The sequence below is a fragment of the Pantoea anthophila genome (assembly GCF_006494375.1).
Taxonomy (GTDB): domain Bacteria; phylum Pseudomonadota; class Gammaproteobacteria; order Enterobacterales; family Enterobacteriaceae; genus Pantoea; species Pantoea anthophila.
Window position 1 is genome coordinate 1 of the sequence record NZ_VHIZ01000048.1, and the last position, 115,343, is coordinate 115,343.

The following is a 115,343-nucleotide window of genomic DNA, read 5'->3' on the forward strand; positions in this document are numbered from 1 at the left end:
TATATCACTTGGCTCGATATAGAAAGAGAAGTTAAAAGAAAGTTTAAGTTTAAAAATAAATTAGAGAATATCAAAGCTATCTATTGTTACTCATCAGGGATGGAGGTTGAGTATATTAATGATAAAGAATTGGCTATTTCTGATTTAAATGAAATATTTAATGACTCAATTGTTCGAAAAGAAGATGAGTTATTGTTGTTTGTGGAAATAGGTGGGCCGGAATATCTAATTGAATTAATCCCTACTATTGGGGTGAAGAAAGAAACGAACATAGTTTATCCACTGTGGCGTGAACATGTATATATTGAAAATGCAAGTTTCAAACAACCAGAACAATGGGGGAATGGGCCCAAATTCTGTGCATTTCATTCATTCAAAGGTGGTGTCGGGCGTACAACATCTTTAATGACTTATGCAAGTGCAGCATTAGAAAATGACAATATTAAAAAAATATTATTGATAGATGGTGATCTTGAGGCTCCGGGCCTTACCTTATGGCTTGATGCGGAAAACTTGGGAAAAGTAACGTATACAAACTTTTTAGAGGCAATTCAATTCTCGGAAGGAAAGTTTGAAGCAACAATAGATTACTTCGCTAAAGAGTTGAGGAAAAGTTCAATTAGTATTGATGGTAGTTCAAAGGAGATTTTTGTTCTCCCCTCAGCATTATCCTTAGAAAGTATTATGGATATGCCTGTAACACCAGATCATATTTCTAAAAACATTGATAATCCATATATACTAAGTGACTTACTAAGACTTTTAGGTGATAAGCTTGAGGTGGATGTTATTCTGATTGACTTGCGTGCTGGACTAAGTGAACTTTCTAGCCCTTTAATTTTTGATCCAAGAGTTGAGCATTTTTTTGTTTCAACGATCGCAAAGCAATCAGTTGTCGGTATTGGCGAAGTATTAAAGAAAATTCATAGTTCAATTAAAAATACTTATCCTAATTTAAGCGATAAGCCGACAGTCATAATAAGTATGCTGACAAAGCTGCTCCGAGATTCTTCTAGTTATACAGAAGCCATTCAAATTGTTAATGAGGCATATCCGGCCATTGAAGATGAAGATGTGATTTCTCAGTCAATTGAGTTATTGGAATTTGATTTTGATGAGAATTTAATGAGTGTGTCTAATATTAAAGATGCGCTATCTTTGTTGAGAAAATCAAGCATTTATGGAAGCGCAAAGGATTGGGTTGCCGACGTCGAATTAATTGATTCTTCTAAGGAGGGTGATGATTTCCAAGGCAACGATAGTGGATTGCAACGATTATATGATACTTGTCAGTCCTTCCAGTTTGCTGAGAATACCAGTGAAGATGATATGTTGGTCATCGACCCAATTCGCAATCTAGCTAAAAATTATGCCGACTCACTGCCAAATGTTGTGTCAATAGGGGCTAAAGGGGCTGGCAAAACATTCACATATTTACAAGTTTGCAAGTCGAAAAGTTGGAGTAATTTTATATTCAAGGTAAATAATAAGGTCAAGTCTAGTGTTCATGCGAGCATATTTCCATGGATTTCTTCAACTAACCTTAATGAGAAGATTAGGGGGCAAGTCGCAGAACAGCGCGCAGATTGTTTGACTGAGATTTCAGCGCAATCACCACGCAATTTATTTCTCAATGTTAAAAAAATAACTGACGCATTGGCGAGCGATACTACTAGTTGGGATGATTTTTGGCAGAATCTATTAGTTTCTGAAATAATTGGTGAAAATAAAAACTTAAAGGATTTGAATGATTATCTAATAAGTATTGATAAGACTATTGTTTTATTAGTTGATGGTGTAGAAGATATACTTTTTGCGCCAGAAAAGGATGTAAATCATAATTCTGCAATTAGGTCGCTCCTGAATTTACCAAATGCTATATCTGACTTGCAGAATAGAAGGATAGGGTTGGTATGTTTTGTGAGGGCTGACTATGTACAGTCTGCAATTAAGCAAAATGTTAACCAATACGTCGCTAAGTATCAACAGTTTAGATTAGAGTGGACGCCTGAATCCTTTTTAAGATTAGCTTATTGGATAAGTGCTAAAGCTGAAGTTATAGATGCTAATGAACTGGATGCTGAGTCTGGTAGTCTTAATTTCCTACTAAGCAATCTTGAACGTCTTTGGGGAAAGAAATTAGGACGTGATAATTCAAAAGAGGCTAGCTCTGCAAGATGGGTCTTTGCTGCGCTCTGCGATTTGAATGGCCGACTTCAAGCTCGAGATCTTGTTAGATTCTTAAAATTCTCAGCTGACAATATGCTCAAAGCACCTTCAAATGGAATCAAAATAGAATTTTGGTTAGATCGACTTTTAGCTCCTGAAGCCATCAGACGTTCGTTGAATTCTTGCAGCCAAGAAAAAGTCGATGAAGCTGAGAAGGAAATTAAACCATTAGAACAGTGGATCAATAACTTAAAAAATGTATCGCCAGATTTGAAAAAAGTTCCTTTTAACCCTCAAGAGGTTGGTTTAGACCTGCCTCTTTTAACCTCGCTAAAAGAACTCGGTGTCATTTATGAGGATACAGATCAACCTAATGAAGAACGCTTTTATTTGCCTGAGATTTACCGTACAGGCTTGCAGTTCTCTTCAGCGGTGGGGGGAAGGCCACGAGTTCAGGCTCTCTTAAAACGTAACCTAGGTGGTATACCGTTCTAAAAGAAAGCGCGTAGTTGGTTAAGCGCGCAATGCTATCCCCGCCACGCCTGCCCGCTTTATGCATCGCTTTTCATACAAGTGCATGATGCGGGCCGGGCCGCGCCCGGTATGGCCTGAACGGGGAAAAGCGGTGCATAGTTTTGCATGCAGAATCATGCACGCTATGCATGCACGGCTCTTTACAAAGCGGCTGGCCAGAAAAGGGCTTCAGAAAGGCAAAACAAAGACACAAAAAAGCCGCTGGTCGGCAGCTGCTGTGCGGGATTAATGCACTTGGCGGAATGCAGAACCGTAACGGCCCAGCTTCTGGCGTTCCTTTATCGGTTCCGGCGGTGCTTCCGGTACTTTTTCCGGCTGCGGCGGTGCGGTGATGACCTTTGTGATGCTTTCATTTGTCTTGAAGGTGCAGGAACAGTCCAGGTTAGTGCACTGGTGATAACGCTCTTTCACCTGTTCGGACATATAGCGGCTCGATTTGGTGTGTGCTGCGCTTTTGCAGTAGGGACAGTGCATCATTTCTGGCTGCCCTCCTGAAGTTTTACACGCTGTGCCCGGATCGATTCTCCCAGTTTCTGACGGCGCAGGGGGCGTGTATAAAGCTCCATATCAACTCCCGTCAGGGCCGGGCGTTGCAGGCCGATATTCTCCAGCAGCGGTGCCTCTTTCAGCACGCTTTCCGGCAGGGCCGCAGCCGCTTGAGTCAGCGCTTTACCGACCAGATAAGCCACGTCCTTAATACTATCCCGGTCGTCTCCGGAAAATGTCAGAGAGAGTTCTGCACAATGGTAACGCTCATCTATTATGAAATTATAGTCAGATCGATTAAAGTGAAAATTAACAATAGTTAATGGGTTTTATAAAAATAAAATATCCCCAGCCAAAGCTGATAAGTAAAAAGTAAATATGGAAAATGAATCTTATGAATTTAGATTGTGGGGATGTAATCGTGGGTTTTAGAACGGTGTGGCAACCTATATGTCCCTTTGCAACTGCTTAGGTTGTTATTTCATTATGAAGTTTAATGATGAATTAGAATTTGTATGTGATATATCTGACTAAAAAATTTGGTTATGAACACATTAACTGGGATTATGATATTTTCACAGCGCCTGCAAATCACTCTCCATGTATCTATTACAAACAAATACTTGCGATCCAACTCTCATCATGGAAAATACCTAACCATAAGCAAGATTTATCTGAATAATTTAACTTAAGTTACGGGATAGCGATGGACAGCAATACTCTGAGATTCACTTCGTACTGGCGTAATACACTGGCTGACGCCGAGTCGGGTAAAGGGACATTCGAGCGTAAAGATGAAGAGTCATTCACGCAGTGGATGAGCGTTGATCAGGGGAAACTTGATGACAAAATTGTTCAATCGTTCTTTGAGGGTGAAGACAACCAGGTTAAGACGGTTGAGGTGTTGTTACGACCACAGGTATGGATACGCCTGTTAAAGCATGGCAAAGAACGCACGACAGGCGCGCCCGGTTTTATTACGCCCCTTGTGACATCTGCGTTGCTTAACCGTGAAGGTTTTTTGTTCCCTGCGTCACCAGCCACTATACCCCGTGACCTGCTTGAGCCACTTCCGAAGGGGAGCTTTTCGATTGGTGAGATGGATCAGTATGACAGATACAAAACCACTCATAATTCAATCACTTTTTGTCCCAGTAACGAGGATGAGAACGTTGAGGAGACCGATGAGCAACGCGAAGAGCGTTATGCTCGTCATCAAGCGTTGTGGCAAAAGTATCTTGAAGACGCAGGCGAACTTTTAAAATTTGTTGCTGGCAAATGGCTCGAAGCACCTGAGCAATATGAACTGGCTGGATATGGCTACGTTATTAAAGCCAGCCAGCCAGGTGGTGCCAGCATTCATATCCTGCCTATGTACGATCATCTGCTGTCGTGCAAAAAAGAGGTGCCATTGCTGGCGCGTTTTGCCTCGAAAGATAAGTTTCCTGTTGAGCCGCTCCTTGCCAGTAATGCGATGCTCAGTGAGCGATTGGGGCACTCCGGTGACAAGTTCCCATTGGCTGTGGCTCAGCGCGATGCTCTGAGCCACTATCTCACTCAGCAGCCGGGCGATGTTCTTGCTGTAAACGGTCCTCCTGGAACGGGCAAAACCACTCTGGTTCTTTCAATTATTGCCACTGAATGGGCGAGAGCTGCTTTAAACAAAACTGAACCGCCGGTAGTGATCGCGACATCAACAAATAACCAGGCTGTGACCAACATTATCGAGGCTTTTGGCAAAGACTTTTCTGCCGGTTCCGGACCTATGGCCGGGCGTTGGCTCCCTGATGTGAAAAGTTTTGGCGCTTATTTCCCATCTTCAGGTCGAAAGGCAGAGGCAGCACAAAAATATCAGACGGAGGATTTTTTCCAGCGTGTTGAATCTCTTGAATATGCTGAAGACGCAAAGATCTTCTTCCTTGAAAAAGCGAGGATGGCTTTTCCTGCTGAGGAATGTCGTTCTCCAGAACACGTTGTAAATCTCTTGCATGACCGTTTAGCTGATGTTTTTTCAAAGCTTAAGCAAATTGAGCCTGCGTGGAACAGACTAAACGCAATCCGTCAGGAACAGCGTGCCATAAGTGACGATCTCGATCTGTATTTGCAGGACAAGAGAACGCTGCTGCTCAATAGAACAAATGAAATCTCACTTTTAACGCAAGGCAAAAAACAGTGGCAGCAATATCGAGCCGGTGAGTCGATTATGTTCGCGCTCTTCTCTTGGCTTCCCGCTATTCGTACTAAACGCCACTATCAAATGAACCTGTTTTTAGAGTCTACCTTTGGCGCCAGAATGGCAGCATTTCAGGGTGCGCTGCCTGATGGGATTGATGCCTTTATCGATGGCCTTATTGCACAAGCGAACAAAGAGCAGGATGGATATCAGCAGCAGATTGACCTTGCTGAAGAAATTTCGCAACGTGAAAAGAAAGCTGCCCAATGCTGGTGTGAAATTACCCATTCACTGGGTTATGTTGGCGTATCGGAGCTAAGCCTGAACGAAGCCGATGAACTTGCCGATACACAGCTGCGTTTTCCTGCGTTTCTGCTGGCAACGCATTACTGGGAAGGCCGATGGCTGATGGATATGGCTGCCATCGATAATCTTCAGAATGAAAGAAAACGCAACGGCGCTAAAACTGTTAAGGCTCGCTGGCAGCGCAGGATGAAGCTGACACCATGTGTTGTGATGACCTGCTTTATGCTGCCTCGGCATATGCTCATCAAAGAACATGTTGGCGGGAAGAAGTTCGATGATAGCTATTTATATAACTTTGCCGATTTATTAATCGTTGATGAGGCAGGCCAGGTGCTTCCAGAGGTTGCAGCAGCCTCTTTCGCACTGGCAAAGAAAGCGTTAGTGATTGGTGATACAGAACAGATCGCGCCTATCTGGAATAGCCTGCCAGCAATTGATATTGGCAATATGGTAGAGGAGAACATCCTTTCGGGGGGGACGCAGGAAGAACTCACTGAAGCTTATGCTCTGGTATGTGACTCAGGAAAAAGCGCTGCGTCTGGCAGTGTCATGAAAGTTGCGCAGTTCAGCTCGCGATATCAGTACGATCCGGATTTAGCCCGTGGAATGTATCTTTACGAGCATCGTCGTTGTTTTGACAACATCATTGGTTACTGTAATACCCTCAGCTATCACGGTAAGTTGCAGCCCAGGCGCGGGGAACAAAAAGAGACGATTTTCCCGGCAATGGGCTATTTGCATGTTGATGGCAGAGGTATGCAGTCTAACGGTGGAAGTCGCTACAACGCCTTTGAAGCTGAGACCATAGCAGCATGGCTTGCGGCTCACAAAGAAGATATTGAGCGTCATTACGATAAACCGTTGCACAAACTGGTTGGCGTTGTGACGCCATTTTCAGCGCAGGTCAGTGCTATAAAAATGGCATTACGCCGGCTTGATATTAACTGTAGCGGCGATGAGGATTCGCTTACCGTTGGAACCGTGCATTCGCTGCAGGGAGCAGAAAGGGCAATTGTGCTGTTCTCGCCGGTTTATTCAAAACATGAGGATGGAGGGTTTATCGACAGCGACAGCAGCATGCTGAACGTTGCGGTATCCCGCGCGAAAGACAGCTTCCTGGTCTTTGGTGATATGGACCTGTTTGAGATCCAGCCAGGCTCTTCACCGAGAGGTCTGCTGGCGAAATACCTGTTTGCCTCTTCCGATAATGCATTGCAGTTTGAGCAAAAAGAACGGCACGATCTTAGTACAGCAAAAACGCAAATCTCTGCTTTACATGGCGTCGAGCAACATGATGCGTTTCTGAACCAGACATTTGACACTATCAGTAGAAGCATCACCATCGTTTCTCCATGGCTAACCTGGCAAAAACTGGAAGATACGGGGTTTCTTGCGTCAATGCAGCAGGCACGCGCTCGTGGTATCGACATCACTGTGGTCACCGATAAAAGTTTCAATACTGAGGACGCCAGTTATGAAAAGTACAAAGCCAAGCTGCAGCGTCTCAATGATGCTATGGAAAAGCTTAATCAGATGGGTATTGCAGCAAAGCTGGTTAATCGTGTTCACAGTAAAATTGTAATTGGTGACGACGGGTTATTATGTATAGGTTCATTCAATTGGTTTAGCGCTACCCGGGATGAGAAGTATCAACGATACGATACGTCGATGGTATACCGTGGAGAAAGCTTAAAAGATGAAATTAAGACGATATTCTCCAGCCTGGAGCTGCGTCAGTTGTAATTCCGGCGTTTTTTGAATTTATTCAGAGAGTGGCCTGACAACATTGTTATAATACTGTTGTCAGGTTTTTCCTCTGATTCCACCGCTCTAATAACAAGCTACGTTACAAGGAAAGCTAATTTATATTGTCGTTAATGCATACTGCCGCAATTCCGTATAATGAGGTAGTTAAGGGTCATTTAAAATTTGCTAAAATTCATGCTGAAAAAATCTACTATCTGATATATTCGTTGTGATATGGCCTGACGGCTGCTTGCATTCCCTCACCACAAGCGAGTAATAAAGAGCCTCAGTCAAAAGTGCGTTAGTTGCGCTTTTTATCCGGCCTGAATAATCTGAGATACATCATACAAGGAGAGTATTTATGAGTGCACAGGCAGAAGAAGGAACATTACGGCGGATGACGTTAGGCGAGATAGCAATGGCTCGAAGAGTGTTTGGTGATTCAATAGTGTATAGTCGTGTCTGGATTCATTGCGACAGTTATTTACCATTCGGACTTCAGAAAAAAAACTACGCTATGACCCCTAACGGAGAGTTGTGGTACAGAAAAACCATGTACAAAAAAGACTTCTCCGCGCACTCTGTTTTCATCGAAGATAAATATGTTTTCATCCATGAGCTGGGGCACGTGTGGCAACATCAGCACGGGCAATGGGTGAGAATGCGGGGCGCATTTAGCTGGGCTGCTGAATATACCTACAGATTAGATAAAGACAAGCTAACCGATTACTCTCTTGAACAGCAAGCCTCTGTTTTAGCTGATTACTGGTTACTGCTGGTTTATGGGATAAGTCAGTGGTCTTTCTATCAGAGGCCTGGGCGCATGGGTATGTACAGGGGGGCAGATATGTTGCAGGATGTCCCCTTGCTTTATCAGAAAATCGTAACAGGGAAGGAGCGGTAAACATGAAAAAAAGAATGTGGCTGGGAGCTATATTTCTCTTAACGGGATGCCCCGGACCGGGCGATCGAATGGTGGAGCGTGAATCTGCGACGGCATTTCTAAAAGATAATCAGGTTTGTGTGGTGTCGCCACTGGCGCCACAGGAAAGGATCACCGCCATTCAAATCAACAGCGAAAAAAGCGACTCCCTCCATAAGATTTTTGACGAAAAGCCTGTTTATGTTCCCAAAGGTGAGTGCCTACCTCTATTCGGCTTTAAGTTCACAGCGGGAGAACATTACTACTTCGCTTATGATGTTCAGTCTGATAAATCAGGGTCGCATTTAGTCACCGCTGAATTTTCTTATCTAAAAGAATAAGGCGCTACAGATACGGCTGCGCTCCACGCTTATCTCGAAAAGCTGGGATACGTGAAGCAAAAGCGCAGTCTGGGGGAGAAGGAAATATGGGCGAAGCCCGATCAGTTGGATGGGGATCTATTCTATCTTTACTTCAACCTAACAACCCATGAGATTGAGCTGACCAGGGTTCTGAATAATTGAGACGCCTGAACGAAAAATCGTTGTGGCGATGCCGGCCTCTGTCGCTGGTCATCGCGCTGCTGCTCACAGGATGCGCCCGCTCTGACGCGCTGTGGACGGTCACGCATGACCTCTGCATGAATAACTATCACTACCGTCGCGATCCGGCACCCTGCCAGCAAATCTATCTGCCGCAAGACAACACTCAGGGCTACAGCATCATCCAGAACCCCCGCCACAGGCTGCACTTTATTCTGGTGCCCACGGTGGCGATGTCCGGTATTGAAAGCATTGCGCTATCACGCCCCGGACGTCCCGATTATTTCGGCTACGCCTGGTTAATGCGTTATCGTCTGATGGCGGCCTATGGGGCTACCGTGCCTGAAGATCGGCTCGGCATGGCGCTCAATTCCGCTTATGGCCGCAGCCAGAATCAACTGCATATTCATCTGACCTGCCTGCGGGAAGATGTCTATCGTCAGCTCCAGGCCGAGCGCCCCTTTATTCATGATGACTGGCGACCCTTACCCGATCGTTTGCTGAATCACACCTACTTTGCCCGTCGCGTTATGCAGCCGACGGCGATGGGGATCTATCCTGTCTCCTCCGTGGCACGCCATTTCCATCTCTCTTCGCCGCAGCTGGCGGAGTCTGGCGTGGCGCTCATCCCGACGACGTTCTCGGGAGAAAAAGGGTTTATCCTGCTAACTACCCGGCGCGGCTGGGATAAGGGCAATCGGGCTTCTGTTGAGTCGCTACTGGATAAACGCTGCGCTATTCTTTCCGCGCCGCCCGCTGACGTTTCAGCCGCAGAGTAACGAAACCTCATCCCAGCCATCCACCACACAACCCCTTACCGGTACAGCGCCGCTTTCCCCACCGAACTGAACAGCGCCATCTTCGCCGCGACTACTTCACCCGCCGCCTGCATCGGTTTTACAAACAGCGCATTGGGTTCGTGTCCGCCCTGTTTCAGCTCCTGCTCCAGCGCCACAAAAAACGCCTTCTTCATATCGCTGGAGATGTTGATCTTACCGACGCCATAACGAATCGACTCCGCTACCTCGCTGTCTTTATTACCCGAACCGCCATGCAGCACCAGCGGGATATCCACCACCTTCCGGATCTGCTGCAGACGCTCGATATCCAGCTTCGGCTGCTTGCCTTTAGGGTAGAGGCCGTGCGAAGTGCCGATAGCGACTGCCAGCGTGTCGGTGCCGGTCTCGCGCACAAAGGTCTCAGCCTGCTGCGGATCGGTATAGAGAATCTCATTACTGCCGCCTTCGCCGCTGCCTTCTGCCACCCCGATGGTGCCGAGTTCCGCTTCCACGGAGACATTCACTGCGTGGGCGATCTCCACAATCTTCTTCGTCAGCGCAATGTTCTGCTCAAAAGGTTGAGAGGAGGCATCCATCATCACCGAGGTAAAACCGGCGTAGATCGCTTTCATCACCTCTTCGAGCGTGCGGCCATGGTCCAGATGGATCACCACCGGCACCCGCGCCTGAATCGCCAGCGTCCGCAGATAGCCGATGAACTCCGGGCCGGTAAACGCCATCTCATCAGGGTGGATCTCCAGAATCAGCGGTGAATCCAGTCGCTCGGCCGTCTCAACCGCGACGCGTCCAAACTCAGCGCTGGCGATGTTAAACGCACCCACGCCAAACTGATGCTGACGGGCCACGCTGAGCAGGTCTTTCATGTTGTAAAGCATAGGTTTTATCCTTGTTTTGCAGGAAGGGAGATATCTTTTTTCAGGAACAACAGGATCAGCGCCGTCAGCAGACTGCCTGCGGCAATCGCAAACAGATAACCCATGACGTTGCTGATCACGTTAGGAATGAAGATGACGAAGATGCCGCCATGTGGAGCGCGGGACGCGCAGCCCAGCATCATCGACAGCGCGCCCGCTAAGCCGGAGCCCGCGACAATCGCCGGGATGACGCGCAGCGGATCGGCGACCGCGTACGGGATCGCGCCTTCGGTAATGAAGGAGAGGCCGAGGATGTAGGTCACCTTGCCGGTTTCCCGCTCCTGCTCGGTAAACTTGCGGCGGAAGAGGGTGGTCGCCAGTGCGATACCCAGCGGCGGCACCATGCCCGCCGCCATACAGGCGGCAATCGGGCCATAAATGCCGCTCGACATCAGGCCAATCGCAAACATACAGACGGTTTTGTTCAGCGGGCCGCCCATATCAAAGGCCACCATCATGCCGAACAGCAGGCCCAGAATGGCCGCATTGGTGTTACCCAGCGAACTGAGGAAGGCGGTCAGCCAGCCGAGCAGCATCTTGATCGGCTCACCAATCAGCAGCACCATCAGTGCGCCGGTCAGCAGCACGCTCAGCAGCGGCACGATTAAAATGGGCTTCAGCCCGGCGACCGCTTTGGGCAGGTGGATATGGTTGTTGATGAGCAGCGTGATATAGCCCGCCAGGAAGCCGGCAATCAGCGCACCGAGAAAGCCGGAGCCGGTGTGGATCGCCATCATCCCGCCCACGGCCCCCGCCACGATGCCCGCTTTACCGCTGATCGACTGGCTGATGCCCAGCGCAAGAATCGGCAGCATCAGGGCAAAGGCGGAGCCGCCGCCGATGTCAGAGAGCATCTTTGCTATCGGGCTGAAATGTGCGTCCCCTGGTGTGGCCGCCGTAATCCCGAAGGAAAAACTCAGCGCGATCAGAATGCCGCCCGCCACCACAAACGGGATCATCAGGTTCACACCGGTGATGAGGTGGACATAAATCTCCGACGCCCAGGAGCGGGAAGCCGACGCCTCTCTGACCGCGGAAGCCGGTTCAGCAGCGCCGGAAGGTGACGCAGATTCGACCAGCTTCGGTGCCAGCTCGCCGTTGACGATGGCGCTTAACAGACCTTCCGCATCTTTCGCCGCACGGGTGACGGGCACTTCAATCACGTTTTTATGCTGAAAGCGTGCCATCTCGACTTTTTTATCTGCGGCGATCAATACGACATCAGCCTGATGAATATCGTCGTCGCTGAGAATATATTCGCTTTCTATGGCACCCTGGGTTTCCACTAATACATTCAGCCCCAGTTTTTTCGCCGCTTTTTTTAAATTACTTTCGGCAAGGTAGGTGTGGGCAACACCTGTAGGACAGGCGGTAATGGCAATAATGTTCATAAACGTTCTCCGGTAAAAGGAAACGATTTTATTTTTATCTTTTTAACGACTGATGGATGGCGACTGTCTGAAAACCTCCTTACTGTTTTATTTTGTCAGTATCTCCCTGTTATTCAGGCTCCCGAGCGGGACAGGAATAAATGAAACATCTCTTCGCGATGCTCTGTATTCAATAATTGTTCAACCACCTCTTCGTCACCGAGGGCAATGGATATTCTGGCGAGCATTTTTATATGGCCGACATCTTTATCGGACTCTTTAACCGCAAAGAGGATCACCAGCCGCACCCGGGTGCCGTCGATGGTCTCCCAGGGAATATCCTGGCGTAAGCGTCCGACGGCAATCCGGGTTTTAACGACGGCAGCCGATTTACCGTGCGGAATGGCAATATGATTTTCAAATCCGGTTGAGCCTAATTCTTCGCGCAGATAAACATCTCTCAGAAAAGCGGCTTTATCCGTGACCGCCCCGGTCTGGCAGAGCAGATCGGTCAGCTGAGAAATAATCTGCTCTTTGGTCTGGCAATCGACATCGAGAATAATGCACTCTTCTTTAAGCACTTCATTAATCGCCACGGCTGTCGTCATTTTATTTCTCCATCATTAATTAATTGAGTTCGAGACCAGACATTCGGTAACCCTGGCGATATCTTTCGCCGAAAAGAGGGCGGAGACATACACCACCGGCTTTTCCAGCGGTTCCAGCCGGATAGTCGAGATCACCACGTCGCACGCCTGTCGCTTCAGGGAGTCCGCGATATTTTTACCGGGCACAATGTCGATAATCTGCCAGTCAGGAAAGGCGCGCAGGATCCGTCCGTAAAGCAGCTGCGAGGTACCCAGACCGCTGGAGCAGACCAGCAGCACCCGCTTTACCTTAATGCTGTTTTCGATGGCCGCCTGAATATGCACGGTCAGATAGGCCACCTCATCGTCACTGATTTCATCCAGCTGATACTCCTGCGTCAGCTCCCGGATCACCGCTTTGACGGCGGCGAACACGGTGCCCAGTTCGGTCTGGATATCGTGCAGCAGCGGATTTTTAATCCGGATGTGATATCTGAGGCGGTTCAGCATCGGCTTGATGTGTGAAGTCAGCGAAGCCTGCAGCTTCGGATCGGTGGTGATGGCGATGTTGATCCGCTGCGCCACCCGGTCGATCAGCGCCGCGGCAAAGCGGGTTTCCCGTTCTGAAATCAGCGCGTCATCGTGCAGATCGGCATCGCCGCCCGCTTTACCGGACGACACCAGATACTGATAGATGGAGTGCGCCTCCTCGGCGACCAGTAGCGTGTTGTAAGCCGTCTCGATACGCTCTATGACCGCCAGTGAAACCTGCCAGGCGTGCGGATCGCTGACCCGGTTCATGACCACGGCGCGGGCGTCCGGGCTGTGCATCGGTGAGTGGCTGCGGTGAATCAGCACCAGAACGTGGGTGAACAGATTGATGTAGTAAGGATCGCTTATCGTATAGTGCAGCTGCTGTTCAATAAAATTGATGAGCTGCAGGGTGAAATGGACAGCCTGCTGACCAAACTTCTCTGAAAGCTCCTGCAGCGTGCTTTCATCCAGGCGGCTCTCCATCATGTCCTGACGGTTGTAGATCGATTTTAAGACCAGCGCTTTCATCGCCAGGCGAATATTCTGGTCACTGCCTTTAATGCTGGTGCCGGTACGACTTTTTAATAAGGTTAAATTAAATTGATGTAACCAGGCATCTAATGTTTTTAAATCATTCACTATTGATGCGCGGCTGATAAAATATTTATCGGCCAGCTCACTGATTGACGAACTTCGGGGTGAGAGCATTAACAGATCGGAGGCTATTTTCAGCATTCTGACGTTACTGCTGAAATCGTCCACCTCCGCAGAAAAAATCCGTCGGGCCGCTATTTCGGATGTGGCGTCAGCAAATTTAATTGTGATGCCTCTCCCACTTTTACCACTCAGTGTGATCCCCTGGTCAGCGAGTTTTTCATTAATATCGGCAATGTCGCGGCGTAACGTTCTTGGCGTGATGGCCGTTTTTTCTGAAATAGCGCGCAGGCTCACATAACTGTTATGAGAAATAAGCTGTCGCATAATGGTCAGTTGCCGTTCTGTCAGCGCCTTCATCATCTTCAGGTTCCGCTTAATCAGTTATTCGCCTTTGGGAGTTATCATCTAAGCAAAGGCACCAGACCCTGTAAATATTAAAACATGGCCACAACCCGGGGGGCTGGCTGACCACCTGACAGCGGGTTCTGAAATAACAGAGACGAGATGAACGGTCAGGGAGAAGGCTGATTGCGGTGTGATGCTCATTGAGAAGGCGACGGGCGGATTTGCCGGATGGCGGACAGCTATGCGGCAGGTGGCACACCAGCGAAAGCATCAGCCTCTGAATACGGGAGCGTTTTTATCTGCTCTCATCAGTTGCCTGAAGCCGCACGTTGATGCTTCAGGCAACCTCAGAGATGGGGCCTGCCTCTCAGTGATGTCAGACATTGAAATCAGAAAACGACAGAAAAAATCACTCTTCCGCCTGGTTGATAAAGAATAGGGTAGAGACAAATCATGAGGAAATTATTTATGGCTCTGCATGGAAAGTTTGTGCATAGGGTCTCTTACGTAATGCACCATTGAGAATGCAATAGAGAGAGGGTTGTTGTATGAAGGAGCTAATGGTTTATGAAAATATTAAGGTCATTGCTCATGGCAAAGCGTGCCTTTAATCTTTTTATCAGGATAGCGTTGTTTACTGTAATTATGCTGCTTGTCGCTAAAGCGGTTCCCTATGAGGGGGGAGTGAACGCTTTAACAGCATCATTTAATTTTCATAACGCTCAGGTTTTGACTCGTTTTATTCTGGGTGAGCCTGACCCGGAGGTCCGGGAATCATTAAGGGACTACATCAGCATTTTAGTTAATACCCTGATCAGCGTGCCTGTTATGAGTGTGCTCATCACTTTTTTCAACGGCGTTACGCGAAGGATAAGGCCAGGTTATCTTGCTAAAGAGTGGGCTTTCTCAACGTTGCGTCGGTTGGGGAAAATCTTTTTGTTCACATTTATCTTTTGGCTGCTTTTTCGAACGCTGCCTTATTCATCCTTTTTCCCGGATGAACAGGCTTTTTCATCATTAAATCTCGCAGCGTTTCTGGCATCAAATCTGTTATTAACAATTGCCTGTTATTACGTTGTCAGGAAGAAAATAAAATTGAAGAGGAGAGGATAAAATGCCTGTTCCAGCCTGTTTGCAGGCATTAAGCGTAACGGCGAATTGAGTCAGCAAAAGCCAAACAGAGTCCTGTGACGGGTTGGGCACAAAAAAAGCCCGGCATCCGCCGGGCCCGATAACATCTTTACGCCATCTTCAGCCGCTGCAGTCGCTTCTCGCGGCGAATCTTGCGCTCCTCCATTACGGCGACCATCGCCATCAGACAGATACAGGCGATAGCGGCGGTATCGAGTGCGGCAAAGGTACCTGCCCAGCCGGTCAGGCCGAAGATCGGGGTGCCGTCTGCGATCATGCCCAGGCCCAGCTTGGCAAAGCTGTCGCCAATCAGGTAGGCGAAGGTGCCTTTAATGCCGTCGGCGGCGCTAATCGCTTTTTTCGGGACGAAGCCCACGGCGGCCACGCCGATCAGTAACTGCGGGCCAAACACCAGAAAGCCCAGCGCAAACAGCGAAGCCAGATAGACATACTGGTTGCTGGCATGCTGATAGATCCCCAGCGTGGCGATAATCAGCGCTAACGCGACGCAGGCCACCAGCGCACGACGGCCATTGGCCAGATCCGATAACCAGCCCCACAGCAGCGTTCCCACCAGCGCACCCGCTTCAAACAGGGTAAAGCCCTGAATCGCGATCTCTTTTGAGAGCTTCAGCTCCTGAAAAGCATAAACCGTTGACCACTGATCGATACCGATGCGCACCACATAGAGGAAGATGTTGGCGAAGCAGAGCAGCCAGATCACCTTATTCTTCAGTACGTATTCAACAAAGATCTGCCATTTGGTCATCGACTCATCTTCGGCCTCTTTATCCTCCTCGCTCAGCTCCTCGCCGAACAGCTCTTCGGCTTTGCCCAGACCATAGGACTCCGGCGAGTCGCTGCCGTAGCGCAGGCCGATAAAGCCGACAATCAGCGCGATGATCGACGGGAAGATAAACATTCCGACCACGTGACCGTCGAACAGCACATTGGCACCAAACAGCGCGACGCCCGCGGCACCGGCTCCGCCGAGGTTGTGAGAGATGTTCCACATGCCAAGGTAGGAGCCTCGCTTACGGCGCGGTGTCCATTTGGTGATGGTGGAGTAGCTACAGGAGCCGCCGGTGCTCTGGAAGAAGCCGCTCAGGGCGTAAAACGCGATCATCAGGAACAGGCTGATCGAACCGCTGCCCATGCTGGCGCTGAACCCCAGCATACAGATGGCCGAAAGGATCAGCATAAACGGCAGAAACTGCTTGGTGTTTTTACCGTCCGCATAATAGGAGACCAGGGTTTTCCCGACGCCATAGGTGATGGAAAAGCCCAGACCAATCATCCCCAGTTGGGTCATGCTCAGCCCGTAGGTGGTGATCATATCGTTCTGCGCGATATTGAAGTTTTTGCGGATCAGATACATGGTCAGGTAGCCGATAAAGACCACCAGATAGGACTGCATAAAGGGCTTGAACCACATCTTGCGCCGCAGTTCGATTGGCAGATCCAGCGTGGGTCTGCGCACCTGTTTGAGGAAGGCCAGCATGGAAGGGGATTCTCCTGGTTGGAAAACTGCCATCGGCAGCGAATGGCTGGCATTGTAAAAACCGCTGACCAGACCGGCCTGAGACAGCGTCCAGGCGAAACCAGGAAAATGTCTTAGTTTTGCCCGACTCAGGGCAAAAAAGAGAGGCGTATCACGCTTCAGGCTGGGAGCGCGGCGCCTGCGCATTCAGAAACGGCAGCAGCAGCAGGGCAGAGATCCCCGCAGCCGTGGCAATCACCGCAAAGAAGCCGCTCCAGTGCCAGATGTCGATCACCCACGCCAGCGGCCAGCCGGAGAGCGACGCGCCAAGGTAGGCAAACAGGCCGACAAAGCCGGTTGCCGCGCCCGCCGCGTCTTTGTGTGAACACTCCGCCGCCGCCATGCCGATCAGCATCTGCGGGCCGAAGACAAAGAATCCGGTCGTGAAGAAGCACGCTGCCTGCATCACATAGCTGGTAAAGGGCATCAGCCAGAGTGAACCCACGGAAAGCAGAATGCCGGCGGCGAAAATCAGGTTCATCGGGCCGCGATTGCCGTTAAACAGCCTGTCCGATCCCCAGCCGGCCACCAGTGCGCCCATTACGCCACCCAGTTCGAACAGCGTAATGGCGGAGTTCGCCGTCACTAGGTCAACGCCCAGCGTCTCCGAAATGTAGAGGTTGCCCCAGTCATTAAGCGCGGCACGGACGACATAGACCAGCACGTAGCAGAGTGACAGCAGCCAGATGTAGGGGTTGAGCAGCACGTAGCGCGTCAGGATCGCCTGGCGGCTCAGGCCCGCACCTTCCTGCTGCTGCGCCATCTCCATCTCATCCTGTCGCCAGTCGCCCACGGCAGGCAGGCCCACGGTCTGAGGCCGGTCGCGCAGACGCCAGCAGAGAAACAGCCCGGCAAGGATCGCCAGACTGCCCGCAATCATCATCCCGGTTCGCCAGCCATACTGCAGCGCCACCGCGCCGATAATGATCGGGATGAGCGCGCCGCCCACGTTGTGAGCGGTGTTCCAGAGTGCCCACCAGCCGCCCCGTTCGTTACGCGAATACCAGCTGGTGAGCAGGCGGGCGCAGACCGGCGCTCCCCAGCCCTGGAAAAAGGCGTTGAGGGTCCAGAGTAGCGCAAAGGCCCACAGCGAGGTGGAGAAGCCAAACAGGATATTGACCACGCCCGTGGCGATCAGGCCCAGCCCCATAAAGTAGCGCGCATCCGAGCGGTCGCTGACGATGCCGGAGAAAAACTTCGACAGGCCGTAGGTGATGTAAAACAGCGTCGCCAGCAGGCCGATATCGGTTCGCAGCATGACACCGCTGGCGATCACTTCCGGCGCTGCCGCGTTGAAGCTCTTGCGGGTAAAGTAGAACAGCGCATAGCCGATCCAGATGGTCGCCATGATGTGGCGGCGCCAGTAGCGATAGCGGCTGTCAATCTCACGTTTATCCTGCAGCCGCGGCGCGTCAGGAGGCGTTTTCAGAAAGGTAAACACGGCAGTTCCTCAGACAGCCCGCAGCGGCAGGTGGACGCTGACGCGGGTTCCATGGGTGCAGGAGAGGGTCAGCGACCCGCCCAGCGCGGTGACGCGTTCGCGCATCCCGACCAGCCCAAAGCGCTGCTGACCGGAGCCTGGCGGCAGACCGCAGCCATCATCTTCAATCACCAGCAGCAGGCGATCATCCTGCTGCCAGCCTTTGAGTATCACGGCGCTGGCGCTGGCATGTTTAACAACGTTGTTCAGCGCCTCCTGGCAGATGCGAAACAGCGTGACGCGCTGCGCTTCACTCAGCAGCGTCTCATCAATGCGCCAGTGAAGATGACTGACGATGCCGGCATCTTCCAGCTCCATCTCCCGCATCAGAGAACGGATCGCCTGCTCCAGCGAAAGGTCATCCAGCTGCCGCGGCCGCAGACGCCCCAGCAGTCGCCGTACCGCGTCATAAACACCCAGCGAGAGTTGTTCAATGTGGACGCCACTCTGGATCACCCGGCTGTTGTCCGGCGCCACGCGCTGCACAATGCCCGCCTGTGTGCGGATCGCCGTGATCGTCTGCCCGATATCATCGTGCAGTTCACGCGCCACTTCCTGACGCACACTCTCCTCCGTCTCCACCAGGCGTTCCGCCAGACGCCGGTTGCGCGCCAGCTCACTCTGCAGGGAGTGGTTCAGCTCGCGCAGCCGCTGGATACCGGCACCCAGCAGCAGCCCGGTCAGACTCTGGGCCAGCAGGGAGAGCAGCAGATCGACGGGATGATCATGCCAGGTCTGGCTGGCGATCAGCGCGATGGCATTCATCAGCGTGGCGATCAGTGCGCCCTGCCAGCCGTAGTGCCAGGCCAGCGCAATGATGGGCAGCGCCAGACAGAAAGGGGTAAAGCGTGACAGCTCCGCAGGCAGGCCAAGCTGCAACCAGAGGCTGATGACAAACAGCAGCAGATACCAGACAAGATGCCGGGCGCGCCAGTTGACCGGCTGCGAAATCAGCGACGGACCCAGCGGCTGCCAGCGGGTTCGGGTGAGGTAGTGCCAGAAGACCAGGCAGGTCGGGGCCAGCGTCAGGCCGCCGGTCAGCGTCAGCAGCAGGGTGTTGAGCATCTCCGCCTGACCGGCCCAGGGCAGAGACTGCAGCAGCGCTGCGGCGATCAGCGCCGCGCCCTGGCTCAGCAGCGTGCGCCAGTCACGCTGGTGGCGGAAACGGGAGATCAGCGCCACCGGCAGCAGCGTCAGCACGCCGCCCGCCATCAACAGCGGCAGATGCGCCAGGGAAACGGCCTTCGCCAGCCAGAGCAGCATGACCCACTCAGCCGCCAGCAGCACCGGCCAGTAACTGCGCGGGCATTGCAGCATCAGCCCCAGACGCAGGCCAAACGGGAAGAGCAGCACCGCCAGCTCCGGGCGTTCAACCAGGTGCAGGCTGATACTCCACAGGCAGAACCAGGCTGCCGAGAAGAGGAAGAAACTGGCGACCACTGAGATCAGCCGGGAGAAGAGAGGGCTCATTGCCAGCCATCAAACATGCGGCGCGCCAGCTCCACATCGTTGCTGACGCCGAGCTTCTCCATCAGGTTGGCGCGATGGACATGCACGGTTTTTGGTGACAGGCCGAGTTCAGCCGCGATCTCTTTGACCGCCATGCCCTGAGAGAGCCTCTCTGCGACCTCACGTTCGCGACGGGTCAGCGGATCCTGACGCCCGGCGGCCAGTTTAACCGCAATCTCTGGCGTCAGATAACAGCCGCCGGTGGAGACGGTGCGCACCGCCGCGATCAGCTCATCGGGGCGACAGCGTTTGGAGAGAAAGCCACGCGCACCGGCATTCAGCGCCTGTTCAACCAGTGCCGGGCTGTCGTGTACAGAGAGCATGATCGTGGCCAGCCCCGCCGGAAGCTGGCTCAGTAACGCCAGCCCGGAGAGGTCTGGCATGGAAATATCGCAGATGCAGACCTGGACGCCCCGGCCCGGTAACCCTGCCAGCGCCTCACGGCCGGAGCCGAACTCCGCCACCACCTGAAAATCAGGTTCCAGGGCGAGCAACTGGGCAAAACCGGAACGGACGATAAGGTGATCGTCAATCAGCGCGAGGGTAATCATGGCGTTTCCTGGCAGGTAAAATCGCGCTTACCTTAGCGATAAGCGTGAAGCTGTTCAAGTCGTGACCACTCTACAGGATTGCGGGGGCGGGCGGGGTGACAGCGGTCAGATCGCTGGCGATCTGCAGATTAAATCTGCCGGGCAGAACCCCACCCGGCAGATCAGAACGCACTCCGTTCGATCAGTGCAGACAGCACTGCTTATATTTTTTGCCGCTGCCGCACGGGCAGGGATCGTTGCGGCCGGGCTGCTTATCGACGGTCACCGGCTGTTGCGGCACCGGCACCGCCTCGGGCTGCGAGATCCAGTGATCGTGCAGCACCAGCGCAGCGGGGCGGATAGCTTCGATGCTGGCTTCCATCTCTTCCGGTGTCATGGCGTCGAGCTTTTCGAGGTTCTCTTCGGTGCCATGCAGGGCGATAGCGTCCAGCGCAGGCTGCAGATCCGCGGGCAGCGCCGACCAGTCGGTCAGTGCGACGCCACGCATATAGCCGAAGCACCACTCTTCCACCACGGTAAACTCCAGTCCTTCCATCTCACGGATGCCAAACAGCGGTTCAAACTGCTCCGGGAATTCCGCTAAGCGGTCTGCCACGTCATTCATATGCTGGAAGCAAAGCGACATAAAGCGCGTCATTTCGCGCTCGTTGCTCCATTTCGGAATCTGTTTCTCGCCACCCCACAGGGCCACCAGCCACTGGCTGGGTTCCACGGTTACGGGACCGGAGAGGATCGCCGTCAGCAGACCATCAAGTTCGGAGACATCGAGAATCGACGCTTCGCTGCCATACTTTTCCAGCATATCTTCCAGCCATTGCAGCTCTTTTTCGGTCAGTGGGCCTTCTTTCATGCGGTTGCCTCCCGGGCATATCTAAATTTCAGCGCGGCGTTGAGCCTTAAAACCGCAGCAGTGTACACCCTTGCGGGCAGCAACACAGCTAACGCTGTCCGGCATCAGCAGGGTGAACCTGCGTTTAACCCCCCTTTTACCCCATTATGCAGGCGATAGCCCGCCGCACTTTATGGTACCTTTTTGCGCTACGGCCAGCCTGCTGCGCGATAACTCTACTTAACTGAATGATTAATCTATGAAAAAGGAATTTTCTGGCAGCCGGATCGCTGCGCTCTGCCTCAAACGGCTGGCTCAGGTCGCTCAGCGGATCGGCAAGCCCTGCGGGATCCCGGCGGCGATCGTTCTGCTGACCGGCTGTGGCACCCTGTCGCAAACCTCCGCCCCGGTCAGCGATCGTGTCTACCTGACGCATGCCACCTTCAACGAAAATGTCGATGACATCGTACAGCACTACATGCAGCAGAAGCAGGTTCCCGGCATCAGTATTGCCGTCATCCATCATGACGAGCCAACGCACTACTATTCATTTGGCGTCACCGACCGGGTGCATCGCTATCCGGTGACCCCGGACACCCTGTTTGCGCTGGGATCGCTGAGTAAGGGCGTGACGGCCGAGGTGATTATCCAGCTGGTGGATCAGGGCAAACTGCACTGGAGCGACACGCTGGCCGATCTGCTGCCCGCGGGCGTGCCGCTGAGTCGTGACGCACGCCGCATCACGCTGCTGCAGCTGGTGACGCATACCTCCGGTCTGCCGCGGCAGGACATGGATCTGCCGATGTTGCACCAGTTCATCCGCTATCTCGGCACGGGCGAAAACTTCTACGGCAATCTGGATAGCGATAGCGTGCTGAGTTACCTGGCGGATTTCTCTGCTCCGGCGGTTCGCAGGCCGTGCTACTCCAATCTCGGCTATGCGCTGCTGGGCTTCATTCTGCGCGAGCGCTTTCATCAGGATATCCAGACGCTGGCGTCCCGGCTTATCTTCGCCCCGTTGAAGATGGATCAGAGCAGTTTTGAGCCGGAAACGCTGGCGGGCTTTCCGTGGCGCGCGCTGGGCCACGCCGGCGATCAGCCGAAATTTATCCGCCGTGGCGCGCTGACGCCTGACTGGCATTTTCACGGCAACATGGTGGCGGCGGCCAGCCTTTACAGCAGCGCGCGCGATCTGAGTCGCTATCTGCGCGCGCACCTAACGGCCACCGGTGATGCAGAAAGGGACAGGGCGTTTGCGGCGGTGAACCGTGCCTGGTACCGGCAGGGCGCACAAACGCAGAATATCGCCTGGATCACCGAGACAACAGAAGGGCAGCCGATCACCTATCAGGTGGGCTACATCGGCGGCTACGCAAGTTTTATCGGCTACGATAAAGGTCACGGTAACGCGATTGTGGTGCTGCAGAACGGTTTTAACTGGAGTAACTATTTAGGCATTGCGCTGTTGGTCGATCTCGCAACTCAGGATAAAGTGGTCGCACAGCGATCCGTTACCGCTGACCAGGGCGCCATAAAGTGAATTGCGCTGTGTTGCCTGGCACATAGCGTCATCGCGCCGGAACTGAAGTGCGATAAATTTAGCCTGACTGTCAAAATTCAACGTGGAAATCATTATGCGCAGGACTCAACGTGTACTTTTATCAATGGGATTACTGGTTGGCTCACTGAGCCTGATCCCTGCTGTTCAGGCGGCTGGCGAAGCCACCGACAGCGTTCCGCCTCCGCCGCAGATCCAGCCCGCTAACCCGGATGCCCAGCCGCAGTCTGGTGCAGGCAACGCCCAGCCGGACAACGGTGCCGCACAGAGCCAGGCACCGACCAGCTCACCGTCTAACGATGGCATTACGCCGACGACGCCCACCACGCCGTCAACGGCCAACAGTGCGCGCCCGAATTACGATCTCAGCACCATCATCATCGACTACAAACAGTACAACATCGGCGACACGGTGCCAGAGAAGTACACGGATAAAACCTACACCATCGTTGAGTGGCAGAAACGCAATCTGCCGGCCCCGCAGGAGAACACCCACTGGGCCTACATCAACGCCAACTACATCCTGATTACCAATGACACCGGCAAAATTGTCATGGGGAAATCGGGTGATATCTTCTTCCGTGGCTAAAATAATCAGCCGGTCGTGATGACCGGCTTTTTTTCAGCCGAAGCGCTCAGCCCCAAAGCTGGCCAGCATCGGATGCTTCTCACCGGTCACGATCTCCTCCGCCAGCAGCTCGCCGACAATCAGCGCCAGCGTGGCACCCGAATGGGTAAAGGCCACATAACAGCCCGGTACCTTCTGCAGTTCACCCAGCACCGGATCACCATCGCCCGGAATCGGCTTCAGGCCAATCTTCCAGCTCTGCACGCTGAGCGGCTCGTCGCCGCGTAACAGCCGGCTCGCCTCTGCGGCCAGCGTGGCCACAACATGTTCATCAATATGGTAATCGCCGTCGGCCAGCGGCTGGATATCCGCCTCATACCAGTCATGGTCCAGCGCGTAGCGGTTGCCGGGATTTGGTCTGATGGCGGCGCGCGGGGTGTTGAGCACCGCTTTCAGCTGATGCCCGGCCGGTTCCGTGATCACCAGCATCGAGACCGGCGAACCATTGGGGATCGTCACGCCCAGCGGGGCGACCACCTCCGGGGTCCAGGGGCCGCAGGCGACCACTACCGCATCCGCCCGCATCTCCCCCTTGTCACTGCGGATGCCGCAGGCCCGGCCCTGATCGGTGATCACGGCGGCTTTACCGGCGTGTTCGATCACTTCGCCGCCGCGTGACCGGAACTGGTTCAGCAGATAATCCACCAGGTGCGGCAGGCTGACCCAGCCTTCACCCGGATTAAAGATCGCCTGCGACGGCAGCGCATCGGGATCGACCGTCGCATCCGCCAGCGCCACGTTATCGGCACTCATGAGCTGAGAGTCGTAGCCGTGCGCCTTCTCATAGGCGTGTCGCGCCTGCGTCCCGGCCGCATCGTTGCTGAACCAGCAAAGTCCGCCATCAAAACGCAGCCAGTCGAGGTCAGGGTGCTGCGCAAACAGCGTGCGATAGCGATCGATGCCCGCCATGCGCAGCGCATGATAGGGCCGGGATCGCTCACCCGCCGAATTGAGCCAGGAGAGTGAACGTCCCGATGCGCCGGAACAGACCTCCGCCTCGGTCACCAGCGTCACCGCCGCCCCGCGTTTTGTCAGCTCCAGCGCCGTCGAAACGCCCAGCACGCCGCCGCCCAGTACCACCACCTTCATTTCAGTTTTTACCGCCATTGTCAGGTTCCTTGCTCAGTTACAGCACTTCAGAGAGAAAACGTTGCAGGCGCGGCGACTGCGGCGCGTCAAAAATGGCGTCTGGCGGCCCGGCTTCCACAATCTCGCCTTCGTCCATAAACACCACCTGATCCGCCACTTTGCGCGCAAAGCCCATTTCATGTGTCACCACCACCATCGTCATGCCGCGACGACAGAGATCCGCCATCAGCGTCAGGACTCCTTTCACCAGTTCGGGGTCAAGCGCGGAGGTGGCCTCGTCGAACAGCATCACCTCCGGGTCCATCGCCAGCGCCCGGGCTATCGCGACCCGCTGCTGCTGGCCGCCGGAAAGATCGCGCGGCCGGTGATCGGCGCGCTGACCCAGACCGACCTCTTCCAGCCGCTGACGCGCAATCGCCATCGCCTGCGCTTTGGGCAGGCCTTTGACACACCAGGGGGCGAGGGCGACGTTCTCCAGCGCAGTGTGATCGGGGAAGAGATTGAAGTGCTGAAACACCATGCCAATCCGCAGCCGCAGCGCATCAGGCTTGTCGCGCAGCACGGAGCGGTCGGCCAGCAAAACATCCCCCGACTGCGGTTCGTGCAGCCGGTTGATACCGCGCAGCAGGGTCGATTTACCCGATCCCGATGGTCCGATAATGCAGGTGGTGGTGCCCGGGGCCACCTGCAGGGAGACCTTACGCAGCACTTCAATCGGGCCATAGGCGAGGGTCAGATTGCGCAGCTCCAGGCTGGCGCCGCGCCAGCTCGCGCCATTCAGATTATTCATGGTTGCCTCCCATCCGGGGGTGAGTGACCAGAACGGCGCCGCCGGACGGTCTGACCTCATCCACCTCTTTCAGACCGCTTTGCGGGGCCGTCAGACGACGGCGTCCGGTGCGGTAGCGCACATCGACATAGTTGACCATGTGCGTCAGCGGCACCGTGATCATCAGATAGAAGAGTCCTGCCAGCATCAGGGGCGATAGGTTGCCGGTCAGCACCGCCGCATCCTGACCCACGCGAAACAGCTCACGCTGCTGCGTCATCAGGCCGAGCAGATAGACCAGCGACGAATCCTTGATGATGGCGATGAACTGGTTAACGATGGCGGGCAGCACGCGACGGATCCCCTGTGGGATGATGACCCGTCGCATGGCCCGGCCATAGCTCATCCCCAGCGCACGGCACGCTTCCAGCTGGCCGCGTTCCACGCTCTGGATACCGGCGCGAAAAATCTCGCCCATGTAGGCGCTGGCGATCAGGCTGAGGGCGAAGATCCCCAGCGGATAGGGTGTCGGGCCGAACAGCTGATAGCTGAAGCGCGCCAGACCCTGACCAATCAGCAGAATGGTCAGAATGGAAGGCAGACCGCGAAACAGATCGGTATAGAGCCGGGCAGGCACCCGCAGCCAGCGCGAGGGCGAGATGCCCATCAGCGCCAGCAGCAGGCCAAACAGCGTGCCGAGCAGCGTCGCCGCCAGTGAGATAATCACCGTGTTGACCAGCCCGGTGGTCAGCATCTGCGGCAGTACTTCCCTCATTGATGAAAAATCAAAGAAGGTGCGGGAAAGAATCGTGAGCAGCTCCATCGCCGTCTCCTTGCAGAGCGGGGCATCCCCCGGTTAACTCAGGACGTAAACGTCCACCTCTTTACTGACCGCCAGGCAGATACTGTTTTGGCATCGGCGATCCGGGGAACCACTTCTGATAGAGCCGTTGCCAGGTGCCATCCTGCATCGCAGCCTTGATGGCGTTATCCAGCGCGGCCTTGAAGGCGGGTTTACCTTTCGCAATGGCAATGCCCGCCGGTGCATCAAAAGAGGGGATATCGGCGGCAGAGACCAGCTTAAAGCGTTCGGCGTAGCTTTTGGCCGCCTCATAGTCGAGGAAGACGGCGTCGAGCGTGCCGTTGTTGAGGGCAGAGACCGCGCTGTTGTTATCCGGGAAGCGCACCAGATCGGTCTGCGGGAAGTGCTCCACGGCATAGTTCTCCTGGAGCGTGCCCTGAACCACGCCGAGCCTGTGCTTTGCCAGTGTGGCGACATCTTTCACGCCGCTGTCATGACGGGTCAGAACGGTGAGGAACCCAGCCAGATAGCCGGTGGAGAAATCGACCGTTTTTTCCCGCGCCGGGGTGATGCCAATCGCCGCCACCGCCGCATCGTACTGACCGTTGGCGACCGCGGGCATGATGGCCGAGAAGTCCTGACCAATAAAATCGACCTTATCGATGCCCATGCGGTGGGCGACATTTCTGAAAAATTCGACGTCGAAGCCGGTGAACTGACCGCTGGCGTCGGTGAAGGTGTAAGGCTTTGAGTCGCCGACGCTGGCGATGCGAAGCTGACCCGGTTCGATCAGCCCATAGGGATTGTTATCGCTGGCGGCCAGCACAGAGAACGACAGTGAACAGAGTGCGAGTGCGGTGCCGAGCAGTTTGCCCAGTGTGATTTGCGATTTCATAGCTCATCCGTTTTTGCAGGTTTAAACATCAGAGACTGTTGAGCCAGTAATTCTGATTGAGACCGGTCTCAACGCAGGTGGCACCTTAAGACAGAAACATTGTGAGACCGGTCTCAAGGAGTTACAATGAGTTTAAGCACAGCCTTTTTTCGGCGTCAATATTCCTGTCATCAACCTGTGATTCGAAATAATTATGACCAGCCAGAACAGACGATCCAAAGCGCCGACCGTGGCAGATGTGGCGCGCGCAGCAAATGTTTCCAAAGCCCAGGCGGCGCGCGCGCTGGGTGGCTATGGCGCGGTCAGCGATGAGGTGCAGGAGCGGGTCAACAGCGCCGCCTCCGCGCTGGGCTACCGGCTCAATGCGCTGGCGCGCAGTATGAACACCGGCCGCTCCAATACTATCGGGGTGATTGTCGGCGATATTGAGAATCCTCACTTTGGTCTGGCCCTGCGTGGCATGGCGGACGTGGCGCGCACGGCGGGTTACCATCTGCTGCTGAGCAACAGTGATGAAAAGCTGCAGGCGGAGCAGGATGCGGTGCGGGTGATGCTGGAAAAGCGGGTCGATGGCATTATCGTTGCGCCCTGCTGTTCAGCCCTGGAGCAGAACGCGCATCTGATACAGGTGCAGGAAGAGGGCAGAGCGCTGACGCTGTTCGATCGCGCGGTAACCGGTCTTGATGTGGACGCGGTCTGCTGTGAATTTACCGACGTGGCCGCAGACGTCACGGCCCGGTTGCTGGCCGCAGGTCATCGCCATATCGCCTATATCACCAGCATGGCGCTGACCACTGACTACAGCACGCCGGACGATTTTGGCCTGACGCCGGTCGCCCAGCGCGTGGGCGGCATGATGCAGGCCTTTGCTGACGCAGGCGTGCCGTTTGATCCGTCGCTGGTGCAGGTGAACGCGCTGGACGAGGCATCGATTAGCCGTATCGTCGCGGCGCTGTGGCAGCGTCCGCAGCCGCCCACCGCGCTGGTGGCGTCTGACAGCGTGGTCGCCATGTGGCTGCTGCGCGAAGTGACGCAGCGCGGACTGCGTATCCCGGCCGATCTCTCTTTTGTGATGTATGACAATTTCCCGTGGAGTGAGATTGTGACGCCACCGCTGACGGTCATTGCGCAACCGGTCTATGAAATGGGCCGTGAAGCCGCACGACGTCTGATCGCCGCCATCCGCGGCGAGGCCCCCGGCCCCGTGCCGCGCTTCGATGCCCATCTGATGATCCGCCACTCGATTGCTGCGCCGGCCTGCTGAAGAGCAGCCCGGCGCGTCAGACTGTTTGCGGGCAAGGGATCCGGGATGTTGCCTGAGGGGCAGGCTTTTTAAGCGGCCGGGAACGTGGCACTCTGCTGACATTATCTGCAGCCGGGAGGCGATATGTCACAACACAGTAATCAGTACGGTCAGCCGGTCGGCCAGCCTTTGCCAGACTGGCAGCCGCGTCCTCTGCCACAACATCAGGTTTTCACCGGTCAGTCGTGTCGGCTGGAGCCCTTCAGCGCCACGCGGCATGGAGAGGCCCTGTCTGACGCCTGGGCGCTGGCGGAAGATGGGCGCGACTGGACCTATATGTTTATGGGGCCGTTCGATGATCCCCAGGCGTGGCAGGATTATCTCCGGCAGCTGGAGGCCAGCCGCGACCCGCTGCATTTCGCCGTGATCGACCTCGCCACCGGAGAGGCGGTGGGCAGCCTGTCGTTAATGCGTATCCAGCCTGAACATGGGGTGATGGAAGTCGGTCATGTCGCTTTTTCGCCCCGTCTGAAGCAGACGCGCATGGCAACAGAGGCGCATTTCCTGCTGATGCAGTACGCCTTTGAAAGCCTGGGTTACCGCCGGTATGAGTGGAAATGCGACAGCTGCAATGCGCCTTCTCGCAGAGCCGCGGCACGCCTCGGTTTTCAGTATGAAGGTGATTTCCGCCAGGCCATTGTCTACAAAGGTCGCTCGCGCGACACCAGCTGGTTTTCGATCATCGATCGCGAGTGGCCGCAGGTGAAAAGCGGGCTGCAGCGCTGGCTGGCGGAGGAGAATTTTACCGCCGATGGTCAGCAGCGTGAGAAGCTGGAAGCGCTGCGCGGCAGGTCCTGAAGCGGTGGCGACAAAGTAAGAGGCCTCTGCAAAAACGCAGAGGCCTGAAGAGAAAAGAGGAGATTAAGGCTGGGGCACGATTTTAAGTTCGACCATGCCAATGCCCAGTTTGCGCGGGTCCTGCCCCGTGATATTGCCGGTGTTGCTCAGCTGAGGTTCAGGCGGGGCGATCACCAGCTGGTGGCTGGCGTCCGGGTTATCAAAATGCAGCGTATGGGTCGAGATCGCTTCGCCCAGCGACAGCAGCTGCTGTTGATTGCCCACGCGAACCGGAATCGGCCGGTGCACATTCGCGCCGTAAGCCCGCGCCGTGATCACCAGATCGAACTTCGCGGGCAGGGCTTCGACGTAGTCGATATGCACCTCAGGCGCGAGATTGGCATTTGACCAGCGTCCCCAGCTCTCCGGGCGTGAGATGCCGCTGAAGCTTTTCACACTCAGCGGCGCGCCGGGGATATCAAGCCGGAAGCTGTCAGCGCTGTAGCGGATATTGTTATCTTCGATACGGATCTGCGCCTGATTTTGCTGATAACGTGCATCGCTGATCGGCCCGTCCGGGAACTGCACCCGGCCTTTCCATTGCGGTTTGTCGATGTGGGTAACGGACGGTGTGCCGCCGGTTTGCCCCATCGCCACACAGAGATCGCCGGAGAGGGCCAGCGACGGCTGCCAGAGTCGCGCCATTTTAAAACAGCGATCGACCCAGACGAATTTATCGGCTGCCGCGAAATCGGCCAGCTGATAGCGCAGCGGTGCCGAATATTCCCCTTCCGGCATCGGCTCAACGTGTTTGTCGCTGATGCGGAACAGAATCGGCAGCTTAAAAGTGGTCCCGGAGAAGCTGAAGCTATTCTTCGTCTGATCGACGGTGAAGTTCTCCATCTTATTCGGGAAGTTCCAGAGCTGGATAATATCGGGCTTCCAGCTCATGACCTTGCTCTTCATATCGTCAAACTGCGTTGAGAGCGACAGCGAAGAGAGGCTGCTGCGGCCCAGACCTATCGCATTATCGCCGCCGAGAATATCCAGCAGCGTAGCGCCATTATCCAGCGTGCTGCGCTTTGCCTCCAGTAGCTCCGCCTGCGGTTTATCCCCGCGGATCACCATAAAGAGATTGCGACGCGGCTGTTTGATCAGCCAGGGATGCGCGGTGTTGTTCATCGCCAGATGATCGGAACTCACCACGATTACGGTATTTTTAAACCACGGTGACGCTTTGATGCGATCGATCAGCCGCGCGACGTGCTCCTGTGAACAGGCGACCGCGCTGAAGGACTGGTTTGGTTTCCCCTCAATGCTGTAGCTTCGGCGCTGACAGCTGCGCGAGATAAATCCGTCAGGATGGTGGGTGTCGACGGTCAGCGTAAACAGCGCAAAAGGTTTACCGGCCCGGGAGAGCGCCTGATACTTCTCAAAGACTTGGTCGAGCACCGTGTCGTCATAATAGCCCCAGTTATTACGGTAGCTGGGATCGGCGACGCGGCTTTTCAGCTCCTGCGAACCATAGAGGTTGGCAGGATCGAAGCCGTGCGATTTCAGGAAGACATCCTTACCGGCAAAACGCAGATCGGCACCCTGAATAAACCAGTTCTCATAGCCGGAGTTTTTCAGGATGTCGCCCAGACAGACATTTTGCGGATAGAAGCTGGAGAGTGATGCCGACGCATTGCCGTCAAACGGGGCAAACAGCGGAATGCCGCACTGTGAGGCGACCATGCCCGCGATCGTGTAATCGGTGCCCGGCAGCTGTTCGGTCTGGCTGAAATCGATACTCTGCTCTTTCTGACGGCTCAGCTCAGGTGCCAGGCCGGGGAAGGCAATCGGATCAAAATAGGTGCGCTCTAAACTCTCGCCATAGATATAAACCACGTTGAGGCGCGGCTGTTCAATGCGGTTACGCGGCACTTTATAGAAGGTGTCGAAGTCAGAATCGGCCAGCTGGGTATGCGACACGATCAGCGTCGCGACCTGACGAAAGGCGGGGGTAGTCTGCACCGAGCCGATCGCGCAGGCGGCCGCCAGCAGCGACCAGCCCAGATGGTGGGGACGCTTACGCCGCCGCAGCACCCAGGAGAGCAGGCAGAACAGCAGAAACAGCACGATGATCAGCCCGATGGCCGGCACCACATATTTACTGACGCCCGCGCCGGTCAGGCTGTTGGTCAGGGTATAGATCACCGCATCGTTAATGCCGTCGCCGGTGAAATAGTTGCTGGCGTAGAGGGTGGCGTTCAGCACCACAAATATCACCAGCAGAACAAGAACAAGCATAAACCAGAATCTGTTACGCCCGGCTTTACAGGAATAGATAGCAATAGCAGCCAGAAACAGCACGACTGACACAAATTCGGACAACGGGAAATCCTCTCTCTGCAGGGGGGCGCGGGGCGTCACGCAACCGGCCATCGTCGGGGGATGGTTTTTCGACAATCTATATTGGCTGTCATCGGGCTGCAACATATCCGGCGGATTTGTGCGAGGAAGCGCAGAGGGATTTTGTGTCGTGCCTGCCGGGCGTCCAGCAGACGTGACGGTGGCTGGCGCGCACCGTCAGCAGAGCAGGCGTCCGGGCCGCTTTTCAGAGTTTGCCGGTCAGATACTGCGCTTCGCCGTCGGCAAAACTCCAGTCGCCTTTGTCATTGGTGATAAAGCTAATCATCAGATCGTTGCCCTGCACGCCACAATGCTCACGCAGTTCGCGCGCCAGTTCCGCCATAAACCGCTGTTTCTGTTCGCTGCTGCGCGGGCTGGTAAAGACCCGCACCATCACCAGATTATCGCTGCGGCTGAATCCCAGCCCGGTGTCCTGAAACACCATCTGATAGCGTTTGTTTTCATGAACAATCTGGTAGCGATCCCGTTCCGGCACGTTAAAAGCGGTCAGCACGGCCCGGTGCGCGGCATCCAGTAATGTACGCAGCTCAGATTCTGAACGACCCTCAATAACATCAAATTGCAGCAGTGGCATAGCGGTTTCTCCTGAGAAATAAGACGCCTATGGTGACGGCTTTATCCGGCGGGAAAAAGCGCGTAGCCTGAAATGATTATTCATTATTGTGAACAATGCTGATGAAAGAGATGAAGACGGACACCCTGTGGGAGCATCTGCACTGGCTGACGGTACTGGCAGAGCAGGGCAGTTTCACCCGTGCGGCAGCGCGGCTGGATGTCAGCAAAGCGGCGATGAGCCAGAAGATCAAAGAGCTGGAGGAGAGAGCGGGTCTGATGCTGGTGCAGCGCACCACGCGCAGCGTGCGGCTTACCTCCGCCGGTGAGAAGCTGGTGGAGGAGCTGCGCGAGCCTTTTGCCCGCATCGAACAGAGTTTTTTCAGCGTGCGGGATACCGCCGGGCCGGTGCGGGGTCTGGTGCGCATCACCGCACCCGTGGCGTTTGCCCGCCAGCAACTGGTGCCGCTTATCGGCGAGTTTCTGCATGACTATCCGCAGGTGCGCCTGCAGCTGGATGTGACGGATCGCCTTGTCTCGCTGAGCAGCGAGGGGTTTGATCTGGCGATTCGCCACTGTGACACGCTGCCGGAAACGCACGTGGCGCTGCCACTGTGCGACACGCAGACCGTGCTGGTGGCCTCGCCAGCCTATCTCAGGGCGCAGGGGGTGCCGGAGAGGCCGCAGGCACTGGCGCAGCACAACTGCCTTTACTACCCGCGCGGCGTCGAGTCACCGCGCTGGCGGTTTGTCGCGCCGGGGGAGAGCGAAACGGTTCAGGTGCAGATTCAGGGCAGTTTTGCCACCAACAACAGTGAGTCGATCCGCGATGCGGCCCTGCAGGGTCTGGGCATTGCCATGCTGCCCGACTTCAGCGCCCGTGAGGCGCTGTCAGCGGGATCGTTACAGTGGGTGTTGCCGGAGTGGCAGCCGGTCGGCGCTTTTGCCGCCCGCCTGTGGATCGTGCGACCCTGGGCGGCACAGGTGCCGCGCGCGGTCACCACCTTTACACACTGGTTACGCGCCCGCTTTAACCACTGAGGGCAGTGCCAGTCCCGGCGAACGGGTATGCATCATCTCCCCAATCAGGCTGCTGCGGTTATAGAGGCCGATACGTAGATTGAAGTCGAGATGCAGCCGCTCATTGCCGGTTAACTTAATAATCGGTGGCGGCGTCTGGGGACGCTGCTGAAACAGCACTGACTGCGCAAAGGCGCTGCTGCTGTCGGCGTGCAGGCGCTGATAATACCAGGCACTGGCTTCACCTTTACGCAGATAGAGATTGGCCCGCCGGTATTCACGCATCGCCACCTGCTGCGCCAGTGAGAGCAGCTGACGGGACGGGTTATCCATATTCTGCACAAGCAGCGGAAAGTCATCGCGCTTCTGCAGCTCATGAAAATAGTTGCGGATGCCGACATTTTTAACCGGCGCCAGCTGTTTCAGCCATTCACGGATAAAAGGGTTCTGCGCCGGGGCGGCCAGAAACCAGCTTTCAATGACCGGCGCAAGCAGGTTCAGCGTTGACTGCTCGCGGTAGTAGCCGATCAGATCCAGTGACCGCGCCTCGTGAACGCGATGCACCCAGGCGAGATCCTCGAACAGCAGGGTGCTGCAATCAATGCCGATGCCGCCGTAACGGTGAAGCAGTTCCAGCCGGATGATCTCACTTTTATGCGCCAGCGTCAGATCGGCTGAGATAAACCGGAGGTCGGGCAGCCATTGCGACAGGGTGCGCTGTGTCACCAGATAAACCTGGTGATCGGGATTATCCCGCCGTATTTTGCTGATATTGAGCGCCATTGAGGCAGGCAGCTGTTCATTATGCCAGACCATCCAGACAATCTTTGGAATCTCCGGCAGATCTTTCTGCTGAGCGATTAAAACGACATTATCTTCCTGACCCGGATCATATTCCGGCGCCCGACAGAGTCTTTGCTGTTTTTTATTCCATAACATCTGGCTGCTGAACGATATTCTTTTCCAGTTGCGCCAGATTTTATGCGCTGGACGTTGGCGATGTGCAGTCATGATATACCTGTTATTTTTATTTTCCCGTCATAGTGCAGACTCTGCCTGTTCGCATGGGGCGGAAACAGGCGGCATTACAGACTGGCTGCAACCCCGATGCGTGCGGGAATTATTGAAAGGGTTTCCCTGGTGGCGACGCAGTGCCTGAGCGCGCGGTAGTTTCCTCACGGCTATCTGGAATTGCACTGCACCTTTTTAATAAAACATTATTTACTGATTAGCTATGCCTTTTTTTGACTTTAGGATAAAACGGAATCAGGCCGGGCATGAAATAAAAATAAACCCATGGCCGTAATTAATCATTTATTTCATCCCGGTACGCGCCGTTATTAAGGAATATCTGAATCGCAAGACCGTGGCGCTTACGGGAGTGCGGGAGCGGGCGTGATTGCGCTTAATGTGTGACGTAAGCCCGGCTCATCAATCCGCCGAATCAGACAGCCTGAAGCGCATTGTCTACGCTTAAGAAGAACTTACTGAGAAAGGAGCGCACATGCAGAGTGAATCATGGGGTTTGCTGGCGGTCGATAAGCGGGGCAATCGCGTCCTGTTTCTTAATCCGGAGACGTTCGCGGTTGAGCGGGAACTGAACGCCTTTCCACCGCGCCCGCATGAACTCCTGATGCTGGCCCCCTGGGGTAAAGCCTATGTGCCGGTCTATGGCGACGGCGTGCATGGCGACAATCCCCATCCGGGTCATAAAGTGGCGGTCATTGATTTAGCGCGTCGGACGATCAGCGGCTTTATCGATCTCTCGCCGCTGCGGGCACCCCACAGCGGTCAGCTGGGGCGCGACGGTAAAGTCTACCTCTGCTGTGAGGAGAGCGCCGCCGTGGCGGTGATCGATCCACAGAGTGACAAGGTCGAAAAAGTTATCCCGATCCCTTCGCACAATGCGCATCGCCTGACGCTCTCTCCCAGCGGCCGCAAGCTCTTCACTGATAACGAAGAGGATGCCACCATCACGGTGGTGGATCTGTGTGAGGCAGAGGGGCGGGTCATCGACACCATTCTGCTGCCTGGCCCGATTGCCGGTATCGCGGCCTCACCGAAACACCCTTATCTGGTCGCCAGCGCGGCTGACGCGCCGCTGCTCTATGTGATCGATCGGCAAAGCCACCGCATCCGTCAGCGCCTGACGCTGCCGGGCCATCAGCAGCCCTGCCAGGTAGTGCGCTTCAGCGACGATGGCGAACAGCTGGTGGCCATAGGGGATCAGGAACCCCTGGTCACGCTGTTTGACGATTTGCTGAATCCGCTGGGTGACATCGCGGTGGGTAACATGCCGATGGATGGCTGTTTTACCCCCGACAAAAAGCAGCTGCTGATTGCCAATCAGGATGATGGCACGCTGAGCGTGATCGATCTGGCGCAGCGTAAAGTGATTGCCACGCCGCGCGTGGGAACGGGGTGTGAAGTGCTGGGCTATTTTTCGCTCGCTCAGATAAACGGGCGATGATAGATCGCGGAACTCCAGTGGCGGCTGCTGGCATGCTTCTCCGCCTGCCAGCCCCGTTTACGTAATTCCCGGGCAATCATCTTATTCATGATGCCGTGGCCCAGCAGCAGCACGGTGCCCTGAGCGGAGTACCCGATTAACTTTTCTGCGGCCGCTGCGGCGCGCTGGCGCGCATGAGGCAGCGACTCCGCATCACCCGCATATCCGCAGAACCAGAGCAGCCGCAGCAGCGCCAGCCAGCAGAGGATCGGCAGCTGCATCGCGCCCATTCGCAGTATCGGCACGGCAACTTCGCTGAACAGAGCATTCACCTCATGCGGCTGCAGACCAAGCTGACTCAGGGAGGACTGCGCGCGGGGCAGGGGACTGCAGACAACAACCGCCGCCTGACGGGCAATGTGGACAGTGCGCGGCGGCGGCCCGTCACTGACCTGTGACCGATCGTAGGCTTCGCACCAGTCTGCCAGCGCCTGCACGCTCAGACGGCCTGCGGCCTGATGATCGGGTTTACCGTGTCGCATCAGAATAATGGTCATACATTCTCTGCCTGGCCTTTTTTTCAGGGTAACGCATTATTTGCGCGCGCAGCGATTTTTCAGCCTGAGCCTGAGTGTCATCCTGCGGTCACAGAGCTGTGCGACAACAGAGCCCGATGAAAGCAGCCCCGCCTGTTTTTTACGCTTAATGATTAGAGAAAGTGCTGACTTAACGCGAGCGATGACTTTTTTTTGTGCAAAGTGAGGCGCTGTTAACTGGCTGAATTTGCGATAAAAAACCATGATGACGCACTGTGATAGTGAAGTCTGACTAACATTTTGCGTCGGGATCGCTTGATTTATCTACGCGCGTAGATACACTAGGTCCCCAGTGATTGCTCACGGTGCTCGATGCACAGTCGGCTCCATCGATTGTTAAGTTACATTCGCTCAGTTTAAGTGACCGGTTAAAAAAGATCGGCGAAAACGGGCGAGGCAGATGATTCCAACACCAGGGAATCCTTTAACCTTTCATCATGGTTAGTCAACTGAACGTCGCCACCGGGGAATTCCGCTTTTATCAGGGAATCGACCCATGGACGGGCGTTTATCGATCTGCATACGCATTCAGGGATAGGGTTATGACGGCACACAATTCCGTTAAGCAGCAGGCATCACTGTCATCCACTTCAGCCGCCGATGCGCGGTTTAATACCCCCTCAGGCCGCAAAGATTTCTGGCGCGCCACATTCTCATGCTGGCTCGGAACGGCGATGGAGTACGCGGATTTTGCGCTCTATGGTCTGGCTGCCGGTATCATCTTCGGCGATGTCTTCTTTCCCGAATCGACACCGGCCATGGCGCTGCTCTCCAGCTTTGCCACCTGGTCAGTCGGCTTCGTTGCCCGGCCTATCGGCGCACTTTTCTTCGGCTGGCTCGGCGACCGCAAAGGGCGAAAGGCGGTCATGATCACCACCATCATTCTGATGGGGGCCTCCACCACCTTTATCGGCTTAATCCCCAGCTATGCCACGATTGGCGTCTGGGCACCCGCCTGTCTGGTCCTGCTGCGCTTCACGCAGGGGTTCGGCGCGGGTGCAGAGCTCTCTGGCGGTACTGTCATGCTGGGCGAGTATGCGCCCGCAGAGCGTCGCGGGCTGGTCGCTTCCGTTATCGCGCTGGGCTCTAACAGCGGCACACTGCTGGCGTCGCTGGTCTGGCTGCTGGTGGTGCAGATGGATCAGCAGAGCCTGCTGGCGTGGGGCTGGCGTATTCCTTTCCTCAGCAGTGCGCTGATAGCGCTGGTGGCATTGTGGATCCGGCGTCACTTGCGCGAAACCCCGGTCTTTGAGCGCAGAAAAGCGGAGATGGAAGCGGCGCGCGCCGGTGTGCTGGCGACCCCGCCGGTGAAGGATACGCGGCCGTTCTTCCAGCGCACCCGCGCCTTCTGGACGATGGTGGGGCTGCGCATCGGTGAAAACGGTCCCTCCTATCTGTCGCAGGGCTTCATCGTCGGCTATGTCGCGAAGGTTCTGCTGGTGGATAAATCGGTCCCGACCACGGCAGTGTTCCTTGCGTCGCTGCTGGGTTTTCTGATTATCCCTTTTGCGGGCTGGCTCTCTGACCGTTTTGGTCGCCGGATCGTTTATCGCGTCTTCTGTCTGCTGCTGATGCTCTACGCCTGGCCCGCTTTTACGCTGCTGGATACGCGTGAACCGATGCTGGTCATTCCGGTGATTGTGGTGGGCATGGGGCTGGCGTCGCTGGGTATTTTTGGTGTGCAGGCCGCCTGGGGCGTGGAGATGTTCGGCGTGCATCATCGCTACACCAAAATGGCGGTGGCGAAGGAGCTGGGTTCGATTCTCTCCGGCGGCACGGCACCGCTGATTGCGGCTGCTATGCTCTCTTATACCGGACACTGGTGGCCGATTGCGGTCTACTTCTCGGCGATGGCCGCGACTGGATTCTTTACCACCTTTGTTGCGCCTGAGACGCGAGGGCGGGATCTCAATCTGCCTGATGACGCCATCTGACAGGGCAAAACGAAATAAGCAGCAGGCCGTGTAAAGCGGCCTGTTTTTTTAGGGAGGAAAGTGATGTGCCTAAGTCGTTAACGGGAAAAGTGACCCGCAGTGAAGTGGCGAAAGCGGCAGGCACCTCAGTGGCAGTTGTCAGTTATGTCATTAACAACGGGCCGCGTCCGGTCGCCGAGGCGACCCGGCAGCGGGTGCTGGAGGCGATTAAAGCGACCGGTTACCGGCCCAATGCGGCTGCACGGGCGCTGGCGTCCGGCAACACCAAAACCTTTGGTCTGGTCGTGCCGAACATCGGCAATCCGTTTGTCGCGTCCATGGCGCACGTGCTGTTGCAGGAGTCGATGAATCACGGTCATGTCATGCTGCTGGGCGATGCCGGTGACGATCGCCGGCGCGAACTGGAGCTTATTCAGGGGCTGCTCAACCGGCAGGTCGATGGCCTGTTTTATAACAGCGTCGATCGCCATCCATACATCGACCTGATTAAAGCGAGCGGCACGCCCCTGGTGATGCTGGAACGGGTGGAACCTCAGCCTGGCGTGAACATGCTGCGCGTCAATGAGCGCCAGGCGGCCTGGCAGGTCACGGCACATCTGCTGAGCCACGGCTATCAGCAGGTCGGCATCATCACCGGTCCGGTCGATATGCTTAACGCGCAGGATCGTATTCAGGGCTGGCGCGATGCCATGCAGGAGCGCGGCCTGCCGATTGATGAATCGCTGATGTTTCCCGCCAGCTACACCCCGCAGGGGGATATGAAGCGGTGCAGACGATGATTGCCCGTGGCTGCGTGCCCCGCGCGCTGTTCACCAGCAACGAAGGTCAGGCGATTGGCGCAGTGCGGGCCTTTTCGGAGCATCAGATCCGGGTGCCACAGGATGTCGCGCTGGTCTGCTTTAACGGCACCAATCAGTCATCGTTTCATGTTCCGACATTAACGACCGTGCGTCAGCCACTGCGCGAGATGGCGCGTGCGGCGATCCACATGCTGAAAGAGGGGCAGAGCGAAGCCCAGTTAAAGGAGTTTCCACACTATCTTGAAATCGGTGAATCCTGCGGCTGCACGCCGCAATCTCAGAGTTAACGAATAAGAAGATGAAAAGAATCATTATTGATTGCGATCCCGGTAATGGGATTGCAGGTGCCAACACCGATGATGGCCTGGCGATCGCGCTGGCCTTAGCCTCACCCGGCCTGTCGCTGGAATTAATCACCACCGTGGCGGGTAATACGCCGAGTGAGGTGGGCGCGCGCGTGGCGAAAGATCTGATTGCCCGGCTGGGACTCACCATCCCGGTGGTGCAGGGGGCGACACAGGCGCTGCAGGAAGATCCGGCGCCGTGGCGCGAGACGCTCGATAACCGGGTTAATCAGCTGGCGCTGGCCGATCTCTGGCAGGATGTCCGTCAGCCAGCCGATGTCACCGCGGACGGATTTGACGCGGCTGACGCTATCGGCAGGCTGATTTGCGACAATCCGGGCGAGATTACGCTGGTGGCGATTGGCCCGCTGACGAACGTGGCGCTGGCGATGCAGCGCTATCCCGCGATGGCCGAATCGGTGGCGGAGATTGTGGTCATGGGAGGCGTCTTTGCGCTGGATGACTATATCAAAGACACCAACTTCGGCCTGGACCCGGAAGCGGCGCACCAAGTGCTGCACAGTGGTGCTGCGGTAACGCTGGTGCCGATGGATGTCACCACGCAGACGCTGCTGACCCAGCAGGATCTGACCCGGCTGACCGCCGTCGATCATCCGCTGGCCGACTTTGTGCGCGACACGCTGCGTCCGTGGATCGACTATTCGATGCAGACCCGTCAGCTGGCGGGATGCTGGATCCACGATGCGCTGGTGGTCGCCTGGCTGCTGAATCAGCGTGTCGCCTCAGGAATCGATTACCGGGTCGACATTGAGCTGCGTCCCGGTGCCACGCGCGGCAAGAGCTGGCGTTATCGGCAGCCGCTCCGGCTCTCTGTCGGTGTGCCCGAGCAGTGCGGCGCCTCGGTGCATGTCCTGCATCGCGTCGATAACACGCTGCTGTTATCGATCCTTGAGCAGGCTTTCAGACGCCTGATTAGCTGAGCAGAGGTAAAGGGTCAGATCGCTTCGCAGACATCAATCCAGCGGGCATTCGTCAGTTCAGCCATCTGCTGCGGCGAAATGCGGACGGCGCTATGGATAGCGCCAGCGGCAGGTAAGACTTCTTCAAAACTGCGCAGTGAAACATCACAGTAAACGGTCAGCGGGTTTTCCAGACCGAAAGGACAGACGCCGCCCACCGGGTGGCCGGTCCAGTTAATCACCTCGTCAACGCTCAGCATGCGCGCTTTCGCGCCCAGCGCCGCTTTCAGTTTGCGATTGTCCAGCCGGGCATCGCCTCGCGTTACGATCAGCACCACCTCGTTTTTCACTTTCAGCGACAGGGTTTTTGCTATTTCGCCTGGCGTCACGCCGTGGGCGCGAGCGGCCATCCCGACCGTTGCGGTGCTCTCTGCCAGTTCAATAATTTCAATTTCAGGGGCGTGTTCGGCGAAGAACTGGCGCACAGACTCCAGACTCATCTTTCTCTCCAGGCTGATCGAAGGCGTAAAAATTGCCACAAGCCTCTGTGCCTGTAAACGGGATAAACGGAGAATTCGCGGGAATCGGGTCTGTTTAGCTGCTGCTCAGGGTGCAGTTGCCGCATTGCTGAACATCGGGAATGCGATAGCGCTGGCAACAGCTGCGCCGCACCAGTTCACCGTCACGCGGGATCATGGTGCGATAGAGGGGATTGTCGCTGCCATCCAGCAGCCGCTGGTTAAAGAACAGCGCCTGTTCCAGCTGCAGGACCAGCGTCTCATCTATCTGGCTTTTCAGCTCGCCCAGGAACCACTGGAAAGTGAACCCCATGTTGTTCCAGATCAGGCGGGCGTTGATGTCACCATGCTGCGTAATGCCATTCACGGCCGGGATGAGATGCTGCTGAATCAGGCGGTCGATGCGCTGCAGCGGGTTGAGATAGCGCGCCTCTTCATCCTCCTGCACATCAATCCAGAAGGTGGCCGGATGACCATGCTCATGAAAACCGACACGAATGTGTTCCGGCGAGCAGTCGAGCGCGCGGGACTCCTGTAGCAGGGCCATCAGCAGCGGCGGTATCAGCAGACCGAAATACCACTGCGCCCAGAGTGAGAGCACGGGTTTCGCTTCACGCACCGCATCGGGATGATCGCGATAGAGGTAGTCACTGTAGCGCCGGATAAGCGGGGCGAAGGCGTCAGCGTGTGACCAGACGGCAAGGGTCTGCGCATCACGCGGGGCTGACTGGCTGAGCTTCGTTGAATCCAGCAGATAGCTGCGCTGCTGTTGCAGCCGTTCATACAGACTTTCCGCCAGTGGACGGTCATTCTGCCGGAAGATCATCGACTGAGCGCTGAAACGCTGTTCCTGAGCTGAAGCGGTTGCCATGACGACTCGCGAAAAGTGTAGATAAGAAAGCAAATGATAATCGTTATTGATTAACTCTACAAGCGGCGTAAAAGCGTGCGGTTCCTGGCGGTAAAAACAGCAGGGGAGGAGAGGAGAAATCAGCCCGGCGATGACCGCGACAGCTCGGTCAGATCAACAGGGGCAGACGCCGGTTATCAGCGTGTTATACGGGCTCTTCTGCGGTGTGAGGCGCCTCTCTGGGTAAATCTTCCCAGGCGAGAATGGTATTCCGGCCCTGGTTCTTCGCAACATAGAGGGCGCTGTCGGCATTGGCGACGGCCTGGTCGAACTCGTTGTCGTAAATCGGCGCAATCCCCGCGCTGATAGTGACGTGCGTTGACACAGTCTCATTGAACAGATGGGGGATCTCCAAATCCACCACATACTGACGGATGCGCTCTGCCAGCTTCATCGCAATGGAGCTGTTCACGTTGGTCATCAGCACCAGGAACTCTTCACCGCCATAGCGGGTAACGACATCGCGCGAACGCACCGCATCACGGATCGCCACAGAGACCCGCGCCAGCGCCTGATCGCCCATCGCATGACCATAATTGTCGTTGTAAGCCTTGAAGTGATCGATATCCAGCAACAGCACAAAGTGGCTGCCGGCGTGGTTTTCCAGGATATTGTCGAGCCGGTTCTTCAAACCACGGCGGTTATACAGCCCGGTCAGCGGATCGAGCATGCTGAGGTCGCTGAAGGTCTCTTTCTCTTCGTAAAGCTGATGCATCAGACGCAGGGTAAAGTTGTCGGCCCGGCGGCGCATCAGGTGCTGCAATGAAAAACCGATCAGCGGCAGGGAGATGGTCAGCAGAATAAGCGGCAGATGCTGACCATTGTCGAGCAGCAATACGGTCAGAACGGGCGGGGCGACGTGCAGACAGAAAGCCACCAGATAATCGCTCAGGGCGATGGCGCTGATAAATAACACGCTGATCAGGCTGATAATCAGAAAGCCACCATCAAAATAGAACACCAGATGGAAACGATAATTAATATGCCAGGCCCAGAAGATCCCTAATAGCAGCGCAACAGGATTTAACAGGGGGAGTTTAACTTTGGGCCAGATTAAATGGGCAATTAACGTGAGGGAGCTGAAGGCGGCGACACACATAACCGGCAGCGTCGTCTCACTTTTTTCCGTGCTCATTATTGGCAGCAGATAAAAGAGGGAAACGGCGATATTTAAAAACAGGAAAAGCATCACTGAAAGCCGGTATTTACTCTGCTTCAGTTCTTCATATGATTGTAATTTCATTATAAATACTCGTGACGACCCTGAAATACCAAAGCGCAAGCCAGCAGAAAGGAGGGGTCTGCAGGACCATGAGCAAATATTGCTAGTGCTGTTATTAAAGGTGTTATCGGCCGCAATCTAGCATTTTCCAGATGATCTGTCATCTTCAGCGCCGGGCCAGCCAAAAACAGGCTGCAGAACGGGAAAAACTGTCATATGATAATGGGAATGCTTATCATTTGAGGTTGGCGTCATGGGGATAGCGATCGTAGCGGCCTGCGGCCTGTGGGGAATCAGCTGGGCACTGGGCAAAAAACTGGATAGTGCGTGGGGGGTTCTGCTGCCGTGCATAGCGCTGCCGCTGTTTGCCCTGTGGGAGCCGGGATTCAGTCAGTGGCGAATGGTGATGATCGTTGCGCTGTTGCTGACGGTGGTGATGCTCTTTCATCAGCGCCTGCGTCACTATCTGCTGCTGCCATCCTGCCTGGCATTAGCGACCGGACTGGCGGCGGTTTCCGTGAATTTTCATCTGAATTAGCAACAGTGCAGGGGCGTCATGCTGACGTAACAGAAAAGGTGTAAAAATCAGAAGGCGAGCCTGAAATGGCAAAGAAACGGTCAGAACAGGAAGGAAACATGAATAAAGCCGGAGGATGACAACGTTGGTGCGAAGAGAGGGACTTGAACCCTCACGTCCGTTAAGACACTAACACCTGAAGCTAGCGCGTCTACCAATTCCGCCACCTTCGCATCTTGTTGTCTTTTCATATCACCGCAATGGTGCGAAGAGAGGGACTTGAACCCTCACGTCCGTTAAGACACTAACACCTGAAGCTAGCGCGTCTACCAATTCCGCCACCTTCGCGCAGTGCTCGCGATATGAAACATGTGATTTTGGTGCGAAGAGAGGGACTTGAACCCTCACGTCCGTTAAGACACTAACACCTGAAGCTAGCGCGTCTACCAATTCCGCCACCTTCGCATACCCGTAACACCCTGAGAATGTTACAACCACGGAGGCGCATTCTAGAGATTTTACTCTTTGCGTCAACAACTATTTCGTCGGGCTGAAACGATCGCTCTAAAAAGCAACATTTTCAGCCCGGCAACGCGGTCAGCAGCGGAAAAAAGGATTAACGGGTTTTCGCACCGCGACCATAGACGGCACGGTAAACCTTAAAGCGGCCAGTCTGTGCGATCACTTCATGGCTGCCGAACGCCTCATCCAGCGCCTGTGGATAGGGCAGGAAGGCATTGGCAACGATACGCAGTTCACCGCCGGTGTTCAGATGCTTCACCGCGCCACGGATTAACGCCTGTGCCGCATCGAGGCTGGTCTGCGTGCCTTCATGGAACGGCGGGTTAGAAATAATCATGTCGAAACGTCCGGTGACGTCAGAGAAGACGTTGCTGGGGAAGACCTCGCCCTCAATGCCGTTGGCGGCCAGCGTCGCCTTACTCGCTTCAATCGCCGCCGCGTGAACGTCACACAGCCACAGGCGTACTTTAGGCGAACGGGCGTGCAGTGAGGCGGCAATGACGCCCGCGCCACAACCCATATCCAGCACTTTTCCTTTAGTGTGTGGCGTAAAGGTGGAGAGCAGCAGGGCACTGCCGCTGTCCAGACCATCGCGGCTGAAGACGCCAGGCAGGGTGTGAATCGTCAGGTCATCCATCTGATACTGATGACCAAAGGCGCCGGCATCAAAGTCAGGCTGTGCGTCGAGGCGACCGTGATAGAGACCACAGCGGCGCGCGCTGTCGATCTTCTCCAGCGTTACCCAGGACTCCAGCATGCCTTCTGCACTGCGAACGCCGCTGCGGTTTTCACCGACCACGAACACGTCGCAGCCCACCGGCAGCAGCGACAGCAGATTCTGCAGCTGGAACTGCACTTCCGGCTTATTTTTGGTCCAGAAGTAGACCAGCGTATCGCAGCCCTGCACATCTTCCGCCTGCGCAACCAGTCCATAACGCGCCTGTTCGCCCATACGGCGGCTCAGGTTTTGCCAGTGATGATATTGCTGGGTGTGCACGCGCGACGAGGCGGTTTCCAGCTGAGCGGGCAGGTCATCCTGCAAATCGCCAGCAAATAAAACGTGGCGGGCGGTAAATTCATCACTGTGGCGCAGAATGACTTCGCTGGCCGGGGTAAAAGCAGACATGTAGAGCTCCTGTAAGATCTGAGCGGGGATTATAGTGGTTTGTTGGCGCATGTTCGATGGGTTTGCTAGCATAGCGTCGCATTCAGGCAGCCAACAGGTAACACCATGACGTCCAGGCGCGACTGGCTTTTACAGCAAATGGGAATTACGCAGTATCAACTGCGCCGCCCGCGCGTGCTTCAGGGCGAAATTGCCGTCACGCTGGCGCCGGACACGCAGTTAATCATTGTCGCTGACGTGCCCCCCGGGCTGGATGAACCGCTGATGCGCGACGTGCTGCAGACGCTCAATCTTCAACCCGCCCAGGTGATGACCGTGACGCCGGATCAACTCCAGATGCTGCCGGAAACGCTGAACTGCGCCGGCTGGCTGCTTGGGGTTGAGAGTGCACAGACTTTTAATGGCGTGGCACTGACCAGCGCCGCTTTCAATGAACTGATCAGCAGCGGCGTCGCCAGACGCGCGCTCTGGCAACAGATGTGTAACCATGACAGCCATCTCTTTACTCACCCCTGACGATCGGGCCGAGGCCTTTGCCATCGAGCGTCGCAGTCACGCGTTTCCCTGGAGTGAACAGACGTTTGCCAGCAATCAGGGCGAGCGCTTCCTCAATTTACGGCTGGATGCCGAAGGAAAAATGGCCGCCTTTGCCATTACCCAGGTGGTGCTGGATGAAGCGTCGCTGTTTAACATCGCGGTCGATCCCGCCTGGCAGCGCCGGGGATTTGGCCGTCAGCTGTTGCAGCATCTGATCGACGAGTTAATAAAACGCGATGTGCTGACGCTGTGGCTCGAAGTCCGGGCATCCAATCTGCCCGCCATTGCGCTTTATGAGCAGATGGGATTCAACCAGGTGAGCCGTCGTTCCAACTACTATCCCACCGCCAGCGGGCGTGAAGATGCCCTGATGATGGCGCTGACGCTGTAGCGGTGCTAAGGAGCTTTAATGTCAGAACAGTGGGATTGCATCCTGTTTGATGCGGACGATACCCTTTTTCATTTCGATGCTTATGCCGGTTTGCAGCGGCTGTTCGCCGGTTATGACGTGCAGTTCTCCGACCAGGATTACAGCGACTATCAGGCGGTTAACAAGCCGCTCTGGGTTGATTATCAGAACGGCACGATTACCGCGTTGCAGCTACAGACCCAGCGTTTCAATCACTGGAGCGAAAAGCTCAGCGTCGCGCCGGAGATCCTCAACAGCGGCTTCCTGACCGCCATGGGCGAGATCTGTACGCCACTGCCAGGCGCGGTGAGCCTGATGAAGCAGCTGCACGGTCGGGTAAAGATGGGCATCATCACCAACGGCTTTACCGCGCTGCAGCAGACGCGCCTGGAGCGCACCGGTTTCCGCGACTACTTTTCGGCGCTGGTGATCTCTGAGCAGGTCGGCGTGCCAAAACCGGCGGTGGAGATTTTTGATTATGCGCTGAACCTGATGGGCAATCCGGATCGTCAGCGGGTGCTGATGGTCGGGGATACGCCGGAATCCGATATTCTCGGCGGCATGAATGCCGGGGTGAAAACCTGCTGGCTCGATCATGGCACCCGGCCGCTGCCGGAACATATCAAACCGACCTGGCAGGTCAAATCGCTGGCTGAGCTGGAAGCGCTGCTGATCGGCTGACAGATCCGAATACAAGTACAAGTAAATCTGACAGCAATAGACAGAGTTGATGCGCAGGGAATACGGGCAGAGGAGGAAAGCGTCCCGCGCCATGGACAAAAGCGCCGGGAGCGTTTTTGAACAACGCAAAGCGTTGGCCCGGTCAGGGCGCACCTCAGGGATGAGGTGCGTAATCGCGCGGGACGAGCGGCCAGGGAGGGTTTAAGCGACTTTCCGATCTGACCGTGTTCCCTTCGCAGGCTCGGCCTCACCAGCTCCCTGACTGAGTTCTGTGCTCGCGTCCTGAACCGCTACGTTTTCTTCTCATCATCTTCATCCCGATCCTCCTGCACCGGCGTGCTGGCGGTGAGCAGGAACGGTGACTGCTGCCAGCGGGTACGGCGGTGGCGCAGCAGGGTACGGGAGAGAATGATGCCGATGGCCAGCGCCAGCAGCATCATCAGACGCAGAATATTGGTGGTGTTGTCGACCTGATGTGAGTCGGTGACCAGCACATGGGTGTCCAGCGTCACGCGCAGAAAGCCCAGCGGGCCATCGTTTCCGGCCAGGGGCTGCACAATCTGATGATTGAAATAGCTGCCCGCACGCTGCCCGTCGAGAGCGAGCCTGTCGCGCACGTTGATGTTTTCTCCGCTGTGCGCCACCAGGCTGCCATCACCGTCATACACCGACGCATCCAGAATACGGCTGTTCGCCGTCATCTGATTCAGAATCGCTTCTATCTGATTACGGTTGTTTTCACTGTTGTCCATCAACGGCTTAAGGCTGAACGCCACCTGGCTGGTCAGCGTATGAGCCAGCTCTTCGACCTGTTCAGAACGCGCCATCTGATGACCGGTACTGAACCAGGAGACGCCCTGCATCAGGGCGACCAGCAGCGTCATCGAGATGAGAACGATCACGGTACGATGTAAGCGAAATTTCAGCGCGGTTTTAGCCATTACTCATCCGGGTCATGTCACAACAGAAAGCCTGGAGATTATGTTGCCAGAAGCGACGCAGACAGGGTAGCCTCTTGCGTGGTTTTGTTGTCCCTACAGGAGCTCTGATGCCAAATCGTTTAACCTGGTGCGATCTTCCCGCCGATGTCTCTCTCTGGCCGGGTTTGCCCCTTTCTCTTAGCGGTGATGAAGTGATGCCGCTGGATTATCGCGCTGGCCGCACCGGCTGGCTGCTGTATGGCCGTGGGCTGGATAAGCAACGGCTGACCGATTATCAGCATCAGCTGGGTGCAGCGATGGTGATTGTCAGCGCCTGGAACGTCGATGAGTATCAGGTGATCCGCCTGGCGGGCTCGCTGACGCCGTTTGCGACTAAACTGGCGCACGATGCCGGGCTGGACGTGGCGCCGCTGGGTAAAATCCCCTACCTCAAGACCCCCGGTCTGCTGGTGATGGATATGGACTCCACCGCGATTCAGATCGAATGTATCGACGAGATCGCTAAACTGGCAGGCAGCGGTGAGCAGGTAGCAGAAGTGACAGAGCGCGCGATGCGCGGTGAACTCGACTTCAGCGCCAGCCTGCGTCAGCGCGTTGCCACCCTGCAGGGCGCTGACGCCAATATCCTGAAACAGGTGCGTGATGAGCTGCCTTTAATGCCGGGCTTAACCACCCTGACGCAGAAGCTGCAGGCGCTGGGCTGGCAGGTGGCTATCGCCTCCGGCGGCTTCACCTACTACGCCGAATACCTGCGCGATAAGCTGCATCTGTCGGCCGTGGTCGCCAACGAACTGGAAATCCGCGACGGCAAACTGACCGGCAACGTGCTGGGTCCGATTGTCGACGCACAATATAAAGCCGATACGCTGAAGAAGCTGGCGCAGCGTTTTGATATCGCGCCGGAACAGACGGTCGCGATTGGCGACGGAGCCAATGACCTGCTGATGATCAAAGCCTCCGCGCTGGGCATTGCGTTCCATGCTAAACCTAAGGTGAATGAGCAGACTGCGGTCACCATTCGCCATGCCGATCTCATGGGGGTGTTCTGCATCCTGACCGGCAGCCTGATCCACGAAGAGCGTTAACTGAGGAATTGATTTGGCCAAAGCGGCAAAACGCGCATTTGTCTGTAACGAATGCGGCGCAGATTACCCACGCTGGCAGGGGCAGTGCAGCGCCTGTCACGCCTGGAACACCATCACCGAGGTGCGCATTGCCGCCTCACCCGCGGCTGCGCGCAACGAGCGCCTGAGCGGCTATGCCGGCAGCGCTGGCACCAGCCGGGTGCAGAAACTGTCGGAAATCAGCCTGGAGGCACTCCCGCGCTTCTCCACCACCTTTAAAGAGTTTGATCGGGTGCTGGGCGGCGGCGTGGTGCCGGGCAGTGCGATTCTGATCGGCGGCAGCCCTGGCGCCGGTAAATCCACGCTGCTGTTGCAGGTGATGTGCCGGTTGTCGGAAGGGATGAAAACCCTGTACGTCACCGGAGAAGAGTCCCTGCAACAGGTGGCGATGCGCGCCCATCGTCTGGGATTGCCCACCGAAAATGTGAACATGCTGTCGGAAACCAGCATTGAGCAGATCTGCCTGATCGCCGAGCAGGAGCAGCCGCAGCTGATGGTGATCGACTCGATCCAGGTGATGCACATGGCGGAGATCCAGTCCTCGCCGGGCAGCGTCGCCCAGGTGCGGGAAACCGCCGCCTACCTGACACGCTTCGCCAAAACGCGTGGCGTGGCGATCATCATGGTGGGACACGTCACGAAAGATGGCTCGCTGGCCGGTCCGAAAGTGCTGGAGCACTGCATCGACTGTTCGGTGCTGCTGGATGGCGATGCCGACTCCCGCTTCCGCACCCTGCGCAGTCATAAAAACCGCTTCGGTGCGGTCAATGAGCTGGGGGTGTTTGCCATGACCGAGCAGGGCATGCGCGAAGTCAGCAACCCGTCAGCGATCTTCCTGTCGCGCGGTGAAGAGATAACCTCAGGCAGCTCGGTTATGGTGCTCTGGGAGGGAACGCGACCGCTGCTGGTGGAGATTCAGGCGCTGGTCGATCACTCGATGATGGGCAACCCGCGTCGCGTCGCGGTCGGGCTGGAGCAGAACCGCCTGGCCATACTGCTGGCGGTGCTGCACCGTCACGGCGGATTGCAGATGGCGGATCAGGATGTGTTCGTCAACGTCGTGGGCGGCGTCAAAGTCACCGAAACCAGCGCCGATCTGGCGCTGATGCTGTCGATGGTGTCGAGTCTTCGCGATCGTCCGCTGCCGCAGGATCTGGTGATCTTCGGCGAAGTGGGGCTGGCCGGTGAGATCCGTCCGGTGCCCAGCGGTCAGGAGCGCATCTCGGAAGCGGCGAAGCACGGCTTCAAACGCGCCATCGTTCCGGCAGGAAATGCGCCGAAAAAACCGATTGCCGGGATGCAGGTTTTCAGCGCGAAAAAGCTGGCCGATGCGCTGGCGATTCTGGACGATCTGTAACGCGCCTGACGCCTGCCCGGAAAAACCACGGACAGGCGGCACCCACCTTAACCGCATTGATGCAGGAGGCACGACATGTCGTCGTTTGAGTATCTGAAAACGGCCATTCGCCAGCAGGGGCACACGCTGCAACAGGTCGCTGACGCCAGCGGCATGACCAAAGGCTATCTGAGCCAGTTGCTCAATGCCAAAATCAAAAGCCCCAGCGCGCAGAAGCTGGAAGCGCTGCACCGCTTTCTGGGGCTGGAATTTCCGCGCCGTGATAAAAGGGTGGGCGTGGTATTCGGTAAGTTCTATCCGCTGCACACCGGCCATATCTATTTGATCCAGCGCGCCTGCAGTCAGGTGGATGAGCTGCACATCATCATGGGCTACGATGAGCCGCGCGATCGGGAGCTGTTTGAGAACAGCGCCATGTCCCAGCAGCCGACGGTCAGCGATCGCCTGCGCTGGCTGCTGCAGACCTTTAAGTACCAGAAAAACATCCGCATTCACGCCTTCAACGAGGAGGGGATTGAACCCTATCCGCACGGCTGGGATGTCTGGAGTGAGGGCGTCAGCGCTTTCCTCAGCGAGCACGGCATTGCTGCGGACTGCATCTACACCAGCGAAGCGCCGGATGCGGAGATGTATCAGCAGCACCTGGGCATTCAGACCGTGCTGGTCGATCCCAACCGATCCTTTATGAGCATCAGCGGCGGGCAGATCCGTCAGGATCCGTTCCGCTTCTGGGAGTACATCCCGACAGAAGTCAAACCCTTCTTTGTGCGCACCGTGGCGATCCTCGGCGGCGAGTCGAGCGGTAAATCGACGCTGGTGAACAAACTCGCCAACATCTTCAACACCACCAGTGCCTGGGAATATGGCCGCGACTATGTCTTTTCCCATCTGGGCGGTGACGAAATGGCGCTGCAATATTCTGATTACGACAAGATCGCGCTGGGACAGGCGCAGTACATCGATTTCGCGGTGAAATATGCCAATAAAGTGGCGTTTATCGACACTGACTTCGTGACGACTCAGGCGTTCTGTCTGAAGTATGAAGGGCGTGAGCATCCGTTTGTGCAGGCGCTGATCGATGAGTATCGCTTTGATCTGGTGATTCTGCTGGAGAACAACGTGCCCTGGGTGGCGGATGGCTTACGCAGCCTGGGCAGCTCGGTGGATCGGCGGGAGTTTCAGTCCATGCTGGTCACGATGCTGCGGGAAAACAACATCGACTTCGTCCATGTCCAGGAAGATGACTACGACACCCGTTTCCTGCGCTGTATTGAACTGGTCAAAGGGGTGCTGGGCGAGAAGAACGTTCAGCCATAAGGTCTGTCATAGCCCGGTCTGCACCGGGCTACGTCATACATACATCCTCAGCGCGGCGGCTGTTGCTTTTCACCGCCGCCGCAGAACAGCCGGATTAATAGACCATAACCACTTTGCCGCGCATGTGACCTTCCAGCACACGCTGATGGGCAGCGGTTAAGGTCTCAACGCTCAAGCCGTGCAGCGTCTCACTCAGTGTGGTCTGCAGTTTACCTTCATCCAGCAGGGCCGAAACGGCATCCAGAATCTCGCCCTGGCGCGCCATATCAGGCGTTTTAAACATGCTGCGGGTGTACATCAGCTCGAAATGCAGAGCGGCACTCTTCAGCTTCAGCTGATCCATCGACAGCGGATGCTCATTTTCCACGATGGTGCAGATATGGCCCTGCGGGGCGATCAGTTTTGCCATCGTCTCCCAGTGACCGTCGGTATCATTCAGGCAGAAGATGTAGTCCACCTGTTTAATGCCTTCTTTCTCCAGCTCACCGATCATATCTTTGTAGTTGATCACCTTGTCAGCGCCCCGATCGCGGCACCACTGCGCGGAGTCCTCGCGGGAGGCGGTGGCGATGATCTGAACCTTGCTGCGCAGCTTCGCCAGCGGGATCGCCAGCGATCCGACACCGCCAGCGCCGCCGACGATCAGCAGCGTCTGATCTGCGGTTGCCGTCTCCAGGTTCAGCCGCTCAAACAGGCCTTCCCAGGCGGTCAGCGCCGTCAGGGGAATGGCCGCCGACTGCGCCCAGTCCAGGCTTTCGGGCTTGTGGCCGGTAATGCGCGCATCCACCAGCTGCTCGGTGCTGTTACTGCCAGGACGGGTCAGGTCGCCGGCGTAAAAGACCTCATCGCCGGGTTTAAAGTTGCTGACTTTGCTGCCGACTTCCAGCACGACGCCGCTGGCATCCCAGCCGAGAACACGCGGCACCTGTAAGCCATTTTTGATCGCCCCTTTGTGGACTTTGGTGTCGACCGGGTTGACCGAGGCGGCCTTGACGCTGACCCGCAGGTCATACTCACCGGGCGTCGGGGTTTCAGGGAAGATTTCTGTGAAGTTTTCAGGACTTTCCGGATTAATAGCGATAGCGCGAATAGACATAGCATTTTCCTGTTAAGTCAGGCTCAAAGCCTGGAGAGTGTCAGTTGCCATTCTGGCCCTGGGCAGTGCACGCCAGCCGGTGAAGAGGCCGCCCGGCGGGTGATGCGCTGTCCGTGGCAGACTGGCGTCACGATCTGGAACAGGTTTAAGTGTAGAACCTGGTTTTAGCGGTGATAAGATGGACAATCTTTCATAGAGTGTTCGTCTGAGGTGAACAATGGCCTTCCGGCAGTGGCAGGATATGGCGCTCTTTGCGCTGGTGGCGGAGTGCGGCAGCTTTACCGGCGCGGCAGAGCGGGCGGGACTGCCGAAATCGAGCGTCAGTCAGCGCATCAGCCAGCTGGAGCAGCGGGTAGGGATTCGGTTGCTGAACCGCACAACCCGCCAGCTCAATCTGACCTTTGCCGGTGAGCGCTATCTGCTGCATTGTCAGGAGATGATGCAGGCGAGTGAACGCGCGGATCAGGCGATCGCCAGCCTGCGTGAAAATCCCAGCGGTCGTCTGCGCATCACCAGCCCGGCGGGGATCGGCGCGACGCTGCTGGCCCGCTGTAACGCGGCATTTTTACGCCTCTACCCCGATGTGACGCTGGATGTGTCGATCTCCGATGAGATGCGCGATCTGGTGCAGGAGGGCTTCGATGTGGCGCTGCGCACCGGTCAGCCGCACGAGTCGTCGCTGATTGGCCGCCGGATCGGTAACTGCCCGCGACTGCTGGTCGCCTCGCAGGGCTATCTCGATCAGCATCCGCCGCTGGTTCATCCGCAGCAACTCTCTGCGCACCGCTGTATTGCCCATCGCGCCTGGAATGAGTGGGTATTACAGCGCGATGATGAATTCTACCGCTGGCTGCTGCCGCCAGGCCACCTCACCGATAATCTGCTCTACGCCCGTGAATGCGCGCTGGGTGATGCCGGTATCACGCTGCTGCCGCACTTTCTGACCGATGGCGCGATGGCGGACCCGCGTCTGGTGCCCGTTCTGCCGGAATGGGAGATTGAAGGGAATGAACTCTGGCTGGTCTATCCGGGGCGCAAACTGCACTCTCCGGCGCTGGCTCGCTTTATCGAGTTCGCGCTGCAATCCCCGGTGTTCAGGGATTTTTATCGCTGAATATTAAGACAGAAATTAAATTAAAATTTGATACCTGTAGCAGAAAATTTAATTGCTTTAATTATGATGAGGCTTCCTGTTGTTCTCAGAGGATGAGGAATTTATGAAGGCTCAAAATTTAAAGACTGCATGTATCAAAACTTTATCCAAAAGTGAAATTTACGATCAAAGAGAGTTTAATGGTGTAACAGCTCTTAAAAATATTCTGGGTAACGAAAATAAGGTTATCGATACTACTTTCATACTCAGAGGCAGTGATGTTAGCTGTAATGCCTCAGTTACCTGGTATGATGCACGGGAGTCGCATGGGACTCGTTCTGAGTTTCGGCTTTATTATGAAAGTAATCCGGTAACTGAACTGGCCGTTCCTGGAGATAATATCGTAATTGGCTTTGATAAAAATAATAAATTGAACTGTATTTTATTTAAATCGAATGACGAGGAGCATCAAGGGGTTATTGAGCAATGGACTTCGCTTTATTAATCTAAAAAGGGAAGCAAGTGCTTCCCTTTTTTAACATCAGAAATTACTTCGTCATACGCTTGTACTTGATGCGCTTCGGCTCCAGCGCATCTGCGCCGAGGGTACGCTTCTTGTACTCTTCGTATTCGGTAAAGTTACCTTCGAAGAATTCAATTTTGCCCTCATCCTGGTAATCCAGAATATGGGTGGCGATACGGTCCAGGAACCAGCGGTCATGCGAGATCACCATGGCACAGCCCGGGAACTCCAGCAGGGCGTTTTCCAGTGCGCGCAGGGTTTCGATATCCAGGTCGTTCGTCGGTTCATCGAGCAGCAGCATGTTACCGCCAACCTGCAGCAGCTTCGCAAGGTGCAGACGACCACGCTCACCGCCTGAGAGTTCGCCCACGCGTTTGCCCTGATCGACGCCTTTAAAGTTAAAGCGTCCGACATAGGCGCGGCTTGGCATCTCGGTGTTACCGATGCGCATAATATCCTGACCGCCGGAAACTTCTTCCCACACGGTTTTCGAGTTGTCCATGCTGTCGCGGAACTGATCCACGGCGGCCAGCTTGACGGTGTCGCCCAGCACGATGCTGCCGGAATCAGGCTGTTCCTGACCGGACATCATGCGGAACAGCGTCGATTTACCCGCGCCGTTCGGACCGATAATCCCGACAATCGCGCCTTTCGGCACGGAGAAGGAGAGATCGTCAATCAGTACACGGTCGCCATAGGACTTACGCAGGTTGCTGACTTCCAGCACTTTGTCACCCAGACGGGCACCTGGCGGAATGAACAGTTCGTTGGTTTCGTTACGCTTCTGGTAGTCGGTATTGTTCAGCTCTTCAAAGCGTGCCAGACGGGCTTTGCCCTTAGACTGCTGGCCTTTTGGTCCTTTGCGAACCCACTCCAGCTCTTTCTCAATCGACTTGCGACGGGCAGCTTCAGAAGAGGCTTCCTGCGCCAGACGCGCATCTTTCTGCTCCAGCCAGGAGGAGTAATTGCCTTCCCATGGAATGCCTTCGCCACGGTCCAGCTCCAGGATCCAGCCTGCCACGTTATCCAGGAAGTAACGGTCATGCGTAATGGCGACGACTGTGCCTTCGAAGTCGTGCAGGAAGCGTTCCAGCCAGGCGACAGATTCCGCATCCAGGTGGTTAGTCGGTTCGTCCAGCAGCAGCATGTCTGGTTTTTCCAGCAGCAGGCGGCAGAGGGCAACACGGCGACGTTCACCACCGGAAAGGGTCGCGACTTTCGCATCCCAGTCTGGCAGACGCAGCGCATCGGCTGCACGTTCCAGCTGGGTATTCAGGTTGTGGCCGTCGTGCGCCTGGATAATCTCTTCCAGACGACCCTGCTCAGCGGCCAGCTTGTCGAAATCAGCATCCTCTTCAGCGTACAGTGCGTAAACTTCATCAAGGCGTTTCAGTGCGCCAACCACTTCCGACAGCGCTTCTTCAATCGACTCACGCACGGTGTGTTCAGGGTTGAGCTGCGGCTCCTGCGGCAGGTAGCCAATCTTGATGCCTGGCTGCGGACGCGCTTCCCCTTCAATATCTTTATCGATGCCGGCCATAATGCGCAGCAGGGTCGATTTACCCGCGCCATTCAGGCCGAGTACGCCGATTTTGGCGCCAGGGAAGAAGCTGAGCGAGATGTTCTTCAGGATATGTCGCTTCGGCGGAACCACTTTGCCGACGCGATGCATGCTATAGACGAATTGAGCCACGTTGGTTTGAGCCTCTGGGTCTGTTGGTCGTTGGAATGATGTCGAAGTTTAGCCTTTTTCACCCCTTAATCCCAGCCGGGGGGCGGCGAATATTCGCGGGCCGGGGGCGGTCAGGCATAAGACGCTGATTTGTCCGGCTCACCGGCGAGCCATATGAAAAGGCGGGCAGAGACCGGCTGGCCTCCGGCCTCAGGGCAGACGCAGGGGGATAGCCTGCTGCGTCAGCCAGGTCTGCAGGGCCTGATCGGGGGCACTGTCGCTGACCAGCAGATCGAAGCGCTGCAGGTCGCCGATGCGGGCGGGCAGCACTTTGCCATATTTGCTGCTGTCCGCCACCAGCACCGACCGCCGGGCGCGCAGCATGGCATGATGTTTCATCGTCAGCTCGTTAGTGTTGTAGCAGGTTGCGCCCTGATCTTTGTCGATCCCGGCCGCAGAGATAAAGGCGAGCGTCGGGCAGAGATCGTCGAGAAGAGTGTGCACACCCACGGGCGTAAAGAGCGCATTGTCGGCATGAAACTCCCCGCCGCTCAGGATCACGTGACAGGCCGGTTTCTCTTTCAGAGCAAGAAACGTGTTCATGGCGCAGCAGATGGCGGTAAAAGAGAGCGTGTCGGGGAGGGCATCAATGATATAGGGCAGGGTGGTGCCACAGTCAAAAAAGACCGTGTCGTTCTCGCTGACCAGGCTGGCGGCCACCTGAGCCAGCCGCTGCTTTCTGGCGGCGTTCTGCCCGTGCTGGTCGCTGACAAAATAGTGACCGGCATGACTTTTGGGATCGCTGACGATATAGCCGCCCAGCAGCACTACGCTGGAGCCCGGCTCGGTCAGATCGCGGCGAACCGTCATCTCAGAGACGCCCAGCAGCCGGGCCGCATCTTTCAGATGGAGTTTGTCGGTGCGTTTGAGCGCCTGCGTCAGTTTCTGGATGCGTTCATCGCGCCGGGTTTCCATGGTCATCTCTCTGTTCCCTATCCTGCAGTGCGGAGGAAGGACGCCGGAATCGGCGTCGATACGCGACAAACCTCACAGATTTGAATGAGTTGCGTCTCATCCGCCAGGCTGGCACTCAATCTTACCCGCAATCCGTGAGGGCCGCAAACCTCTGGCGCGCGGGGGAATCGCGCCACTGCTCAGTGGAGACCGGCTTACTGTAAGCCGGGCGTTAAATCGCCACCAGGCCGCGCACGCCTTCTGCCTCCATGGCGTCGCCGCGGCCTCGCTGCACAATTTCACCGCGGGACATCACCAGATAGCTGTCCGCCAGTTCGGCCGCGAAGTCATAAAACTGCTCAACCAGCAGGATCGCCATATCGCCTCGCTGCGCCAGCTGGCGGATCACCGCGCCGATCTCTTTGATCACCGACGGCTGGATCCCTTCGGTCGGCTCATCCAGGATCAGCAGCTGCGGCCGACAGGCCAGCGCCCGGCCGATCGCCAGCTGCTGCTGCTGGCCGCCAGAGAGGTCGCCGCCCCGGCGTGACTTCATCGCCTGCAGCACCGGAAAGAGCTGATAGATCTCCTCCGGGACGGCCCGTGCCTCTGCCGCCGGAAAGCGTGACAGGCCCATCAGCAGATTCTCCTCCACCGTCAGGCGCGGAAAAATTTCCCGCCCCTGCGGCACATACGCGATGCCAGCCTGCACCCGCTGATGCGGTTTGCGGCCATTCATCCGCTGCTGCTGCCAGTGAATCTCCCCCGACTTCGCCGGGATCAGGCCCATCAGGCACTTCAGCAGCGTGGTTTTTCCCACGCCGTTGCGCCCCAGCAGGCAGGTGATTTCGCCAATCCTGACCTCAAACGAGAGGCCGCGCAGGATGTGACTGCCGCCATAATATTGATTCAGTTCAGTAACCTGTAACATCTCAGCGCCCCAGATAAACGTCGATAACCTGCTCGTTGGCCTGCACCTCGCGCAGCGATCCCTCCGCCAGCACCTGTCCCTGATGCAGCACCGTAACGTGGTCGGCGATGGTCTCCACAAAGCCCATGTCGTGCTCCACCACCATCAGCGAATGTTTCCCCGCCAGGCTGCGAAACAGTTCGGCGGTGTAGGCCGTTTCCGCATCGGTCATGCCCGCCGCCGGTTCATCCAGCAGCAGCAGATGCGGCTCCTGCACCAGCAGCATGCCAATCTCCAGAAACTGCTTCTGACCGTGCGACAGCAGGCCCGCCCGGCGCTGGCGCTCGCCGCCCAGCCGTAGCAGCTTCAGCACCTCATCAATCCGGTCCCGCTGCTCGCTGTTGAGGCGGGCGCGCAGGCAGGCCCACACCGATTTGTCGGCCCTGAGGGCGATCTCAAGATTCTCGAACACGGTCAGCGCTTCGAAAACCGTGGGTTTCTGGAACTTACGGCCAATCCCGGCACGGGCGATCGCCACCGGTGACAGACGGGTCAGATCGCTGTCCTGGTCGTAGATCACCCGGCCTGCATCCGGCCGGGTTTTGCCGGTGATCACATCCATCAGTGTAGTTTTGCCCGCGCCGTTGGGGCCGATCACGCAGCGCAGCTCACCGACGCCGATCTGCAGCGAGAGATCGGTCAGCGCCCGGAAGCCTTCAAAGGAGACGCTGATCTTATCGAGCTGCAGCACCGGATCGCGCTGCACCCGGTGGCGATCCGCTAACTGGGGTTGGGTAAACAGGGCATCACTCATTTTTTTCTCCGGCGCAGCAGGCCAATCACGCCGTGCGGCAGAAACAGCGTGACCAGGATAAACATCAGGCCCAGGAAAAAGAGCCAGTATTCCGGGAAGGCGACGGTAAAGAAGCTGCGCGCGCCGTTAACGATCGCTGCGCCCAGCAGCGGGCCAATCAGCGTGCCGCGTCCGCCCAGCGCCACCCAGATCGCCGCTTCGATCGAGTTGGCGGGGGACATCTCGCCAGGGTTGATGATGCCGACCTGCGGCACATAGAGCGCCCCGGCCAGACCGCACAGCACCGCAGAGAGTGTCCAGACAAACAGCTTGAAGCCGCGCGGATCGTAACCGCAGAAAGTCAGGCGGTTCTCCGCATCCCGCACGGCGGTCAGCACCCGGCCGAATTTGCTGCGCGCCAGGGCGAAGCCGATCGCCAGGCTCAGCAGCAGCAGCAATACCGTGGCGACGAACAGTCCGATACGGGTCGGGGTCGCCGTCACCGAAAAGCCGAGCAGAGTGGTGAAGCCGGTAAAGCCATTGTTGCCGCCAAAACCGGTTTCGTTACGGAAGAAGAGCAGCATGCCCGCGTAGGTCAGCGCCTGCGTCATAATCGAAAAGTAGACGCCTTTGATTTTTGAGCGAAAGGCGAAAAAGCCAAACAGCAGCGCCAGCAGGCCTGGCACCAGCATGCTGAGACAGAGCGCCCACGCGAAGGAGTCGGTGCCGGCCCAGAACCAGGGCAGCTCACGCCAGGAGAGAAAGGACATAAAGGCGGGCAAGCCTTCCCCGGCGGCCTGGCGCATCAGGTACATGCCCATGGCGTAGCCGCCCAGGGCAAAAAAGAGGCCGTGGCCCAGCGACAGCAGGCCGGCGTAGCCCCACACCAGATCCAGCGCCACGGCGACCACCGCATAGCAGAGGATTTTGCCGACCAGCGTCAGGGTATAGGTGGAGATCGCCAGCGGATGTGTAGCGGGCAGCAGCGCCAGAAACGGCATCAGCAGCAGCGCCACGGTGATGACCAGGCCCAGGGTAAGGGTCAGGCGTGGGGCGGTGCGCGCCACGCGAAGCGTGATAGGTTGCGTCATCAGTCAGTCACCCTTCCTTTCACCGCAAACAGCCCCTGCGGACGTTTCTGAATAAACAGTACGATGAGCACCAGAATCAGGATCTTGCCCAGGACCGCGCCAATCTGCGGCTCCAGCACTTTGTTCAGAATGCCCAGGCTGAAGGCGGCGACCACGGTGCCCGCCAGCTGGCCGACGCCACCCAGCACCACCACCAGAAACGAGTCGATGATATAGCCCTGGCCCAGTTCCGGGCCGACGTTGCCCAGCTGCGACAGCGCCACGCCGCCCAGCCCGGCAATGCCGGAGCCGAGTCCGAACGCCAGCATATCGACGCGGCCGGTCGGCACGCCGCAGCACTCCGCCATGGCGCGATTCTGCGTCACGGCGCGCACGTTCATGCCCAGGCGGGTGCGGTTCAGCAGCAGCCAGGTGAGCGCCAGCACAAATACCACGAACAGGATCACCGCGATGCGGTTCCACGGCAGCACCAGATTAGGCAGCACCTGTAATCCTCCTGACAGCCACGATGGATTCGCCACCTCCAGGTTTTGCGCCCCGAACAGCACCCGCACCAGCTGAATCAGCATCAGGCTGATCCCCCAGGTGGCGAGCAGCGTCTCCAGGGGGCGGCCATAAAGATGGCGGATCACCGTGCGCTCCAGCGCCATACCAATGGCGGCGGTGACCAGGAAGGCAACCGGCAGCGCCAGCAGCGGATACCAGGCCAGGTAGTGCGGCGCAAACTGCTGAAACAGGCTCTGTACCCACCAGGTGGCGTACGCGCCGAGCATCAGCATTTCGCCGTGTGCCATATTGATCACCCCGAGCAGGCCATAGGTGATCGCCAGGCCCAGCGCGGCCAGCAGCAGGATCGATCCCAGCGACAGGCCGCTGAAGGCCTGACCCAGCAGATCGCCCCACCGCAGCCGCTGCTGAATCTGTTGCAGGCTGTCCGCCGCCGCGGCCCGCACCGTGGCATCCGGTTCATTCGCGGGCTGAGTCAGGCGTTGCAGGCTGGCCTGGGTGTCAGGATCGCTGGACTCGCCCAGCAGATTGACCGCACGCAGGCGCACCATCGGATTGCTGTCTGCCAGTTGCAGGCTGGCCAGCGCCAGCGCTAAGGCAGCATGAACCCGGCTATCCTGCTCGGCGGCGAGGCGCTGCGTCAGCAGCGGCAGCTGGTCGGCAACCCCCCCATTCTGCAGCTGCTGCGCGGCACGCAGGCGCAGCGCGGCATCACTGCTCACCAGCTGGTGGGCGGCCAGAGCATTGTTGACCAGCACGCGCAGCCGGTTGTTCATAAAAAGTTTTTTCAGGTTACCGGCGGGCCGGGCCGCACCCTCCAGCGGTGTCAGCTGTGTACCCTGCTGGCTGAAGGGCTGTTTGTTCTGGTCGATGACGACCGTTTCGGCGTGCAGCGCTTCCAGCAGCGGCAGGCGCTGGCTGTCCGGCGCGGCGGCCCATTGCTGCAGCAGGGTGGCCTGCTGGCTGCGGCTGGCGGCGGCAAAGTCAGCCGCCGGTCCGGCGCTGGCCAGCAGCGGCATCAGCAGCAGCAGGCTGAATAAGCAGCGGCATAGAGTCATAAAGAGAGCCTCGTCAGGGGGAGGCAGCACGGCGGATTACACAGCCGTGCTGCCGCTTCGCAGCGATTGACGCTGCCTGTCTGCCTCGCGCTTACTGCGCGGTTTTTATCGGGTAATCGGGCTTTTTGTCGTTACCGGCAATGTACGGGCTCCACGGCTGTGCGCGCACCGGCTTGTCGGTCTGCCACACCACGCTGAACTGGCCGTTCTCTTCCACTTCGCCAATCATCACCGGCTTGTGCAGATGGTGATTGGTTTTGTCCATGGTCAGGGTAAAACCATCCGGGGCGTTAAAGGTCTGACCGGCCATTGCGGCCCGCACTTTGTCGACATCGGTGGTGCCCGCTTTTTCCACCGCCTGGGCCCACATATGGATGCCCACATAGGTTGCTTCCATCGGGTCGTTGGTGACCACGGTGGCGGCGTTCGGCAGATTGTGCGCTTTGGCGTAGGCGCGGTAGTCCGCGACAAACTTCGCGTTGGTCGGGTTGTCGATCGATTCGAAGTAGTTCCAGGCGGCTAACTGGCCGACCAGCGGTTTGGTATCAATGCCGCGCAGCTCCTCTTCACCCACCGAGAAGGCGACCACCGGAATGTCGGTGGCTTTGATCCCCTGGTTGGCCAGCTCTTTGTAGAACGGCACGTTGGAGTCGCCGTTGATGGTCGAGACGACCGCGGTTTTGCCGCCAGCCGCAAACTTTTTGATATTCGACACGATGGTCTGGTAGTCGCTGTAACCAAACGGCGTATAGACCTCTTCGATATCCTTGTCCGCCACGCCTTTGCTGTGCAGGAAGGCGCGCAGGATCTTGTTGGTGGTGCGTGGATAGACGTAGTCGGTGCCCAGCAGGAAGAAGCGTTTAGCACTGCCACCATCTTCGCTCATCAGATACTCCACCGCCGGGATCGCCTGCTGGTTTGGCGCCGCACCGGTGTAGAAGACGTTAGGCGACATCTCTTCGCCTTCATACTGCACCGGATAGAAGAGCAGGCCGTTCAGCTCTTCAAATACCGGCAGCACCGATTTACGTGACACTGAGGTCCAGCAGCCAAACACCACCGCCGCTTTGTCCTGCGTCAGCAGCTGCCGCGCCTTCTCGGCAAACAGCGGCCAGTTAGAGGCGGGGTCTACCACCACCGGCTCCAGCTTTTTCCCCAGCACGCCCCCTTTGGCATTGATCTCATCGATCGTCATCAGCGCCACATCTTTCAGCGGCGTTTCAGAAATCGCCATGGTGCCGGAGAGGGAATGCATGATCCCCACTTTGATGATGTCAGCCGCCTGCGCACTCCAGGCAAATCCCATGCTGACAACGGTGGCGGAGAGCGCAAAAGCTTTGATCAACGAACGTCTTTTCATCATCTGAACCCCTGAGTGGTTGTTGTGTTATTCGATGGTCTGGAGCCGGGCCTGCTGCAGGCGATGCAACGTGATCTTCCTGACTTCCGCCTTGCTGACGGCGATATGGTCGGTCAGCATGCGTTGCGCGTCGGTGGTCTGTTGCTGAAAAATCGCCTGTAAAATCTCTGCATGTTCCTGATAGGTCGCGCAGATACGGTCGTCGCGGGTGAAGTCGAGCCGCCGGATAATGCGGATCTTCTCCGTGAGTTCGGCATGGATGCGGGCCATCTCCGGGTTGCCCGCCGCTGCCACCAGCGTCATGTGAAACGCCTCATCGTGCTGCGAAACCACCAGCCCTTCGGTGAGCGCCTCTGCCTCACACCAGAACTGGTTCAGCTCCGCTAACAGGGCCGCACACTGCGGAGCGGGCAGGGCACAGAGGCGTTTTACCGCCTCGCACTCCAGCACGGTGCGCAGGTCATAGAGCGATTCAAACCAGGCGAAATCGAAATTTCGGATCTGCCAGCCGCTGCGGAACCACACTTCCACAAAACCTTCGCGCTCCAGCCGGAACAGCGCCTGACGCACCGGTGTGCGGCTTACCGCCAGCCGTCCGGCGATTTCGCTTTCACTGAAGCGGTCACCCGGCATCAGGCGAAAGGCGAAGATATCGGCCTTGAGCGCCTGATAGACCCGCTCTGCCAGCGCCTCCGGGCGCGCTTTTGGGGATTGAGGTTGCCTTGTCATTGCTGCTCCTTATTCCAGCCACAGCAGGTTATCGCCCGGGCTGACCGGGCGGCCCGCCTGGCAGGCGATACGCGTGACCCGACCGGCCTGCGGGGCGACAATCGCCAGCTCCATCTTCATCGCTTCCACGATGATCAGGGTCTGACCGGCGCTGACCGCGTCGCCCGGCTGCACCAGCACTTTCCAGATATTGCCGTTGAGGTCAGCCTGCACCGCCACGCCTTTTTCCTGCTCCTCGCTGACGCTGGCCAGCGCCTCCTCAGCCTGCGGCGCGCTCTGCTCTTCCTGCGCCCATAGCTGCACCTCCTGCTCAAAAGCGGCGGCCTGGCGCTGGCGGAACGCCGCGATCTCTGCGGCGTGATCGGTGAGGAACTGCTGGTGGGCGGCAAAATCGAACTGCGTCTCTTCGATGCGCAGGCTGCCACGACCTTCGCGAAAATCTTCGCGCAGCCGGGTCAGCTCCTCTTCACTGACGGGATAAAAGCGCACCTGATCGAAGAAGCGCAGCAGCCATGGCGCGTCGGGCGCGAACTGCGGATTTTTCAGGAAGGTGTTCCAGATTGGCAGCGTCCGGCCCACCAGCTGATAGCCGCCAGGCGAGTCCATACCGTAGATACACATGTACATGCCGCCGATACCGACGGTGCCTTCGGCGGTAAAGGTGCGCGCCGGACTGTATTTGGAACTCAGCAGACGATGGCGTGGATCGACCGGCACAGCGCAGGGCGCGCCAAGATAGACGTCGCCCAGCCCCAGCACCAGATAACTGGCATCAAACAGGGTCGCGCGCACCTCCTCCCGGCTGCTTAAACCATTAATACGCTGGATAAAGTCCACGTTGTTTGGCAGCCAGGGGGCGCTGGCGCGAACCGTCTCCTGATAGCGGCTGACGGCACCGAGCGTGGCGCTGTCCTCAAAGGCCATCGGCATCCACACCACGCGGGAGGGGACCTTCAGCGTGCTGACATCGCCCAGCGTCGCCTCCAGCGCCAGCAGCAGCGTCATCAGGGTGGACTGATTAATGATGCGGCTGTCGTAGCGCACCTGCAGCGAGCGCACGCCCGGCGACAGCTCCTCGACGCCGGGTTCTGCCTGCGCCGTCAGCGCATTCATCAGCAGATGCACGCGCAGACGCAGCGCCAGATCCAGCACGTTGTCGCCATATTCAATCAGCACATATTTGTCGCCCGCCTGGCGATAGACCACTTTCGGGGTGGTGTCGGTGGCGTCGAGGGCGGCGAGAATCGTGGCGGAGCCGTGAGCGGTTTCAGCCAGCGACGGCACGGCAAAGGCCGGGGGATGTTCCGGGCGCAGCGTCTCAATCAGATGACGCTGCGCGTTTTCCCGCGCCAGCGCCTCCTCCGCGCTGATTGGATGGAAGCGGATGGTGTCGCCGGGTTTGACCTGGCCCACTTTCCACAACTCGGCTCTGGCGATGGTTACCGGACAGACAAAGCCGCCGAGACTCGGGCCGTCGTGCGTCAGGATCACCGGGAAGTCGCCGGTGAAGTTGACCGCACCGATAGCATATTCACAGTCGTGAACGTTGGAGGGATGCAGGCCCGCCTCACCGCCGNCGGTTAGAGTTGTAGTGCACCTGCCAGTCGCTGGCAAAGAACTCGTCGATGGCGGCCTGGGTGAAAAAGTCCGGTGCGCCGTGCGGACCGTAGAGCACACCGATACGCCATTCAGTGCCGTAGTGCGGAATCAGCGACGCATCAAGCGGCTGCGGCGCGCCAGTCGGGGCCGGTGTGGTGCAGGCGGCGCGCGCAGGCTGTGAGACTGGCAGCATGTCGGCGACGCGCAGGGTGCGTCCGGCGTGACCGCCAAACTGGCCCAGCGAAAAGGTGCTGCGGCTGCCCAGATATTCCGGCACGTCAAAGCCGTTGCGCACCGCCAGATAGCTGCGGCAGCCCTGGCGGGCGCGTCCCATCGTCAGCGTCTGTCCCGCTTTCACCGTCAGCGGCTGCCAGTAACTGACCGCTTCACCATCAAGCTGCGCGTCACACTCTGCGCCGGTCAGCGCCACAATCGCGTCGCAGTGGAAGCGCAGGGTGGGGCCCTGCAGGGTGAACTCCAGCCCCGCCGCCGCCTCATGGTTTCCGACGATGCGGTTAGCCATCCGGAACGCGAAGTCATCCATCGGGCCGGAAGGCGGCACCCCGATGTCCCAGTAGCCGAGGCGGCCGGGGTAGTCCTGCACCGAACTGAAGGTGCCGGGCTGCAGCACCTCCACCACGGTGGCGGCAGGCACCACGCTGTCGAGATAGCGCGTCCAGACGTTGCCGCTGCGAAACGCCTCGCTGGTGGTAATCTGGCGCAGATAGTCGAGGTTGGTGGCGATACCGTGCAGCTGGGTCGCATCCAGCGCGTGATGAAGTTTTTCCAGCGCCGCTTCACGGTTGTCGGCATGCACAATCAGCTTGGCGATCATCGGGTCATAAAAGCTGGAGACTTCACTGCCGGTTTCGACGCCGCTGTCGACACGCACGCCGTCAGGAAAGCTCACCGCGGTTAACAGGCCAGGGCTGGGCTGGAAGTTTTTCAGGGGATCTTCCGCATAAAGCCGCACTTCGATCGCCGCGCCCTGAGGCGGCTGCTGCAGGCGTGACCACTCCACCGGATCACCCGCCGCCACCTGCAGCATGCACGCCACCAGGTCGAGCCCGGTGACGCATTCGGTGACCGGATGTTCAACCTGCAGGCGGGTGTTCACTTCAAGGAAATAGAACGCCTGCTGGCTGACGTCGTAGATGTACTCCACGGTGCCTGCGCTGCGGTAGTTGACCTGTTCGCCCAGCCGCACCGCCGAGGCGAGCAGGGCGTCGCGTGTCTCCTGCGAAAGCCCGGGCGCGGGTGTCTCTTCCACCACCTTCTGATTGCGGCGCTGCAGGGAGCAGTCGCGTTCACCCAGTGCGACGACGGTGCCGTTACCGTCACCAAAAATCTGCACCTCAATATGGCGGGCGCGATCGATGCAGCGCTCCAGAAATACGCCTGCATCACTGAAGAACTGCTCACCAAGGCGGCGCACGCTTTCCCAGGCGCTGGCGAGCGCGTCGGCGTCGGCGCAGCGCGTCAGGCCAATGCCACCACCCCCCGCGGTGCTTTTCAGCATCACCGGGTAGCCAATCTCATCGGCAGCCTGAATCGCCTCCTCCAGCGAGGCGAGCAGCGGAGTGCCCGGCGTCATCGGAACACCTGCACTGGCCGCCAGCTCACGCGCGCGGTGCTTCAGGCCGAACTCGCCAATCTGCTGCGCGGTCGGGCCGACAAAGGCGATGCCCGCCGCCTCACAGGCTTCGGCAAAGGCCTGGCTTTCCGACAGAAAACCGTAGCCCGGCCAGATCGCCTGTGCGCCGCTCTGCTGCGCCGCCGCCAGGATTTTGTCGATGCGCAGGTAGGAGTCACTGGCTTTGTCGCCGCCGAGGGCGATCGCGCTGTCCGCCTGCTTAACGTGCTGCGCGTTGCGATCCGCGTCAGAGTAGACCGCGACACTTTTGACGCCCAGGCGCTTGAGGGTGCGAATGGCGCGGCAGGCAATCTCGCCCCGGTTGGCAATCAGTACGGTGGTGAACATGATCAGTGACTCCCCTGTGAGGTCAGCCAGTTACGCCAGCCGCCCGATTCGGTGATTTCCAGTGCGCTGTTCAGCGCAGCGCCTTCGCAGATAAAGCCTTTGACGATCCGCCCATCCGCCAGCGTCAGGCTGCCGATACCCAGCGGGGCGGGGATCTCCGCCACAAATTCGCCGAAGCGTGCCAGCGGAATGTCCCACAGCTCCACCGTGATGGCAGCACCCTGTTCGTCCCGCATCAGGCCGGGCTTTTTAATCGCCCCGTCCAGCAGGGCGAACAGGCGGTAGTGAGGGGCGGTCTTTGTCTCTTCCACCCACACCGCTCTGCGCTCGGTGAGCTGGAAATTCAGCGGCATGCCGGTGAGGTGTGCCCCCACCACCGCCAGCCGGACATGATCGGGGGAGACGGGGAGAGCGACGGGCGGCGGGCAGGGCAGGCCAGTCGCCCCCAGCGGCAGCGCCAGCTGGCGCTGCCAGCGGATGCCAAATTCAGCCAGCGCCCGGTCGTGCCAGGCGGGCGCAATCAGCGTGATACCCGCCGGGAGATCGTCATTGCGGAACGGCGCAGGCAGCGCCAGCGCGGCGAGGTCAGCGAGGTTGGTAAAGTTGGTGTAGGTGCCAAACTGTGAGTTGTAGTGAATCGGCTCCTGCTTCATCTCTGCGAGGGTATGAATGGTGGGCGAGGTCGGCACCACCAGCGCGTCAAACTGCGCCAGGGTCTGCTGAATCTGGCGCGTCAGCCCGGCCCGCAGATACTCCGCTTTGTAGGCATCGACGGCGCTGTATTTCAGGCCGCTGGCGACGATCTCATGCACCACCGGGTCCATATCGGTGGGGCGATCGAGCATCCCGCCTACCGCCACGGTGCGCTCAGCAACCCAGGCACCGTAGTAGAGCTGCTCTGCCAGCTGCCGGAACGGCGTGAAGTCGATGGGGTGCAGCGTCGCGCCACTCGCCTGCAGGGCCTCCAGCGCCCGATCCCAGGCGGCTTCAGCGGCGGCATCATCGAAAAACTCCGGCGTGTCAGGAACGGCAAAGCGGGGGCGAACCGGCAGGCTGGCGGGGGCGGTGCGCGGATTCACGCGCGAATAGGCGTCGCCGGCATCGTAGCCCCCGATCACGCTGGCGACGCTCCAGGCATCTTCTGCCGTCAGGGCGAACACGGAAATCGTGTCATTGAGGCGGCAGGCGGGCACGACGCCGCGCGCAGAGAACCAGCCTTTGGTCGGCTTCAGGCCAACGATATTGTTGAAACCGGCCGGGACGCGGCCCGAACCGGCGGTATCGGTGCCCAGGGAAAAGGCGACCAGTCCGCGCGCCAGCACCGAGGCCGAGCCGGAGCTGGAGCCGCCGCTGACATAATCGGGGTCAAAGGTGTTACTGACCGCGCCAAAAGGTGAGCGGGTGCCGACCAGACCGGTGGCAAACTGATCGAGGTTGGTTTTACCGATGACCACGGCCCCGGCCGCTTTGAGTCTGGCTACCGCTACCGCGTCCTCGCTGGTGGTATAGGTAAAGGCGGGGCAGGCGGCGCTGGTGGGCCAGCCCGCCACATCGATATTGTCCTTGACCGCGAACGGCACGCCGAACAGAGGCAGCGATGCGGGATCGCGCTGATAGTGAGCCAGCAGCGGTTCAATCTGGGCCGCCAGCTGATCCGGGGTCGCCAGCATGATCCAGGCATTATCCTGGGGATCCAGGGCGGCAAGGTGTGCGCTCAGCAATGCGCTAATCTGATGTGGCGCCTGCTGGTAGCGTTGTTGCCAGGCGTGCAGTGTCAGGCCAGTGGTCGAAGTCATAAGAAGGATTCCAGCTGGTATACAAGATGGAATTCAACAGAGCAAAGGGTGTGCCACTTTTTTAAGCTGATGATTCAACGCCTTAAAACGACAGGTGATAAGTTTTTCTGATGATTATTTGCACAATGACGGCGCGCAGGCTGAACGATGACGGTGCGTTTAACCGCCGCGTGCGTAAATATTGTGAAGAACATGGCAAGAGTCTGATGCCCTGGTTAGCATGAAGACTGCCTGGCAACTCGCCGGCGCCCAGCAACAGAGGAGATTTACGTGGTGAAGTGGCGTAACTGGATGATAGGGATCTGCCTGGTCGGTACGGCCAGCAGCGCATGGGCCGATTCGCTTGATCAACAACGGCAACGTTATCAACAAATTAAACAGGCGTGGGACAGCAATCAGATGGCCACCGTGGAGCAGCTGTTGCCCACGCTTCAGGATTATCCGCTCTATCCTTATCTGCAATATCGCCTGCTGGCACAGGATCTCGATCAGGAGACCGCCCTGGCCGTACAGAATTTTATTCGCCAGTATCCCACACTGCCGCCTGCGCGCTCGCTCAGCACCCGCTTTATCAATGTGCTGGCTTACCGGCAGGACTGGCAGGGCGTGCTGAATTTCAGCCCGACCGAACCGAAACCGGTGCAGGCGCGCTGCAACTGGTACTACGCCAAATGGGCCACGGGTCAGCAGCAGGCCGCGTTTGATGGCGCGAAGCAGATCTGGCTGCGCGGCACTGCGCTGCCTGCCGACTGCGATAAGCTCTTCTCGGTCTGGCAGTCATCGGGTCAGCTTTCACCGATCACAATCCTGGAGCGTATCCGTCTGGCGATGAAGGCGGGTAACGACAGCCTGGTGAGCTATCTGGCGAAAACCCTGCCGGCAGATTATCAGACCATGTCTGACGCGGTGCAGGCGCTGCAGCAGGACCCGCTGACGGTCAGCACCTTCGCCAGCGCCGTCGGACCCACCGACTTTACCCGCCAGGCGACGATTTACGCCTTTACCCGCGTGGCGCGGCAGGATATGGAAAACGCCCGCAGCCTGATCCCGATTCTGGTCCGGGCGCAGAAAATGGGGCCGGAAGATGAGCAGGCGCTGAAAGAGATCGTGGTCTGGCGCATGATGGGCAGCGATCTGACCGCTGAACAGGCACGCTGGCGCGATGCGGTAGTGATGAACAGTGAGTCCACCGCGCTGGTAGAACGCCGGGTGCGGCTGGCGCTGTCGCAGCACGATCGGCGCGGCCTGAACACCTGGATCGCCCGTCTGCCGGTAGAGGCCAAAGAGAAAGATGAGTGGCAGTACTGGCAGGCTGACCTGCTGTTTGAGAAAGATCGCAAAGAGGAAGCGGAAGAGATCCTGCGTAAACTGATGCAGGCGCGTGGCTTCTATCCGATGGTGGCCGCTCAGCGTCTGGGGGTGGATTATCCGCTGCAGATTGATGAAGCACCCAAGCCTGACAGTGCTACGGTGCAGGGCCCCGAGCTGGCGCGCGTCCGTGAACTGATGTACTGGGGACTGGATAACCTGGCGCGCAGCGAGTGGAGCAATCTGATCGGCAGTCGCACACATACGCAGCAGCAGATGCTGGCGCGCTACGCCAATGAGCAGGACTGGTGGGATCTCAGCGTGCAGGCCACGATCACGGCCAAAATGTGGGACAGTCTGAAAGAGCGGTTCCCGCTGGCGTGGCAGAGCGTTTACGAGCGCAACACCCAGGTGAAGCAGATCCCGCCAAGCTATGCGATGGCGATTTCGCGTCAGGAGAGTGCCTGGAACCCGAAAGCGCGCTCGCCGGTCGGGGCGAGTGGTCTGATGCAGATCATGCCTGCCACCGCGGCGCACACCGTGAAGATGTATGACATCCCCGGCTACAGCAACAGCAGTCAGTTGCTCGATCCGGAAACCAATATTCAGATTGGTACCCAGTATCTGGAGTATGTCTACCAGCAGTTTGACCAGAACCGGATTTTCGCCTCTGCGGCTTACAATGCCGGGCCGGGCCGGGTGCGAAGCTGGCTGAAAACCAGTGCAGGTAATCTCGACGCCGTGGCGTTTATCGAGACCATTCCGTTCTCTGAAACGCGCGGTTACGTGAAGAACGTGCTGGCCTATGACGCCTACTATCGTCACTTCATGGGCAAGCCTGACAAAATCCTGTCAGATGGTGAGTGGAATCGCCGTTACTAGCTGTGCTAAGCTTCCGTACTCTTTAGCGAGTACGGAAGCCTCTTCATGACCCATTCTCATTCCCCTTCAGCCGACGATAGCTGGCAGCGCTTTGTCAGGCTGATGCAGCAGGCCTTTGCCGATGGTCACGCGCTGCCCCTGATGCAACTGATGATGACGGCGGATGAGCGGGAAGCGTTTGGCACACGACTGCGGATTATCGAAGAGTTGATGAAGGGGGAGATGAGCCAGCGCGAGCTGAAAAACGAACTTGGCGTAGGTATCGCCACCATCACCCGTGGCTCTAACAGTCTGAAAGAGGCGCCGCCGGAGCTGAAACGCTGGCTGCAGGCGCATCTGGACGGCGAGTAATTACGACTGATAGAGCGGATGAACAAACGGGCAGAGCGCCAGAATCAGGGCCTGATGATAGACGCTGGCGCGGCTGAGCAGGCCGTGCGTGAACGCCCCGATAGCCCCGCCCTGATGTTTGATATTTTCAATGCCGGTTAACCGCGCCATCTCTTCGCCCAGCTCCCGCCCTTCGCGCAGACCCGCCAGCACCGCCGGTGGCAGCGTAAAGCTGGCTGACCGCGATTCGCCGCGCTGCTTCTGATTCTCTATCACGATACAGGCAAAGGCGCTGTCCTCTTCGATCCCCGCCTCAATCGCCACCCAGAATGTCGCTTCAGGCCGTACCTGACGGGCATTCATTACGCGCTGACGTGCGCCCGTTCGCGTTTCGAGGTGGCTCAGCGGCTGGGCGGAAACACCACTATCGACCCCGACCCCTTCAATATGGCAGGATCCTTCGCCGAAAACGTCGTTGAATGCCTGCGCAATCGCGTGAATCTTCGCTGGATTGGTGGTGGCTGCGACAACATGGTACATAATTAATTGAACCCTCAGATGGTTAAGCGCCTGGCCCATCAGGCTACAGACAGGCTCTAAGGCGATTCTGGTCGCAGTATAACGGAAACTACTATGTTACAGGTCTATCTTGTTCGTCACGGTGAAACGGTTTGGAATGCGGAACGTCGCATTCAGGGGCAGTCCGACAGTCCGCTGACGGAAAAAGGTGAACAGCAGGCGCATCAGGTGAGTGAACGCGTGAAACATCTGGGTATTACCCACGTTATCACCAGCGATCTGGGCCGTACGCGCCGCACCGCGGAGATTATCGCGGATGCCTGTGGTTGCACGGTGACGCTCGATCCGCGCCTGCGGGAGCTCAATATGGGCGTGCTGGAGAAGCGTCCGCTGGATGGCTTAACCGCCGCAGAAGAGCAGTGGCGTGCCACGCTGGTGAACGGCACCGAAGGCGGGCGCATCCCGGAAGGGGAGTCCATGTCCGAACTGGCATCGCGCATGCACGCCGCGCTGAATGCCTGTCTCGACCTGCCGGCCGGGAGCCGTCCGCTGCTGGTGAGTCACGGTATGGCGCTGGGATCGCTGGTCAGCACCATTCTCGGTCTGCCTGCCTGGGCGGAACGCCGGCTGCGTCTGCGAAACTGCTCGCTCTCGCGGGTCGATTATCAGCAGAGCGCCTGGCTGGCCGAAGGGTGGATTGTGGAGATGGCGGGCGATATCTCTCATCTGGATGCGCCCGCTCTCGACGAGCTGCAGCGCTGAAGGTGTGCAGGCCGCCGTCGTGAGGACGGCAGCCTGAATATCAGCTGACCGGGGTCTGACGGCGAATCGGAATCAGATATTCGCAACGGATCTCTGTCGGCGGCTCGGCACGCTTTTTACCGCCGTGGGTATAGAAGCGTTCAATATCCTGCCCCTGACGGCGGGTCAGCCCCAGCGTCGGCATGCAGGTGCCGTAGAGCAGCAGGATGAACTCCTGCAGATTGACGCGCGGGCCGGTGTAGGTGAACTGCACATAATCGCCCGCTTCCAGAATGACGTTCTGACCGGAGTGCAGGCTGCCCGCGCTGTCAGCCGGTACCGCTGTGGTGTAGAGGATCTCCTGCTCGTCATCTTTTTCCTGGCTGGCGCGCACCTGATGCAGGCCATACAGCACCGGCGGCACGGTATCCGTTTCCAGCAGGAACTGCTTCCAGAAGTGAATCCGCATCTCGTCACGGTAGCTGGAAATCTGCTCCAGAATACAGGTGTAGTTCTGGGTCTGACCCACCAGCACCGTTTCCGGCAGGGTGACGAAGGTCGGTTCCGGCTGCGTCTCATTGTCCAGACGGATAGGGGGACGAATACCGAAGGAATTCCAGTCGGAAGCGCGACGATACCAGGCCGGCGTCTGCGCAAACTGCTTCTTGAAGGCGCGAGTAAAAGTCTGTTGTGAATCAAAACGATACTGCAGTGCGATGTCCAGAATCGGACGGCTGGTCAGGCGCAGCGCCACCGCCGCTTTAGACAGGCGACGCGCCCGGATATAGGCGCCGATCGCATGTCCGGTCACGTCTTTAAACATCCTTTGTAAGTGCCATTTAGAGTAACCGGCTTTCTGGGCAACGTTGTCCAGTGAAAGGGGTTGATCCAGATGGCTCTCCAGCCAGACAAGCAAATCGCGAATGATACCGGCTTGGTCCATAAAACATCCTCATACTCTGGTGGTGCAGCTAAATGCATCGAAGAATATTAGCACTCATTGCTCAAAAGACGTGGGCCGTTTTCCGGGGAAGATTGTGCTAAATCAGTGCGGGCATAACCCGTTTTGGTTTTGTCATTATATCGATTGACAGTACATTACATGTTCATCTATTCAATTTGCAATGGTAACCCCATGACAAGACCTCGTCTTATCCTCGCTGCGCTGACCGCACTGACCTTTTCCAGCCCGCTGCTCGCCGAACAGATCGGCTCTGTCGACACGGTGTTTAAGATATTCGGGCCTGACCACAAGATTGTCGTTGAAGCCTTCGACGATCCGGATGTTAAAAATGTAACCTGCTATATCAGCCGGGCGAAAACCGGTGGGATTAAAGGCGGGCTGGGGCTGGCTGAGGATACCTCCGATGCGGCGATTTCGTGCCAGCAGATTGGGCCAGTGGAGCTGAGTGAGAAAATCGCGCAGGGCAAAGCGGAGGGGGAGGTGGTCTTCCGCCAGCGTACCTCGCTGATCTTCAAAAAGCTGCAGGTGGTGCGCTTCTTCGATAAAAAGCGTAACGCCCTGGTCTATCTGACCTACTCCGATAAAGTCGTCGATGGTTCACCGAAGAATGCGATCAGCGCCGTGCCGATTATGCCGTGGCACTGAGCATAAAAAAAACGCCCGCAGGGGCGTTTTTTTTCAGGCTTACCGCAGCTTACTCATGCAGGTCGCCGCAGAAGCGGTAACCTTCGCCATGGATGGTGGCGATGATTTCAGGCGTGTCCGGCGTCGATTCGAAATGCTTACGAATACGACGGATGGTCACATCCACGGTGCGGTCGTGCGGCTTGAGGTCACGGCCGGTCATTTTTTTCAGCAGATCGGCACGGGTCTGAATCTTGCCCGGATTTTCGCAGAAGTGCAGCATGGCGCGGAACTCACTGCGTGGCAGTTTATAGTGCTCGCCGTTCGGGTTGATCAGTGAGCGGCTGTTGATATCCAGCTCCCAGCCATTGAATTTGTAACTCTCAACCTGACGGCGCTCTTCGCCCGGCATGGCGAGATTCATGGTGCGCGACAGCAGATTACGGGCACGAATCGTCAGCTCACGCGGATTGAACGGTTTGGTGATGTAGTCGTCAGCGCCAATTTCCAGACCGAGAATTTTATCAACTTCGTTGTCACGGCCGGTCAGGAACATCAGGGCGACATTGGCCTGTTCGCGCAGTTCACGGGCCAGCAGCAGGCCGTTTTTACCCGGCAGGTTGATGTCCATGATCACCAGGTTAACGTCATTGTCGGTCAGCACCTGATGCATTTCTGCACCATCAGTCGCCTCATACACCACATAACCTTCTGCCTCGAAGATGCTCTTGAGGGTGTTACGCGTGACCAGTTCGTCTTCAACGATAAGAATGTGCGGGGTCTGCATGTTTAGCTACCTAAAATTTGCCAACAAATTGAAAACAGGGCGTACAGCGGTATGGCGTTCTCCATCATCGAGAGCAGCGGGCCGCGCTGAACCGTTGTACGAAATCATATTTTGATAAGCCATCTATCAACGTCAACAACAGTATTAGCTCAGCCAGTCAGGATGAAAATTGCATGCCCCAGGCGAGAATGATAATGGCGCATATCCTAACTGCATTAACAGCAACCTAACAGCACCAACTACAACCGATAAGCATAAAAACAACGCTTCGTTGACTTATATCAAATGCAATTGTAGCACGTTAACACTTTTGTGAAAAACTTCTCGTAGATTGCCCGTTTAGCTCACAAAAAGCATCATTTTCATTACATTTTTCACGCTTCGGTTCCAAAATGAAACCCACTGGTAATCACATTCTATCCTGTTGAACTTAAATGTTTTAATAGTGGTTTCTTTAATAAAGGCCGCTTCGCCGGTAAAAAGATTCGGACCGCTTTTTTTAACCGGTTTTAACAATGTTAATCACCGCTTTTCTTATTCGCTTCCGCCCGCTGAATCCTGAACAGTCATGTTAATATGGCGTTATGTAAATGGACCAATGGAATAAATATGCTCTTCCCCCTGATTCTCGTCTCGCCCGCGCGGCCAGAAAATATCGGCGCTGCGGCGCGCGCCATGAAAACCATGGGCTTCAGCCAGCTGCGCATTGTCGCCAGCGACGCCTGGCAGGACCCGGCCGCGCGCCGGGTCGCGCATGGCGCGGGTGAGATCCTCGATAACGTCCAGACGTTTGCAACGCTGGCTGACGCATTAGCTGACATCGACTTCTCCGTCGCCACCACTGCGCGCAGTCGGGCAAAGTTTCGCTACTACGCCACGCCAGAGCAGGTTGAAACACAGCTGCTGGAGAAGCGTCAGTGGGTAAAGAGTATGGCGCTGGTATTTGGCCGCGAAGACAGCGGGCTGACCAATGAGGAGCTGGAGCAGGTCGATCTGCTGACCGGCATCCCGATGGCGAATGACTATCCGTCACTCAATCTCGGCCAGGCGGTGATGGTCTACTGCTATCAGCTGTCGAAGCTGAACCAGGTTGAGGCTCCGCTTACCGCCGCCGCAGACGGGCAGCAGTTGCAGGCGCTGCGGCAGCGTTTGCATCAGCTGCTGGCGCAGCTGGAGGTGAGTGATGATGAGAAACTCTCTGACTGGATCGATCAGCGGGTGGGGCTGCTGGAACAGCGCGACACGGCGATGCTGCATCGTCTGCTGCACGATATTGAAAAAAAACTCGCAGATTAATCCTCGGCGAAAATTTGATTTTGCAGTAACAGATCGCAGAGAAGTTCAGCATCGCAAACGATCAAAGAACGTTTTACGATTTCGCCGGTGGCTCTGCGCAGTCAGGGAAACGGGCCCGCCGGACAAATCGGGTTGACTTAATGTGCGCTTTGCTTTACTTCTGGATGCCAGACGGACAGACAAAGACAGACAGAAAAAAATCTCAATGCGTAAAATCAGCCTGAACACCACAATTATTACCATCACCATTACCACAGGTAACGGTGCGGGCTGACGCATACAGGAAAAACAGAAAAAAAGCCCGCACCTAACCAGTGCGGGCTTTTTTTTCGGCTTAAATTCAGGAGAGTTTATATCATGCGAGTGCTGAAATTCGGCGGGACCTCGGTAGCGAATGCGGAGCGGTTTCTTCGCGTCGCTGACATTCTGGAAAGTAATGCGCAACAAGGACAGGTTGCAACCGTGCTCTCTGCGCCAGCAAAGATCACTAACCACCTGGTGGCGATGATTGAAAAAACCATCAGTGGTCAGGACGCTTTGCCGAATATCAGCGACGCTGAGCGCATCTTCAGCGAGCTGCTGCAGGGCCTCGCTGAGTCACAGCCTGGCTTTGAATATGAGCGGCTGAAAACCCGCGTGGACCTGGAGTTTGCGCAGCTGAAGCAGGTGCTGCACGGCATCAGCCTGCTGGGGCAGTGCCCGGACAGCGTCAACGCGGCGATCATCTGCCGCGGTGAAAAGCTCTCGATTGCCATTATGGAGGCGCTGCTGCAGGCACGCGGTCATGAGGTCAGCGTGATCGATCCGGTAGAGAAGCTGCTCGCTGTCGGTCACTACCTGGAGTCCACCGTCGACATCGCCGAATCGACCCGTCGCATCGAAGCCAGCCAGATCCCGCCGCAGAATATGATCCTGATGGCGGGCTTTACCGCCGGCAACGAGCGCGGTGAGCTGGTGGTGCTGGGCCGTAATGGCTCAGACTACTCGGCGGCCGTGCTGGCAGCCTGTCTGCGCGCCGACTGCTGTGAAATCTGGACCGATGTCGATGGCGTGTATACCTGCGATCCGCGTCAGGTGCCGGATGCCCGCCTGCTGAAATCGATGTCCTATCAGGAAGCGATGGAACTCTCCTATTTCGGCGCCAAGGTGCTGCATCCCCGCACCATTGCGCCTATCGCGCAGTTCCAGATCCCGTGCCTGATCAAAAACACCGCCAATCCGCAGGCGCCCGGCACCCTGATTGGGGCAGAAGGCGAGCAGGATGAAAATCCGGTGAAAGGCATCACCAACCTGAATAACATGGCGATGGTTAACGTCTCCGGTCCCGGCATGAAAGGGATGGTCGGAATGGCGGCCAGGGTGTTTGCGGCGATGTCGCGCACCGGCATTTCCGTGGTGCTGATCACCCAATCCTCGTCTGAATACAGCATCAGTTTCTGCGTGCCGCAGAGCGAGCTGGCGCGGGCGCGTCAGGTGCTGGAAGAGGAGTTCTATCTGGAGCTGAAAGATGGCCTGCTGGACCCGCTGGATATCATTGAAAATCTGGCGGTGATCTCGGTAGTGGGCGATGGCATGCGCACCCTGCGCGGCATCTCAGCTAAATTCTTCTCGGCGCTGGCGCGCGCCAACATCAATATCGTGGCGATTGCGCAGGGCTCCTCTGAACGTTCCATCTCCGTCGTGGTTAACAACGATGAAGTGATCACCGGGGTGCGCGTGGTGCATCAGATGCTGTTCGCCACCGATCAGGTTATCGAAGTCTTTGTGGTGGGCGTCGGCGGCGTCGGCGGTGCGCTGCTGGATCAGTTACATCGCCAGCAGGCGTGGCTGAAGCAGAAGCATATCGACCTGCGGGTCTGCGGCATCGCCAACTCGCATGCGCTGTTAACGAATGTTCATGGCATCGATCTGAGCCACTGGGAAGCGGCATTAAGCGAAGCCAAAGAGCCTTTCAATCTGGCGCGCCTGACCCGGCTGGTCAAAGAGTATCATCTGCTTAATCCGGTGATTGTGGACTGTACCTCCAGCCAGGCGGTCGCCGATCAGTATGCCGATTTTCTCAGCGAAGGTTTCCACGTGGTGACGCCGAACAAAAAGGCTAACACCTCATCCTGGAACTACTACCAGCAGATGCGTGCCGCCGCAGCCAAATCGCGCCGCAAATTCCTTTATGATACTAACGTTGGTGCCGGTCTGCCGGTGATCGAAAATCTGCAAAACCTGATGAATGCGGGTGATGAGCTGCTGCGCTTCTCCGGCATTCTGTCTGGCTCGCTCTCCTTTATCTTCGGCAAGCTGGATGAAGGCGTCTCCCTGTCTCAGGCGACTCAGATGGCGCGGGAGATGGGCTTTACCGAACCCGATCCGCGTGACGATCTCGCCGGCACAGACGTGGCGCGTAAGCTGCTGATCCTGGCGCGCGAAGCGGGTCATCAGCTGGAGCTGACGGATATTGAGATTGAGCCGCTGCTGCCCGCCAGCCTGACCGACATTGCAGACGTTGAGCAGTTTATGCAGCGCCTGCCCGAGCTGGACAACGCCTTTGCCGCGCGGGTTGCGCAGGCGCGTGATGCGGGTAAAGTGTTGCGCTATGTCGGCGTGATCGAAGAGGGCGGCGTCTGCAAAGTCAGAATTGACGCCGTAGACAGCAACGATCCGCTGTTTAAGGTGAAAAATGGCGAGAATGCGCTGGCATTTTACAGCCGCTACTATCAGCCGATCCCGATGGTGCTGCGCGGGTACGGTGCAGGAAATGATGTGACAGCGGCCGGTGTCTTTGCCGACCTGCTGCGCACGCTGTCATGGAAGTTGGGAGTTTAAAAATGGTAAAAATTTACGCACCGGCCTCGATTGGTAACGTCAGCGTCGGCTTCGATGTGCTGGGCGCGGCGGTTTCGCCGGTGGACGGTTCCCTGCTGGGTGACTGCGTCTCCGTGGAGGCGGCAGAGCACTTTTCACTGACCAACGCCGGACGTTTTGTCAGTAAGCTGCCCGCCGATCCTAAAGAGAATATCGTTTATCAGTGCTGGCAGCGCTTCTGCGAGGCGGTGGGCAAAGAGATCCCGGTGGCGATGACGCTGGAGAAGAACATGCCCATCGGCTCCGGGCTGGGCTCCAGCGCCTGCTCGGTGGTGGCCGGTCTGGTCGCGATGAATGAATTTTGCGGTAAGCCCCTCGATGACAGCACCCTGCTGACGCTGATGGGCGAGCTGGAAGGGCGCATCTCCGGCAGCGTTCATTACGATAACGTCGCGCCCTGCTTCCTTGGGGGCATTCAGCTGATGCTGCAGGAGAATGAGATTATCAGCCAGGCCGTGCCCGGCTTTGATGACTGGCTGTGGGTCATGGCCTATCCGGGCATTAAAGTCTCGACCGCCGAAGCGCGCGCGATTTTACCGGCGCAGTACCGCAAAGATGAGTGCATCAAGCATGGCCGCCTGCTGGCGGGCTTCATTCACGCCTGCCATACGCGTCAGCCGCTGCTGGCCGCTAAACTTATGCAGGATGTCATTGCTGAACCTTATCGCACCAGACTGCTGCCGGGCTTCGCCGAGGCGCGACAGGCGGCCAAAGATATCGGCGCACTGGCGTGCGGTATCTCAGGCTCTGGTCCGACACTTTTCGCCGTTTGCAATCAGATGGAAACGGCACAGCGGATGGCTGACTGGCTGAGCCAGCACTATCTGCAGAACGATGAAGGCTTCGTCCATATCTGCCGTCTCGACACGGCTGGCGCACGACAATTGGGATAACGCATGAAACTCTACAATCTTAAGGATCACAACGAGCAGGTCAGCTTCGCCCAGGCGGTGAAACAGGGTCTGGGATCGCAGCAGGGTCTGTTCTTTCCGCTGGAACTGCCGGAGTTTGAACTGACAGACATCGACGCGATGCTGGATATGGATTTTGTCAGCCGCAGCAGCAAAATTCTGTCGGCTTATATTGGTGATGAGATCCCAGCCGAACAGCTGCATGAGCGTGTTAAAGCCGCGTTTGCGTTTCCGGCACCGGTCAAAGCGGTCAGTGAAGATGTGGCCTGTCTGGAGCTGTTCCACGGCCCGACGCTGGCGTTTAAAGATTTCGGCGGCCGTTTTATGGCGCAGATGCTCTCCTATGTTTCCGGTTCAGACGAGCAGATCACGATTCTGACCGCGACCTCCGGTGACACCGGTGCGGCCGTGGCCCACGCCTTCTACGGCATGGAGAATGTGCGTGTGGTGATCCTCTATCCACAGGGCAAGATCAGCCCGCTGCAGGAGAAACTTTTCTGTACGCTGGGCGGCAACATCGAAACTATCGCCATCGACGGCGATTTCGATGCCTGTCAGGCGCTGGTCAAGCAGGCGTTCGATGATGAAGCGCTGAAAAAGACGATTGGCCTGAACTCAGCGAACTCCATCAACATCAGCCGCCTGCTGGCGCAGATCTGCTACTACTTTGAAGCGGTAGCGCAGCTGCCGCAGGAAAAACGCAATCAGCTGGTGGTTTCCGTGCCAAGCGGCAACTTCGGGGATTTAACGGCGGGTCTGCTGGCGAAATCACTGGGTCTGCCGATCAAACGCTTTATCGCCGCCACTAACGCCAACGACACAGTGCCGCGCTTCCTCGGCAACGGCGAGTGGCAGCCTAACCAGACGGTCGCGACCCTGTCGAATGCGATGGATGTCAGCCAGCCGAACAACTGGCCGCGTGTGGAAGAGCTGTTCCGCCGTAAAACCTGGCGGCTGACCGACCTGGCCTGCGGTGCGGTCTCTGACGAAACCACCCGTGCCGCCATGCGTGAACTGGCTGAGATTGGCTACATTTCTGAGCCTCACGCCGCCATCGCCTGGCGTCTGCTGCGCGATCAGCTGCAGGAGGGCGAGTATGGCCTGTTCCTCGGCACCGCCCATCCGGCCAAATTCCGTGAAAGCGTGGAAGCGATCCTTGAACAGACCCTGACGCTGCCGCCGGAGCTGGCGGAGCGTGCGGAACTCCCGCTGCTGTCGCACCAGATGCAGGCGGACTTTGCCGCGCTGCGGGCATTCCTGCTGAAATAATCTTCCCCGGCTGCGGGAAAGAGAAGACGCGCGGGGCTACTGCTCCGCGCGCTTGAACACCAGCTCGCTTTCGCTGCTGCTGGCTGCATCAAAACGGTAGCCTTCCAGATCAAACGCCTTAAGCTGCTCCGGCTTTGTCAGGCGCTCCTGAATCACATAGCGACTCATCAGGCCGCGCGCCTTTTTGGCGTAGAAGCTGATAACTTTGTAGCTGCCATTTTTCTCATCCAGGAACACCGGCTTAATCATCTGCGCCTGTAACGCTTTCGGTCTGACCGCCCGGAAATATTCATCCGAGGCGAGGTTGATCAGAACGTTGTCGCCCTGTTCCGCCAGTGCGGCGTTCAGCGTTTCGGTGATGAGGTCACCCCAGAAGGTATAGAGATCTTTACCTGCCGGATTTGCCAGCCGAATGCCCATCTCCAGGCGGTAAGGCTGCATGAGATCGAGTGGACGCAGCACGCCATACAGGCCAGACAGCATGCGCAGGTGCTGCTGCGCAAAATCGAAATCCTGATCGCTGAACGTTTCCGCCTGCAAACCGGTATAAACATCGCCTTTAAACGCCAGAATCGCCTGGCGGGCATTCTGCGGCGAGAAGTCGGGCTGCCAGCTGTTAAACCGCTCGGCATTCAGGTGCGCCAGTTTGTCGCTGATGCCCATTAACGAGGCGATGCTGGCCGGTGACAGGTCACGCGCAATCTCAATCAGCTGTTGTGACTTTTCTAACAGCGCAGGCTGGGTATAGCGGGTTGTCGCCAGCGGGCTGTCATAATCCAGCGTCTTGGCGGGAGAGATCACCATCAACATAGTTGCTTCCTCGTTTAATGCCTGCTTTAACAGGATATTGGCGGCTTATCAGGCTCCGCAGTGTAGCAAAAAAGCCGCAAAGAATGACGAATCACACCTATTTGTTCGCGCTATCGTAAACGGCATTCCCTGACCTTGCGCCACCGTTGGCGCGTGATATTATCGCAACAGCCTTTTTTCACACTGACAGTTAACTAAGAGAAAAGAACATGACGGACAAACTTACCTCCCTGCGTCAGCTCACCACCGTCGTTGCCGACACCGGTGATATCGCAGCCATGAAGCTGTATCAGCCGCAGGATGCCACGACTAACCCTTCTCTGATTCTTAACGCCGCACAAATCCCTGAATACCGTAAACTGATCGATGAAGCGATCGGCTGGGCGCGTGAGCAGAGCAGCGATAAAGATGAGCAGCTGCAGCTGGTTTCTGACAAGCTGGCCGTAAACATTGGTCTGGAAATTCTCAAACTGATCCCGGGCCGTATTTCGACCGAAGTGGATGCGCGTCTCTCTTACGACACCGAAGGCAGCATCAATAAAGCCCGTAGTCTGATCAAACTCTACAACGATGCCGGTATCAGCAATGACCGCATCCTGATCAAACTGGCCTCAACCTGGCAGGGTATCCGCGCCGCGGAGCAGCTGGAAAAAGAGGGCATCAACTGTAACCTGACGCTGCTGTTCTCCTTCGCTCAGGCGCGTGCCTGTGCCGAAGCGGGCGTCTTCCTGATCTCTCCGTTTGTGGGTCGTATTCTGGACTGGTACAAAGCCAACACCGATAAAAAAGAGTATGCGGCGCACGAAGATCCCGGCGTGGTTTCTGTTTCTGAAATCTACAACTACTACAAGCAGCACGGCTATGAAACCGTCGTGATGGGCGCCAGCTTCCGTAATACCGGCGAAATCATCGAGCTGGCTGGCTGTGACCGTCTGACCATTTCGCCTGCGCTGCTGAAAGAGCTGGCCGAGAGCGAAGGAACCCTGGAGCGTAAACTGAGCTACAGCGGTGAAGTGAAAGCGCGTCCGGCCCGCATGACCGAGTCTGAGTTCCTGTGGCAGCACAACCAGGATCCGATGGCGGTGGCGAAGCTGGCAGAAGGCATCCGCAACTTTGCCGTTGATCAGGGCAAACTTGAGAAGATGCTGGCAGAGCTGCTGTAATCCTCCGATCGTGACGGCGCAGGCCGTCACGGTTTTCCCTTTTCCGACCCTTTCACTTTGTATTATCCTTTCGGCTATTCCCCTTTTATTCCACCGCACCGCGGTCATTCACAGCGAAGCTAACCATGAATACATTACGCATTGGCCTGATCTCGGTTTCCGATCGCGCCGCGAACGGCATCTATCAGGATCAGGGGATTCCCGCGCTGGAGAGCTGGCTCAGCACGGCCATCAGCAGCCCGTTCGAAATGGAGTCCCGACTGGTGCCGGACGAGCAGCCGATGATTGAGCAGGCGATTTGCGAGCTGGTCGATGAACGCTTTTGCCATCTGGTGCTGACCACTGGCGGCACCGGCCCGGCCCGGCGCGACGTCACTCCCGACGCCACCTTAGCCGTCGCCGATCGGGAGATGCCCGGATTCGGTGAGCAGATGCGTCAGATCAGCCTGCAGTTTGTGCCGACCGCGATTCTGTCGCGTCAGGTTGGCGTGATCCGTAAGCAGTCACTGATCCTCAATCTGCCTGGTCAGCCAAAGTCGATCAGGGAGACGCTGGAGGGGCTGAAAGATGAGCAGGGCAACGTCAAAGTCCACGGTATTTTTGCCTCTGTACCTTATTGTTTACAGCTATTGGAAGGGCCGTATGTCGAAACCCATCGCGACGTGGTAGCAGCATTTCGGCCTAAAAGCGCGATACGTGAGATAAATAACTAAATATTGTCCATTTCAGGCATAAGCTATAGCCCGGCTGGTGTGGCAAAAGATTGACGGTATAGTAATTAGATCTTTACAACTCGATCTTTTGCCTCTGGACTATTATGAACCTGACCTCTACGCAGCGTCTGACCGGTAAGGATTACAGAACCCTGGCGCTGGCCGCACTGGGCGGCGCGCTGGAATTTTACGACTTCATCATTTTTGTCTTCTTCGCCACCGTGATTGGCGAACTCTTTTTCCCCGCCGATATTCCCGAGTGGCTGCGCCAGCTGCAGACCTTTGCCATTTTTGCCGCCGGCTATCTGGCACGTCCGCTGGGCGGCATCGTGATGGCCCACTTTGGCGATAAAGTGGGGCGTAAGAAGATGTTCAGCCTGAGCATTATGCTGATGGCGCTGCCGACATTGATGATGGGCGCGCTCCCCACCTGGCAGACTATCGGCGTTGCCGCACCGTTACTGATGCTGCTGATGCGGATGCTGCAGGGGGCGGCGATTGGTGGCGAAGTGCCGGGAGCCTGGGTGTTTGTCGCTGAGCATGTGCCCTATAAACGCATCGGTATCGCCTGCGGCACACTGACGGCCGGGCTGACCATCGGGATTTTACTGGGGTCGCTGGTGGCGACGCTGATCAATACCTCACTCTCACCCCAGGCGATTCATGATGGCGGCTGGCGCATCCCGTTCTTCCTCGGCGGCCTGTTCGGGCTGGGCGCGATGGTGCTGCGCCGCTGGCTGCATGAGACGCCGGTGTTTGTGGAGATGCAGCAGCGTAAAGCGCTCTCCAGTAAGCTGCCGCTGAAAACAGTGCTGGCTGAACATAAAAAATCGGTCGTCATTTCCATGCTGCTGACCTGGCTGCTCTCCGCCTGCATTGTGGTGGTGATCCTGATGTCCCCGGTCTGGCTGCAAAAACAGCTGGGCATTGCGCCTGCGCTGACGCTGCAGGCCAACAGCCTGGCCACCGTCATGCTCTGCTTCGGCTGTATTATTGCCGGCCTGGCGGCCGATCGCTTCGGTGCCAGCCGCACGCTGTGTGTCGGCAGCCTGCTGCTGGCGATCTGCTGCTGGCAGTTTTATCATCTGACCGCACTCTATCCGCAGCAGCTCTTCCTGCTGTATGGACTGGCCGGCCTCAGCGTGGGTGCCGTGGGCGCCGTCCCGTTCGTGATGGTGCGTGCCTTTCCGGCGGAAGTCCGTTTTACCGGTATCTCCTTCTCCTACAATCTCGCCTATGCGATTTTCGGCGGCCTGACACCGATTTTTGTGTCGCTGCTGATGAATGTGTCGGTGATGGCCCCATGCTGGTATGTGATGGCACTGGCGCTGGTGGGATTGGTGACGGGGATCTGGCTGCGGCGTGATATCAGCCACGAGCCAGAACTGCATCAGGGGGTTAATTCGCTGTAGTGAAATGACGCGGAGCCTGACTCCGCGTCTTATCATGATTGATGCGGCTTCTCGCCAATCGGCAGAACGGTACGGCCAAAGGTTTCGTTCAGCACTTCCCCCATGGCCAGATAGCAGGCGCTGGCGCCGCAGAGAAGGCCAACCCAGCCTGCCGTGGTGACCAGCGCAGGCAGATGCATCAGATGCGCTACGGCCAGCAGCAGAAACAGCAGCGTGAGCGTGGCGAAAACAAACTGCAGCATCCGCGCACCTTTCAGCGTGCCGACAAACATAAACAGCGTGAAGATGCCCCACAGAAGCAGCCAGGCCCCCAGAAAACGTTCGTCGGGGGCGTTCGCGAGGCCCATTTCCGGCAGCAGAAGAATCGCCACAAAGCTTAACCAGAACATCCCGTAAGAGGTAAAGGCCGTCAGCCCAAAGGTGTTATTCTTTTTAAACTCCAGCAGGCCTGCCAGCACCTGCGCAATCCCACCATAAAAAATCCCCATGGCCAGAATCGCGACGTCCATCGTGAACAGGCCCGCGTTGTGCAGGTTAAGTAAAACCGTTGTCATGCCAAATCCCATTAATCCCAGCGGGGCAGGGTTGGCCAGTGTTGAATTTGCCATAGTTCCTCGGCGGTCAGTAAACGTTGATGATAAAAAGCGCTCCGCTTCACTCCATCGAGCGGAGCGGCGCATCATATTCAGCGTTCTGCCTGGGTTCTTTGATCCCGACCGGGCCAGAGGTGAAAATTTTTTTTGGTTTAACCCTTGATGCGCATCGAAGCGGCCCCATTTACTTCTCATCGAGCGTTGTGAACGTTGGAAAAAAAGCTTGTGCTGGCAGGTTGAATGCAAACAACCCGCCCACATAAAAGGTTCACAACCCAAATTGGCAACGAATTTAAGTGGGAGATGTTTAGATGGGTAAGATTATTGGTATTGACCTGGGTACAACCAACTCTTGTGTTGCGATCATGGATGGCACTAAAGCACGCGTGCTGGAAAATGCCGAGGGCGATCGCACCACGCCTTCAATTATTGCGTACACACAGGATGGCGAAATTCTGGTCGGTCAACCGGCTAAACGTCAGGCAGTGACCAACCCGCAGAATACCCTGTTCGCAATTAAGCGTCTGATCGGTCGTCGCTTCCAGGACGAAGAAGTTCAGCGTGATATTAAAATCATGCCGTACAAAATCGCCAGCGCTGACAACGGCGACGCCTGGCTGGAAGTGAAAGGCCAGAAAATGGCACCGCCGCAGATTTCAGCTGAAGTGCTGAAGAAAATGAAAAAGACCGCCGAAGATTACCTCGGTGAGCCAGTGACCGAAGCGGTGATCACCGTTCCGGCATACTTTAACGATGCACAGCGTCAGGCGACCAAAGATGCAGGCCGCATCGCGGGTCTGGAAGTTAAGCGTATCATTAACGAACCAACCGCTGCTGCACTGGCCTACGGCCTGGACAAAGGTCAGGGTAACCGCACCATCGCCGTGTATGACCTGGGTGGCGGTACCTTCGATATCTCCATCATCGAGATCGACGAAGTTGATGGCGAAAAAACCTTTGAAGTTCTGGCAACCAACGGTGATACCCACCTGGGTGGTGAAGACTTCGACAGCCGTCTGATTAACTATCTGGTAGCTGAATTTAAGAAAGATCAGGGCATCGATCTGCACAACGATCCTCTGGCGATGCAGCGTCTGAAAGAAGCCGCAGAGAAAGCGAAAATCGAGCTCTCTTCTGCTCAGCAGACCGACGTTAACCTGCCGTACATCACTGCAGATGCGACCGGTCCTAAGCACCTGAACATCAAAGTGACCCGCTCTAAACTGGAGTCACTGGTTGAAGATCTGGTTGCACGCTCAATCGCGCCACTGAAAGTTGCGCTGCAGGATGCTGGCCTGTCGGTTTCTGACATCAACGACGTTATCCTGGTCGGTGGTCAGACCCGTATGCCACTGGTTCAGGCGAAAGTCACCGAGTTCTTTGGTAAAGAGCCACGTAAAGATGTGAACCCGGACGAAGCCGTTGCTGTCGGTGCTGCGGTTCAGGGCGGTGTACTGGGTGGCGACGTGAAAGACGTGCTGCTGCTGGACGTAACCCCGCTGTCACTGGGTATCGAAACCATGGGTGGCGTGATGACGTCGCTGATCAGCAAAAACACCACCATCCCGACCAAGCACAGCCAGGTCTTCTCGACTGCTGAAGATAACCAGTCAGCCGTGACCATTCACGTGCTGCAGGGTGAGCGTAAGCGCGCCAATGACAACAAGTCACTGGGCCAGTTCAACCTTGACGGTATCCAGGCTGCGCCTCGCGGTATGCCGCAGATCGAAGTCACCTTCGACATCGATGCGGATGGTATCCTGCACGTGTCAGCGAAAGATAAGAACAGCGGTAAAGAGCAGAAAATCACCATCAAAGCCTCTTCCGGTCTGAACGACGAAGAGATCGAAAAAATGGTGCGTGATGCGGAAGCGAACGCAGAAGCTGACCGTAAGTTCGAAGAGCTGGTACAGACGCGCAACCAGGGCGATCAGATTGCCCACAGCACGCGTAAGCAGCTGGAAGAAGCCGGCGACAAACTGTCAGCAGACGACAAAGCGCCAATCGAAGCCGCACTGGCCGCGCTGGAAACTGCGCTGAAAGGCGAAGACAAAGCGGAAATCGACGCCAAAATGCAGGCGCTGATGGAAGTGTCCGGCAAACTGATGGAAGCCGCACAGCAGTCTCAGGCAGGTGCAGCCGATGCCGGTGATGCGTCAGCGAAGAAAGATGACGACGTTGTCGATGCTGAATTCGAAGAAGTAAAAGACAACAAGAAATAATTGCCCCTGACCGGGCGCGACGGCTGGCCTGACAGCCGTTGAAACCAGCACGGGCGTCGGAGATCTCTCCACGCCCGTGCGATCATGTTAAGGGCTAAATAAACATGGCGAAGAGTGATTACTACGAGATTTTAGGCGTCGCCAAATCCGCGGACGAGCGTGAAATCAAAAAGGCGTACAAACGCCTGGCAATGAAATTTCACCCGGATCGTAATCCCGGAGATAAAGAAGCCGAAGCCAAATTCAAAGAGGCTAAAGAAGCGTACGAAATCCTGACCGATGCGCAGAAGCGTGCGGCCTACGATCAATATGGTCATGCAGCTTTTGAACAGGGCGGCATGGGTGGCGGTGGATTCGGCGGCGGCGGCTTTGGTGGCGGCGGTGCAGACTTCAGCGATATCTTTGGCGACGTATTCGGTGACATCTTTGGTGGTGGACGCCGTCAGCGCGCATCCCGCGGCGCCGATTTACGCTACAACATGGAGCTGACGCTGGAAGAAGCGGTACGCGGCGTGACCAAAGAGATCCGCATTCCAACGCTGGAAGAGTGTGATGTCTGCCACGGCAGCGGCGCGAAACCAGGCACGCAGCCACAAACCTGTTCGACCTGTCACGGTGCAGGCCAGGTGCAGATGCGCCAGGGCTTCTTCACCGTTCAGCAGGCCTGTCCGACCTGTCACGGTCGCGGCTCGGTGATTAAAGATCCGTGCAACGCCTGTCACGGTCACGGTCGCGTTGAGAAGTCGAAAACGCTGTCAGTGAAAATCCCGGCCGGGGTCGACACCGGCGATCGTATCCGTCTGAGCGGAGAAGGCGAAGCGGGCGAGCAGGGCGCGCCAGCGGGCGATCTCTATGTTCAGGTCTCGGTGAAGAAACACCCGATTTTCGAACGTGAAGAGAATAACCTCTACTGCGAAGTGCCGATTAACTTTGCGATGGCGGCGCTGGGCGGTGAGATTGAAGTGCCGACGCTGGATGGACGCGTGAAGCTGAAAGTGCCGTCAGAGACCCAGACCGGCAAGCTGTTCCGCATGCGCGGACGCGGCGTGAAATCTGTTCGCGGTGGTGCGGTTGGTGACCTGTTGTGTCGCGTCGTGGTGGAAACACCGGTCAGCCTGAACGAGAAACAGAAATCGCTGCTGCGTGAACTGGAAGAGAGTTTTGGCGGTCCGAGCGGCGAGCACAACAGCCCGCGCTCCAAGAGCTTTTTCGACGGTGTGAAAAAATTCTTTGACGACCTGACCCGATAAACCGGGAAAGATAAAACGGAGCCCTGGGCTCCGTTTTTTTTGGCCTCTGATCAGGGATGCTGCACACCGACTGCTCCGCAGCGTAGCCGGGCCTGCGGATGTTCCGGTCAACGCGAGCGACAACGCCGGGCACAAGCTGCTGTTAACGGGCGATATGAGTCGTTACACTTATTCACTTTCACTCGCCGATCAGGAAGATAAACGTTGAATAAGCCTCGGAAACTCAGAAACCTCCTCAGGAGCTTCATTGAAAGTGATGCCAGTAACGGCATGATATTAATCCTGGCAGCCGTGGCGGCCATGATCCTCGCCAATACCGCTGCGACGGCCGAAGGCTATCAGGCGTTACTGAATGAGCCTGTCCAGATCCGCTTTGGTGCGCTGGATATCAGCAAAAATCTGCTGTTATGGATAAACGATGCGCTGATGGCGCTGTTTTTCCTGCTGATTGGGCTGGAGGTGAAGCGCGAGCTGAGGGTCGGTGAACTCGCAAGCCGGGAGAAGGCAATCTTTCCGGTTATCGCAGCCCTGGGAGGCATGGCGCTGCCCGCCCTGATCTTTCTGGCTTTCAACCACGGTGATGAGATTGCCCGCAACGGCTGGGCGATTCCCACGGCAACGGATATCGCGTTTGCACTGGGGGTGCTGGCCCTGCTCGGCAGCCGGGTTCCTGCTGCGCTGAAAGTTTTTCTGATGGCGCTGGCGATTATCGATGACCTGGGGGCGATTGTGATTATCGCCCTGTTCTATACCAGCGGTCTGTCGGTGCTCTCTCTGGGCGTGGCGGCAGCGGCGATTGTGGTGCTGGCCCTGCTGAATTACTTCAACGTCCGCAAAATCTCGATCTACATTCTGGTGGGCATTGTGCTCTGGACCGCCGTCCTTAAGTCGGGTGTTCATGCAACGCTGGCAGGCGTTATCGTGGGCTTCTTTGTGCCGCTGGAGAAGAGAGAGGGGCACTCGCCAGCAGAGCATCTGGCGCACGGCCTGATGCCGTGGGTGAACTGGCTGATTCTGCCGCTGTTTGCCTTTGCCAATGCCGGTATTTCACTCGCCGGTATTACGCTGGGCGATATCCTGTCACCGGAACCGGCAGGCATCATCTTTGGCCTGTTAATCGGCAAACCCCTGGGCATTACGCTCTTCTGCTGGCTGGCCGTCAGATTGCGGCTGGCGGTATTGCCTGGCGGCACCACCATCCGCGATATCATGGCGATCGGCGTGCTGTGCGGTATCGGCTTCACGATGTCGATATTTATCAGTTCACTGGCCTTTGATGCCGCCCATGAGCAGCTGGTGACGTTCTCTAAGCTGGGGATTCTGACCGGTTCTCTGCTCTCCGCCGTGTTGGGATATAGCCTGTTACGGGTCAGGCTGCGTTAAGAGAGGGGAGGCGAAAGCCTCCTTTTTTCGCCCTGCATCACCCTCACGGGGAATGGCGGTGCGGCAAATGACAGGCGAAAAAAAACCGGCGTAAGCGCCGGTTCTTTCAACAAAGCGATAAACAACAGGCGATTAAGCCAGTTTGTTGATCTGTGCAGTCAGGTTTGCTTTATAACGTGCAGCTTTGTTTTTGTGGATCAGACCTTTAGCAGCCTGACGGTCCACGATTGGTTGCATTTCATTGAATGCGTTCTGCGCAGCAGCTTTGTCGCCTGAAGCGATCGCCGCGTATACTTTCTTAACGAAGGTACGCATCATAGAGCGGCGGCTAGCGTTATGCTTACGGCGTTTCTCAGATGTTACGGCGCGTTTCTTAGCTGATTTGATATTAGCCAAGGTCCAACTCCCAAATGTGTTCTATAGAGACAAATCAAAGGCCGAGGACTATGCCCTTCCAACCTGATTTTGTCAATGGATTTGTGCAAATAAGCGTCGCTCTATGAGCAGCACTCGGTTACGTATTTGATGGCGCAAGATTCTACCAGCTTCGCCTTCCTGAATACAGTATTTCGCGACAAAATTCTCAACACGTGCTTCTGTAACAGGAAATGCAGCGCGTTAAGCATGAAAGGCGTGCTGACGGGTTAACCTGAACCGGTTTCAAGGGTATAATCCGCCGATTTCCACCGGTTTGGGTCAGCCATGAAGTTTATCCGCGGTATTCATAATCTTAACGAGCAGCATCGCGGCTGCGTTCTGACCATTGGTAATTTCGATGGCGTACACCGCGGGCACCAGGCACTGATGGCCCGGCTGTGTGAAGAGGGACGCAAACGTAATCTGCCGGTGGTGGTCATGGTCTTTGAACCACAGCCGCTGGAGCTGTTTGCTGGCGATAAAGCCCCGGCTCGCCTGACGCGCCTGCGTGAAAAACTGCGCTACCTGGCTGAAGCCGGCGTCGATAAGGTGCTCTGCGTGCGGTTTGACCGTCGCTTTGCGGCGTTATCCGCCCAGCGTTTTATCAGCGACCTGCTGGTTGAAAAGCTCGACGTCAGATACCTTGCGGTGGGCGATGATTTCCGCTTTGGCGCCGGTCGCCAGGGGGATTTCCGGTTATTGCAGAAAGCCGGTGTGGAGTATGGCTTCGAGGTTATCAGTACCGAAACCTTCTGTGAGGGCGGAAAGCGCATCAGCAGCACCGCCGTGCGTCAGGCGCTGGCCGCCGATGATTTAGCGCTGGCGCAGTCGTTGTTAGGCCATCCTTTCACGATTTCCGGCCGCGTCGTGCACGGTGATGCACTGGGACGCACGCTGGGCTTCCCAACCGCCAACCTGCCTTTACGCCGCAGCGTGTCGCCGGTGAAAGGGGTCTATGCGGTGGAAGTGGAAGGGCTGACGCCGGAGCCGCTGCCGGGCGTGGCGAATATCGGCACCCGTCCGACGGTAAAAGGTTTACGCCAGCAGCTTGAAGTTCACCTGCTCGACATCAATATCAATCTTTATGGTCGTCACATTGATGTGGTGCTGAAACAGAAAATACGAAACGAGCAGCGCTTTGCCTCACTGGAGGCGTTGAAAGAACAAATTGCGAATGATGTGGTAACGGCCCGGCAGTTTTTTGGGCTGCTTTAACCTGAGCGAAAAACGGAATCGAGAATCTGATGAGTGACTATAAATCTACCCTGAATTTGCCGGAAACGGGATTCCCGATGCGTGGCGATCTGGCCAAACGCGAACCGGGAATGTTGCAACGCTGGTATGCCGACAACCTGTATGGCGTTATCCGCGAAGCCAAAAAGGGGAAAAAAACCTTTATCCTGCATGATGGCCCTCCTTATGCGAACGGCAGCATTCATATCGGTCACTCAGTTAACAAGATTCTGAAAGACATTATCGTTAAGTCGAAAGGCATGGCGGGCTATGACGCGCCCTATGTGCCGGGCTGGGACTGTCACGGTCTGCCTATCGAGCATAAAGTTGAGCAGATGATCGGCAAGCCGGGCGAGAAAGTCACGGCGGCAGAATTCCGCGAAGCGTGCCGCAAATATGCGGCAGAACAGGTTGAAGGCCAGAAAGCAGACTTTATCCGTCTGGGCGTACTGGGCGACTGGGATCGTCCTTACCTGACCATGGACTTCAACACGGAAGCCAACATCATCCGTGCGCTGGGTAAAATCATCGGCAACGGTCACCTGCACAAGGGCGCGAAGCCGGTGCACTGGTGCCTGGATTGCCGTTCTGCCCTGGCCGAAGCGGAAGTGGAATATTACGACAAGACCTCACCGTCGATTGATGTGATGTTCAACGCCGTCGATGCCGACGCTGTGCGTCAGGCGTTCGGCGTCACTACGGTTAACGGCCCGATTTCACTGGTTATCTGGACCACCACCCCGTGGACGCTGCCCGCTAACCGCGCCATCTCTCTGCACCCGGAATTTGACTATCAGCTGATCCAGATCGAAGGCCGTGCCCTGATCCTGGCAAAAGAGCTGGTGGAAAGCGTCATGAAGCGTGCCGGTGTCAGCGAATGGCAGGTGCTGGGCGAATGCAAAGGTGCCGCGCTGGAGCTGCAGCTGTTCCAGCATCCGTTCCTTGAGCAGATTCAGTCGAAAGTGGTGCTGGGCGAACACGTCACGCTGGATGCCGGTACTGGTGCGGTCCATACGGCACCCGGCCACGGCCCGGATGACTATGTGATCGGCCAGAAATATGGCATCGAAACCGCTAACCCGGTCGGGCCAGATGGCGCGTATCTGCCTGGCACTTACCCGACGCTGGATGGGGTTAACGTCTTTAAAGCCAACGATATGATCGTTGAGCTGCTGAAAGAGAAGCAGGCGCTGCTGCACGTTGAAAAACTGCTGCACAGCTACCCGCACTGCTGGCGTCACAAAACGCCTATCATCTTCCGTGCCACGCCACAGTGGTTCATCAGCATGGATCAGAAAGGCCTGCGTGCGCAGTCGCTGAAAGAGATCAAAGGCGTGCAGTGGATCCCGGACTGGGGCCAGGCGCGTATTGAATCGATGGTGGCGAACCGTCCGGACTGGTGTATCTCTCGTCAGCGTACCTGGGGCGTGCCGATGGCGCTGTTCGTTCATAAAGAGAGCGAAGAGCTTCACCCGGATACCCTGGCACTGATGGAGAAAGTGGCACAGCGTGTTGAGCAGGATGGCATTCAGGCCTGGTGGGATCTCGATCCGCGCGAGCTGATGGGCGATGACGCCGATCATTACGTCAAGGTTCCGGATACCCTGGATGTCTGGTTCGACTCCGGGTCAACCAGCTATTCCGTCGTGGATGCCCGTCCGGAATTCGAAGGACAGGCGCCGGACCTCTATCTGGAAGGGTCCGATCAGCATCGCGGCTGGTTTATGTCCTCGCTGATGATCGGCACCGCGATGAAAGGCAAAGCGCCTTATCGTCAGGTACTGACACACGGTTTCACCGTGGATGGTCAGGGCCGCAAAATGTCGAAATCGATCGGCAACACCGTGTCGCCGCAGGATGTGATGAACAAACTGGGTGCTGACATTCTGCGCCTGTGGGTGGCATCAACCGACTATTCGGGTGAAATGGCGGTCTCCGATGAGATCCTGAAGCGTTCCGCCGATGCCTATCGCCGTATCCGTAACACCGCCCGCTTCCTGCTGGCGAACCTTAACGGCTTCAATCCGGCCACCGACCTGGTGAAACCGGAAGAGATGGTCGTGGTGGATCGCTGGGCCGTGGGACGTGCGCAGGCGGCGCAGGCCGATATCGTCGCCTCTTATGAGAACTACGATTTCCATGAAGTGATCCAGCGTCTGATGCAGTTCTGTTCTGTGGAGATGGGCAGCTTCTATCTCGACATCATCAAAGATCGCCAGTACACCGCGAAGGGCGACAGCCTGGCGCGTCGTAGCTGTCAGACCGCGCTGTGGCACATCGTTGAAGCGCTGGTGCGCTGGATGGCGCCGATCATGTCCTTTACCGCGGATGAGATCTGGGGCTATCTGCCTGGCGAACGCGCGCAGTATGTCTTCACCGAAGAGTGGTATCAGGGTCTGTTTGGCCTGGCGGAAGATGAAGCCCTGAACGATGCCTACTGGGCTGAGCTGCTGAAAGTACGTGGCGAAGTTAACAAGGTCATCGAGCAGGCGCGTGCCGACAAACGTATCGGTGGCGCACTGGAAGCCACCGTGACGCTCTATGCCGATGCGGAGCTGGCCGCTAAGCTGCAGGCGCTGGGCAACGAGCTGCGCTTTGTGCTGCTGACCTCGGGTGCCCAGGTAGCTGATTACGCGCTGGCAAACGATGAAGCGCAGCAGAGCGAACTGCTGAAAGGTCTGAAAATTGCGCTGCACAAGGCGGAAGGCGAGAAATGTCAGCGCTGCTGGCATTACACTACCGACGTCGGCCAGAATCCGGAGCACGCTGCGGTATGCGGTCGTTGTTACACTAACGTAGCCGGTGACGGTGAACAGCGTGAATTTGCCTGATGCGTAAACCTATTCTCTCAACCGGATTGCGCTGGCTGTGGCTGGTGCTGGTGGTCATCGTTGTCGACTTCGCCAGTAAGCAGTGGGTGATGAACAACATGATGCTGCATGAAACGCAGCCGCTGATGCCTTATCTTAACCTGTTCTATGCGCACAACTACGGCGCGGCGTTCAGCTTCCTGGCGGACAAAGGCGGCTGGCAGCGCTGGTTTTTTGCCGGTATTGCGCTGGCGATCGTGGTTTCACTGGTGCTGATGATGTATCGCAATCAGGCCAGCCAGAAGATTTCAAACATCGCGTATGCCCTGATTATCGGCGGTGCGATAGGCAATTTATTTGATCGCTCCTGGCATGGCTTTGTGGTCGATTTTATCGATTTTTATGTCGGTAACTGGCACTTCGCTACATTTAATATCGCTGACTGCGGCATCTGTATTGGTGCCGCATTGGTGGTGCTGGAGGGCTTTTTCAGCCCGAACGGCAAACAGGCTAAACAGAAAGGGTAAGTGATGACTGAGTCCGTACAGCGCGACAGCGCGGTGTTGGTGCATTTTACGCTGAAGCTGGAAGATGGCTCGACGGCGGAATCGACCCGTGCAAACGGTAAGCCTGCGCTGTTCCGTCTCGGTGATGGCAGCCTCTCTGCGGCACTGGAGGAGGCACTGCTGGGGCTGAAAGCGGGTGAAACTAAACAGTTCACTCTGGCGCCGGAAGAGGCATTTGGTGGCGTCAGCCCTGACCTGATCCAGTATTTCTCGCGTCGTGACTTTATCGATGCCGGTGAACCGGAAGTGGGGGCCATCATGCTGTTCAGCGGCATGGGCGGCAGTGAAATGCCAGGCGTGATCCGTGAAGTCTCCGGTGATTCGATCACCGTAGATTTTAACCATCCGCTGGCAGGTCATCGTATTCAGTTTGATGTAGAGGTGCTGGAGATCGATCCGGCACTGGAGGCGAACGATGCAAATCCTGTTAGCTAATCCGCGCGGTTTCTGCGCCGGCGTTGATCGCGCCATCAGTATCGTTGAGCGCGCGCTGGAGATGTATGGCGCGCCTATCTACGTGCGTCACGAAGTGGTGCATAACCGTTACGTGGTCAACAGCCTGCGTGAGCGCGGGGCGATCTTCATCGAAGAGATCAGTGAAGTGCCGGATAACGCGATTCTGATCTTCTCTGCGCACGGTGTTTCGCAGGCGGTGCGTGCAGAAGCCAAAGCGCGCAATCTGACCATGCTGTTTGATGCAACCTGTCCGCTGGTGACAAAAGTGCATATGGAAGTGGCACGTGCCAGCCGTAAAGGCGTTGAGGCGATACTGATCGGTCATGCGGGTCATCCGGAAGTGGAAGGCACCATGGGGCAGTACAACAACCCCAATGGCGGGATGTATCTCGTCGAGTCTCCGGAAGATGTTTTCCGGCTGACGGTAAAGGATGAAAACAACCTGAGCTTCATGACGCAGACCACGCTGTCAGTGGATGATACGTCAGACATCATCGATGCTCTGCGTCAGCGCTTCCCGGCGATTATCGGGCCGCGTAAAGATGATATCTGCTATGCCACAACCAACCGCCAGGAAGCGGTTCGCACCCTGGCGAAAGATGCCGAGGTGGTACTGGTGGTGGGGTCGAAGAACTCCTCCAACTCGAACCGTCTGGCTGAACTGGCGCAGCGCGCCGGTAAGCTGGCGAAGCTGATCGACTCTGCTGATGATATTCAGGAAGAGTGGGTCAAAGGCGTGGCCTGTATCGGTGTCACCGCCGGTGCCTCAGCGCCCGATATTCTGGTGCAGCAGGTGATTGAGCGACTGCGTGAGCTGGGCGGCGAAGCCGCGATCGAGCTGATTGGCCGTGAAGAGAACATCGTCTTTGAAGTGCCAAAAGAGCTGCGCGTCGAGGTGCGCAACGTGCAGTAACCGCACGTTAATCCTGATAAAAAGGCCGACTCTGTTCGGCCTTTTTTGTTTTTATCGGCCGATGAAAAGCCCACCTTTTGCCATGGCGATTGCTTTTACTGATAATCGCAGGCGGCTGGCATAAAATTCTTATTATCCCTGATTAATAGTGGCGTGACTGTTAACTCGTCGTTAACCTGATGACGCTTTGGATGCATAGTTTTGTTTTAGGAATGAATAAATATGAAGAATATCCGCATTGCCGTTGTGGGCGCGCCGGGCCGTATGGGCCGTAATCTGATTGAGGCAACACAGCAGGCTGAAGGCGTGGAGCTGGGTGCTGCGCTCGCCCGTCCGGGTTCATCGCTGACCGGCAGCGACGCCGGAGAGTTAGCGGGCATCGGCAGAAACGGCATCCTGATTGCTGACGATTTACGTGCAGTGATTGATGACTTTGATGTGCTGATCGACTTTACCCGTCCGGAAGGCACGCTGGAGTATATGGCGATCTGCCGTGAGCACGGCAAAGCGATGGTGATCGGCACCACAGGATTCGATGACGCAGGCAAAGCAGCCATTCGCGCCGCCTCAGAAGATATCGCCATTGTGTTCGCCGCAAACTTCAGTGTGGGCGTTAACCTGGTGCTGAAGCTGCTGGAGAAAGCCGCCAGTGTGATGGGGGAGTATGCGGATATTGAGATTACTGAAGCGCACCATCGCCACAAAGTGGATGCGCCATCGGGCACCGCACTGGCGATGGGGGAAGCGATTGCCGATGCGATGCAGTGGAAACTGGATGAGCACGCGGTCTATACGCGTGAAGGGCACACCGGCGAACGTCAGCCTCAGACAATCGGTTTTGCCACGGTGCGCGCCGGGGACATCGTCGGTGAGCATACGGCAATGTTTGCGGATGTCGGCGAACGGGTTGAGATAACCCACAAGGCCTCAAGCCGTATGACCTTCGCAAAAGGTGCGGTTAAGTCGGCATTATGGCTGAAAGAGAAGAAAGCAGGCCTGTTTAATATGCGGGATGTGCTGGATCTGTGATGTTGTGCGTGTTGTGAACCATCGTGATGTGGTTATTTCAATCGTTAACCTATTGATTGGAAAAGGGCAATGTTTTTATTGCCCTTAATTTTGTCTGAAATACTCGCCCTGATGTGAAAACAGATTAAGCCATCTGTTTTTATCACTTTTCGCGCGTTTTATCTTCGTTAAGATGCCGTTTTTGACCATTTGGTCAAAAAAATCAGCCTGACAGCCTCGGGTTCTTATTTTTACTGCCTGGCAAACGATTATTCGGCCGGGTTTTCTCCTGTTTTTACCGCTTAAGCCCGTTTCTGGCCTCATAAGTCAGATAAAGATGAAAAAAACGGGCCTCAGGGTAGACAAGCCCCAGGGTGATCATTAGAATGCGCGCAATTTGCCAAAAATCGACAATTCAGGCGGTTTTTGCATTGATTCAGGCGGCTATTTTGAATTAATATGCAGATATTATGACTGTTTATTCCCTGGAGGATGTTTTGATTAAGTCAGCAATCCTGGTTCTGGAAGACGGAACCCAATTCCACGGTCGGGCCATCGGGGCAACGGGGTCGGCAGTGGGGGAAGTCGTTTTCAACACCTCAATGACCGGTTATCAAGAAATCCTCACTGATCCTTCCTATTCCCGCCAAATCGTTACTCTCACTTATCCCCATATCGGTAATGTCGGTGCCAACGCCGCTGATGAAGAATCAAGCCAGATTCATGCTCAGGGCCTGGTCATCCGCGATCTGCCGTTGATTGCCAGCAACTTCCGAAGCGAAGAAGGACTCTCCGCTTACCTGCAGCGCAACAACATTGTGGCCATTGCCGATATCGATACCCGCAAGCTGACGCGTCTGCTGCGCGAGAAAGGCGCTCAGAATGGCTGCATTATCGCCGGTGATAATCCGGATGCCGCGCTGGCGCTGCAGAAAGCCCAGGCGTTCCCCGGGCTGAAAGGTATGGATCTGGCGAAAGAGGTCTGCACAACGGAAACCTACAGCTGGCAGCAGGGCAGCTGGACGCTGGGCAGTGGCCTGCCGGAACAATCCTCAGCGGAATCCCTGCCTTATCATGTCGTGGCTTACGATTACGGTGCCAAGCGCAACATTCTGCGTATGCTGGTTGACCGCGGCTGCCGTCTGACCGTTGTAGCGGCTCAGACACCGGCGGAAGAGGTGCTGAAGATGAATCCGGATGGCATTTTCCTCTCCAACGGCCCGGGTGACCCGGAGCCATGTGACTACGCCATCAGCGCGATTCAGGCCTTCCTGAAAACCGAGATTCCGGTGTTCGGTATCTGCCTGGGTCATCAGCTGCTGGCGCTGGCCAGCGGAGCCCGGACCGTGAAGATGAAGCTTGGCCATCATGGCGGCAACCATCCGGTGAAGGATCTCGACAATAATCGCGTGATGATCACCGCCCAGAACCACGGTTTTGCCGTCGATGAGAACGATCTGCCCGCGAACCTGCGTGTCACCCACATTTCGCTGTTCGATAAAACGGTGCAGGGCATTCACCGCACTGACAAGCCAGCCTTCAGCTTCCAGGGACACCCGGAAGCCAGCCCGGGACCGGGTGATGCTGCGCCGCTGTTTGACCACTTTATTGAATTGATTGACGCCTTCCGTCTGCAAGCGAAGTAATCAGGAGCTAATTCATGCCAAAACGTACAGACATAAAATCAATCCTGATTCTTGGTGCCGGTCCGATTGTGATCGGTCAGGCCTGTGAATTTGACTATTCCGGTGCGCAGGCGTGTAAAGCGCTGCGTGAAGAGGGTTACCGGGTCATCCTGGTGAACTCCAACCCGGCGACCATCATGACCGACCCTGAGATGGCCGATGCCACCTATATCGAGCCCATTCACTGGGAAGTAGTGCGCAAAATCATCGAAAAAGAGCGTCCGGATGCCGTACTGCCGACCATGGGCGGCCAGACTGCGCTGAACTGCGCACTGGAGCTTGAGCGTCAGGGCGTGCTGGAAGAGTTTGGCGTGACCATGATTGGTGCGACTGCAGACGCCATTGATAAAGCAGAAGATCGTCGTCGCTTTGACGTCGCGATGAAAAGCATCGGGCTGGACACCGCCCGTTCCGGTATCGCACACACCATGGAAGAAGCGCTGGCCGTGGCGGAAGATGTCGGTTTCCCCTGCATCATCCGTCCCTCCTTTACCATGGGCGGCACCGGTGGCGGCATCGCCTATAACCGCGAAGAGTTTGAAGAGATTTGTGAACGGGGCCTCGACCTTTCACCGACCAATGAGCTGCTGATTGATGAGTCGCTGATTGGCTGGAAAGAGTATGAGATGGAAGTGGTTCGCGATAAAAACGACAACTGCATCATCGTCTGCTCGATTGAAAACTTCGATGCGATGGGGATTCACACCGGTGACTCCATCACGGTCGCCCCCGCTCAGACGCTGACGGATAAAGAGTATCAGATCATGCGTAACGCCTCGCTGGCGGTCCTGCGTGAAATCGGTGTGGAAACCGGTGGCTCTAACGTGCAGTTCTCGGTGAACCCGAAAGATGGTCGCCTGATTGTTATCGAGATGAACCCGCGCGTGTCTCGCTCCTCTGCGCTGGCTTCAAAAGCGACCGGCTTCCCGATTGCGAAAGTTGCGGCCAAGCTGGCGGTCGGCTTTACTCTCGATGAGCTGATGAATGACATCACCGGTGGTTTAACGCCCGCCTCATTTGAGCCGTCGATCGACTACGTGGTCACCAAAATTCCACGCTTCAACTTCGAAAAATTTGCCGGTGCCAACGACCGCCTGACCACCCAGATGAAATCGGTCGGTGAGGTGATGGCGATTGGCCGCACATTCCAGGAGTCCGTACAGAAAGCGCTGCGCGGCCTGGAAGTGGGCGCGCACGGCTTCGACCCGAAAGTGCATCTGGACGACCCGGAAGCCCTGACCCGCATCCGCCGCGAGCTGAAAGATGCCGGTTCAGACCGTATCTGGTATATCGCTGACGCGTTCCGCGCCGGGATGTCGGTCGATGGCGTCTTCAATCTCACCAACATTGACCGCTGGTTCCTGGTGCAGATTGAAGAGCTGATCCGGCTGGAAGACCAGGTGGCTCGTGAAGGGGTAAACAGCCTGGATGCGACCTTCCTGCGTGCGCTGAAGCGTAAAGGCTTTGCCGACGCCCGGCTGGCGGCGCTGGCAGGCGTGGCTGAGAGCGAAATTCGCAAGCTGCGTCAGCAGTTTAACCTGCACCCGGTCTATAAGCGTGTGGATACCTGCGCCGCCGAGTTCGCCACCGATACCGCTTACATGTACTCCACCTATGAAGAGGAGTGCGAAGCCAATCCGGCGATGGATCGCGATAAGATCATGATTCTGGGCGGTGGGCCAAACCGTATCGGTCAGGGTATTGAGTTCGACTACTGCTGCGTTCACGCCGCGCTGGCGCTGCGTGAAGATGGTTACCAGACCATTATGGTCAACTGTAACCCGGAAACGGTGTCGACCGATTATGACACCTCTGACCGTCTCTACTTTGAGCCGGTGACGCTGGAAGATGTGCTGGAAATCGTCCGTATCGAGCAGCCTAAAGGCGTAATCGTGCAGTATGGCGGTCAGACCCCGCTGAAGCTGGCGCGTGCGCTGGAAGCGGCGGGTGTGCCGGTTATCGGCACCAGCCCGGACTCTATTGACCGTGCTGAAGACCGTGAACGTTTCCAGCAGGCTGTCGATCGTCTGAGCCTGAAACAGCCAGCCAATGCCACGGTCGCCACGCTGGAGCAGGCCGTTGAGAAAGCCGCTGGCCTGGGCTATCCGCTGGTGGTGCGTCCTTCTTATGTACTGGGCGGCCGTGCCATGGAGATCGTCTACGACGAAACCGACCTCAAGCGCTACTTCCAGACAGCGGTCTCCGTCTCTAACGATGCGCCGGTGCTGCTGGATCGCTTCCTGGATGATGCGGTCGAAGTCGATGTGGATGCGATCTGCGATGGTGAGCGGGTGCTGATTGGCGGCATCATGGAACATATCGAGCAGGCTGGCGTTCACTCCGGTGACTCCGCCTGTTCACTGCCGGCCTACACCCTGAATCAGGAGATTCAGAATGTGATGCGTCAGCAGGTTGAGAAGCTGGCGTTCGAGCTGAACGTCCGCGGCCTGATGAACGTCCAGTTCGCGGTTAAAGACAACGAAGTCTACCTGATCGAAGTTAACCCGCGCGCCGCGCGTACTGTGCCGTTCGTCTCGAAAGCGACCGGTGTGCCGCTGGCGAAAGTGGCCGCACGCGTGATGGCAGGTAAAACGCTGGCAGAGCAGGGCGTTACCGAAGAGGTGATTCCGCCTTACTACTCCGTGAAAGAGGTCGTACTGCCATTCAACAAGTTCCAGGGCGTTGACCCGATTCTTGGACCGGAAATGCGTTCGACCGGTGAAGTCATGGGCGTGGGCCGCACCTTTGCTGAGGCCTTCTCTAAAGCGATGCTGGGCGCACAGAGCAACATGAAGAAGTCGGGCCGTGCACTGCTGTCGGTGCGTGAAGGCGACAAGAAACGTATCGTCGACCTGGCGGCCAAGCTGCAGAAGTTTGGTTTTGAGCTGGATGCGACACACGGCACGGCGGTTGTGCTGGGCGAGGCGGGAATTAACCCACGTCTGGTGAACAAGGTGCATGAAGGTCGTCCGCACATTCAGGACCGTCTGAAGAATGGCGAATATAGCTATATCGTCAACACCACGGCAGGACGTCAGGCGATTGAAGATTCGAAGCTGATTCGCCGCAGTGCCCTGCAGTATAAAGTGCACTATGACACCACGCTGAATGGCGGTTTCGCCACCGCGATGGCGCTGAATGCCGATCCGACGGAGCAGGTTATCTCCGTTCAGGAGATGCACGCGCAGATTAAGGCGATGTAAGTCGAGGTAGTGTGAAAAGCGGCTCCTGCGGGAGCCGTTTTTTTTGGTTAAATTCTGGCCATATCAGCGGTGAGATCGCGCCTGCGAAGGGAACACGGGCAGATCGGAAAATCGCTCAAGCCAGTCCCTGGCCGCCCGGCCCGCGCCGTCCATGGCGCGGGACGCTTTCCTCCTCTGTCCGTGCTCCCTGCGCGTTGTGCTGATACGTTGTGGTCCCCCCAGAATTTGAATTTGTCAGCTGCCTGAAGGGCTCGTGCGGGAGCCGTTTTTTTTGCCTCCCGCCTGGCGATAATCTGAAAATCAGGCTCGCGTAAAGCAAAGGATTTGCCTTAAAGTCACTGATTTGACTTAGTTTTTTAGCTATAGGTGCGAATCAGCCCCGTTCGCACAAATTTATAAGATAAACACTTCCTGTCCGGATTTTTCGCCAGTAATATGCCTGCCGCTCATCACCGGAGCGTGCAAGGACACCTATAAAAATGAAAATGCGTACTTTTTCTCTGAGTGCAGTGGCTGCACTGATGGCTATTCTTCCTTTCGCCAGCCAGGCGGAAATCACCCTGTTAAAACAGGACCCACAGGCTGGCGATCCGCTTAGCCGCCTCAACTTTACCTTTGGCGGCAGCATCCGTGCTCAGGTCAATCACCAGACCGGCGTGGATGACAAATCGTACAAGCGTGACGGATTCGATGGCGGCACCCGTTTCCGTTTCGGCGCGGATTACTACCTGTTCGACGACGTCAGCTGGATCAGCTACTACGAGCTGGGCGTGAATATTCCGGCGGTATTCAGCTGGGATCGTCATTATGCCGACGGTGCGAATAACACCACGCGCCGCCAGCTCTACACCGGTCTGAAAAGCAAGACCTGGGGCCAGCTGACCTTTGGTCAGCAGAACAGCGTTTACTACGATACCGTAGGGGCCAAGACCGATATCTGGGACTACGACATGATCGGTCAGGCACCAGGCAACGGGATCAATGGCGACTACGATGGCTCTTACCGTTCGCGTAAGCAGCTGAAGTATAAAAACACCTTCGGCGATCTGGATCTCTACGCCTCTTATCTGTTCGACGATAATGAGTTCCTGCCAGGCAACGGCCTGCGCTACAAGCGCAAAGGCGGCGGTTCGCTGGGTGTGGATTATCACATTACCGACGATCTGAGCTGGGGCACGGCGTGGAACTACACCCGCGCGGCGATGCGTAACCCGAACAATGGCGACAGCGGCGATTACGACCAGAACATTTATGGCACCGCGCTGAGCTGGACCCCGGGCAACTGGACGCTGTCAGCGGGCGGCGGCTGGTATCAGAACTTCATGACCACCAAACGCAAAGATGTGCATGACTACTTTGCTGGCGATGCATGGGGCGTGGAATACTTTGCCGGTTATAAAATTCCGGTGGCGCAGTATGGCCTGAAAGCGGTGCAGCCGTATGTTATGGGCGATCGCATTGAATATGCAACCGGCCGTGATTATCAGCGCATCGACAACGGTCTGGGTGTGACGCTCTTCCTCGACTACGGTTTCCGTGTCGATTACGAACATGTCTTTACCTCCAGCACCGATAACCTGGGTGATATGAATCTGGTGCGTCTGCGCTACGACTTCTGATAACCCCGACGGCTCCTGCGGGAGCCGTTTTCTTATTCGCCCGGTTTTGTGCCAGCTGGCGTCAGATTACTGGCGAGCTGCGGCTAACAGACGCGATTTCGCGGTGAAAAACGCTGCGCAGGCAGTGAAACGCGACATCATAAAAAGCTTTACGCAATTAGACCTTCCCCCCTATCGACGAAAGTTTCACCTTCTCGTATCATGGCGCCAATTTTTTTCCTGTGAGTAGTTAACATGATTAGTCTTATCGCGGCATTAGCAGCAGATCGCATTATTGGAATGGAGAACGCCATGCCGTGGGACCTGCCTGCAGATCTGGCGTGGTTCAAGCGTAACACCCTGAAAAAACCGGTGATTATGGGCCGGCTGACCTTTGAATCTATTGGTCGCCCGCTGCCTGGCCGACTGAATATCGTGGTCAGCAGCCAGCCCGGCACCGCCGAAGGCGTCACCTGGGTCACTTCGCTGGATGAGGCGCTTCAGGCTGCCGGTGAAGCCGAAGAGATCATGGTGATCGGTGGCGGACGCGTTTATGAGCAGATGCTGAAGCGTGCCGATCGTCTCTATCTGACCCACATCGATGCAGAAGTAGAAGGCGACACGCAGTTTCCGGATTACGAGCCGGATGAGTGGCAGTCAACGTTCAGCGAGTTCCACGACGCTGATGAGCATAACTCCCACAGCTACTGCTTTGAGATCCTGGATCGCCGTCGCTGATTCCTTGCCCGCCCGCCTGTAACCTGGCTGTCATCTTTATTCATTAGCATTGCTTCTTTTCCGGGACCGACACAAAGGAAGCAATCACTGATGAAGATCGAACTCTCCGCGTTAAGCACAGACCGCCTGCCCGATTCGCAGCGACGTAAGTTCCTTGCCGGTTCCGGCGCACTCGGGCTGACCGGCTTTCTCAGCGGCGGCCTGACTTTCTCCTCCGGCGCACTGGCGCAGGAAAAACCCGCCGGCAGCCCGCTGCTGGGCTTTCAGGCGATTGCCGCTTCGACCGCGGATGAGATTGTAGTGGCGCCAGGTTATCGCGCTGAAGTGCTGATCTCCTGGGGCGACCCGCTGGTTAATGGCGCGGCTGAGTTCGATCCGCATGGCAACAACAGCGCGGAAGATCAGGAAAAGCAGTTCGGTGACAACAATGATGGGATGAGCTTCTTCGCCATTGATGAGCATCGTGGCGTGATGGCAATCAACAATGAGTATGTGAATGAGCCGACGCTGTTCGCCCACGGCGGCAGCAAAGCGACCAGCCTGGAGGATGTGAAGAAATCACAGGCGGCGCACGGCGTTTCTGTCGTTGAGATTAAACGCGGCGAAAGCAATCGCTGGCAGGTTGTCCGTCCTTCAGATTACAACCGCCGCATTACCGCGAATACCCCGATGCGTTTTTCCGGTCCGGCCGCAGGCGACAAAGCGCTGCAGACCGCCGCCGATCCTCAGGGCCTGCAGGTTCTCGGCACCTTTGGTAACTGCGCCAACGGTAAAACGCCCTGGGGCACTTATCTGACCTGCGAAGAGAACTACGACACCTACTTTGGCACGCATGACGCGCATTTTACGCCGACCGCCCAGCAGAAGCGCTACACCCTGAACGCCGCCGAGCCGGAGCGAAACTGGTCCGATTTTGATCCCCGCTTCGATATCGCAAAAAATCCTAACGAATTTAACCGCCACGGCTGGATAGTCGAAATCGATCCCTTCGATCCCCAATCGGTGCCGGTCAAACGAACCGCGCTGGGGCGTTTCAAGCATGAGAATGCTGCGGTGACGGTTGCTAAAACCGGCCAGCTGGTGGTCTACATGGGCGACGATGAGCGTGGCGAGTACATTTATAAATATGTCTCGGACGACAAGGTTAACCCGGACGATGCGAAAGCGAATCACGGACTGCTCGATCGGGGCACGCTCTATGTGGCGCAGTTTAACGGCGATGAACAGGGCACACCCCTGAAAGGCAGCGGTCGCTGGCTGGCACTGAAGTGGGGGGAAAATGGACTCACTGCTGAGAAGGGATTTCATAGCCAGGCCGATGTCCTGATCAATGCGCGTGCTGCTGCCGATGTGGTTAACGCCACGCGGATGGATCGGCCGGAATGGATCGCCGTTAACCCGCATGATGGCCGCGCCTACTGTACGCTGACCAATAACAACAAGCGCGGCAATGAGGGGATGCCGGTTAATGCCGCCAACCCGCGCCCCAAAAATATCTATGGCCAGATTATCCGCTGGGATGAGAAGGGCGATGCCACGGCCACGTCGTTTGCCTGGGACATCTACGCGTTATGCGGCAATCCGATTGCCCATCCCGAAGGCATCTATCGTGGCACACCGAACATCACTGCTGAAAACACCTTTAACAGCCCGGATGGCCTGGGGTTTGATGCGCAGGGGCGGCTCTGGATCCTTACCGATGGCAAATACAGTAACAAAGAGGATTATCAGGGGCAGGGGAATAATCAGATGCTGGCAGGAGACCCGGACAGCGGCGAGATCCGCCGGTTTATGGTCGGCCCTAAATCCTGCGAGCTGACCGGCATTACCTTCACGCCTGACTACAGAACGCTGTTCGTGAACGTGCAGCACCCTGGCGAAGAGGGGGATTCACATTTTCCTGATAACAGTCCGCGCCCGCGCTCGTCGGTGATCATGATCACCCGGGAGGATGGCGGCATTATCGGCGCATAAAACAGCAGGCTGGCCGCCGGGCCAGCCTCAGGATTATAGCGCCGGAGGCGCCAGACTTTCGCTGGAGTCGAGCGCTTTCTCGCGGTTAGAGGGCTGAACCACATAGCGCTGCTCTTCCCAGTGCAGCAGGGTCAGCGCGCCGCCCCAGCAGCAGCCGGTATCCAGGCCGATAATTCCCTCTGGCGTGCCTTTGCCTTCCAGTGAAGCCCAGTGACCGAAAACGATGATGTAGTCCCGGGCGACCGGTCCGTCGATGTTGAACCAGGGCTTCAGCGGTGGCAGCGCCGATTCAGGGGCATCTTTGCAGATCATGTCCAGCTGACCATTGGGGAAGCAGTAGCGCATACGGGTAAAGGCATTGGTGCTGAAGCGCAGTCGGGCCAGACCGGTCAGATCTTCGCTCCAGTTATTTGGCATATCGCCATACATCGCATCCAGGAACAGCGGATAACTGTCGCTGGCGAGCACCGCTTCCACTTCCCGCGCACATTTTTTCGCGGTGTCGATATCCCACTGAGGCGTGATACCGGCGTGTCCCATGACCAGCTTTTTCTCTTCATCCACCTGCAGCAGCGGCTGCCGGCGCAGCCAGTTGATCAGCTCATCAGCATCGTCCGCTTCCAGCAGGGTGGTGAGGCGATCTTTCGGCTTGTTACGGCTGATTCCGGCATAGACCGCCAGCAGATGTAAATCGTGGTTGCCCAGCACCAGGCGCACGGCGTCGCCCAGTGACTTCACATAGCGCAGGACCTCCAGTGAGCCAGGACCGCGCGCCACCAGGTCACCGGTCAGCCACAGCGTGTCATGCTCGGGATTGAAATCGACCTGCTGCAGCAAGGCACGTAATTCATCGTAGCAACCATGGACGTCGCCAATCAGGTATGTGCTCATAACGTTTTATCCATCGGGAATGTGCCCGACTTATCGGGCAAAAGGCGTGAAAATCAGTGAATGTGCGTCTGGATGGCGAGGCGGAACACCGGGATTTCAACGTGAAAGGTGTCGCCCTGATCGTCGACCATCACGTAGTGTCCCTGCATGGTGCCCATCGGCGTTTCGATAACAGCACCACTGGTGTACTGGAATTCGTTGCCCGGCGGGATAAGCGGCTGCTCACCGACCACGCCTTCGCCCTGAACTTCTGTTTCGCGGCCGTTACCGTTGGTAATCAGCCAGTAACGCCCCAGCAGCTGCACGGCGGAACGGCCCAGATTGCGTATCGTAATGGTATAGGCGAAGACGTAGCGATCCTCATCCGGCGAGGACTGGGAGGCGACGTACTGGCTTTGCACATGAACGGAGACGCGGGCCGTTTCACTCATGACTTACTCCTGCGATTTTCCCTGATGCGTCGCCAGCCAGTTAGCCAGCTGACAATATTGCGCGACCGAGACGTTTTCAGCACGCAGACCAGGATCAATGGATAACTCTTCCAGCGCACCTGCCGCCACCATGTGGTTCAGGCTGTTGCGCAATGTTTTACGGCGCTGACCAAAGGCTTCTGTCGTGATACGGCTCAGGATACGCACGTCGCTGACCGGATGCGGTGGCTCGGCAAACGGCACCAGACGCACGACAGCCGAGTCCACTTTCGGTGGCGGCGTGAAGGCGTGTGGCGGCACTTCCAGCACCGGAATAACCTGGCAGTAATATTGCGCCATCACCGTCAGGCGACCATACGCTTTGCTGCCCGGGCCCGCAACCAGACGGTTAACCACCTCTTTCTGCAGCATGAAGTGCATATCTTTGATCGAACCAGTATAGCTGAAAAGGTGGAACATCAGCGGGGTCGAAATATTGTAAGGCAGGTTACCAAATACCCGCAGCGGCTGGCCTCTCTCCTGTGCCAGCGCGGCAAAGTCGAAGGTCATGGCATCCTGCTGGAAGATGGTCAGTTTCGGGCCAAGGAACGGATGCGTTTGCAGACGCGCCGCGAGATCGCGGTCCAGCTCCACCACCGTTAAGCTATCGAGGCGTTCGCCTACCGGCTCGGTTAAGGCGCCGAGGCCAGGGCCGATCTCCACCAGCGCTTCATCGCGCTGGGGATGAATGGCGGAGACAATGCTGTCGATAATGTACTGATCGTTCAGGAAGTTCTGCCCGAAACGTTTACGGGCGTAGTGCCCCTGATGGACGCGATTATTCATTACTGCTCTTGATCATAGTGATGGCGAGGTTAAGCGCCGTGATAAAGCTGCCCGGTTCCGCCTGACCCAGCCCGGCGAGTTCAAGCGCGGTGCCGTGGTCAACGGAGGTCCGGATAAAGGGCAGGCCCAGGGTAATATTTACCGCGCGGCCAAACCCCTGAAACTTCAGTACCGGCAGGCCCTGGTCGTGATACATCGCCAGCACCGCATCGGCGTTTTGCAGATATTTGGGCTGGAACAGCGTATCCGCAGGCAGCGGGCCGGTCAGTTTAATGCCCTGCTGACGCAGTTCATTGAGGGCCGGCGTAATCGTCTCAATCTCTTCCCGTCCCATGTGGCCGCCTTCACCGGCGTGGGGGTTAAGACCACAGACATAGATATGCGGCTCGGCAATGGCGAACTTCTGCTGCAGATCACGATGAAGAATGGTGATCACTTCATGCAGGCATTCGCGGGTGACCGCCGCAGGCACCTCTTTCAGCGGCAGATGCGTGGTGGCCAGTGCCACACGCAGCGCTTCGGTTGCCAGCATCATCACCACGCGATGACCGCCTGCGCGGTCGGCGAAGAATTCGGTATGGCCGGTAAAGGCGATACCGGCATCGTTAATCACGCCTTTGTGCACCGGACCGGTAATCAGCGCCGCAAATTCACCCTGCAGACAGCCGTCACAGGCGCGGGCCAGCGTGGCCAGCACATAATCACCGTTAGCGACACAGAGTTCGCCTGGCGTGACCGGCTGTGCCGTCTCAATCGGCAGAATGGTCAGCGTCCCCGCCTGCTGCGGCACGGGGTCCGCCTCAGGCTGGTAGTGACGCAGGGTCAGCGGCAGACCGAGCTGCGCTGCCCGCTGCTGCAACAGGGCAGGGGAGGCGCAGACGACGAGTTCCACCGGCCAGGCGTGCTGAGCCAGCTGAACGGTGAGATCAGGACCAATCCCGGCGGGCTCGCCGGGAGTGATCACCACACGCTGGTTACTGTGCATTGCCATCCAGAATCTTCACATAGGCACTGGCGCGCTGTTCCTGCATCCAGGTCTGCGCTTCTTCAGCAAATTTACGATTAAACAGCATGCGATAAGCGCGCTCTTTCTGGGCCGCGTCGGTTTTGTCCACCTGGCGGGTATCCAGCAGCTGAATCAGATGCCAGCCGAAAGAGGAGTGCACCGGCTGGCTGGTCTGGCCTTTCTGCAGACGCAGCAGCGCATCGCGGAAGGCGGGATCAAAGACTTCCGGAGAGGTCCAGCCGAGATCGCCACCCTGATTCGCCGATCCCGGGTCGTCAGAGTACTGTTTGGCCGCGGCGGCAAAGGTGGTTTTTCCGCTGCGGATATCGGCCGCGATCTGTTCCAGCTGCGCCCTGGCCTGATCGTCAGTGAGAACCGGCGATGGTTTCAGCAGAATATGACGAGCGTGCACCTCAGTGACCGAGACGTTCTTACTTTCGCCACGCAGGTCGTTCACCTTCAGGATATGGAAGCCCACACCTGAACGCACCGGCCCGACGATGTCGCCTTTTTTCGCCGTTGCCAGCGCCTGGGCAAACAGGGTCGGTAACTCTTCGATTTTACCCCAGCCCATGTTGCCGCCTTTCAGCGCCTGCGAGTCGGCGGAGTAGGTCACGGCCATTTTGCCGAAATCCGCACCATTTTTCAGTTCGCCAACCAGCTGTTTCGCCAGCGTTTCCTGCTCATCGACCTGCTGTTGCGTCGGGTTTTCCGGCAGCGGCAGCAGAATGTGGCTGATGTTCAGCTCGGTTCCCTGGCTGTTCTGGGCGGCAATCTGGGTTGAAAGCGTATCCACTTCCTGCGGCAGGATGGTCACGCGACGACGCACTTCATTGTTGCGGACTTCGGCAATCATCATCTCTTTGCGGATCTGTGAGCGATAGACGCCATAGTTCATGCCGTCATAAGCCAGACGACTGCGCAGCTGATCCAGCGTCATGCGGTTCTGTGCGGCGATGTTCTTAATCGCCTGGTCCAGCTGCTCGTCGCTGATCTGGATCCCCGCTTTTTCACCCATCTGCAGAATGATGTTGTCCATGATCTGGCGTTCCAGAATCTGATGGCGCAGCATTTTATCATCTGGCAACTGCTGACCTGCCTGCCGGGCCTGAGATTTCACCGTGCCCATCATGCCGTCCACGTCACTCTCAAGAACCACGCCGTTATTGACCACGGCGGCAACTTTATCAACGACTTGTGGTGCTGCGAACGCGGTGTTGGCACTGATTGCCACACCAAGAATCAGCATTCTCCAGTTCTTCATACTTTATCCATTGTTGGTTCCGCACTGCGGGATTGCCTGTCAAACATCACAACATCAGAAAGCGGGCTGGTAAGGGATAATCCCCTGACGCAGCATATCGTTGGTGCCTAAGCCATAGTTGGAGCTCAGACCACGCAGCTCAATGTTGAATGAGATTTGGTTGTCATATTTACTGTCGTCGTTTTCCCAACCGTTAATTTTGCGTTCGTAACCGACCCGAATGGCATAACAGCATGAGCTGTATTGCAGGCCTACCAGCTGCGAAGCCGGACGGCTGTTGCGGGTATCGTAGTAATACGCGCCTACCACGGACCATGCATCCGCAATCGGCCAGCTGGCCGTGGTGCCCACCTGTGAAATCCCATTTTTGAAGATAGGATTGGTCACCAGGCTGCTGTCGTTCAGCGCAGTTGCGACATATTCCGGGCTGCTGTAACGGTAGCTCAGCTGCACCATGCGATCGGCATCACGACGATATTCCAGTACGGTATTGCCCTGGGAAACGTTGTCGAGTTTGGTGTCATACTGCAACCCACCCCGGACGCCCCAGCGATCGCTGATTTTCCAGTATGTATCGCCAGCCCAGATCAGGCTGCCGGTATCATCTTCTTTACTGGTCTGATTCACACCAGTACGAGAAGGGGTAAACGAGTAGATTTGACCTACAGAAACGTTAAAACGTTCAACCAGATCGGCATCATAAATGCGTGTGGTGACGCCGGTGGCCACTTCGTTAGCCGACGCGATACGATCCAGGCCGCTGTAGGTGCGGTCGCGGAACAGCCCGGTGTAGTCGGTCTGCAGCAACGTTGAGTCGTATGGATAGATGTTGCTCTGATTGCGGTACGGGATATAGAGGTACTGCACCCGCGGCTCCAGCGTCTGGGTATAGCCCGCCGCGGAGTCCATATCGCGGTCAAAGACCAGACGGCCATCAACTTTAAACTGCGGCAGGGTGCGGTTTACCGACTCATCCAGATCGCCACTTTTGCCGTTGCGGTTCGCAAAGTTGTTGTTGTAGTAATCAACATTGGTCTGCTGATAGTGGGTTGCCAGGAATTTCGCTTCGGTATCCAGGCTCGCCCAGCCGTTTGACAGCGGCAGGTTCAGCGTTGGCTCTACGTGCAAACGGGTCGCTTCAGGATAGCGATCGCTGACGTTGGTGAATTTCACCGCCTGCGCATAGATCCGGCCATCAAACGGACCGATATCGTTCTGATAGAGATTGACGTCCAGCTGCGGCATGGCGCGGTAAACGTTGCTATTACTGGTGTTACCAAATACCTGGAAATCTTTGCTGGAGAGCGTCGCATCCCAGTTGGTGTCCGCGTAGCCAATACTGAATTTCTGCGTGGCGTAGTTGTCAGTCGAGCTGTAGTACTTCGAGTCGAGGTCGTTGAAGTAGTAGCTATCGCTGACCTTGGTGTAGTCCGCGCTGAAACGCCAGTGTTTATCGTAGACACCCGCATGACGCCAGTAGAACAGCCAGCGATCGGAGCTGTCATCTTCGGCGATGCCGCGCAGCGCTTTATCTTTGTCGTACTGCTTGTCTGAGCCGAGGTAGTCGAACTCCATCAGACCTGCGCCCAGCTCTGTCAGATAACGGAATTCATTCTCAAACTTCATGCCGCGCTTGCTGATGTAGTGCGGCGTAATAGTGGCATCGGCCTGCGGCGCGATGTTCCAGTAGTAGGGCAGGATGAACTCAAAGCCGTTGTTGCTGCCATATTTGGCATTCGGGATCAGGAAGCCGGAGCGACGACGGTCGCCAATCGGTAACTGCAGATAGGGACTGTAGAACACCGGAACGGAACCGAGTTTAAAGCGGGCGTTCCAGATCTCGGCCACTTCCTCTTCGCGGTCCTGAATCACTTCGGAACCGACCACGCTCCAGCTGTTGGAGCCAGGCAGACAGGAGGTAAAGGTGCCATTTTCCAGAATGGTGTAGCGGTTATCACCGCGCAGTTTCATCTGATCGGCGGTGCCGCGACCCTGACGATCCACCATCTGGTACTGACCGTTCCAGACGTTGGTATCTTTACTGTTCAGATTTGACCAGGCTTTCGGACCTTTCAGGATGACCTGGTTATCATCGTAATGCACATTACCCAGGGCATCGACGGTACGAACCGGCGTGGTCTGGCCCTCCTGCTGACGCTGATGAAGCTGAACTTCATCGGCCTGCATACGGCTGTTGCCCTGCTCGATATTCACATTGCCTGTGAAGACCGCATCATCGGGATAGTTCCCTTTGGCAGCGTCGGAGTGAATGGTGACAGGCAACTGATTGGTATCGCCATTCACCAGCGGGCGGTTGTAACTCGGCACGCCTAACATACACTGCGACATCAGATCGTCGGCAACGGCTTGCTGGCTAATGGCTGCGCCGATCAGTGTGGCCAGCAGGGTAGGTATATGTTTTTTCATACGCGGTATCGAGAATTCCATGAAAACTGGCATCATGCCGACAATCGGGTCAGAGACTAACTTACTGCCCGGCGTTGCGCCAGTGTTAATCCTGGTCAGTCAGCGTTGCCGTTAGGCGCTGAGATAAATGACAGGTATGATAATGCAATTTTCAGCCGCAAGCATGGCGAATTGAGGAGTTTATGCGCTACTGGGGAAAAGTTGTGGGTCTGGCGCTGGGATTACTTTCCGGTGCAGGCTTCTGGGGTATTGTGATCGGTTTGATCATTGGCCATATGTTTGACAAAGTGCGCGGCGCGCAAGGCAAGGCTTACTTCTCAAATAATCAGACCCGACAGACGCTGTTTTTCAGCACCACCTTTCAGGTCATGGGCCATCTGACCAAGTCAAAAGGGCGCGTTACCGAAGCGGATATTCAGATTGCATCGCTGCTCATGGAGCGGATGCAGCTGCACGGTGACTCGCGCACCGCCGCCCAGCGCGCATTTCGCGAAGGCAAGCAGGCAGATTACCCGTTACGCAGCAAACTGCGGGAACTGCGCAGCGCCTGTTTTGGCCGGTTCGATCTGATTCGCATGTTCCTGGAAATTCAGATTCAGGCTGCCTTTGCCGACGGTTCCCTGCATCCCAATGAGCGGCAGGTGCTCTATGTCATCGCCGAGGAACTGGGCATTTCACGCGTTCAGTTCGATCAGTTCCTGCGCATGATGGAAGGCGGCCAGCAGTTCGGCGGCGGACAGCGCAGTGGCAATGGTGGCTTTCAGCAGGCGCAACGTGGACCAACGCTGGAAGATGCCTGCAGCGTGCTGGGTGTGAAGAGCAGCGATGACGCCACCACCATCAAGCGCGCATACCGCAAGCTGATGAGCGAGCATCATCCCGACAAGCTGGTGGCGAAGGGGCTGCCGCCAGAGATGATGGAGATGGCGAAGCAGAAGGCGCAGGAAATTCAGGCGGCGTACGATCTGATTCGCAAAGAAAAAGGCTTTAAGTAATCGCGCCTCTCTCCGCCTCTCAGAAGGAGGCGGCCAGGCGTACCGCCCCCCTTAAAAATCGGCGGGCTGACGAAACGTCATGGCATTACCGAATGCCGGATGGGTGATGGTCAGTGACTCCGCGTGCAGCAGCAGGCGCGGTGCCATCGCCCTGGCGTCCGGATGGGCATAGAAGTTGTCGCCCAGAATCGGATGGCCCAGGGCCAGCATATGCACCCGCAGCTGGTGCGAGCGGCCGGTAATCGGCTTCAGCGAAACGCGCGCACTGTTATCCGCACGATATTCCAGCACCTGATACTCCGTCTGCGCGGCTTTGCCGTTTTCGAAGCAGACCATCTGCTTCGGACGATTGGGCCAGTCGCAAATCAGCGGCAGATCAACCACTCCCTCCTCCTTCTCCGGATGACCCCAGATGCAGGCCACATAGGTCTTGGCGGGTTCCCGCTCGCGAAATTGCCGTTTCAGCTCACGCTCAGCCGCCTTGGTCAGGGCGACGACCATCACACCACTGGTCGCCATATCCAGCCGGTGAACCGATTCCGCCTGCG

At 56.9% G+C, this 115,343-nt stretch carries 97 protein-coding genes, 3 tRNA genes, 2 pseudogenes and 1 other annotated feature (1 of these 103 running past the window's edge); of the genes and pseudogenes, 51 read left to right on the top strand and 51 right to left on the bottom strand.

Annotated elements, in window-relative coordinates; all coding sequences use genetic code 11:
* A partial coding sequence (locus tag FJW00_RS11360) for a ParA family protein (RefSeq protein ID WP_140924139.1) occupies positions 1-2,664 on the top strand: 2,664 nt, incomplete at its 5' end.
* A 264-nt stretch (positions 2,665-2,928) separates the two neighbouring features.
* Here FJW00_RS11360 and FJW00_RS11365 read toward each other — a convergent pair.
* Complete coding sequence (locus tag FJW00_RS11365) at positions 2,929-3,180, bottom strand: ogr/Delta-like zinc finger family protein (protein ID WP_140924141.1); 252 nt, start codon at positions 3,178-3,180, stop codon at positions 2,929-2,931.
* Positions 3,177-3,392, bottom strand: a complete 216-nt coding sequence (locus tag FJW00_RS11370; RefSeq protein WP_258317034.1) for a hypothetical protein — start codon at positions 3,390-3,392, stop codon at positions 3,177-3,179. The genes FJW00_RS11365 and FJW00_RS11370 overlap by 4 nt, the downstream gene beginning before the upstream one ends.
* Positions 3,393-3,895: 503 nt before the next feature.
* On the opposite strand from FJW00_RS11370, the gene FJW00_RS11375 reads away from it, so the two are divergent.
* The 4 genes from FJW00_RS11375 to FJW00_RS11395 all read left to right on the top strand — a co-directional run bounded on the left by FJW00_RS11375 (position 3,896) and on the right by FJW00_RS11395 (position 9,657).
* The gene (locus FJW00_RS11375) at positions 3,896-7,411 is read left to right on the top strand and encodes an AAA domain-containing protein (protein WP_140924143.1); all 3,516 of its coding nucleotides are present in this window, start codon (positions 3,896-3,898) and stop codon (positions 7,409-7,411) included.
* A gap of 364 nt (positions 7,412-7,775) precedes the next feature.
* The gene (locus FJW00_RS11380) at positions 7,776-8,318 is read left to right on the top strand and encodes a hypothetical protein (RefSeq protein WP_046101145.1); all 543 of its coding nucleotides are present in this window, start codon (positions 7,776-7,778) and stop codon (positions 8,316-8,318) included.
* 2 nt (positions 8,319-8,320) lie between these two features.
* Positions 8,321-8,677: a putative T6SS immunity periplasmic lipoprotein gene (locus FJW00_RS11385; RefSeq protein ID WP_140924146.1), complete on the top strand. Its 357-nt coding sequence runs from the start codon at positions 8,321-8,323 to the stop codon at positions 8,675-8,677.
* Positions 8,678-8,856: 179 nt separating this feature from the next.
* A complete protein-coding gene (locus FJW00_RS11395) occupies positions 8,857-9,657 on the top strand; it encodes a CDP-diacylglycerol pyrophosphatase (RefSeq protein WP_140924148.1) in 801 nt (266 codons plus the stop codon).
* A 35-nt stretch (positions 9,658-9,692) separates the two neighbouring features.
* Here FJW00_RS11395 and FJW00_RS11400 read toward each other — a convergent pair whose 3' ends face one another.
* From FJW00_RS11400 to FJW00_RS11415, 4 genes are all read right to left on the bottom strand, one after another.
* A complete protein-coding gene (locus FJW00_RS11400) occupies positions 9,693-10,553 on the bottom strand; it encodes a ketose-bisphosphate aldolase (protein WP_140924150.1) in 861 nt (286 codons plus the stop codon).
* A 5-nt stretch (positions 10,554-10,558) separates the two neighbouring features.
* Entirely contained in the window at positions 10,559-11,983 is a 1,425-nt protein-coding gene (locus tag FJW00_RS11405) for a PTS fructose transporter subunit IIC (RefSeq protein ID WP_140924153.1), read from the bottom strand.
* Between the two features lie 113 nt (positions 11,984-12,096).
* A complete protein-coding gene (locus FJW00_RS11410) occupies positions 12,097-12,570 on the bottom strand; it encodes a PTS sugar transporter subunit IIA (protein WP_140924155.1) in 474 nt (157 codons plus the stop codon).
* A 15-nt stretch (positions 12,571-12,585) separates the two neighbouring features.
* Complete coding sequence (locus tag FJW00_RS11415) at positions 12,586-14,100, bottom strand: BglG family transcription antiterminator (protein ID WP_140924157.1); 1,515 nt, start codon at positions 14,098-14,100, stop codon at positions 12,586-12,588.
* Between the two features lie 576 nt (positions 14,101-14,676).
* Between FJW00_RS11415 and FJW00_RS11420 the strand changes: the two genes are divergently transcribed.
* Positions 14,677-15,198, top strand: coding sequence for a hypothetical protein (locus FJW00_RS11420; protein WP_140924159.1), 522 nt, complete (start codon positions 14,677-14,679; stop codon positions 15,196-15,198).
* A 127-nt stretch (positions 15,199-15,325) separates the two neighbouring features.
* Here FJW00_RS11420 and uhpT read toward each other — a convergent pair whose 3' ends face one another.
* From uhpT to FJW00_RS11445, 5 genes are all read right to left on the bottom strand, one after another.
* On the bottom strand, positions 15,326-16,717 hold the full coding sequence (gene uhpT / locus FJW00_RS11425) for a hexose-6-phosphate:phosphate antiporter UhpT (RefSeq protein WP_009092301.1): 1,392 nt from the start codon (positions 16,715-16,717) through the stop codon (positions 15,326-15,328).
* A gap of 151 nt (positions 16,718-16,868) precedes the next feature.
* A complete protein-coding gene (locus FJW00_RS11430; RefSeq protein ID WP_140924161.1) occupies positions 16,869-18,197 on the bottom strand; it encodes an MFS transporter in 1,329 nt (442 codons plus the stop codon).
* A gap of 9 nt (positions 18,198-18,206) precedes the next feature.
* Entirely contained in the window at positions 18,207-19,706 is a 1,500-nt protein-coding gene (gene uhpB / locus FJW00_RS11435) for a signal transduction histidine-protein kinase/phosphatase UhpB (RefSeq protein ID WP_111207672.1), read from the bottom strand.
* A complete protein-coding gene (uhpA, locus tag FJW00_RS11440) occupies positions 19,703-20,296 on the bottom strand; it encodes a response regulator transcription factor UhpA (protein WP_140028820.1) in 594 nt (197 codons plus the stop codon). The genes uhpB and uhpA overlap by 4 nt, the downstream gene beginning before the upstream one ends.
* Before the next feature lie 181 nt (positions 20,297-20,477).
* On the bottom strand, positions 20,478-21,146 hold the full coding sequence (locus FJW00_RS11445; protein ID WP_140924163.1) for a YecA/YgfB family protein: 669 nt from the start codon (positions 21,144-21,146) through the stop codon (positions 20,478-20,480).
* A 238-nt stretch (positions 21,147-21,384) separates the two neighbouring features.
* On the opposite strand from FJW00_RS11445, the gene FJW00_RS11450 reads away from it, so the two are divergent.
* Together FJW00_RS11450 and FJW00_RS11455 are read left to right on the top strand one after the other, a co-directional pair.
* On the top strand, positions 21,385-22,665 hold the full coding sequence (locus FJW00_RS11450) for a serine hydrolase domain-containing protein (protein WP_140924165.1): 1,281 nt from the start codon (positions 21,385-21,387) through the stop codon (positions 22,663-22,665).
* A 94-nt stretch (positions 22,666-22,759) separates the two neighbouring features.
* The gene (locus FJW00_RS11455) at positions 22,760-23,272 is read left to right on the top strand and encodes an RcnB family protein (protein ID WP_140924167.1); all 513 of its coding nucleotides are present in this window, start codon (positions 22,760-22,762) and stop codon (positions 23,270-23,272) included.
* A 33-nt stretch (positions 23,273-23,305) separates the two neighbouring features.
* On the opposite strand, the gene FJW00_RS11460 is transcribed toward FJW00_RS11455, so the two are convergent.
* The 4 genes from FJW00_RS11460 to FJW00_RS11475 form a co-directional block, all read right to left on the bottom strand.
* On the bottom strand, positions 23,306-24,418 hold the full coding sequence (locus FJW00_RS11460; protein ID WP_058958259.1) for an NAD(P)/FAD-dependent oxidoreductase: 1,113 nt from the start codon (positions 24,416-24,418) through the stop codon (positions 23,306-23,308).
* A 19-nt stretch (positions 24,419-24,437) separates the two neighbouring features.
* Complete coding sequence (locus FJW00_RS11465) at positions 24,438-25,190, bottom strand: amino acid ABC transporter ATP-binding protein (protein WP_009092290.1); 753 nt, start codon at positions 25,188-25,190, stop codon at positions 24,438-24,440.
* Positions 25,183-25,992: an amino acid ABC transporter permease gene (locus tag FJW00_RS11470; RefSeq protein WP_009092289.1), complete on the bottom strand. Its 810-nt coding sequence runs from the start codon at positions 25,990-25,992 to the stop codon at positions 25,183-25,185. The genes FJW00_RS11465 and FJW00_RS11470 overlap by 8 nt, the downstream gene beginning before the upstream one ends.
* A 61-nt stretch (positions 25,993-26,053) precedes the next feature.
* On the bottom strand, positions 26,054-26,866 hold the full coding sequence (locus FJW00_RS11475) for an ABC transporter substrate-binding protein (protein ID WP_058958261.1): 813 nt from the start codon (positions 26,864-26,866) through the stop codon (positions 26,054-26,056).
* Between the two features lie 193 nt (positions 26,867-27,059).
* On the opposite strand from FJW00_RS11475, the gene FJW00_RS11480 reads away from it, so the two are divergent.
* Positions 27,060-28,130, top strand: coding sequence for a LacI family DNA-binding transcriptional regulator (locus tag FJW00_RS11480; protein ID WP_058958262.1), 1,071 nt, complete (start codon positions 27,060-27,062; stop codon positions 28,128-28,130).
* A 123-nt stretch (positions 28,131-28,253) separates the two neighbouring features.
* Positions 28,254-28,967: a GNAT family N-acetyltransferase gene (locus tag FJW00_RS11485; protein WP_140924169.1), complete on the top strand. Its 714-nt coding sequence runs from the start codon at positions 28,254-28,256 to the stop codon at positions 28,965-28,967.
* A gap of 63 nt (positions 28,968-29,030) precedes the next feature.
* Here FJW00_RS11485 and opgB read toward each other — a convergent pair whose 3' ends face one another.
* Complete coding sequence (gene opgB, locus FJW00_RS11490; RefSeq protein WP_140924172.1) at positions 29,031-31,322, bottom strand: phosphatidylglycerol--membrane-oligosaccharide glycerophosphotransferase; 2,292 nt, start codon at positions 31,320-31,322, stop codon at positions 29,031-29,033.
* A gap of 223 nt (positions 31,323-31,545) precedes the next feature.
* Entirely contained in the window at positions 31,546-31,935 is a 390-nt protein-coding gene (locus tag FJW00_RS11495) for a tautomerase family protein (RefSeq protein ID WP_009092284.1), read from the bottom strand.
* A gap of 101 nt (positions 31,936-32,036) precedes the next feature.
* On the opposite strand from FJW00_RS11495, the gene FJW00_RS11500 reads away from it, so the two are divergent.
* Positions 32,037-32,954 carry a LysR family transcriptional regulator gene (locus tag FJW00_RS11500; protein ID WP_140924174.1) on the top strand — a complete coding sequence of 306 codons (918 nt, stop codon included), beginning with the start codon at positions 32,037-32,039 and terminating at the stop codon, positions 32,952-32,954.
* On the opposite strand, the gene FJW00_RS11505 is transcribed toward FJW00_RS11500, so the two are convergent.
* Positions 32,931-33,944 carry a glycosyltransferase family 32 protein gene (locus FJW00_RS11505; RefSeq protein WP_046101160.1) on the bottom strand — a complete coding sequence of 338 codons (1,014 nt, stop codon included), beginning with the start codon at positions 33,942-33,944 and terminating at the stop codon, positions 32,931-32,933. The genes FJW00_RS11500 and FJW00_RS11505 overlap by 24 nt on opposite strands.
* Positions 33,945-34,437: 493 nt before the next feature.
* On the opposite strand from FJW00_RS11505, the gene FJW00_RS11510 reads away from it, so the two are divergent.
* Positions 34,438-35,403, top strand: a complete 966-nt coding sequence (locus tag FJW00_RS11510; RefSeq protein ID WP_140924176.1) for a beta-propeller fold lactonase family protein — start codon at positions 34,438-34,440, stop codon at positions 35,401-35,403.
* Here FJW00_RS11510 and FJW00_RS11515 read toward each other — a convergent pair.
* Positions 35,385-35,939: a histidine phosphatase family protein gene (locus tag FJW00_RS11515; RefSeq protein WP_140924179.1), complete on the bottom strand. Its 555-nt coding sequence runs from the start codon at positions 35,937-35,939 to the stop codon at positions 35,385-35,387. The two genes, FJW00_RS11510 and FJW00_RS11515, sit on opposite strands and share 19 nt — an antisense overlap.
* Before the next feature lie 581 nt (positions 35,940-36,520).
* On the opposite strand from FJW00_RS11515, the gene FJW00_RS11520 reads away from it, so the two are divergent.
* From FJW00_RS11520 to FJW00_RS11530, 3 genes and pseudogenes are all read left to right on the top strand, one after another.
* Positions 36,521-37,912 carry an MFS transporter gene (locus FJW00_RS11520; RefSeq protein WP_140028832.1) on the top strand — a complete coding sequence of 464 codons (1,392 nt, stop codon included), beginning with the start codon at positions 36,521-36,523 and terminating at the stop codon, positions 37,910-37,912.
* Between the two features lie 65 nt (positions 37,913-37,977).
* A pseudogene (locus tag FJW00_RS11525) lies at positions 37,978-38,999 on the top strand (LacI family DNA-binding transcriptional regulator).
* 11 nt (positions 39,000-39,010) lie between these two features.
* On the top strand, positions 39,011-39,997 hold the full coding sequence (locus FJW00_RS11530) for a nucleoside hydrolase (RefSeq protein WP_140924181.1): 987 nt from the start codon (positions 39,011-39,013) through the stop codon (positions 39,995-39,997).
* Positions 39,998-40,011: 14 nt separating this feature from the next.
* Here the strand turns inward: FJW00_RS11530 and FJW00_RS11535 are convergent, their stop codons facing one another.
* The 3 genes from FJW00_RS11535 to FJW00_RS11545 form a co-directional block, all read right to left on the bottom strand.
* On the bottom strand, positions 40,012-40,476 hold the full coding sequence (locus FJW00_RS11535; RefSeq protein WP_046101165.1) for a YbaK/EbsC family protein: 465 nt from the start codon (positions 40,474-40,476) through the stop codon (positions 40,012-40,014).
* 94 nt (positions 40,477-40,570) lie between these two features.
* Complete coding sequence (gene fhuF / locus FJW00_RS11540; protein WP_046101166.1) at positions 40,571-41,365, bottom strand: siderophore-iron reductase FhuF; 795 nt, start codon at positions 41,363-41,365, stop codon at positions 40,571-40,573.
* Between the two features lie 184 nt (positions 41,366-41,549).
* Positions 41,550-42,647 carry a GGDEF domain-containing protein gene (locus FJW00_RS11545; protein ID WP_046101167.1) on the bottom strand — a complete coding sequence of 366 codons (1,098 nt, stop codon included), beginning with the start codon at positions 42,645-42,647 and terminating at the stop codon, positions 41,550-41,552.
* Between the two features lie 232 nt (positions 42,648-42,879).
* Between FJW00_RS11545 and FJW00_RS11550 the strand changes: the two genes are divergently transcribed.
* On the top strand, positions 42,880-43,164 hold the full coding sequence (locus FJW00_RS11550) for a DUF1435 domain-containing protein (RefSeq protein WP_111207685.1): 285 nt from the start codon (positions 42,880-42,882) through the stop codon (positions 43,162-43,164).
* Between the two features lie 125 nt (positions 43,165-43,289).
* On the opposite strand, the gene FJW00_RS11555 is transcribed toward FJW00_RS11550, so the two are convergent.
* The 4 genes from FJW00_RS11555 to rsmC all read right to left on the bottom strand — a co-directional run bounded on the left by FJW00_RS11555 (position 43,290) and on the right by rsmC (position 44,791).
* A tRNA-Leu gene (locus FJW00_RS11555) sits at positions 43,290-43,376 on the bottom strand.
* 28 nt (positions 43,377-43,404) lie between these two features.
* Positions 43,405-43,491 (bottom strand) — tRNA-Leu (locus tag FJW00_RS11560).
* Positions 43,492-43,521: 30 nt separating this feature from the next.
* Positions 43,522-43,608, bottom strand: a tRNA-Leu gene (locus FJW00_RS11565).
* Positions 43,609-43,759: 151 nt separating this feature from the next.
* The gene (rsmC, locus tag FJW00_RS11570) at positions 43,760-44,791 is read right to left on the bottom strand and encodes a 16S rRNA (guanine(1207)-N(2))-methyltransferase RsmC (RefSeq protein ID WP_058957763.1); all 1,032 of its coding nucleotides are present in this window, start codon (positions 44,789-44,791) and stop codon (positions 43,760-43,762) included.
* 105 nt (positions 44,792-44,896) lie between these two features.
* On the opposite strand from rsmC, the gene FJW00_RS11575 reads away from it, so the two are divergent.
* The 3 genes from FJW00_RS11575 to yjjG are packed head-to-tail and all read left to right on the top strand — an operon-like array spanning position 44,897 to position 46,418.
* Positions 44,897-45,307, top strand: coding sequence for a DNA polymerase III subunit psi (locus FJW00_RS11575; RefSeq protein WP_033736409.1), 411 nt, complete (start codon positions 44,897-44,899; stop codon positions 45,305-45,307).
* Positions 45,279-45,719 carry a ribosomal protein S18-alanine N-acetyltransferase gene (gene rimI / locus FJW00_RS11580; RefSeq protein WP_009092266.1) on the top strand — a complete coding sequence of 147 codons (441 nt, stop codon included), beginning with the start codon at positions 45,279-45,281 and terminating at the stop codon, positions 45,717-45,719. Before FJW00_RS11575 ends, rimI begins: the two co-directional genes overlap by 29 nt.
* Positions 45,720-45,737: 18 nt before the next feature.
* A complete protein-coding gene (yjjG, locus tag FJW00_RS11585) occupies positions 45,738-46,418 on the top strand; it encodes a pyrimidine 5'-nucleotidase (RefSeq protein WP_009092264.1) in 681 nt (226 codons plus the stop codon).
* A gap of 290 nt (positions 46,419-46,708) precedes the next feature.
* Here yjjG and FJW00_RS11590 read toward each other — a convergent pair whose 3' ends face one another.
* Positions 46,709-47,359, bottom strand: a complete 651-nt coding sequence (locus FJW00_RS11590; protein ID WP_140924184.1) for a YtjB family periplasmic protein — start codon at positions 47,357-47,359, stop codon at positions 46,709-46,711.
* Positions 47,360-47,466: 107 nt separating this feature from the next.
* Here FJW00_RS11590 and serB point away from each other — a divergent pair, with 107 nt between their 5' ends.
* The 3 genes from serB to nadR all read left to right on the top strand — a co-directional run bounded on the left by serB (position 47,467) and on the right by nadR (position 51,157).
* Positions 47,467-48,444: a phosphoserine phosphatase gene (serB, locus tag FJW00_RS11595; protein WP_046101170.1), complete on the top strand. Its 978-nt coding sequence runs from the start codon at positions 47,467-47,469 to the stop codon at positions 48,442-48,444.
* A gap of 13 nt (positions 48,445-48,457) precedes the next feature.
* Positions 48,458-49,840 carry a DNA repair protein RadA gene (gene radA / locus FJW00_RS11600; protein WP_009092261.1) on the top strand — a complete coding sequence of 461 codons (1,383 nt, stop codon included), beginning with the start codon at positions 48,458-48,460 and terminating at the stop codon, positions 49,838-49,840.
* Between the two features lie 75 nt (positions 49,841-49,915).
* Positions 49,916-51,157, top strand: coding sequence for a multifunctional transcriptional regulator/nicotinamide-nucleotide adenylyltransferase/ribosylnicotinamide kinase NadR (gene nadR / locus FJW00_RS11605; RefSeq protein ID WP_009092260.1), 1,242 nt, complete (start codon positions 49,916-49,918; stop codon positions 51,155-51,157).
* Between the two features lie 94 nt (positions 51,158-51,251).
* On the opposite strand, the gene FJW00_RS11610 is transcribed toward nadR, so the two are convergent.
* Entirely contained in the window at positions 51,252-52,253 is a 1,002-nt protein-coding gene (locus tag FJW00_RS11610) for a zinc-binding alcohol dehydrogenase family protein (protein WP_111207687.1), read from the bottom strand.
* Positions 52,254-52,470: 217 nt separating this feature from the next.
* Between FJW00_RS11610 and FJW00_RS11615 the strand changes: the two genes are divergently transcribed.
* Together FJW00_RS11615 and FJW00_RS11620 are read left to right on the top strand one after the other, a co-directional pair.
* Entirely contained in the window at positions 52,471-53,367 is an 897-nt protein-coding gene (locus FJW00_RS11615; RefSeq protein ID WP_058957759.1) for a LysR family transcriptional regulator, read from the top strand.
* 103 nt (positions 53,368-53,470) lie between these two features.
* Positions 53,471-53,851: a type II restriction endonuclease gene (locus FJW00_RS11620; RefSeq protein WP_140924186.1), complete on the top strand. Its 381-nt coding sequence runs from the start codon at positions 53,471-53,473 to the stop codon at positions 53,849-53,851.
* A 43-nt stretch (positions 53,852-53,894) separates the two neighbouring features.
* On the opposite strand, the gene ettA is transcribed toward FJW00_RS11620, so the two are convergent.
* The 10 genes and pseudogenes from ettA to atzF form a co-directional block, all read right to left on the bottom strand.
* A complete protein-coding gene (gene ettA, locus FJW00_RS11625) occupies positions 53,895-55,562 on the bottom strand; it encodes an energy-dependent translational throttle protein EttA (RefSeq protein ID WP_072215507.1) in 1,668 nt (555 codons plus the stop codon).
* A 189-nt stretch (positions 55,563-55,751) separates the two neighbouring features.
* Positions 55,752-56,516, bottom strand: a complete 765-nt coding sequence (gene deoR / locus FJW00_RS11630) for a DNA-binding transcriptional repressor DeoR (protein ID WP_140924241.1) — start codon at positions 56,514-56,516, stop codon at positions 55,752-55,754.
* Positions 56,517-56,727: 211 nt separating this feature from the next.
* A complete protein-coding gene (urtE, locus tag FJW00_RS11635) occupies positions 56,728-57,426 on the bottom strand; it encodes an urea ABC transporter ATP-binding subunit UrtE (RefSeq protein WP_009092254.1) in 699 nt (232 codons plus the stop codon).
* Position 57,427: 1 nt separating this feature from the next.
* A complete protein-coding gene (urtD, locus tag FJW00_RS11640) occupies positions 57,428-58,219 on the bottom strand; it encodes an urea ABC transporter ATP-binding protein UrtD (RefSeq protein ID WP_009092253.1) in 792 nt (263 codons plus the stop codon).
* Complete coding sequence (gene urtC / locus FJW00_RS11645) at positions 58,216-59,289, bottom strand: urea ABC transporter permease subunit UrtC (RefSeq protein WP_140924188.1); 1,074 nt, start codon at positions 59,287-59,289, stop codon at positions 58,216-58,218. Before urtC ends, urtD begins: the two co-directional genes overlap by 4 nt.
* Positions 59,289-60,854: an urea ABC transporter permease subunit UrtB gene (gene urtB, locus FJW00_RS11650; RefSeq protein WP_058957756.1), complete on the bottom strand. Its 1,566-nt coding sequence runs from the start codon at positions 60,852-60,854 to the stop codon at positions 59,289-59,291. Before urtB ends, urtC begins: the two co-directional genes overlap by 1 nt.
* 91 nt (positions 60,855-60,945) lie before the next feature.
* Positions 60,946-62,214 carry an urea ABC transporter substrate-binding protein gene (gene urtA / locus FJW00_RS11655; RefSeq protein ID WP_140924243.1) on the bottom strand — a complete coding sequence of 423 codons (1,269 nt, stop codon included), beginning with the start codon at positions 62,212-62,214 and terminating at the stop codon, positions 60,946-60,948.
* Between the two features lie 27 nt (positions 62,215-62,241).
* On the bottom strand, positions 62,242-62,943 hold the full coding sequence (locus tag FJW00_RS11660) for a GntR family transcriptional regulator (RefSeq protein ID WP_046101179.1): 702 nt from the start codon (positions 62,941-62,943) through the stop codon (positions 62,242-62,244).
* 9 nt (positions 62,944-62,952) lie between these two features.
* A pseudogene (gene uca, locus FJW00_RS11665) lies at positions 62,953-66,523 on the bottom strand (urea carboxylase).
* A gap of 2 nt (positions 66,524-66,525) precedes the next feature.
* The gene (atzF, locus tag FJW00_RS11670) at positions 66,526-68,319 is read right to left on the bottom strand and encodes an allophanate hydrolase (RefSeq protein WP_140924190.1); all 1,794 of its coding nucleotides are present in this window, start codon (positions 68,317-68,319) and stop codon (positions 66,526-66,528) included.
* Positions 68,320-68,589: 270 nt separating this feature from the next.
* Here atzF and sltY point away from each other — a divergent pair, with 270 nt between their 5' ends.
* Positions 68,590-70,509, top strand: a complete 1,920-nt coding sequence (sltY, locus tag FJW00_RS11675) for a murein transglycosylase (protein WP_009092246.1) — start codon at positions 68,590-68,592, stop codon at positions 70,507-70,509.
* A gap of 45 nt (positions 70,510-70,554) precedes the next feature.
* Positions 70,555-70,860: a trp operon repressor gene (gene trpR / locus FJW00_RS11680; protein WP_140924193.1), complete on the top strand. Its 306-nt coding sequence runs from the start codon at positions 70,555-70,557 to the stop codon at positions 70,858-70,860.
* On the opposite strand, the gene yjjX is transcribed toward trpR, so the two are convergent.
* Positions 70,861-71,379 carry an inosine/xanthosine triphosphatase gene (yjjX, locus tag FJW00_RS11685; protein WP_140924196.1) on the bottom strand — a complete coding sequence of 173 codons (519 nt, stop codon included), beginning with the start codon at positions 71,377-71,379 and terminating at the stop codon, positions 70,861-70,863.
* Positions 71,380-71,472: 93 nt separating this feature from the next.
* Here yjjX and gpmB point away from each other — a divergent pair, with 93 nt between their 5' ends.
* Complete coding sequence (gene gpmB / locus FJW00_RS11690; protein ID WP_140924198.1) at positions 71,473-72,120, top strand: 2,3-diphosphoglycerate-dependent phosphoglycerate mutase GpmB; 648 nt, start codon at positions 71,473-71,475, stop codon at positions 72,118-72,120.
* Positions 72,121-72,160: 40 nt separating this feature from the next.
* On the opposite strand, the gene robA is transcribed toward gpmB, so the two are convergent.
* Positions 72,161-73,042, bottom strand: coding sequence for an MDR efflux pump AcrAB transcriptional activator RobA (robA, locus tag FJW00_RS11695; RefSeq protein ID WP_009092241.1), 882 nt, complete (start codon positions 73,040-73,042; stop codon positions 72,161-72,163).
* 192 nt (positions 73,043-73,234) lie between these two features.
* Here robA and creA point away from each other — a divergent pair, with 192 nt between their 5' ends.
* Positions 73,235-73,708, top strand: coding sequence for a protein CreA (creA, locus tag FJW00_RS11700; protein ID WP_009092240.1), 474 nt, complete (start codon positions 73,235-73,237; stop codon positions 73,706-73,708).
* A gap of 49 nt (positions 73,709-73,757) precedes the next feature.
* Here creA and arcA read toward each other — a convergent pair whose 3' ends face one another.
* Positions 73,758-74,474 carry a two-component system response regulator ArcA gene (gene arcA / locus FJW00_RS11705; protein WP_009092239.1) on the bottom strand — a complete coding sequence of 239 codons (717 nt, stop codon included), beginning with the start codon at positions 74,472-74,474 and terminating at the stop codon, positions 73,758-73,760.
* Between the two features lie 609 nt (positions 74,475-75,083).
* Here arcA and FJW00_RS11710 point away from each other — a divergent pair.
* The 5 genes from FJW00_RS11710 (at position 75,084) to thrC (ending at position 80,809) form a co-directional block, all read left to right on the top strand.
* Positions 75,084-75,770 carry a tRNA/rRNA methyltransferase gene (locus FJW00_RS11710; protein ID WP_009092238.1) on the top strand — a complete coding sequence of 229 codons (687 nt, stop codon included), beginning with the start codon at positions 75,084-75,086 and terminating at the stop codon, positions 75,768-75,770.
* 205 nt (positions 75,771-75,975) lie between these two features.
* Entirely contained in the window at positions 75,976-76,044 is a 69-nt protein-coding gene (thrL, locus tag FJW00_RS11715; protein ID WP_111209051.1) for a thr operon leader peptide, read from the top strand.
* Positions 75,983-76,101, top strand: a sequence feature (Thr leader region). (Overlaps the previous gene by 62 nt.)
* Positions 76,102-76,127: 26 nt before the next feature.
* Positions 76,128-78,590, top strand: coding sequence for a bifunctional aspartate kinase/homoserine dehydrogenase I (gene thrA / locus FJW00_RS11720; protein ID WP_009092237.1), 2,463 nt, complete (start codon positions 76,128-76,130; stop codon positions 78,588-78,590).
* A gap of 2 nt (positions 78,591-78,592) precedes the next feature.
* Entirely contained in the window at positions 78,593-79,522 is a 930-nt protein-coding gene (gene thrB, locus FJW00_RS11725; RefSeq protein ID WP_140924200.1) for a homoserine kinase, read from the top strand.
* A gap of 3 nt (positions 79,523-79,525) precedes the next feature.
* Positions 79,526-80,809: a threonine synthase gene (gene thrC / locus FJW00_RS11730; protein WP_140924202.1), complete on the top strand. Its 1,284-nt coding sequence runs from the start codon at positions 79,526-79,528 to the stop codon at positions 80,807-80,809.
* Positions 80,810-80,845: 36 nt separating this feature from the next.
* On the opposite strand, the gene yaaA is transcribed toward thrC, so the two are convergent.
* Positions 80,846-81,619 carry a peroxide stress protein YaaA gene (yaaA, locus tag FJW00_RS11735; protein WP_046101187.1) on the bottom strand — a complete coding sequence of 258 codons (774 nt, stop codon included), beginning with the start codon at positions 81,617-81,619 and terminating at the stop codon, positions 80,846-80,848.
* 209 nt (positions 81,620-81,828) lie between these two features.
* On the opposite strand from yaaA, the gene tal reads away from it, so the two are divergent.
* The 3 genes from tal (at position 81,829) to FJW00_RS11750 (ending at position 84,907) form a co-directional block, all read left to right on the top strand.
* A complete protein-coding gene (gene tal, locus FJW00_RS11740) occupies positions 81,829-82,782 on the top strand; it encodes a transaldolase (protein ID WP_009092233.1) in 954 nt (317 codons plus the stop codon).
* 125 nt (positions 82,783-82,907) lie between these two features.
* The gene (gene mog / locus FJW00_RS11745; protein ID WP_009092232.1) at positions 82,908-83,495 is read left to right on the top strand and encodes a molybdopterin adenylyltransferase; all 588 of its coding nucleotides are present in this window, start codon (positions 82,908-82,910) and stop codon (positions 83,493-83,495) included.
* Positions 83,496-83,599: 104 nt separating this feature from the next.
* Entirely contained in the window at positions 83,600-84,907 is a 1,308-nt protein-coding gene (locus FJW00_RS11750) for an MFS transporter (RefSeq protein WP_058957751.1), read from the top strand.
* Positions 84,908-84,939: 32 nt separating this feature from the next.
* Here FJW00_RS11750 and satP read toward each other — a convergent pair whose 3' ends face one another.
* Positions 84,940-85,515: an acetate uptake transporter gene (gene satP, locus FJW00_RS11755; RefSeq protein WP_009092229.1), complete on the bottom strand. Its 576-nt coding sequence runs from the start codon at positions 85,513-85,515 to the stop codon at positions 84,940-84,942.
* A 296-nt stretch (positions 85,516-85,811) separates the two neighbouring features.
* Between satP and dnaK the strand changes: the two genes are divergently transcribed.
* From dnaK to nhaA, 3 genes are all read left to right on the top strand, one after another.
* Positions 85,812-87,722 carry a molecular chaperone DnaK gene (dnaK, locus tag FJW00_RS11760; RefSeq protein WP_009092227.1) on the top strand — a complete coding sequence of 637 codons (1,911 nt, stop codon included), beginning with the start codon at positions 85,812-85,814 and terminating at the stop codon, positions 87,720-87,722.
* Between the two features lie 104 nt (positions 87,723-87,826).
* Complete coding sequence (dnaJ, locus tag FJW00_RS11765) at positions 87,827-88,972, top strand: molecular chaperone DnaJ (protein WP_009092225.1); 1,146 nt, start codon at positions 87,827-87,829, stop codon at positions 88,970-88,972.
* A 204-nt stretch (positions 88,973-89,176) separates the two neighbouring features.
* The gene (nhaA, locus tag FJW00_RS11770) at positions 89,177-90,355 is read left to right on the top strand and encodes a Na+/H+ antiporter NhaA (protein WP_046101191.1); all 1,179 of its coding nucleotides are present in this window, start codon (positions 89,177-89,179) and stop codon (positions 90,353-90,355) included.
* 132 nt (positions 90,356-90,487) lie between these two features.
* Here nhaA and rpsT read toward each other — a convergent pair whose 3' ends face one another.
* Positions 90,488-90,751 carry a 30S ribosomal protein S20 gene (rpsT, locus tag FJW00_RS11775; RefSeq protein WP_006117633.1) on the bottom strand — a complete coding sequence of 88 codons (264 nt, stop codon included), beginning with the start codon at positions 90,749-90,751 and terminating at the stop codon, positions 90,488-90,490.
* 306 nt (positions 90,752-91,057) lie between these two features.
* Between rpsT and ribF the strand changes: the two genes are divergently transcribed.
* From ribF to FJW00_RS11830, 11 genes are all read left to right on the top strand, one after another.
* On the top strand, positions 91,058-91,987 hold the full coding sequence (ribF, locus tag FJW00_RS11780; RefSeq protein ID WP_009092217.1) for a bifunctional riboflavin kinase/FAD synthetase: 930 nt from the start codon (positions 91,058-91,060) through the stop codon (positions 91,985-91,987).
* 29 nt (positions 91,988-92,016) lie between these two features.
* The gene (gene ileS / locus FJW00_RS11785; protein WP_140924205.1) at positions 92,017-94,836 is read left to right on the top strand and encodes an isoleucine--tRNA ligase; all 2,820 of its coding nucleotides are present in this window, start codon (positions 92,017-92,019) and stop codon (positions 94,834-94,836) included.
* Positions 94,836-95,342, top strand: coding sequence for a signal peptidase II (gene lspA / locus FJW00_RS11790; protein ID WP_009092212.1), 507 nt, complete (start codon positions 94,836-94,838; stop codon positions 95,340-95,342). The genes ileS and lspA overlap by 1 nt, the downstream gene beginning before the upstream one ends.
* Positions 95,343-95,345: 3 nt before the next feature.
* Positions 95,346-95,816: an FKBP-type peptidyl-prolyl cis-trans isomerase gene (gene fkpB / locus FJW00_RS11795; RefSeq protein WP_009092210.1), complete on the top strand. Its 471-nt coding sequence runs from the start codon at positions 95,346-95,348 to the stop codon at positions 95,814-95,816.
* Positions 95,797-96,750: a 4-hydroxy-3-methylbut-2-enyl diphosphate reductase gene (gene ispH, locus FJW00_RS11800; protein ID WP_046101193.1), complete on the top strand. Its 954-nt coding sequence runs from the start codon at positions 95,797-95,799 to the stop codon at positions 96,748-96,750. Before fkpB ends, ispH begins: the two co-directional genes overlap by 20 nt.
* A 222-nt stretch (positions 96,751-96,972) precedes the next feature.
* The gene (gene dapB, locus FJW00_RS11805; protein WP_140924208.1) at positions 96,973-97,779 is read left to right on the top strand and encodes a 4-hydroxy-tetrahydrodipicolinate reductase; all 807 of its coding nucleotides are present in this window, start codon (positions 96,973-96,975) and stop codon (positions 97,777-97,779) included.
* Between the two features lie 476 nt (positions 97,780-98,255).
* Positions 98,256-99,404, top strand: a complete 1,149-nt coding sequence (carA, locus tag FJW00_RS11810; RefSeq protein WP_140924210.1) for a glutamine-hydrolyzing carbamoyl-phosphate synthase small subunit — start codon at positions 98,256-98,258, stop codon at positions 99,402-99,404.
* 14 nt (positions 99,405-99,418) lie between these two features.
* A complete protein-coding gene (carB, locus tag FJW00_RS11815; RefSeq protein WP_140924212.1) occupies positions 99,419-102,646 on the top strand; it encodes a carbamoyl-phosphate synthase large subunit in 3,228 nt (1,075 codons plus the stop codon).
* A gap of 485 nt (positions 102,647-103,131) precedes the next feature.
* The gene (locus tag FJW00_RS11820) at positions 103,132-104,265 is read left to right on the top strand and encodes a porin (protein WP_370528422.1); all 1,134 of its coding nucleotides are present in this window, start codon (positions 103,132-103,134) and stop codon (positions 104,263-104,265) included.
* Positions 104,266-104,499: 234 nt separating this feature from the next.
* Positions 104,500-104,982: a type 3 dihydrofolate reductase gene (folA, locus tag FJW00_RS11825; protein ID WP_046101196.1), complete on the top strand. Its 483-nt coding sequence runs from the start codon at positions 104,500-104,502 to the stop codon at positions 104,980-104,982.
* Between the two features lie 90 nt (positions 104,983-105,072).
* On the top strand, positions 105,073-106,956 hold the full coding sequence (locus FJW00_RS11830) for a PhoX family protein (RefSeq protein ID WP_140924214.1): 1,884 nt from the start codon (positions 105,073-105,075) through the stop codon (positions 106,954-106,956).
* Positions 106,957-106,989: 33 nt separating this feature from the next.
* Here the strand turns inward: FJW00_RS11830 and apaH are convergent, their stop codons facing one another.
* Genes apaH through lptD form a run of 6 tightly spaced genes read right to left on the bottom strand, consistent with a single transcriptional unit; the run spans position 106,990 to position 113,800 of the window.
* Positions 106,990-107,847 carry a bis(5'-nucleosyl)-tetraphosphatase (symmetrical) ApaH gene (gene apaH, locus FJW00_RS11835; RefSeq protein ID WP_140924216.1) on the bottom strand — a complete coding sequence of 286 codons (858 nt, stop codon included), beginning with the start codon at positions 107,845-107,847 and terminating at the stop codon, positions 106,990-106,992.
* Positions 107,848-107,900: 53 nt separating this feature from the next.
* On the bottom strand, positions 107,901-108,278 hold the full coding sequence (gene apaG, locus FJW00_RS11840; protein WP_009092195.1) for a Co2+/Mg2+ efflux facilitator ApaG/CorD: 378 nt from the start codon (positions 108,276-108,278) through the stop codon (positions 107,901-107,903).
* 3 nt (positions 108,279-108,281) lie between these two features.
* Positions 108,282-109,103 carry a 16S rRNA (adenine(1518)-N(6)/adenine(1519)-N(6))-dimethyltransferase RsmA gene (gene rsmA, locus FJW00_RS11845; protein ID WP_009092193.1) on the bottom strand — a complete coding sequence of 274 codons (822 nt, stop codon included), beginning with the start codon at positions 109,101-109,103 and terminating at the stop codon, positions 108,282-108,284.
* Positions 109,096-110,088: a 4-hydroxythreonine-4-phosphate dehydrogenase PdxA gene (pdxA, locus tag FJW00_RS11850; RefSeq protein WP_009092191.1), complete on the bottom strand. Its 993-nt coding sequence runs from the start codon at positions 110,086-110,088 to the stop codon at positions 109,096-109,098. Before pdxA ends, rsmA begins: the two co-directional genes overlap by 8 nt.
* Positions 110,078-111,373, bottom strand: coding sequence for a peptidylprolyl isomerase SurA (surA, locus tag FJW00_RS11855; protein WP_140924218.1), 1,296 nt, complete (start codon positions 111,371-111,373; stop codon positions 110,078-110,080). Before surA ends, pdxA begins: the two co-directional genes overlap by 11 nt.
* A gap of 54 nt (positions 111,374-111,427) precedes the next feature.
* A complete protein-coding gene (gene lptD, locus FJW00_RS11860) occupies positions 111,428-113,800 on the bottom strand; it encodes an LPS assembly protein LptD (protein WP_009092188.1) in 2,373 nt (790 codons plus the stop codon).
* Positions 113,801-113,982: 182 nt separating this feature from the next.
* Between lptD and djlA the strand changes: the two genes are divergently transcribed.
* Complete coding sequence (djlA, locus tag FJW00_RS11865; protein WP_009092186.1) at positions 113,983-114,795, top strand: co-chaperone DjlA; 813 nt, start codon at positions 113,983-113,985, stop codon at positions 114,793-114,795.
* A 51-nt stretch (positions 114,796-114,846) separates the two neighbouring features.
* On the opposite strand, the gene rluA is transcribed toward djlA, so the two are convergent.
* Positions 114,847-115,343: the 3' portion of a bifunctional tRNA pseudouridine(32) synthase/23S rRNA pseudouridine(746) synthase RluA gene (rluA, locus tag FJW00_RS11870; RefSeq protein WP_009092184.1), read on the bottom strand. The gene runs 157 nt beyond the window's last position; only the last 497 of its 654 coding nucleotides appear in the window; its start codon lies beyond the right edge, outside the window; the stop codon is at positions 114,847-114,849.

What these genes read in the sequence shown, in the direction of transcription:
- satP (WP_009092229.1), bottom strand. Translation starts at nt 85,515, where the DNA reads ATGGCAAATTCAACACTGGCCAACCCTGCCCCGCTGGGATTAATGGGA.
- FJW00_RS11620 (WP_140924186.1), top strand. Translation starts at nt 53,471, where the DNA reads ATGAAGGCTCAAAATTTAAAGACTGCATGTATCAAAACTTTATCCAAA.
- atzF (WP_140924190.1), bottom strand. Translation starts at nt 68,319, where the DNA reads ATGACTTCGACCACTGGCCTGACACTGCACGCCTGGCAACAACGCTAC.
- FJW00_RS11710 (WP_009092238.1), top strand. Translation starts at nt 75,084, where the DNA reads ATGCTCTTCCCCCTGATTCTCGTCTCGCCCGCGCGGCCAGAAAATATC.
- djlA (WP_009092186.1), top strand. Translation starts at nt 113,983, where the DNA reads ATGCGCTACTGGGGAAAAGTTGTGGGTCTGGCGCTGGGATTACTTTCC.
- FJW00_RS11485 (WP_140924169.1), top strand. Translation starts at nt 28,254, where the DNA reads ATGTCACAACACAGTAATCAGTACGGTCAGCCGGTCGGCCAGCCTTTG.
- FJW00_RS11470 (WP_009092289.1), bottom strand. Translation starts at nt 25,992, where the DNA reads ATGGAGCTGCTCACGATTCTTTCCCGCACCTTCTTTGATTTTTCATCA.
- dnaK (WP_009092227.1), top strand. Translation starts at nt 85,812, where the DNA reads ATGGGTAAGATTATTGGTATTGACCTGGGTACAACCAACTCTTGTGTT.
- ileS (WP_140924205.1), top strand. Translation starts at nt 92,017, where the DNA reads ATGAGTGACTATAAATCTACCCTGAATTTGCCGGAAACGGGATTCCCG.
- urtC (WP_140924188.1), bottom strand. Translation starts at nt 59,289, where the DNA reads ATGACGCAACCTATCACGCTTCGCGTGGCGCGCACCGCCCCACGCCTG.
- rimI (WP_009092266.1), top strand. Translation starts at nt 45,279, where the DNA reads ATGACAGCCATCTCTTTACTCACCCCTGACGATCGGGCCGAGGCCTTT.
- trpR (WP_140924193.1), top strand. Translation starts at nt 70,555, where the DNA reads ATGACCCATTCTCATTCCCCTTCAGCCGACGATAGCTGGCAGCGCTTT.
- FJW00_RS11475 (WP_058958261.1), bottom strand. Translation starts at nt 26,866, where the DNA reads ATGAAATCGCAAATCACACTGGGCAAACTGCTCGGCACCGCACTCGCA.
- apaH (WP_140924216.1), bottom strand. Translation starts at nt 107,847, where the DNA reads ATGAGCACATACCTGATTGGCGACGTCCATGGTTGCTACGATGAATTA.
- uhpA (WP_140028820.1), bottom strand. Translation starts at nt 20,296, where the DNA reads ATGATTACCCTCGCGCTGATTGACGATCACCTTATCGTCCGTTCCGGT.
- thrC (WP_140924202.1), top strand. Translation starts at nt 79,526, where the DNA reads ATGAAACTCTACAATCTTAAGGATCACAACGAGCAGGTCAGCTTCGCC.
- FJW00_RS11610 (WP_111207687.1), bottom strand. Translation starts at nt 52,253, where the DNA reads ATGTCTATTCGCGCTATCGCTATTAATCCGGAAAGTCCTGAAAACTTC.
- urtA (WP_140924243.1), bottom strand. Translation starts at nt 62,214, where the DNA reads ATGAAAAGACGTTCGTTGATCAAAGCTTTTGCGCTCTCCGCCACCGTT.
- FJW00_RS11500 (WP_140924174.1), top strand. Translation starts at nt 32,037, where the DNA reads ATGAAAGAGATGAAGACGGACACCCTGTGGGAGCATCTGCACTGGCTG.
- FJW00_RS11535 (WP_046101165.1), bottom strand. Translation starts at nt 40,476, where the DNA reads ATGAGTCTGGAGTCTGTGCGCCAGTTCTTCGCCGAACACGCCCCTGAA.
- mog (WP_009092232.1), top strand. Translation starts at nt 82,908, where the DNA reads ATGAATACATTACGCATTGGCCTGATCTCGGTTTCCGATCGCGCCGCG.
- FJW00_RS11400 (WP_140924150.1), bottom strand. Translation starts at nt 10,553, where the DNA reads ATGCTTTACAACATGAAAGACCTGCTCAGCGTGGCCCGTCAGCATCAG.
- FJW00_RS11410 (WP_140924155.1), bottom strand. Translation starts at nt 12,570, where the DNA reads ATGACGACAGCCGTGGCGATTAATGAAGTGCTTAAAGAAGAGTGCATT.
- FJW00_RS11460 (WP_058958259.1), bottom strand. Translation starts at nt 24,418, where the DNA reads ATGGCGGTAAAAACTGAAATGAAGGTGGTGGTACTGGGCGGCGGCGTG.
- rsmC (WP_058957763.1), bottom strand. Translation starts at nt 44,791, where the DNA reads ATGTCTGCTTTTACCCCGGCCAGCGAAGTCATTCTGCGCCACAGTGAT.
- FJW00_RS11820 (WP_370528422.1), top strand. Translation starts at nt 103,132, where the DNA reads ATGCGTACTTTTTCTCTGAGTGCAGTGGCTGCACTGATGGCTATTCTT.
- nadR (WP_009092260.1), top strand. Translation starts at nt 49,916, where the DNA reads ATGTCGTCGTTTGAGTATCTGAAAACGGCCATTCGCCAGCAGGGGCAC.
- yjjX (WP_140924196.1), bottom strand. Translation starts at nt 71,379, where the DNA reads ATGTACCATGTTGTCGCAGCCACCACCAATCCAGCGAAGATTCACGCG.
- robA (WP_009092241.1), bottom strand. Translation starts at nt 73,042, where the DNA reads ATGGACCAAGCCGGTATCATTCGCGATTTGCTTGTCTGGCTGGAGAGC.
- FJW00_RS11495 (WP_009092284.1), bottom strand. Translation starts at nt 31,935, where the DNA reads ATGCCACTGCTGCAATTTGATGTTATTGAGGGTCGTTCAGAATCTGAG.
- FJW00_RS11750 (WP_058957751.1), top strand. Translation starts at nt 83,600, where the DNA reads ATGAACCTGACCTCTACGCAGCGTCTGACCGGTAAGGATTACAGAACC.
- FJW00_RS11520 (WP_140028832.1), top strand. Translation starts at nt 36,521, where the DNA reads ATGACGGCACACAATTCCGTTAAGCAGCAGGCATCACTGTCATCCACT.
- FJW00_RS11420 (WP_140924159.1), top strand. Translation starts at nt 14,677, where the DNA reads ATGGCAAAGCGTGCCTTTAATCTTTTTATCAGGATAGCGTTGTTTACT.
- fhuF (WP_046101166.1), bottom strand. Translation starts at nt 41,365, where the DNA reads ATGGCAACCGCTTCAGCTCAGGAACAGCGTTTCAGCGCTCAGTCGATG.
- carB (WP_140924212.1), top strand. Translation starts at nt 99,419, where the DNA reads ATGCCAAAACGTACAGACATAAAATCAATCCTGATTCTTGGTGCCGGT.
- urtD (WP_009092253.1), bottom strand. Translation starts at nt 58,219, where the DNA reads ATGAGTGATGCCCTGTTTACCCAACCCCAGTTAGCGGATCGCCACCGG.
- thrB (WP_140924200.1), top strand. Translation starts at nt 78,593, where the DNA reads ATGGTAAAAATTTACGCACCGGCCTCGATTGGTAACGTCAGCGTCGGC.
- uhpT (WP_009092301.1), bottom strand. Translation starts at nt 16,717, where the DNA reads ATGCTGGCCTTCCTCAAACAGGTGCGCAGACCCACGCTGGATCTGCCA.
- FJW00_RS11450 (WP_140924165.1), top strand. Translation starts at nt 21,385, where the DNA reads ATGAAAAAGGAATTTTCTGGCAGCCGGATCGCTGCGCTCTGCCTCAAA.
- FJW00_RS11445 (WP_140924163.1), bottom strand. Translation starts at nt 21,146, where the DNA reads ATGAAAGAAGGCCCACTGACCGAAAAAGAGCTGCAATGGCTGGAAGAT.
- FJW00_RS11480 (WP_058958262.1), top strand. Translation starts at nt 27,060, where the DNA reads ATGACCAGCCAGAACAGACGATCCAAAGCGCCGACCGTGGCAGATGTG.
- gpmB (WP_140924198.1), top strand. Translation starts at nt 71,473, where the DNA reads ATGTTACAGGTCTATCTTGTTCGTCACGGTGAAACGGTTTGGAATGCG.
- FJW00_RS11385 (WP_140924146.1), top strand. Translation starts at nt 8,321, where the DNA reads ATGAAAAAAAGAATGTGGCTGGGAGCTATATTTCTCTTAACGGGATGC.
- surA (WP_140924218.1), bottom strand. Translation starts at nt 111,373, where the DNA reads ATGAAGAACTGGAGAATGCTGATTCTTGGTGTGGCAATCAGTGCCAAC.
- FJW00_RS11510 (WP_140924176.1), top strand. Translation starts at nt 34,438, where the DNA reads ATGCAGAGTGAATCATGGGGTTTGCTGGCGGTCGATAAGCGGGGCAAT.
- fkpB (WP_009092210.1), top strand. Translation starts at nt 95,346, where the DNA reads ATGACTGAGTCCGTACAGCGCGACAGCGCGGTGTTGGTGCATTTTACG.
- FJW00_RS11455 (WP_140924167.1), top strand. Translation starts at nt 22,760, where the DNA reads ATGCGCAGGACTCAACGTGTACTTTTATCAATGGGATTACTGGTTGGC.
- dnaJ (WP_009092225.1), top strand. Translation starts at nt 87,827, where the DNA reads ATGGCGAAGAGTGATTACTACGAGATTTTAGGCGTCGCCAAATCCGCG.
- FJW00_RS11545 (WP_046101167.1), bottom strand. Translation starts at nt 42,647, where the DNA reads ATGAAATTACAATCATATGAAGAACTGAAGCAGAGTAAATACCGGCTT.
- deoR (WP_140924241.1), bottom strand. Translation starts at nt 56,516, where the DNA reads ATGGAAACCCGGCGCGATGAACGCATCCAGAAACTGACGCAGGCGCTC.
- creA (WP_009092240.1), top strand. Translation starts at nt 73,235, where the DNA reads ATGACAAGACCTCGTCTTATCCTCGCTGCGCTGACCGCACTGACCTTT.
- dapB (WP_140924208.1), top strand. Translation starts at nt 96,973, where the DNA reads ATGAAGAATATCCGCATTGCCGTTGTGGGCGCGCCGGGCCGTATGGGC.
- FJW00_RS11550 (WP_111207685.1), top strand. Translation starts at nt 42,880, where the DNA reads ATGGGGATAGCGATCGTAGCGGCCTGCGGCCTGTGGGGAATCAGCTGG.
- urtB (WP_058957756.1), bottom strand. Translation starts at nt 60,854, where the DNA reads ATGACTCTATGCCGCTGCTTATTCAGCCTGCTGCTGCTGATGCCGCTG.
- FJW00_RS11575 (WP_033736409.1), top strand. Translation starts at nt 44,897, where the DNA reads ATGACGTCCAGGCGCGACTGGCTTTTACAGCAAATGGGAATTACGCAG.
- folA (WP_046101196.1), top strand. Translation starts at nt 104,500, where the DNA reads ATGATTAGTCTTATCGCGGCATTAGCAGCAGATCGCATTATTGGAATG.
- ribF (WP_009092217.1), top strand. Translation starts at nt 91,058, where the DNA reads ATGAAGTTTATCCGCGGTATTCATAATCTTAACGAGCAGCATCGCGGC.
- FJW00_RS11465 (WP_009092290.1), bottom strand. Translation starts at nt 25,190, where the DNA reads ATGAATAATCTGAATGGCGCGAGCTGGCGCGGCGCCAGCCTGGAGCTG.
- FJW00_RS11615 (WP_058957759.1), top strand. Translation starts at nt 52,471, where the DNA reads ATGGCCTTCCGGCAGTGGCAGGATATGGCGCTCTTTGCGCTGGTGGCG.
- tal (WP_009092233.1), top strand. Translation starts at nt 81,829, where the DNA reads ATGACGGACAAACTTACCTCCCTGCGTCAGCTCACCACCGTCGTTGCC.
- serB (WP_046101170.1), top strand. Translation starts at nt 47,467, where the DNA reads ATGCCAAATCGTTTAACCTGGTGCGATCTTCCCGCCGATGTCTCTCTC.
- apaG (WP_009092195.1), bottom strand. Translation starts at nt 108,278, where the DNA reads ATGAGTGAAACGGCCCGCGTCTCCGTTCATGTGCAAAGCCAGTACGTC.
- FJW00_RS11515 (WP_140924179.1), bottom strand. Translation starts at nt 35,939, where the DNA reads ATGACCATTATTCTGATGCGACACGGTAAACCCGATCATCAGGCCGCA.
- FJW00_RS11375 (WP_140924143.1), top strand. Translation starts at nt 3,896, where the DNA reads ATGGACAGCAATACTCTGAGATTCACTTCGTACTGGCGTAATACACTG.
- FJW00_RS11415 (WP_140924157.1), bottom strand. Translation starts at nt 14,100, where the DNA reads ATGATGAAGGCGCTGACAGAACGGCAACTGACCATTATGCGACAGCTT.
- lptD (WP_009092188.1), bottom strand. Translation starts at nt 113,800, where the DNA reads ATGAAAAAACATATACCTACCCTGCTGGCCACACTGATCGGCGCAGCC.
- rsmA (WP_009092193.1), bottom strand. Translation starts at nt 109,103, where the DNA reads ATGAATAATCGCGTCCATCAGGGGCACTACGCCCGTAAACGTTTCGGG.
- FJW00_RS11405 (WP_140924153.1), bottom strand. Translation starts at nt 11,983, where the DNA reads ATGAACATTATTGCCATTACCGCCTGTCCTACAGGTGTTGCCCACACC.
- FJW00_RS11590 (WP_140924184.1), bottom strand. Translation starts at nt 47,359, where the DNA reads ATGGCTAAAACCGCGCTGAAATTTCGCTTACATCGTACCGTGATCGTT.
- ispH (WP_046101193.1), top strand. Translation starts at nt 95,797, where the DNA reads ATGCAAATCCTGTTAGCTAATCCGCGCGGTTTCTGCGCCGGCGTTGAT.
- uhpB (WP_111207672.1), bottom strand. Translation starts at nt 19,706, where the DNA reads ATGAGCCCTCTCTTCTCCCGGCTGATCTCAGTGGTCGCCAGTTTCTTC.
- FJW00_RS11660 (WP_046101179.1), bottom strand. Translation starts at nt 62,943, where the DNA reads ATGACAAGGCAACCTCAATCCCCAAAAGCGCGCCCGGAGGCGCTGGCA.
- FJW00_RS11830 (WP_140924214.1), top strand. Translation starts at nt 105,073, where the DNA reads ATGAAGATCGAACTCTCCGCGTTAAGCACAGACCGCCTGCCCGATTCG.
- arcA (WP_009092239.1), bottom strand. Translation starts at nt 74,474, where the DNA reads ATGCAGACCCCGCACATTCTTATCGTTGAAGACGAACTGGTCACGCGT.
- yjjG (WP_009092264.1), top strand. Translation starts at nt 45,738, where the DNA reads ATGTCAGAACAGTGGGATTGCATCCTGTTTGATGCGGACGATACCCTT.
- urtE (WP_009092254.1), bottom strand. Translation starts at nt 57,426, where the DNA reads ATGTTACAGGTTACTGAACTGAATCAATATTATGGCGGCAGTCACATC.
- FJW00_RS11505 (WP_046101160.1), bottom strand. Translation starts at nt 33,944, where the DNA reads ATGACTGCACATCGCCAACGTCCAGCGCATAAAATCTGGCGCAACTGG.
- FJW00_RS11530 (WP_140924181.1), top strand. Translation starts at nt 39,011, where the DNA reads ATGAAAAGAATCATTATTGATTGCGATCCCGGTAATGGGATTGCAGGT.
- FJW00_RS11365 (WP_140924141.1), bottom strand. Translation starts at nt 3,180, where the DNA reads ATGATGCACTGTCCCTACTGCAAAAGCGCAGCACACACCAAATCGAGC.
- lspA (WP_009092212.1), top strand. Translation starts at nt 94,836, where the DNA reads ATGCGTAAACCTATTCTCTCAACCGGATTGCGCTGGCTGTGGCTGGTG.
- thrA (WP_009092237.1), top strand. Translation starts at nt 76,128, where the DNA reads ATGCGAGTGCTGAAATTCGGCGGGACCTCGGTAGCGAATGCGGAGCGG.
- yaaA (WP_046101187.1), bottom strand. Translation starts at nt 81,619, where the DNA reads ATGTTGATGGTGATCTCTCCCGCCAAGACGCTGGATTATGACAGCCCG.
- pdxA (WP_009092191.1), bottom strand. Translation starts at nt 110,088, where the DNA reads ATGCACAGTAACCAGCGTGTGGTGATCACTCCCGGCGAGCCCGCCGGG.
- FJW00_RS11380 (WP_046101145.1), top strand. Translation starts at nt 7,776, where the DNA reads ATGAGTGCACAGGCAGAAGAAGGAACATTACGGCGGATGACGTTAGGC.